The organism is Alphaproteobacteria bacterium (assembly GCA_023898745.1).
Taxonomy (GTDB): Bacteria; Pseudomonadota; Alphaproteobacteria.
The window spans coordinates 749612-864954 of record CP060237.1 but is presented as its reverse complement, the minus strand read 5'-3'; the positions used below and the strand labels follow the sequence as shown (position 1 = coordinate 864954).

Sequence of the window (115343 nt, the reverse complement as noted above, 5' to 3'; positions counted from 1 at the left end):
GTTTTCTCACATTGCTTGTATTGTACGATGCAAGTTATTTATATGGCGATATGTTTAGATTGTTTTTAAGTTTTGCAGGAGGTGTATCAGTCGGAGACTTTTTGCTTGGTATGTGGAGCTGTTCAAAATCATGTGAAGTAAAGAGCATGAAAAAGAAAAAGTAGTAGTAGGTTATGGGGTGGTCCGCCTACGCTAAAGCTTCGGCGATACTTCCGTTTCGCGCTACGACGCAGTCGTGTCGTAGCTAATTACCTTTGGAAAAATTATCGAAGACGGAAGACGGATGGCGGAGAGAGTGGGATTCGAACCCACGGTACGCAAAAGCGCACAACAGTTTTCGAGACTGCCCCAATCGACCACTCTGGCATCTCTCCAATATTGCATCTTGTCTCTGCGGTTGTCATCACGAGGTGCGAAGCGCCGTGGTGATCAAGGGTGGATGGCCACATCCGCCTGCGGCGAATTCGCCATGACGACCCTTGCCAGAACAACAAAGATGTTAATGGTCGGAATGGCGGGATTTGAACCCACGACCCCTATCCCCCCAGAATAGTGCGCTACCAGGCTGCGCTACATTCCGACTCAAGTGTAGTGTAGGGGTTTTTTAATCTTTATTCAATAAAGTGAATTGATAGTTTTTAGAATAAGTCTTTAATGAAGTTAAAGCGTGGTATGTTCTGTCCGTTAATTATGAGGTTTTCTTGAAACATTTTAAGAGGTCGAATCCATAACCCATAGTCGTAATTGTCGTCAGCATATAAAGCTTGATATATCACATGTTCTTCAAGTGTTTCACTGTGTTTGCACACACCTATAACTTGATATAGTTTTCCAGTGTAATGTTGGTACAGACCTTTTTTGATTTGAAAATCTGTCATATTTATTCTTTGCTCAATAAAAATACATGTGTTAAGGTACTAATATCTTCAAGAGGTTTGCAAATAATTGTTTGTCTATCTTTTATAGATTCGACAATCGCTACCGGATGGTGTTTAGGAAAAGTACCCTCAATTCCCAATGTATAAATAATATCACCTGGCTTATACGATACATTTGGAGAGGTATATTCAATAAACGTTAATACCATCGTTCCGTTTCCTTCGCCTTTAAGGATAGCTCTTGCAATATCTGGCGTAGCCACAGGGATTTTTGAATGTGAGTGCGTAATAAGCCTAACTTTTTGTGTATATTTTGTAGTTTTAGTGATTTTACCAATCACACTATGTTTGCCAAAAATGACTGTATTTTCTGGTAAGTTTATTTTTGTAATTACCAGGTAGTCATCATGCATTTGCGTAATAATTTTACCAGTTTCGGCGGGTAGGGTGAGAAGTTTTTTGTGAAGTTGGGTGTTTTCTTTTTGCAGCTCTTCTATAGTGATATTTTTTTCTAGAATAATTTGTTTTGTGAGATATAAAACATCTTCCTTAAAGAGATAAATGCAGATGATGGATAAGAAAAAAGTCCAGAATAGCTTATTCATGAGTTACACCTCCGTCATCACGAGGAGCTGAGCTTCGTGTTGATCCATTATGGATGGCCACGTGCCGCCTACGTTTACTACGCTATGGTGCGCTCGCCATGACGATGCTGTAGACTCATTCAACATTGTGAAAAATATTATGCGTATCGTCTAAATCCTCTAATGCAAACAGCATTTTCTGGAAGGTTTCTTTTTTTTCTCCTTCTAGAGAGAGTCTATTTTGTGGCAAGAATACAATCTCCATTTCTAGTGGATCGCCAAATTTTTCTAAACATGCGTCGCGCACTTCAGGAAAGGCATCTAGAGTTGAGATAATAATCACTTGCCCATCTTCTTCAATGATATCCTTAATATCGTATTCCATGAGCACTTCCATAATCTCGTCAGCACTTTTGTTTTGGTAAACAATAGATCCAACATGATCAAACAAATAAGATACACTGCCTGTTTCTCCAAGTTGGCCGCCATTTTTAGAAAATGCTGCTCTTATTTCTGAAGCAGTTCTGTTTTTATTGTCTGTTAACGCTTCAACAATAACAGCTGATCCATTGATACCGTAACCTTCATAGCGAATCTCTGTTAAATCATCTTTTTTATCTGAAGCGGATGCTTTTGCAATGGCTGTTTGGATGCGATCTTTTGGCATATTATTTGTGCGAGCCATAGCAAGCGCTGCTCTTAAAGCGGGATTTTTTTCAGGATCGGGATTTGAGCGGGCTACGACTGTTATTTCACGACTTAACTTTGCAAATAATTTAGCACGTTTTTGATCTTGCGCGCCTTTGCGAAACATAATATTTTTGAATTTTGAATGACCTGCCATGAAGAGGGTTTATATTCCTGTCTAGTTCATTATATCGAATGAGGTGTTGAGCGGCAATTCTAGAGAAATACGGAGAGTAATCGTCATGGCAAGCGAAGCATATGGCCATCCATAATGGATCGCCACGTCTTGCTGCGCAAGGTTCGTGATGACGAGGATGTAATTAATAATCTAATTCAATTTCGCCCATCTGATCTATCACAAACGGCTGGGTAGAATTAGCAATTTCTTCAGCCTCAAGGAATTTAATGCTAAAAACGTAAGGTGTTTTTTGGTTAATAACCGTCATAAATTCAGTGCTTTTTTCGAAGACTTTGGAGAGATTGAATTCTTTTCTTTTGAAGGGTGGGGTGTTTTCTATTTCTGTGGACTTAAGTTTCCAGCGTTGTTTGGAGTCTTTTTCATAACCCCATAGAAAATAATCATCAATGTTTTCTTTGTAAAAATCGAATGATTCCGCCATGAATTCAACAAATTTCGGGATAAGTGCTAATTTTGGAACGGCGATCGTTCGGAAAATTTTTATCTGTTCAAAATAGAACACTTGCAGTTTATATATTTCCAATTTCTTTGTTGTAGTAGTTCTTATAGTTAGATTATAACTGCATTTCAGTTAAATTTCAATTTAAACTTTTGATTTTTTTAGTTTAAATTTTTTCAAAGTTGTCTATTTTTTTCTCAAGAGGGATTTGGTATAAAGTAGATGTGTCTGGCAATTCAGTCAGAGCATCTAAATTATTTACCCCTGGCTAAGAAGATATTTGATGTACTTCGGTCATTCAGGATGGTGTTAAGACAAGGAAAATCCATGGAATTAAAAACATTAAAAGCAAAATCCCCAAAAGAGCTTGTAGAATTAGGTGAGTCTTATGATATTGAAAATGTTGGCGCAATGCGCACGCATGAGATTCTTTTTTCTATTTTGAAAAAGGCTGCAGAGAAAAATGAAGAGATTTACTGTGAAGGTGTTTTAGAAATTCTTCCTGATGGATTTGGTTTTTTAAGATCAATGAAAGACAGTTATTACTCAGGTCCAGATGATATTTATGTTTCACCTGCATTGATTCGCAAAAATAGCCTTAAAACAGGTGATACAGTTGAGGGCGAGGTGCGCTCTCCAAAAGAAAGTGAAAAATATTTTGGGTTGAAACGCGTGATAAAAGTGAATTCTAGTGATCCAGAAAAAATGCGTCATCGCGTGCATTTCGATAATTTAACGCCTTTGTATCCAAATCAACGATTTAAGCTAGAAATTGAAGGTGATAAAAATCCAACACCAAGAATTATCGATTTAATTACACCAATTGGTAAAGGGCAAAGGGCATTGATTGTTGCGCCTCCACGTACGGGTAAAACGATGATGCTTCAATCTATTGCGCATAGCATTACAAAAAATCACCCTGAAGTGTATTTGATGGTGCTTTTGATTGATGAGCGCCCTGAAGAAGTAACGGACATGGAGCGTTCGATCAAAGGAGAGGTTGTGAGTTCTACCTTTGATGAGCCAGCAGCGCGACACGTGCAAGTTGCAGAAATGACGATTGAAAAAGCAAAACGTTTGGTAGAGCTTGGTCATGACGTTGTGATTTTACTTGACTCAATTACGCGTTTAGCGCGTGCTTATAACACTGTGATTCCTTCATCTGGCAAGGTATTAACGGGTGGTGTTGATGCAAATGCTTTGCAAAGACCAAAGCGTATTTTTGGTGCGGCGCGTAATATTGAAGGCGGTGGATCTTTGACAATTATTGGTACGGCTATGATTGATACAGGATCAAAGATGGATGAAGTGATTTTTGAGGAATTCAAAGGAACAGGTAACGCAGAAGTATGGCTGGATCGTAAACTTGCAGATAAGCGTGTTTTCCCGGCAATTAAAATTGCAGAATCTGGTACAAGAAAAGAAGATCTGCTAGTGAAAGATCCGCAAGAATTATCCAAGATGTGGATTTTGAGACGTATTTTGAACCCGATGGGGAATCAAGAGGCTATGGAGTTTTTGCTTGAGAAGATGAAGCATACGAAGAATAATGCAGATTTCTTCCAGACGATGGCGAAGTAATAAAGTTTCTTTATTTTAAGATGATACTGCAGCTTCTGAAGGTATGCTTTTTTGTTCTTCTGACTGTTCTTCTGACTTAGTCTCTGATTTCTTTCTTATAATAATATCTAACGTTCCTCCAGAATATTCATTAGCAACTTCTATATCTGCGTCTGCTAAAAATTTTTGAACGGTGTTCTGTGAAACTGAAAACATACGAACTTCTGAAACGCCCCATTGAATAAGAAGTGCTAATATTTTTTCATTCGTAATATCACTTAATGAGGTATTTCTTTCATTTTTTAAAACCAACAATTTTAAACTTGGAAGATTGTTTAACAAGCTGTCAATTTGCGCAGGAAAATCTGAGTCAATTGAAAGGCGCAATGTTTTTAATTGAGGACTTGGACCTAATGACTTAAAGAATAAGTTTAAATCTTTACTTTTCGGATCTGTCGGCATCCAATCTTCCATAGATAAATCGGAAAGATGAGTCAATTGAGGTAAAATTTTGCCAAGCGTTAAAAGGCCCTTTGAATTAATGCCTACAATCTCTAAGGTTTCTAAATTTCTCATATCTGTTAACACCTCAAGGCCAGAGTCTTTAGAAAACAGACCTGTATTTCCTACCAATTGACATCTTAAATGCTTCAAAGTAGGGAATAAAGCTTGTGCAGCTTTTTTTGAGAAAAAGAACTCTCCATTTGTGCTGCATTGATTTGCAGGAAGTTTTAAAGTTTTTAGTCTGGGCATTGGTATTTTATCGAAGAGTGCGTGCCATGCTTTTAAAAACCCTGGAGCGATACTTACAACAAGACGCTCCAGTTGCGCAAGATTCATAGATCGAAAAACTAGAAGCGCAATATCGGACGTGGAAAATTTTGATTCTCCATGTGAAGTTGGTTGCCTTACTACATTTGAGATGCATAAGACCTGAGGCGATAGAGATTTTAAAATATCCACAATATCATCGCTAAAATGCCTCATATCACAAGGACAACTGTTAAAGTCCAAAAATATAGCATTTGGATTTTCTGGACGACAGAAAATTCCAGGTGCATTAGCATGTAAAACTACATTGTCTGGCTTTGCCGAAACCCCAACCGCAGTTGTTGTATAAGCCATTGTCTGAAATTGAGGAAAGAAAAGGCCACGTGTATCAAAATCTTCTGCTTGAGAGTGGTATTGTGTGGCGTGTATAAAATGAAAAAACATTATTAAATAGGTAAGTAGAGCCTTCTTTATGGAATTATAAGCGCAAAAACTATCAATTGCAAATTTTTTTCTGGCATACTATAGAAAAGCTTTAAATTATAATAATATGAATATTCAAGTTTTAAGCAAGCGTATTGTGATTGTATGTTTAGCGGTTATGTTGTTGATATATGATCCAAAGCAAGCGTCGCTATTTACATCAACAACTTTAGCTCAGAATTCATTTTTTTATACAGTAATCAATAACATTTCCAGTCTATTGTATCAATTGTTGGGATATGGTGTTTGGGTAGTGTTAGGGTTGCTGTTTGTGAACTTATCTTTGAAAAGGTCTCTCGGGGTCGCGGCGTTAGTGCAATGGAATTTTATAACATTTTCAGAAACACTTTCCTGGAAAGGTATTTTGCCATACGCGGGATATCAACTATTTTTGATTGAATATATTCCAGCTTATATTTTAATGCCTGTAAGTTTGTGTATTGCTGGATTTTTGATGTTACCGCTTATGAATGTAGAAATGCGTATGCCAGTTAAACGTCGTGCAGCTAAGAAGGAAGAGATTGAGGAAGATTATTATACTGTGCCTGAGGTTCCACAAGCGCGTTTTCAACCTGAAGAGACGGAAGCGAATGCTGTTCCACTTCCATCGCGCAAAGAAACTTTATTTGGATTTGATTTACCTCCACTGAATTTATTAGAAAAAAAATATGCAGGATCATCCTACATGTCTGACCGTATGACAGCGCAAATTTCTCAGGATTTATTGCGTGTGTTGGAAGAATTTGGCGTGCGTGGTGAAATGGGTAAGGTTTTTTCAGGACCTGTGGTGACTTTATATGAATTTATTCCTGCGCCTGGTATTAAAACATCACGTGTTGTGAGTTTGTCGGATGATATTGCGCGCTCTATGAGTGCGGTATCTGTGAGAATTTCTGTTGTTCCAGGACAAAATGTGATTGGTATTGAGTTACCAAACAAAAAGCGTAACGCAGTGTATTTGAGGCATTTGTTGGAATCTGACGAGTTTAATGATTCAAGAGGCGCTCTAAATCTAGCTTTAGGTCAGGACATTATGGGTTCATCTGTGGTTGTGGACTTAGCAAAAATGCCTCACTTATTGATTGCGGGAACCACAGGTTCTGGTAAATCTGTTGGTATCAACACGATGATCCTTTCACTGTTGTTTAAATTAACACCAAAGGAATGTAGATTTGTAATGATTGACCCTAAGATGTTGGAACTGTCTGTATATGATGGAATTCCACATTTGTTAGCGCCTGTTGTGACAGATCCAAAAAAAGCTGTGAGTGTTTTAAAATGGGCAGTTAAAGAGATGCAAGACCGTTATATGGCGATGTCAAAGTTGGGCGTGCGTAATATTGATGGATATAATGCGCGTATTAAACAGGCGAAAGAATCTGGAGAGGTTTTGCAACAACGTCTTCACATTGGTTTTGATCAGGAGTCTGGTAAGCCGATTTATGAAAATAAAGTGATTGAGTATAAGACGCTACCATATATTGTGATTGTTGTAGATGAAATGGCTGATTTAATGATGGTGGCTGGTAAAGAGATTGAGGTTTGTGTGCAACGTTTGGCGCAAATGGCGCGTGCGGCTGGATTGCATTTGGTGATGGCAACACAAAGACCATCTGTGGATGTGATCACTGGTACAATTAAGGCAAACTTTCCAACACGTGTGAGTTTTCATGTAACGTCTAAAATCGATAGTCGCACAATTCTAGGAGAGCAGGGTGCGGAGCAGTTGTTAGGGCAAGGTGACATGCTTTATATGGCTAATGGTGGAAAGATTGTGCGTATTCATGGTGCATTTGCAAGTGATGAAGAGGTTCGATCTGTTGTGAAACATTTGAAGAAACAACATCATGAAGCGGATGATATGATGATTGATTTTGAGCAAGAGCTAGGGTTTACTTCAGACGATGATAGTGTGGGTGATGAGAATGACCCAATGTATCGCAAGGCTGTAGATTTGATTATGCAAGAAGGCAAGGTGTCTACAAGCTTTTTACAACGTAAATTACAAATTGGTTACAACCGAGCGGCGCGTATTGTGGATGAGATGGAAGAAAAAGGTGTTGTGAGTAGCGCAGATCATACGGGTAAACGGCAGATTATGGCTTAATTTGGATCCGTCATGGCGAGCGAAGCGTGGCTATTCATAGAGTGGATCACCACGTCGCTCCGCTCCTCGTGATGACGATCTAGCAAAAATGTCATGGCGAGAGCACTTACGATGATAGCACAACATCCGTCGTTGCGAGCATTCATTAGAATGCGTGGCAAGCCATGAATGGATCACCACGTCGCTCCGCTCCTTATGGTGGCATTTGTTCATTAGTTTACTGTTTGTTAAAAACTTTTGTTTTATAATCTATCAAAGGAAAATCCAAACAAAGAAAAATGTACAATGATGATTTTTGTATAGAATGCAATTCTATATCCATGTTTGAACCCAGGATTGATATTATAGAGCGGCCCAAAGAATATGAGGTTGTGGCAGAAATTCCTGGATGCAATAAGGCAGATGTAAAGGTTGAGGTGGATGAAGATGTTTTAATTATCTCTGGCAAAAAAGAAATGATGAAAGAAGAGGGTAAAGAAGGAAGTGATTATTATTATCGCGAGTGCTCTTATGGCGAATTTAGTCGCGGTCTCAGTCTTCCTGAGAATGCTGCCTTGGATAAAGTGCAAAGTGCGCAATATGATGCTGGAAGATTGCGTATTGTTGTACCGAAAAAGAAGCCATCGGCCGCACCTAAGAAAAGAAAAATTGATTTGAAGTAGTAACCCGCGTCCTCACGAGGTGTGTAGCGCTGTGGTGATCCATATGGATAGCCACCTCCGCCTGCGGCGGATTCGCGCTATGACGACCTCAGAGAATTCCTAAACTTTTGAGCGTTAACATCTTCTCTTGCCAGTCTTTTCTAACCTTCACAAACAAAAACAAATTCACCTTTTTATTCATCTGTGCGCTTAGGTCTTTACGAGCTTCCATACCAATTTTTTTGATCATCATGCCTTTAGCCCCTAATACTATACCTTTTAAAGAATCTCTGGAAACAACAATGGTTTGATGAATATCTGCTTTTGCATCCGTTTCTTCAAATTTCTCTGTTTCAACATATAGTTCATATGGCAATTCTTGCTGTAGTAACAACATGGCTTTTTCACGTGTGATTTCAGCAGACCAGATTTTTTGATTGATATTGGTAATTTGTTCTGGATCATACATAAAAGGATGTTCAGGAAGGTGTTCAAAAATATATTGCTTGAGTATATCTAATCCAACACCTGTTTTAGCTGAAATTTTCATACCAGGAAGTGTTTCATAGTCTTTTTGATCCATGAGATCGATTTTATTTAAAACAAGGCAGAAAGGGGTATTTTTTGCTGCTTTTTTGATTTTTTCAACGAATGCCTCATCATATTTTCGTGCATCCATGACGAGCATCACGAGATCAACGCCTTGAAAACTTTTATAAGCGTTATCTACGATTGCTTTTTCTAAGGGTTTTTTAGGGTCAAAAATACCAGGCGTATCAATGAAAATTGCTTGATAATTACCTTCAGTTAAAACCCCTTGTATTTGACGCCTAGTGGTTTGAACTTTATGTGTGACAATAGAGATTTTTTGCCCAACTAAAGCGTTCATGAGTGTTGATTTTCCGCTGTTGGGGTAGCCAACGATTGTAATGAATCCTGATTTAGACATGGAATGACTTTCCGCAGCCGCATCGACCTCTTTCGTTAGGGTTGTTGAATACAAATCCGGATTGAAGTTTTTTGGTTTCGTAATCGATCTCCGTTCCTACAATAAACAGCATAGCTTTTGGGTCGATATATATAGCATGTTGATCATCTAAAGCGATCTCCTCATCGAGTGGATCTTTAGATTTTGCATATGTCATAGTGTAAGCCTTTCCTGAGCAACCTTTGGTCTCAATATTAATTTTGATGGCATGCTGCTCTTCAGATTGCATGAGGTGCAAAAACTGGTTTTTTGCGCGATCCGTGAGGGTGATAAACATGCTGCTTATATAATCTCTCTTTGTCTAAGTATAGTTAATACATCTTAGAAAACAAAGCCATACAATTCTCTGTCGTATGTTTTGCAATAACTTCAAAGTCTATATTCCGAATTTCTGCCAATTTTTGACCAACATAATAAACATAATAGGGTTCATTGCGTTTCACTTTTCTAAAAGGTTCTGGCGTTAAATATGGCGCATCTGTTTCGATTAAGATACGATCTAACGGAAGTTTTTTCGCTGTTTCTCTCAAATCAGCAGCATTTTTAAAAGTTAAAATTCCTGAAAGAGAAATGTAAAAGCCAAGATCTAATGCTTTTTTGGCCATATCATAACTACCAGTAAAGCAATGCAAAACACCTTTGTTGGCTTTTTTAAGCAGTGCAATTGTTTCATCTTCAGCGCCTCTTGTGTGTACAACTAAAGGCAGGTCATGTTTATTGGCGATATCAATATGTATCGCAAAACTTTCTTGCTGAACGCTGCGATCTATATTGTCATAATAAAAATCCAATCCTGTTTCACCCATCCCAACCAATTTCTTATGGTTGCATAATTGATCTAAATCTTCATGTAGACTTTTTGATAAATAAGCGTCGCTTGGATGGTTGCCAATGGTATAAAATAAATCTTCTTCTTGCTCAGCGATGTTTTGCAAATTCTTGGCTTCCTTGATATGTGTATTGATTAAAATAAAGCGCTTTATACCTATGTTTCGAGCTTTTTTTAACACCTCTGAGCGATCATCATCATATTCCTTTCGGTTAATATGACAGTGGCTATCTATAATCATATGATCTCCTTTTTCAGTGTGCACATATCTTCCCATGCAAGTTTTTTCATCATAGGAGATCTGAGTAAATAAGATGGATGAAATGATGGCAGAACTTTATAAGTTTTTCCTTCGATTTCTAAATCTATAAACGTGCCGCGTACTTTTGAAATAACGATATCTTTTGAAATTAAAGCTTTCGTAATAATGCCGCCTAGCAGCACAATGACTTTTGGATCTTTGCAACGAATATGTTTTTTCATGATAGGCAAAAAGAAATCCATTTCTTCAAATGTTGGGTTTCGATTGAGAGGAGGGCGCCATGGAACAAGGTTCGTGATATATAGCTTCTCTCGAGTAAGTCCAATAGACTCAAAAATTTTCATAAGAAGCTGCCCACTTCTTCCAACAAATGGTTGGCCTTGCTCATCCTCATCTGCGCCAGGGGCTTCGCCGATTATCATGATATCTGATGTGCCATTGTTAGAAAATACTGTATTTTTCGCTGTTGCTTTTAAAGGATGTTCAAGCTTTTGAGATACATATTCACGCAAACGATCTAATGTATCAAGATTTTGATAATATATTCTTGGTTTTGCAAGATAGTTATACTTGGAGGTCATGCAAAAACCCCTGCAAGTCTTCAGGTAAATCAGCCTCAAAAGAAACTTCTTCATGTGTTGTAGGATGTATAAAACTTAATTTTTGTGCATGTAAAAATTGCCTTCTAAGGTTTTTAACAGGATAGCCATAAACAGCATCACCTATAATAGGGTGTTTGATATGTTGCATATGCACACGAATTTGGTGTGTGCGTCCTGTTTCTAAATGACATCTAACAAGGCAAAAACGTGCGTTGAGCAAACTTTTTTTATTGCCAATAATTTTTTCGACTTCATAATGTGTCACAGCTGGTTTTGCATGTTCTGAATACATATCCACTTTCATGCGGTCATAATGCTTTGGATCTTTACGTATAGGCGCGTCAATTGTATCTTTTGTTTTGAGTGGAACGCCTCTGATGAGTGTGAGATATTCTTTTTTCACCGTTCGCTCTTCAAATTGCTTGGTGAGCGCATGATGCGCTGGATCATTTTTTGCAATGACCATAAGACCGCTTGTGCCTTTATCTAGACGATGCACAATTCCAGGGCGGTTATCATTATTAGATAGTGTTTTAAAGTGATAAACTAATGCGTTTACAAGTGTGCCTGTATAATTGCCAATGGCAGGATGAACGACTAGATCATAGGGTTTGTTAATAATAACAATATCATTATCTTCATAGACAATATCAAGCGGAATATTCTCTGGTTTGATATTTTGATCTGCAAGTGTTTGATAAGGTAATTTATCAGATACTTCAATTTGATCTTCTTCCGATACGGGGGATTTTGGTAAGGTTATAACATTTCCATTAACTGTAACATGACCATCCTTAATGGCTTTTTGCCAGAAGTTTCGACTGTAGTCGGTGTTTTGCTTGGCTAAATATTGATCAAGTCGCAATTTTTATAGGATCTTTTTGTATCCCCTTATTATTAAGGAATTTTTTTTAGATAACAAGAATGCTACCATGACCTAATAAGAATTTTATAGTTTAGTTTATTATGAAAGGTCCATTCAAAATTTACACAGACGGCGCGTGTTCAGGTAATCCAGGTCAAGGCGGGTGGGGTGCGTTTATTATTGACGCAATGAACAAAGAATTTCAGCTTTCTGGATATGAAGAGCGCACAACAAATAATCGTATGGAGCTTATGGGGGTGATAGAAGCTTTGAGCTCCATGCCAGCAGAAGGCGAGAAAATTGCGATTTATACAGATAGTCAATATGTAAAAAATGGTATTACAGTTTGGATTCATGGTTGGATAAAAAATGGATGGAAAACAGCAGGGCGACAACCTGTGAAAAATCAAGATTTATGGGCAAAATTACATGATTTAACTAATGTGCACGAGGTGGATTGGAATTGGGTACGAGGACATGCTGGAGACTTTGGAAATGAGCGCGCTGATGCTCTAGCGCGTAGTGCAATTGTAAGATTAAGAATTTAACGTTTCAAAAATGGCAGCTGTTCAAATTGCACATTAATGCCGACACCTATACGCAAACCACTTTGGTGAATATTTTTAGGTCCTTTTTCCGTTTTAATTCCATTGCCCCACCAAAATCCAATATGTGTGATTTCGCAACATAGACTTACACGGTCATTCAAATAATAAGATCCGCCTACAGATACTGTAAGCGTTGGCAAGAAATGACCTTTTTCCTGGCTGTGAAAATCTTCATGCTGGATTTTAAAGTTTGGTGCGCAGTATAGACCTATACCTGCAAAGAGGCTATATGTTTCATAAAAATCTAACTCACCTTTTGCCATAGCGCCAAAAAATATGCCTGGTTTGATGACATCTTTTTCATTTTCTCGCAGTTTCGCGAAATCCTTTCCTCCGTACAGCTCAATTTTGACATCTAAGTTGTTCATGAGGTTCATTTGATAGTTCAAAAATAGCTTAAAGTAGCCGCCGTTTGCATTTGAGCCAGCGATTTCATCATCTCCAGTGTTGATGTATTTATATTTTCCAGCTGATTTTTCTACATAAAGGTTATGAGAGGAACCTCCCCCTATAACTCCGATGTTATATTCTGCAAAGATGAGAAACAGCATATGTGAACGTATTTACCTTTTCAGCTCAGGGTATCATGAAAATATGATGAGAGTCTAGGATTTGCGCTGACGTCATCGCGAGGAGCGAAGCTACGTGGTGATCCATAAAATATGGATGGCCACAATTTTCTTACGAAAATTTCGCCATGACGGGGGATGGCGCGATAGTTGCTGCATTTTTCAATGCGTTATCAATCATTTTTTGAACTAAATCATCCATAGTCCAACCTCTTTGCTTTACTTTGATTGTTGCAAACGAAGTGGGGGTTAAGCCTGGTTGTGTGTTCATCTCAAGTAAATAAAAATCTTTCCCATCAAATATAATGTCGCTGCGTGCTAGGCCTGAGCACTCTAAAAGATCATACGCTTTTCGCGTTATATCTTTGATAGCTTTTTCTTGCTCTGGTGTAATAGGCGCTGGAACGAGTCTTTGTTCTAATTCTTCTGTATATTTTGCTTCGTAAGTAGAAAATTTATCTCGCATTTGCACAAGCTCACATGTGCCTAAAATATCATCATCTAAGATTGATACAGTCATTTCTCTTCCATGAATGCAACGTTCCAACAAAGCATTTTTTCCAAAATCCCAGTTTTTTAGAGCATTATTTAAATCATCATCTGTTTCAATTAAGGTCACCCCAATAGTTGAGCCTTGGGCAATAGGTTTCATAAAAAATGGTTTAGGGAAATTTGTTCCTTGAATTTTTAATATATTAATAGGCACTAATATCCATTCTGGCGTTTTGATGCCGAATCTTTCAAAAAGATATTTAGATTTTACTTTATCAAATGCTAAAGCAGAAGAGAGAACGTTGCTGTGAGTATAAGGAATGTTGCAAGATTCAAAAATGCCTTGAATTGTTCCATCTTCACCAAATGTGCCGTGTAAGGCATTAAAAATACAATCAGGTTTCTGAGAATGCAGCATTAATATCATTTGCAAAATATTATCCTTGGTTAAATCGAATGAAATCAACTCATGCCCTAGATTTTTAACACTTTGCTCGATAGCTTTACCGCTTGAAAGAGAAACCTCCCGTTCGCTTGAAAATCCACCTTTAATTACACATATTTTCATATTTATATTTTTTCTCCGTTTCAGGCTTCATTCTGTCATATTTTTGCAGGAATGTCATCACGAATCCGCCGTAGCTTTAGCGAAGGCGAGATGTGGTGAGCCGCATGGATGGCCACGCCACCTTCGCTTACGCTACGGTGTGCTCGCCATGACGAGCTGCAAGATTTAAACAGAATTTAATCGTTTCACAATTTTTTCTCTTCCAAGTAAAGTGATTAGCTCTTGCATTTCAGGGCCATGCTCTTTGCCTGTTAATATTAAACGCAAGGGCATGACTGCCTCTTTGCCTTTTCTGCCAGTTTTTTCTTTGATGGCTTGAAACCACTCTTTCCAGTTTAAAGATGTTGGTAACAGAGCGAATGCCTCTTTAGCATAGTCTTTATCTAATACTTCAAATTTGAAGTCAGAACTTAAAATAGCTTCCCATTGTTGAATATCTTCTGCGGTCCCAATGTTAAACTTTACAATGTCCCATTGTTCAGGCGTTAAAGTAGTGTTTTTTGACACCCAGTCATATGGTGCGCCGTGATATAATTTAGCATTTAAGATTTTTAATTCATCCGTGCTGAATTTTGGTGATGCGCCACCATAATTTTTAATATGAAATTCATCTAAACATTCCTCCAAAGTGTACTGCGGTTTTATAGAATGTGGTGTACCAGCATGGAATAAATAGCTGATAATTGTCATTGGATGAATATTTTGTTCTCTTAATGCTCGAATGCTAATGTCTTGATTACGTTTAGACAAAGGACCGCCTTTTTGATCAAGCAAGAAGGAGGTATGCCCAAATTCCATTTGAAATGGTTTGTCTGCAAGTTCGCACACAGCTTTTAGAATGCAAATTTGTACAGCTGTGTTAGAGATATGGTCCTTACCTCTAAAAATATGAGTAATGTCATAGTCGATATCATCTACAACTGATGTGAACGTATATAAATATGAACCATCTTCCCGTATTAGAATTGGATCGCTCATAGTTTGTTTGGGAAAATGCACTTCACCTTGAATATGATCATTCCACTTCACCTCTTCATGTGGCAGTTCAAATCTATAGTGTGGTTTGCGTCCTTCATGTATACAGCGCTCTATATCAGCTTTGGATGCTTTGACATAGACAGGCGGTTTTCCGCTAGCAAGTTGGATTTTGCGTTTCGTTTCTAATTCTTCTTCTGTTTCATAACATGGATATAAGATGCCCTTATCAATCAACTGATTTTGGACGGCATTATATCGATCAAGCCGATCTGACTGGCGAAATGTTTTGTCGGTTTTAATATCAAGCCACGTTAAATCTTCAAGAATACCATCAACATATTCTTGTTTGGAGCGCTTAAAATCAGTATCATCGATTCTTAAAAAGAATTCCGCGTTATGTTTTTTAGCAAATAGATAATTGATAAGCGCAATGCGTATGTTGCCTACATGTAAATACCCTGTAGGCGAGGGGGCAAATCTAACACGTTTCATGTTCTGGATTCTCTTGGCATTGAAGATAACGTTCTGCTTCAAGGGCGGCCATACAACCTTGCCCGGCAGCTGTTACGGCCTGTCTGTAAACCTTGTCTTGCACATCACCAGCGGCGAAAACACCCGGGATAGATGTTTTTGTTGAGTTTGGTTCAGCAATTAGATATCCACCTTCATCCATTTCAAGCTGTCCCTTGAATAGGGAGGTTGCTGGACTGTGGCCGATTGCAACGAATACGCCGTCTATGCTCATATCTGTTAAATCACCAGTTTGTGTATCTCGTAATTGAATATGCTTAACTTTTCTTGAAGGTGTTGTGTCTCCATCAATTTCCACAAGTTCTTTATTCCATAGCACCTTTACTTTTGGATTGCTTAGCAAACGTTCCTGATTTGTTTTATCAGCCTTTAATGTGTCGCGTCTGTGGATAAGATAAACCTCACTGGCAAATTTTGTAAGAAACGTTGCCTCTTCAACAGCCGTATTGCCACCACCTACGACGCAAACTTTTTTATCTTTAAAGAAAAATCCATCGCAAGTTGCACAACCAGATACACCATATCCCTGGAAGGTTTTTTCACCATCAAGACCTAGCCACTTTGCTTGCGCGCCTGTTGCGATGATGAGTGTTTCAAATTGATATGAGCCGCTTCTCTCGCTTTCACATGTTTTATTTTTCAGATCCACTTTGATAATTTGATCTTGTATCATTTTCACGCCTAATGCTTGGCAATGATCTGCCATTCTTTGCATAAGTTCAGGGCCTTGCACAGACGTGTCGCCAGGCCAATTCTCAACTTCTGTTGTGATTGTCAACTGACCGCCTGGCTGGTTGCCCAGAAATAATACCGGATCTAAAGCAGCTCGTTGCGCATAGACTGCTGCTGTATAGCCCGCTGGACCACTTCCTATAATTAAACATTTGGTTTTTTTCATGTAAAAGCGCCAAGAGAGGTCTATATAAGAGATGGTAGAACAGAAATAAAAGAGTTGTCAAAGCTTTTCAACACGTCATCTTGAGTGCAACGAGGGAGTTTTTGTGTTCATTTTAGGGAGATTCTTGATCTTATACGCTTAGGGTGAAATATAGTAGGTGGTTGTAAGAAAAACGGAATTTCGCTAATATGAATGTGTGTCTCCTTCGTCTAGCGGTTAGGACATCACCCTCTCAAGGTGGAAACACGGGTTCGATTCCCGTAGGAGATGCCAGAATTCTGAATAATTTCAAATCCTTTTCGAAATTGCGCATCCTTTTTTAGCAGGGTTTTTGGTTTTTTATCAAATATATATTGCGCGCTACTTGTGATATGGTGATCTGGCTCAATTCCGTTGTTTTGGATGGTATTTCCACAGGGTGTCAAAAATTCAAAAACTGTATATTTAAAGCCGCCAAATATCTGAGAAGGAAAAACGGCGGATAATTCTTGCACAGTTCCTTTTGAGAAGGTTTTTTCTCCAACAAGCAAAGCTCTTTTATTATCCTTCAAAGCTCCAGCAACGATTTCAGATGATGAGGCTGTGGATGGGTTAATTAAAACAACCAAGGGCTTTTGATGTAAATAATCCTTTTCTCTTGCATAATAAAATTCTGCATTGGTTTGACTGCGCTTTTCTAAGATTTTTTTCTGTTTCTCTAAAAATAACCCTGATATTAAAACACCTTGTTGGAATATGCCTCCAGGGTTGTATCGCAGATCCAAGATACAGCCTTTTATATTTTGATGTTGTAGAAGAATATTTTTGACTTCATAATAAGAGTTTTTGGTGAAATAATTTATACAAATATATAAAACGTCCTCATGGCAAAAATGTTGAATAGGCTCAATTTTTACCTTATCTCTTAAAATTTCGAATTGTAGACTTTGGTGATCCCTCTCAATCGTGAGTTTGACTGTTGAGCCAATCTCACCCCTTATTTGATCAGCGCAGCTTTTTTTCCAAGCATGAACTTGAACTCCGTTAATATGAGTGATGATATCGCCTTCTCTAAGGCCAGCATAAAAGGCAGGGGAGTTTTTCATTGTACCAACAATTTTTAACGTTTGGTTTCGTGTAAGAATTTTAACGCCAATGCCAGCAGTTTTACCTTTTCCCATATTGATAAGGTTGCGAAAATTTTGCGGCGAAAGATAGGTTGAATAGGAGTCGAGCGCTTTGGTTATGCCTGTTAATGTCTTTTGCAGGAATGATTCATGTGTTTTTGGATGATGTTTATGAAGCCAGCGAAAGCTTTTCACTAAGAAAGTGGTTTGCTCGTTCGGCGAGAGATCTTTTAACATTTCCGATAGTGCAGCGCCTATTAAATCTGCTTTTGTAACGGGCTTAAGCGATTTTTTTTCAATTTCTTCTATTTTATTGAGCAGTAACCTATATTGAACAGAATAGGGAATTACCTCAGATGCGTTAATAAATATCAAAAACATACGCAAATTAAACATCACTTACATTAATACAATATCATGTTGTAAATATTTTTTAAATATGAATATAATAATAATATAATATATATAAAATATAACATGTCTAATTTATTGTCTAATGCCGTAAGTATTCATCGAGAGATACAAGATGTGTTATCACAATTGAATAATGGTAAAGGGTTTAACTTGAGTTATTCAGAATGGAATTTATGTATTGATTTACCTAAATTAACCACAAAGTCAGAAGAAGAATTTTTTAAGACAATTGCAACATTGGAAGCGATTGAGGCTGATATAAATGCAAAGTATGATATATTAAGATCTTTTGTAAAAGAAGGTGAGATAACTTTAGAACCTGCATTAACTCTTAAACTGAATCTTCTAGATTAATCATCTGAACATTTTCAAGAACGTGCGATACTTTTGGCGTTGTAATAACAAATTGACATGAGGTCTGCGGCAGCATTTGAAATTCTTTTATAAGTTTTTGCTGGTTGTGTAAATCCAAGTAAGAAAAGATCTCATCAATTAAAAAGAGAACTTGTTTGTTTTGAATGAGATAATAGATCAGGGCTAAAAATATAGAAATTTGCCCTAGACACTGCTCTCCATTTGAGGCTGTGCTCAGTTTTTTTTCGCCATACCATCCGTCATACTCAACTTTATGAGGTCCAACACCGCAGCCGCCCATCTTTAAATCGCGCTCTCTAGAAGATTTGATATGTTCTAAGGTGAATTCAATAGGTTTTGCAGCGAAATGACATCGGTCTAAAGTTTGAATGTGTGTCAGGAAAGTGTTGAGTTTCTCTATGCCTTCTGCTCGCAGCTGCGTCCAAGTAATACCATGTTCATAGATTTTTTGCTCAATGATATTAAGCCACTTCTCATCTCCATTTTGATAAAGTAATTTTGTGCGTTCAAAAATATAATGCAGATACTTTCCTTGAATGACCTTATATTCGGGTTCAAAAATTGCAAGAACTGTGTCAAAGAATTTTCTGCGTTTTTCTGGCGTTGTGCTGAAAATTCTATCATTGTGCGTTCCTAGCCAAATTGTTTTCATAAATGCGTGAATTTTGGTATGTGGAATGGCTTTTTCTAAATGAAAGATTTTCTTTTTATGATCTTTGTAATGAATCGCAATGTCTTTATCTAAAAAGCCATATCGTGTAAACCACCCATTATTTGTATCTTTTTTTTCAATATCCGCGAGATCTCCACCGCGTAGTCCTTTGGGTTTTTCTAACATAGAAAACGCTTCTAACAGATTTGTTTTTCCAACGCCATTGTTGCCCACAATAACGGAAATAGGATTAGAAAATTCAAAAGTAGATTCAGTGTAATTTCGGAAATTTTTAAGATAGAGTTTTTTTATAATCATATAGTCTCACGATGGTGTCGGAAGGTTCTATAGGTGAGGCAATACAATTTCTCTTTGATTTAAATATTTACCTGCTTTACTACTGTATGTTGTCATTGGCTTTTGTTCGGAAGTAAAGAATAGGAATTGAGATACACCTTCATTTGCATAGACTTTTACAGGAAGAGGTGTTGTATTTGAGAGCTCTAATACCACATATCCACTTGAGCCTGGCTCTATAGGAGTAGTATTAACAATGATACCGCATCTTGCGTAAGTTGATTTTCCAATACAAATCGCAAATGCATTTTCAGGCATATTAAAGGATTCAACTGTGCGCCCTAGCATAAAACCATTAGGTGGAATAATGCAGTAATCTCCTGTTTTATCGTCAAAAGAATCTACGCTGAAAGATTTAGGATCTACGACAGCATTGTGAACATTCGTGAAAATTTTAAATTCAGGCGCAAGTCTTACGTCATATCCGTAAGAAGATAGGCCGTAGGATAATTTGCCATCCGTTTTTTGCTTGTCTACAAAAGGAGTGATCATATTATTTTCTTCACATTGTTGTTTGATCCAAGAATCAGTCATTAAGGTCATTACACATAGGGTGCCCGAGAGTCATAATAGATTTATATCAAATTGATCTATAGAATTGCAATAAAGTTATTGACAATTTATGGAATTTTTTTTAAAGACAATCAAAAGATATGCATGTTAAACTCAAATCAAAACGCATAAACAATTTATTATGAATAAAGGTTTGTTAAGTAGAATAAGGCAGTTTGCGTTTAAGTCAACTGAAGAGTTGGATTTTTCAAACATGGTTCAAGATCCATGGCCCCCTCGATTCAAGAGCAGTTTAGAGAAATTTTTACTCTTATATAGAAAAAGTGAGGGGGAGGAGGCTTTATACTTTTCTTCATTTGAATGGTTAAGGGAATTTAAAAACCTTGCGACGCGCAATGAGATTCGAAAAATTATTGAGGACTGGATAGAGACAAATCATTTTTTATTTTCAAATGCATCTAAGGAATGGCCTTTGGATGTTACCGGATATAGAGTATGGAACTGGATTTCAATGTTTGATTTTTATGGGGTGAGTGCGCGCGATGAATTTAAAAACAAATTGAAGCGCAGTTTATCTGAGCAATTCGCCTTTCTGAAGAAAAATTTACATACGATTTCTGATGCTGTGGTTAAATTTCGAGCATTAAAAGGAATGTTTGGATATTTATTTATCACAGGTCAAGAGTTTATGCCTTTTATTAAAGAGTTAGAGAAATTATTAGGGCTAATCTTTTTAGAGGATGGAGGGCATGTAAGTCGCAATGCCAGATTACATTTGTTATTTTTACGAGATTTGATAGATATTCGTACGATTTTTGCTTCTAGAAAAGGTATAGAAATTCATACTCTGAATAAGAAAATTAGACAGCTTGCATCAGTTGTAAGGCTGTTAAGGCATAGCAATGGAGTCGTTGCCTCTTTTGAAGGGAATTACGCAACCAAAAATGATTTTAATTTGAGGTCTGAAAATTTTAATAACGCTTCGCTTGTTGATGCATGTTTATCGCTTGCAAATGTTGGCAGTGATTTTCTTATGAGTGCGGAGATGACGGGATATATGCGCTTTGCCTATCCTTCGAATGTTTGTATTGTGTCCACAAGATTGTCTCAAGCAAACAAATCTGCATCTTTGGGGGTGTTTAACTTTGAGTGGAGTTTTAAGCAGGATATTATTTTTCAAGATGTGAAAAGTTTTATTACAACAAACAAAAATTACTTTTATAGCATAGCTCATGACCCAAAAGCACAAAGATCTTCAAGTAAAGAGTGTGATTTTTTAGCACTGGAAATTGAGGCTTCCGATATAATCTACAAGAGAGAGATGGATATTGCTAATGGTTGCATAAAGGCTCAAGATAAAATTCAAATCCAAGAGAGTGGGCGATTTGTTTTGCAGTTTATGCTTGGCGCTAATGTAGAGGTGGTGCAATGCGATAAAGTTGTAACTTTTCATGCAGGGGACAAGTTGCAACTTTTTCGTTTACAGGTTTTGAGCGCTTCTAAACTTTTTTACAATGAGGCGGATCATTCGATTATAGTATCTTGTTCTGTTGAGGCGCAAAAAGAGTTAAATATAAAATGGGGCGTAGCAGTTCTTTGAGAAGTGCGGCGCTCTCGGTTCTTTTCTTTTTAACAAAAACATATTATCATGAAGAAAAACAGCAACAAAAAGAGAGTTTCTATCTCTGTCTCAGAAACTCTCAAAGAGCGATCCGATGCTCCGAGTGGGCAGCTTTTTGTTGTTAAAATCAATCGGAATAAAGGAGAGTAAGCATGACAGCATTATCAAAAACTATTACAATTAAAGATTTATTCGAAGCGGGTGTTCACTATGGACATAGTTGCGGACGATGGAATCCAAAAATGAAGCCTTACATTTATGGCATTAGAAATGGTACACACATTATTGATATTCAAAAAACAGCCCCTTTGTTGGAAGCTGCTTTGAAGGAGTTAGAAAAAGTTGCAGAAGGCAATGGTCGTATTTTATTTGTCGCAACAAAAGCAAATGCCCGTGATGTCATTCAAGAGTCTGCAATAGAATGTGGTCAATACTATGTAAACCATAGATGGTTGGGTGGGACACTTACAAACTGGAAAACCATTGCGCAGTCCGTGAAGCGTTTGAAGGATATGGAAAAGCAACTTGAGGCACCTGAGGGACTCAAAAAGAAAGAGGTTCTCAAACTAAGAAGAGAGCATGAGAAATTAGAGCGCTCTATTGGCGGTATTCGAAATATGGGCGGTCTTCCGTCAGCTGTTTTTGTTATTGATGCACTAAAGGAAAATATTGCCATTCAAGAAGCGAGGCGTTTGAATATACCTGTTATTTGTGTATTAGATTCGAATGCCGATCCTGAGGGAATTGATTTTCCAATTCCTGGAAATGATGACGCGATTCGTTCCATTAAATTATATTGTCACGTTGCAAAACAAGCGATTTTAAGAGGGCTTCAAAAGTCTGTGAATTTTGATAAAGAGCAAATGTCACAAAATGCCGCGGATATGACCATGGAAAATGTATTTGATGAAGAGAAAAAGGGGTAATTCATGAAAGTTTCAGCAAGTGATATCAAAAAACTAAGAGACGAAACGCAAGCTGGAATGCTTGATTGTAAAAAGGCTTTGACAGAGTCAAATGGTGATTATAAAGCAGCTGTTGAGTATTTGCGTAAAAAAGGTCTATCTGCTGTTGCAAGCCGCAGTGGCCGTATAGCGGCCGAGGGTGCAATTGTTATTGATGTTGATGTGACAGGCACGAAAGGCGCTATGATTGAGGTAAATTCTGAAACAGACTTTGTTGCGCGTAATGAAAATTTTCAAGATGTGACAGGAAAAATCGCTGAAATTATGGCAAAAGAGCAAACTTCTTTTGAAGATACATTAAAGCTACGATATGATGATGCGCATACAGTTGAGGGCGCTATTACAGATCTAGCTGCACGTATTAAAGAAAACATCTTTATCAGACGCGGGCAAACCTTATCTATTGATCAAGGTGTTATCACATCTTATTTGCACAATAGCTTAGGTCCAAAACATGGTAAAATCGGTGTTTTGGTAGCATTGAAAAGCGCTTCAGACAAAAGAAATGCACTGCATGAAATTGGCAAAAAAATTGCTATGCATATTGCTGCTATAAAACCAAAATCCTTGGATATATCTGATTTGCCGCAAGATTTGATTGATGCAGAGCGTGATATTTATGCAGCGCAAGCAAAAGCATCAGGCAAACCAGAGCAATTTATTGAGAAAATGGTTGAAGGGCGTTTGCGTAAATTTTATGAAGAGGTTGTGTTGTTGGAGCAAAGTTTTGCGCTGGAGCCTAAGCTTAAAGTGAAAGAGTTTGTTGAGCAAGAAGCTAAAGCTTTGGGTGTGGAGATTGTGTTAGCTGATTTTGCATTTTACATGTTGGGCGAAGGTGTAGAAAAAGAAGAAAAAGATTTTGCGAAGGAAGTGCAAGAGCAAATGAATAGAAAATAATCGTCTTTTAGGAGGTGGATATGTTAGAGGACTTAAAGGAAAAATCCAAAAAAGATATGGACAAAGTGGTTGAGAGTTTGTCCAATACTTATAAAGGTGTGAGAACGGGTCGTGCATCTACCAACTTGCTGGATAATATTAAAGCTGAGGTTTATGGTGCGTTGACACCTCTTCAACAGTTGGGGCAAATTACTACTCCCGAGCCGAGAATCATTTCAATTCAAGTGTATGACAAAAGCGCTGTTAAACCCATAGAAAAGGCGATTCGCGAATCTTCGTTGGGTTTAAATCCTATGATTGATGGGAATTTTCTTCGCATTACAATGCCAGATTTAACAAAAGAAAGACGCGAAGAGCTTGTTAAACATATTGCAAAGTTAACAGAAGAATCTCGTGTCGCTGTGCGCAATATGAGAAGAGATGCTCTAGATAGTTCTAAGAAGTTAACAGTTTCAGATGATGAAAAAGAGCGTTTCAAAAAAGATATTCAAAAAATAACTGATGGGTATATCGAAAAAATCGACACACTTTTTGAGAAGAAAAAATCCGAGATTATGCAGGTTTAATCCTGTTATTAAAAAATTTTATTTTTATCAAAATAATCTACATTTTCAACTTGTTTCTTAATTGCTGCCATGCTAAAACTATATTGTAAAGTAAAGAAAAGAAGACGCGTGAAAACGTCTTTATAGTTTTTTCTACGCAATGACGGGGCGTAGCCCTGTCATTGCCTGAATACCTTTCATCCACCCACTGTCCTTAAGATTTAAGCACAGTGTCTGGATGCATCTGTAGGTTTCATAGAAAAGGTCGATGAATAGCGTAAAGACATCAGCGATATTGTAGTGCTGATGTCAACTTTAATTCTTTTTGAGTAAGCCAATCTCTTTCCTTAGAGGTTGTGCAGAATAAAACTAGGATGTTTTAAACAATCAAAGTTTAATTTGAGAGTTTGATCCTGGCTCAGAACGAACGCTGGCGGCATGCTTAACACATGCAAGTCGAATGTTACTTTCGGGTGACATGGCAGACGGGTGAGTAATATATAGGAACGTACCTTCTTGTTTGGAATAACGTTTGGAAACGAACGATAATACCAAATACGCCCTACGGGGGAAAGATTTATCGCAAGAAGAGCGGCCTGTACCGGATTAGGTAGTTGGTAGGGTAATGGCCTACCAAGCCAATGATCTGTAGCTGATCTGAGAGGATGATCAGCCACACTGGGACTGAGACACGGCCCAGACTCCTACGGGAGGCAGCAGTGGGGAATATTGGACAATGGGGGAAACCCTGATCCAGCGATGCCGCGTGAGTGATGAAGGCCTTCGGGTTGTAAAGCTCTTTTAGCAGGGAAGATTATGACGGTACCTGCGGAATAAGCACCGGCTAACTTCGTGCCAGCAGCCGCGGTAATACGAAGGGTGCTAGCGTTGTTCGGAATAACTGGGCGTAAAGGGCGTGTAGGTGGTTTGAAAAGTGAGGTGTGAAATCCCCGGGCTTAACCTGGGAATTGCATTTCATACTGGCAAACTAAGTGTGCGAGAGGGGAAAATGGAATGGCGAGTGGAGCAGTGAAATGCGTTGATATTCGTTGGAACATCAGAGGCGAAGGCGATTTTCTGGCTCGTTACAGACACTGAGGCGCGAAAGCGTGGGGAGCAAACAGGATTAGATACCCTGGTAGTCCACGCCGTAAACGATGAATGCTCGATGTTGGTGGCTTCGGTCATCAGTATCAAAGCTAACGCGATAAGCATTCCGCCTGGGGAGTACGATCGCAAGATTAAAACTCAAAGGAATTGACGGGGATCCGCACAAGCGGTGGAGTATGTGGTTTAATTCGAGGCTACGCGAAAAACCTTACCAACCTTTGCATGGGAACTGTGCCTTCTTGAAAGAGAGGGGTCATTTAGTTGGGTTCCGCACAGGTGCTGCATGGCTGTCGTCAGTTCGTGTCGTGAGATGTTGGGTTAAGTCCCGCAACGAACGAAACCCTTGTTGTTAGTTGCCAGCACGTTATGGTGGGCACTTTAGCAATACTGCCGGTGACAAACCGGAGGAAGGTGGGGACGATGTCAAGTCATCATGGCCCTTATAGGTTGGGCTACACACGTACTACAATGGTGGTAACAAAAGGAAGCAATACTGCAAAGTGGAGCAAATCCCAAAAAACCACCTCAGTTCGGATTGTCCTCTGCAACTCGAGGGCATGAAGTTGGAATCGCTAGTAATCGCAGATCAGCACGCTGCGGTGAATACGTTCCCGGATCTTGTACACACTGCCCGTCACGCCATGGAAGCTGGTTCTGCCTTAAGCAGGTGCTCTAACCTGGATTTATTCAGGAGGAAGCCTATCACGGTGGGGCTGGTGACTGGGGTGAAGTCGTAACAAGGTAGCCGTAGGAGAACCTGCGGCTGGATCACCTCCTTTCTAAAGAGTTCTCTGAGGTGAATTTATCGTTATACTTCAGATATTTTTCTATTTTCAATCCTCACGTACCAAAAGTACGCTGCGGTTGAAAATAAAAAATTTCTTTGTCTAACAATAAATTCCCTCTCAGATAACCTCGCGTTCTAAACGTGAGGTTGTTTGCTGGAATTTAAAGAAATTACAGCGTTTTATTTATTAAAGTAAGCGCGCGCTATTCTTCGACCTTTTCTATACGTGGAGCAAGGTTTTTCCTCCATCCAACGAAACTCAAAGTTTGAATAAACTCTGAGCTGAAAGAGGAAAAGACAATTTGCTAGGGGTTTTGAGATGGATACAAGGAGGATTTGAGATTTTATAAGGAGTGTACTGAATGTACATGACGCGATAAAATCGAAAACCGACGAAGTAAACACTCAAAAACACAGCAAAGTAAGGGGCTTGTAGCTCAGTTGGTTAGAGCACACGCTTGATAAGCGTGGGGTCGGAGGTTCAAGTCCTCCCAGGCCCACCAAAGCCATGGGGGCATAGCTCAGTTGGTAGAGCACCTGCTTTGCAAGCAGGGGGTCATCGGTTCAAGTCCGATTGTCTCCACCAGATGAAAAGGTAGTATTTAAAGTTAAAAACAGACAGCTTAAAGTGAAACGTAAGCTATTAATATCGTTATCTTGAGGCGCAGCTGAAAGATCTTTGTGAGTTTATCTTAGGAAGATTCTTCAAGCACTTCGCTCCTCAGGATGACGCTTAATATAAATGATTAAGTTATGAGAGTGGTAATACATCTCTTCATTTATTGAAGAGATGTATAAGATACCATGTCTTATAACAAAAATAAACGCAGTTGTGTGACGAACACCATTGTCACACAGCAAACTGAGTAATAAATTATAAGACAAAAGGTAAATGCCTTCCACCTTGAGAGAGGAGAGATTAAACTTCGATTTAACTCCCGGCCTCAAGGTCTAGGTCATTTAGGAGGAAAAATGTTTTAGATACGAGGAGAAAATTTATTTTGCGATTGAATGTAGTAAATCTACATGATTGAGTAAAATCAATTTTTGACGAAGTAGATGAGATATTTTTACCCTAAAGAATCGGGTAAGATAGGAAGGGCGTTTAACGGATGCCTTGGCACCAAGCGGCGATGAAGGACGTGATACGCGACGAAATGCTACGGGGAGGAGCGAAAGACCTATGATCCGTAGATCTCCGAATGGGGAAACCCATATTTTTAGTTTGGATTGAATGAATTTGAGCGTTAGCTTTTGCTACCATCTCAAATTCATTCAATCCAAGTCTAAAAATATACTCTTCGTTTACGAAGAGAGCGAACCTGGAGAACTGAAACATCTAAGTACCCAGAGGAAAGGAAATCAAAAGAGACTCCGAAAGTAGTGGCGAGCGAAATCGGACCAGGCCGCACCATAGAGTGCGCTTATAAAGTTAAGAACTGGAATGTGTTGGGAAGCACAGCGATACAGGGTGACAGCCCCGTACAGGTAGAAAGATTTTATAAGAGTGAGTAGAGCGGGACACGAGAAATCCTGTTTGAACATGGGGGGACCAATCCTCCAAGCCTAAGTACGTCTTGGTGACCGATAGTGAACAAGTACCGTGAGGGAAAGGTGAAAAGAACCCCGAGAAGGGGAGTGAAATAGACCTGAAATTGGACGCCTACAAGCACTCAGAGCTACAGCTTGCTGTAGTGATGGGGTACCTTTTGTATAATGAGTCAGCGAGTTTATATTGCAAGCAAGCCTAAGCCGTTAGGTGTAAGCGAAGCGAAAGCGAGTTTTAATAGAGCGCCATAGTTTGCAGTATAAGACCCGAAACCGGGCGATCTAGCCATGAGCAGGTTGAAGATTTGGTAAGACGAATTGGAGGACCGAACCCACTGATGTTGCAAAATCAGGGGATGACTTGTGGTTAGGAGTGAAAGGCTAATCAAGCTCGGAAATAGCTGGTTCTCCGCGAAAACTATTGAGGTAGTGCGCCTTGATATAAGCACCAGGGGTAGAGCACTGAATGGGCTAGGGGGAGTCACATCTTACCAAACCCAATTAAACTCCGAATACTGGTGTGGCAGGCAAGGTAGTCACACTGCGGGAGCTAACTTCCGTAGTGGAGAGGGAAACAACCCAGACCAACAGCTAAGGTCCCTAAGTGATCACTAAGTGGAAAAGGAAGTGAAGACGCCAAGACAGCGAGGAAGTTGGCTTAGAAGCAGCCATCTTTTAAAGAAAGCGTAACAGCTCACTCGTCTAGATAAGTGTTTTTGCGCCGAAAATGTAACGGGGCTCAAGTGATCCACCGAAGCTTTGGGTTTTTTTAGATCTTAATGTAATGTTATATACATCATGTATCAAAAATGCCACAATACAAAAAAACATCAACACAGTATGAAGAACAATGAAAATCTTAGATACACTCTATGACATGACCAAACGCATTATTCAAGAACAGAATAATGATAGGGTTATGAATGAACTAAGAACAACATTACTAGAAGCCTTAAAGCAGTTCAATCGCTTTAATGCAAAACTAGGACGCAAAGAAGCTCTTGAAGCAGCCATCATATCTATTGATGATGCTAAGATTCTTCTTAAACTCTGTGTGGAGTTAAAATGCATCACGTACGATTCTTACAAAACCTATGAAGAAAACCTTCAAGGTTTGGTTAAGATGATGGTGGCAGAAAAGAACATTATGTTTGGATCTAAAAAAGCGGTAGCGGAGCGTTCTCTAGGCCGATGAAGGTCACTCGTTAGAGGGGCTGGAGGTATGAGAAGTGAAAATGCTGACATAAGTAACACAAATCGTGTGAGAAACACGATCGCCGAAAATCCAAGGGTTCCTACGCGATAATAATTAGCGTGGGGTGAGTCGGCCCCTAAGGCGTATGCGAAAGCAAAAGTCGATGGAAATCAGGTTAATATTCCTGAACCCAGTATTCGTGACGAATACCGTAACTTGTTCCTGCTTAATGGATTGTTGGGGGCAAGGAAGGTGTTCCAGGAAATAGCGAATACAATAAATGGACCGTACCCTAAACCGACACTGGTGGATACGTAGAGTATACGAAGGCGATGAGAAAATGGTGTTGAAGGAACTCGGCAAAATGCCCTTGTAACTTCGGAAGAAAAGGGACCTATCCCTGCGCAAGCAGAGGTAGGTGGCACAGAATAGGGAGTGGCGACTGTTTAGCAAAAACACAGGACTCTGCAAACACGAAAGTGGACGTATAGGGTCTGACGCCTGCCCGGTGCTGGAAGGTTAAAAGGAGGTGTGAAAGCTCCGAATTGAAGCCCCAGTAAACGGCGGCCGTAACTATAACGGTCCTAAGGTAGCGAAATTCCTTGTCGGGTAAGTTCCGACCTGCATGAATGGCGTAACGACTTCTCCGCTGTCTCCAACACCAACTCAGTGAAATTGAATTCTCCGTGAAGATGCGGAGTACCTGCGGTTAGACGGAAAGACCCCGTGCACCTTAACTACAGCTTTACAGTGGTATTGTTTGTGTTATGTGTAGGATAGGTGGGAGGCTTTGAAGCGTGAGCGCCAGCTTGCGTGGAGCCATCCTTGAAATACCACCCTTAACATAAGCGATATCTAACCATGACCTATTGTCTGGGACCCTGTATGGTGGGTAGTTTGACTGGGGCGGTCGCCTCCGAAAGAGTAACGGAGGCGTGCGAAGGTAGGCTCAGATTGGTCAGAAATCAATCGGTGAGTGTAATGGCAAAAGCCTGCCTGACTGCGAGACCCACAAGTCGAGCAGAGACGAAAGTCGGTCATAGTGATCCGGTGGCACTGTATGGAAGGGCCATCGCTCAACGGATAAAAGGTACGCCGGGGATAACAGGCTTATCTCCCCCAAGAGTCCACATCGACGGGGAGGTTTGGCACCTCGATGTCGGCTCATCACATCCTGGGGCTGTAGAAGGTCCCAAGGGTTTGGCTGTTCGCCAATTAAAGTGGTACGTGAGCTGGGTTCAGAACGTCGTGAGACAGTTTGGTCCCTATCTGCCGTAGGAATTAGGATGATTGAAAGGAGTTGTTCTCAGTACGAGAGGACCGGAATGAACATACCTCTGGTGTACCAGTTGTCGTGCCAACGGCAGCGCTGGGTAGCTACAGTATGGACGGGATAACCGCTGAAAGCATCTAAGCGGGAAGCCTCCCTTAATACGAATCATCCCTATGAGGGTCGTGGAAGACTACCACGTTGATAGGCGGGAAATGGAAGCATGGTAACATGTGTAGTTCACCCGTACTAATAACCCCATTGGCTTATCTGAAAACTCAACTTACACAGTAGAGTCAACCACTCTCATAATTTAATCATTTGTTATTAAACACAAAAAGCACAAAACATGATTGGTCATCATAGCGGAGATGCAACACCTGAATCCATCTCGAACTCAGACGTGAAAAGCTCCTGCGCCGAGGGTACTTAGCCTTAAGGCTTGGAAGATTAGGTCATGACCAATCTTGTTTTTTGCTTGGAATATATATTATTCCTCCTCTTGTTTTTTTAAAAGACTATCTGATTCTTAGTTTTCTTTTATCTTAAAACATAATCGTTATAATCAATAAGAAGACTGAAGAGGGTGTTATGGCGTAGCCGATGTGGTTGAATATAAGGAGGGGATATGGAAGGAAATGTTTTGGGATTACCTCTTGAGTATCATGAGTTAACCGAATATTTTGATGTGCATAATACATCTAGTAAAATCACCAAAATGAATTCCTTTATTGAAAGTTTGCTCAAGAAATATGGTGTTCAGACTGTTTTGGATATGACATGCGGCACTGGATCTCAGGTATTTTTTCTTACCAATCTTGGATATAAGGTTGCAGGTTCGGATTTTAGTCCAAAACTTTTAAATATTGCAAGACAAAAAGCGCAAACAATGGATTGTGATATTTTGTTTATTGATGGTGATATGCGCACACTTAAAGTTGGTGAATTTGATGCTGTTATTACGATTTTTAATGCTATTGGTCATCTTACAAAATCTGATTTTGAGGTAGCGATACGAAATATATGGGATAATTTGAAGGTTGGCGGAGTTTATGTGTTTGATATTTTCAATTTAAGCGCTATGACGGATGAAGTGGTCCATAATTTAAAAATGGATTATGAGTTTACCGTTGATGGTATTCAAATACATCATAAACAATATTCAGAGCTTGATAGAAAGAATGGTTTATTGAAGTCGTATGATCATTATGAGATTTATGAAACCTCAGGAAATGTGCGATGTTTAGACCATTCTTTTACTTTGCAGATTTATACAGTAGAAGAGTTGAGGGGTATGCTTAAAAGAAATGGTTTTGAGGTGGTGCATATATATGAAAATTTAAGTATTGTTATGGTTGCGCGCAAACATTAAAGCATTTTTTCTTCGAATAAAAAATATTACTATAAGCAGAAAAGCTGATCCAAGAGTGATTGTGAGAACAACACCTAAAGTATTAGAGCGTGAAGAGGTGAAAGTTGGTTTTGGTGATGGTATGGAGGGGCATAAATGATTGACTGAGAAAGGATATAATCCACGGAATGCACAAGAATATACATCAGATTCAAGGATGCATAAAGATTGATCCTCATTGCAGCGAATAATTTTATAATTTGCTAGTAGAGGTGTATTGATCATTGATTACGGGCACTGAAATCCATTGTTTGTGCAAATTTCTGTATTGAATGTTAATGAAATAAGTTTAACAAAATCTCCATCAAGCCAATCATTTCCATTTACAGTGAAGCGAATTAGAATGCACCCATTATTGCATTCGATTGTTTTTCCTGGTAAAAACTCTGGCGCAAGCGGAATGTTTTTATCCATACCGTTACTATCGAATAATCCAGCTGTTGCGGTTAAAATAATCACATTGCGCTTTGTATTAGTATTTGTCACCTTAAATTGAACAGCTAAAGTTTCACCAGCGCAGCCTGCGTCTCCATCAGCTTCAATGACAAGATTATTAAAAGGAAAATCGCTCAGTACAGCTGATTTATTTGAGATAAGAGTACAAACCATTATTTTAATTATATTTTTTTATACATACATTATATTATTTATTTACACATATTTCAAGATTGAATTATTTATATTTTATGGTAAAATAGATCAAAAGATTTTATATTTTATCTAAATGACATATCAGTCATGTGACGACTGTGAGTTCCAAATTTCAAAAAGCGAATATTTAGAAGAGTTTCAAAAAGCATTTATTGTTATTCAATCTGAATCAGATCATGCATGTTTGGGTGAGAAAAATAGGGTGTTCTTTAAGGTGGTTAACCAATCTAAAAAACGTCGTTTTAAAATTACGCAGGCGGAATTGAGCATTGATAACACATCTTCTTATATTGAGTTAAGTTTTGCGGAATCTCCTATTGGAAAAATTATTGATGTTAATTGTGGTGAATTAAATATTATTGTTAATGTGTCAGGACCGTGGAAAGAAAGTGATAAAGTGAGTCTTTCTGTGAAAGGGCAAACATTAGTTTGATGCATTATAGTTTTTCAAGAATTTCTTCTCTACGTAAGCACTCTGTGCTTCCTATCAGTTCAAGGAATATAGTATCTTGATCCATCCATGTTTCAAGTGTAACTTCAACAAGATCCGTACTTTCCGGTTCCAATGTTATTCTTCTTGGTTCTACATTTGAAACGGGGGTAGGTGTTAATGAGCCCTCTGACACCAAAAACGCATTAATTTTCGTTAAAATAAGCCTTTGAAATTGAAAAGGGTTGGTGATTTTAAAAAACAAACAACATTCAGTTGCATCACAAGCTTTATTCAGGTCAAGCAATGGTTCTACAAGCGCAAAATCACCTGCTTCATTGATTTGCACAATAGTTGCAGCTTGATTTTCATAAGTAAACTGACAAGGCATTATCTTAAGGAAATGCAATTTCTTGGTTCATTATATCATGTAATGTATTTTATTTATTGCAATGGATTTAATATTTTTTAATAAGTTTTGCGGTAAATTAGGTAGAGGTTTTTTTTAAATAAATGCTGTGAAATTTTTACGCTTAATAAGCTGGCTGTTATTTTTTTTATTGAATATTAATTTTGCTTATCTTCAAGCAGAAGAGGCTGATGCAGATTCGATTATGTCTAGATTTAGTTGTTATAGGCATGAATTTACGAAACATGAATTAATGAATTGGGTTGTTGATAGAGCCGAAGATGGAGAAAAGATTACAGTAAGTGGTTTAATTGTTGGAAAAATTGGTTTAGAAGCTCCTGATTTGATGATTGATGGCGCTCGAGTTTTGATAGAAAATTTGGGGGAAAAATTATACAAAACCGAAGAGCAGTCATCAGTTTATCGAGCATTAAATTTTTTTAGATTCAAAAAAATACTTTTGCTTGATGGTAGAGAGATTAGATATCGTCTTGATGGGGAAGAAAATAGTTTTCATCTATGGAAAAAAGACCAAAATCCTTACTTTGATTATATGTCATGTAACGGCACACCCAAGGGGAAAATAAATTTATGGAAGGGGGTGGCGCAGGATATAAGGGAAAAACGCTGTCAATTATTACTTATAGGTGGCGATATGGTTTACTCTGACGAGAAAGATGGAAAGGCACCGTCTATTTTTGAATTGCCAATCATTAAGGAATGGGTTGAATGGATTAAGAGCAAGAGAAGTGCCGATGAAATTCAGAAGTATGAAGAAGGGATGAAAGCCAGGGAAAAAGAAATAAAAGATATGCTACGAGATTTTTTTGCAAGACTTTATCTTAGTTGTTATCTGGATATAAAAGATGTGGCACGCTCATGTCTTGCAATTATGCAATTAGATGATCATGAGCTTTATGACGGCGCGAGGAAAACAAACTTATGGTTGGCTGAGTTGATTCGCGCAATTGGCATTGAGGCATATTTATTGTTCCAACATCATGTCACACAAGATGAGTTAACTCGAGCAAATGGATTTTTAGATGATACTTCTGGAAAAATCTACAGATTATCTCAAAAAAAGGCCTTGGTTGCTTTTGATATGAGGATGAAGCGAGAGGATGGTCTAATGATATCAAATGGAGCTTTTACGCAAGCGTATGATTGTTTGCTTTCAAATGTTAAAGAGCTAGAAACAGTAGATATTATGATAGTGATACCAATTGTATTTCCAAGTTTTCCACTATGGCTTGCTGGGTGTTTGACTGACGAGCAAAACCCTATCGATGGAACGACTGAGTTGCAAGATGATATGAAGGATGGTTGGAAGTATGATTCTGATTCATTAAAAAGACTTTTTGATATGGTGAAGTTACTTACAATAGTGAATCCATCCGTGAAATTTCGTTTTTATGCAGGAGATGTTCATGTAGGCTGTATGTCAAAAATTGTTTTGCCTCCTAGTCTAACGTTTGATAGAGAGATAGGCATTGAGGAGGTTGCAAGCTCTGGGATTGGAAGTGAAGCGCCTTTCAGTCCTTGGGAAAATTACGCATTCACAGTATGGCAAGAACTTAAAAATTGCATACATCCATTTGCATGTTGTGACTGTTCAGAGTGTACATGTTTTTGTTGTGATCATGGCCCTTCCTGTTGTTCTTCTCATATGAATTTTTTAAGAGCTGAAAACGCGAAAGGTGTTTTTATAACGCAGCAGAATTACTTTTCTTCTGCTAGAAATGGGTTTGTGACTTCAAATGAGGTTTACAAGGTAAATTTTGATGATCGCTCATGTCTTCAGTGTGTACGTGATGTTTTTGGATGTTGTGGGTTGATTTGTGATTCATGCGGTTCTGGTAACGCTGTAGAGGATAAAGAGCCTATCAGTAATCCTCTTCCTTACGCAATGGCATAGTGAGTAAAGATTAACAGTTTTTTGTTTTATGGTGCTACCATGAAGCATAGAGTGATTATTTTTATATGCGGCATGCAAAACAAAGTTAAGACAGATACAGGATTAGAATATATTGAAACTCAAGAAGGAAAAGGTGAATGTCCGCAACCTGGGCAAAAAATTAGTGTTCATTACACAGGCACACTTGCAAATGGAACAAAATTTGATAGTTCTTATGATAGAGGGCAACCCCTTCAATTTATTGTAGGTGTTGGGCAGGTCATTCAAGGTTGGGATGAAGGATTATTAAGCATGAAGCCTGGTGGAAAAAGAACCTTGATTATTCCTCCAGAGCTAGGGTATGGCGCAAGAGATTTGGGTGCTATTCCTCCGAACTCCACATTGTATTTTGATGTAGAGCTTGTTGAGATTCATTGATATTGAAGCGCATGTTAGAATAGCGCTTTAATATCTCTAATATGCGTAACTTTTGTCACTCCTTCAGGAGTCTTTTCTCCGGATACATTGCAGTAAATCGTTTCAAACCCAAGTTTCTTAGCTTCTTTAATTCGTTCATCAAGTTTTAAGACAGGGCGGATAGACCCTGAAAGAGAGACTTCACCAATAAACACACTTTTGTTTGTAATAGGTTTATCATAAATAGCGGACATGAGCGCTGCAATAACCGCAAGATCTAGAGCCGGCTCTTTAAAAGTAAGCCCCCCAGCCAAGTTGAGATAAATATCCTTATCGCTTAAAGGAATTTTACAACGTGACTGAATAACAGCCACAAGAGTGGATAGTTTATTGTGGTCCCAGCCAACATTGACGCGCCTTGGAGATGGCAGAAAAGAAGATGTGACAAGCGCTTGAATCTCACACAAAAGAACACGCGTGCCTTCTATGCCAGCTGCAATAGCTGTTCCGCTAACATCTGAATCTTCATTCAGGAATAACGATGAAGGATTTTTAACTTCCTTGAGACCTTGCTGTGTCATTTTAAAGATCCCAATCTCGTTGGTTGGACCGAATCTATTTTTGCTGGTTCGCAAAATGCGGTAATCATATTGTGTATCACCATCGAAATATAGAACAGCATCTACCATATGTTCTAATACGCGAGGTCCTGCAAGTGAGCCATCTTTAGTCACATGACCAATTAATAGAACGGCATAATTATGTTGTTTTGCAGAGTCAATTAGTGTTTGTGTCACGGCGCGAATTTGCGAGATAGATCCGGTAGGAGAATCAATATCTGGATGCATCATGGTTTGAACAGAATCTATTATCGCAACCCCTAAATTTGGTAAATTTTCAAAGGCGTGGACCAATTCTATTACATTTGTGCTAGTTGTCATAAAAAAGTTTTCTTCTTTGGTGTCTAGACGTTTCGCTCTGATTTTGACTTGCGATAACCCTTCTTCGCCCGTTGCATAAGCGCAAATTGCATTATTTGCGACTTGAGACGCAACTTGCAACATGAGAGTAGATTTTCCAATACCGGGTGTTCCGCCTATAAGAATAACGGACCCCTTTACAATACCAGATCCGCAAACACGATCAAATTCATCAATACCTGTTTTGAGGCGCTGCATATCAATTTCTTCGACGTTATCTAAGGTTGAAAAAATATCTTTATTGACTTTATGGTTGCGCGAGCGCTGTTGAAGATCTTCTACAACGCAGTTCCATTCTTTGCAGGATTCGCAGCGACCAGACCATTTGGATGTTATGACGCCGCAGGCATTACAGGTATATTTTGACATGATTGATTATTCTTATATTTTTCTCAGTTTACCAGATTTGCATCAATTTTTCGCGTTACTCCATCTTTTAATTCAATGATTTGATCACCGTATTTTTTGATAAACTCAGTGTTGTGGCTAATCATTAAGCAGCATAAATTTCTTTCACGCACCAATTTTTGTGTGAGCTCCATCGCAAAAGTGCTGGTTTGCGCATCAAGCGCTGCCGTATGTTCATCTAAAAGCAGAATGGGGCTATGCACAAGAGTTGTCATAATTAAATTCAAAATTTGCCTTTGCCCGCCTGATAAAAGCTGCATTTTTTGGTCTAAATTCATAGATTTTCCAAGGTAATTCTTGATAATTTTTGTAAACTCTTCTTTTTGATGTGTGTCGTACGCATAATTCCACCAGTGTTTTTTAAACTGATTGAAGGCAAGGGTAAAGTTTTCCCAAATGGAAAAATCTGCAATTGTACCTGATTTTGGATCTTGGAAAACGCGGCCGATGTATTGAGATCGTACTTGCTCAGAAAAGGTGTTTAGATCAACGTCATCCTGAGGCGAAGCCGAAGGATCTTTCTGCGTTTGTCTTAGGGAGATCCTTCGTTCGCTATGCTCACTCAGGATGATGTTACCTTTATCTAAGGTGAGTTGACCCGCAATAGCATTAAATAATGTGGATTTCCCTGCGCCATTAGGTCCAACGAGCATACATATTGTTCCAGGCTCCACGTCAAACGATACATCCTTAAGAATTGTTTTTCCATCAATGGATAGTTTGACATTTTTAAGCGTTAACATAGCTTCTCCTTAGTTTAGAAACTGCAATGAGTGTAATAACAATACCTGCCGTAATGAGATTTAAATCTGATGGTTTGAAAATGAAGTCAGCTTTTAATGCATAGTGAATAATAAGACGGTAGATTAGCGCGCCGCCAATGCATGCGAGGCATTTAATAGATAGGCGCGAAGGTTTAAACAATTGCTCTCCAATAATAACAGCAGCAAGCCCCGTAATAAGAGTTCCAATACCTAAATTTATATCAGCAAATCCTTGATAAAATGCCATCAATCCACCAGCTAATCCAACTAGACCATTGGCAAGTATTAAACCTATAGTTTTCATTTTTTCTACAGAAATGCCAAGAGAATTTGCGCAAGCTGTGTTTTGACCGGATGCACGAAACCTTAAACCGAAGATCGTATTGAGCAGATAAATAAGCGCTCCAGTTGAGATAGTTAAACATAAAATGATTGTATGCACTGGGAGGTCGTAATTTAACACAACATTTGGCGCACCCATGATTCGTAAATTAATAGAATATAAAGCAAGTTGCACTAAAATACTAGCTAGCACATCAGCCATTTTGAGTTTATTGTGAAGAATTGCTGTTAATAGGCCTGCAATGCCTCCAAAGATAAAAGATGCAGCGAGCCCTATGTTTGGAGTGTTCATAAAATATGCTGCGATAAATGCGCCAAATGTAAAGCTACTATCAACGGTTAAATCAGAAAACTTGAGTAAGCGGAAGGTTATAAACACACCCAATGCAACAAGTCCATAGATGAGTCCAAGTTCTAAAATAACCATTTTATCTTACCGCTTTTTCTGGAAGCGCTATACCAAGAAGTTGTGCTTGCTGGTAATTTGCAACTTGCGTGCCAGATTCTGGATAATAAATCTCTGGCATTTTGCCGGTTTTAAAGTAACTTACAATAAGCTCGGCTGTTTTAAGGCCTAGTTCATACTGGTTTGGTCCATAAGAGGCGATGGCACCTTGATCTAAAATATCTGTATCGCTAACAAATACAGGGATTTTATATTGATTTGCAATTTTTACTATCGTTTTGAAGCCGGATAAAGCAAGGTTGTCATTTGTTATAAGAATAGCGTCAACGTCCATACATAATTGCTTTGCAGCTTGCGCGAGTTCTTGGGATTGATAAATACCAACCGCTTTAAATTCAATCCCCATTTTTGGTGCAATTTTTGCAAGTTTTTCATTAAGCGCAATGGAGTTCATTTCTCCTAATCTGTATAAGGTTCCAAGTTTTTTTAATTTTGGATAAACTTGTTTGTAAAATTTCAGCTGTGGTTCTAGCGGGATATAGTTGGATGCGCCGCTAATATTAGTATTTTTCATTAATCCAGCCGCTACGGGATCTGTGATGGAAGAAAAAAATACAGGGGTATTAGTTTTTAAAAAAGCTTGTGCTGATGGCGTTCCAAGAGCAATAATTGCGTCAGGTTTATCAGCCATAAATTGTTTCGCAATTTGAATGGCAAGCAGAATTTCCCCGTTTGCACTTTTTATTTTTTGAATATTATACCCTTCTTTTTTTAAACCATCGATAATTCCATCTCGCGTTCTATTGAGAGCAGGATGCTCTACAATTTGTGTAAGATAAATTGTTCTAGTGTTATTTTTGGGTGTGTCGCAGCCGATAAAGAAACTCATAAATATCGAGCTAAATATTAAGAAATATCTTGACATAATTTCCTCCTCCTTTTTTTTGTTGTCCGTGCTATATGCTCAGGATGACAAGGTTTCTTGTAATAGTTTAAGGTATCCTTGGTTCTTTTCTTCTCGTAAAAATCTTGCAACCCGACCTACAGTTGTAAGACTTGCGCCTGTTTGCTCGTGAATTTCACGGTAAGATAGATTTTTGAAATGAAGTAATTGTGCAATTTTCCAACGCTCCTTAAGAGCTTTCAATTCCTGAGGTGTGCAAATATCCTTTAAAAATGCTTCAGCCACTTTCTCATCTGATATAAGTGTTAATGCTTTTTCGAGCGAAGTCATAGAGATAATTTTATTATATTATACTATTATACTAACATAGTAGCACAGTAATATCAACTAGCTTTTTAAACAAAAGTATTGTAACATGTGAGAAATATCGATATGTAATTAAGATAATGTTTCCAAGAATAGGACGAAGACTTTTTGGATTTCTTTCCAGAGATATGGCAATTGATCTTGGAACGGCAAATACACTGGTTTATGTAAAAGGAAAAGGAATTGTGTTAAATGAACCATCCGTGGTAGCAATTTCAGAAAAACATGGAAAAAATCATGTGTTGGCCGTTGGTGAAGAAGCAAAGTTAATGGTAGGAAGAACACCAGGACATATTACAGCTATTCGACCTTTGAAAGATGGTGTTATTGCTGATTTTAATGTGGCTCAAGAAATGATTCGTCATTTTATTGCGAAGGTGCATAATCGTAAAAGTTTTGCAGCGCCACAAATTGTTATTTGCGTTCCATCAGGTGCAACGCCTGTTGAGAGGCGCGCGATTCAAGAAGCGGCTGAGAGCGCTGGTGGGCGCAATGTGTATCTTATTGAGGAGCCTATGGCGGCAGCGATTGGTGCGGATTTACCCGTGACAGATCCTGTTGGATCTATGGTTGTAGATATTGGCGGAGGAACAACTGAGGTTGCTGTAATTTCTCTTGGTGGTATTGTGAACGCACTATCCGTAAGGGTAGGAGGAGATAAGATGGATGAAGCAATTGCGCATTATATCCGTCGAACGCACAATCTTTTAATTGGTGAAGCAACAGCTGAAAAAATTAAAAAATCTATTGGCTCAGCAGTTGAAACGAAGGAAAGTCCATCAATCAAGATGACAATTAAAGGACGTAGCTTATTAACTGGCGTTCCATCTGAAGTAACCATTACGCAATCACAAATTGTTGAGTCGTTGTCAGAAGTGGTTCGCGCTATTAGCGAAGGTGTAAAAGAATCTTTAGAAACAACGGCACCAGAGCTAACTTCAGATATTTTTGAACGCGGAATCACAATGACAGGCGGAGGCGCATTGCTACAAAATCTTGATGTTGTATTAAAACAGGCGACAGGGGTTCCGGTTTATATTCATGATAATGCTTTGCAAAGTGTTGTTTTAGGAACTGGAAAAGTGCTTGAAGAGATTAAATCCTTGAAACAGAAGCATATTTTAATGGATGAATCAGCTTGAAGGTTGTTCAAGTTTTTTTTATAAAATTCATTTTATTTCTTATTTTACTCTCGAGCGTTATCTCGTTGCAGTATTTTAACGGTCAGCGTTTAAAATTTTTATCCAAAAATAATTATATCCATTTAAGACTTGTGTCTAATGAGAGAGGTGTTATTACAGATGAAAATGATGTTATTTTAGCTGAGAATAAGCCTACGTATAAGGCTTTTATTACGGCATATGATAAGAAAGAGTTTAATGAAATATTGGAGCGTTTGAATAAAATTATCCCTATAAAAGATTTTCCTGTTTATAGGAGACGCTCTTACATCTTGGTTTATCCATCGCTATCTTGGAAGCAAGTTGCTTTGCTAGAATCTAATAATTTGCTTGGAGTGAAGATAGAAGCAAGTTATAAGCGTGTATATAAATTTCCGGAGATTTTTTCTTCTGTTTTAGGGTATGTGTCAATTGCAAATGAAAAAGATGAGTTGAATAACATTTCTGACCTTTATCTGGGTAGAGGATTGGGAGTTGAGGCATATTATGATGAAGATTTAATGGGAGTGCCTTATCAAATGGAGGAAGAGGTTGATGCTAAAGGTAGATTTATACGAAATCTTGATAAACACTTAGGACAGAAAGGCAAGAATATTAAAACTACGCTTGATATAAAACTTCAAACACATCTTTTGAAATGTCTAAGAGAAAAGGATGTGAAAAGTGCAGGTGTTGTAGTAATGGATATTCATACGGGCGCAATTAAAGCACTTATATCCTACCCAACTTTCAATCCTAATGTATTCGCACATTCTATTTCTTCTAAAGATTGGAACGCTTTGCAAAAAAATCCTTTTAATCCACTATATAATAAAGTAGTTCAAGGCTTATATAGTCCTGGTTCTATTTTTAAGCTAACCATTCTTTTAACAGCGCTTGAAAAAGGTATTCGTTTAGATGATGTTGTGTGTCGCGGACATACTAATATAAAAGGACAAAAGTACCATTGCTGGACATGGAGAAGCGGAGGTCACGGACCCATTTCTATGGAGCGAGCCTTTGCGGAATCATGTGATATTTATTTTTATGAGCTTGCTCAGAAAATTTCACTGTATGAATTTAATAAAACAGCAGAAAAGTTGGGTTTTGGTAATATAACACATCTAGATATGTTGTATGAAAAAAAAGGACGTTTACTATCTTTCTTTGAGTGTTTCAGAGAGGATCCGTGCAACTACGTTATTGGTCAAGGCAAGTTACTGTCTACACCGTTGCAATTAGCAACCACAACGGCTGCGCTTGTAAATGGTGGGTATAGAATAACTCCGCATATCAATCAAGAGGCTATTTTTCAAAAAGAACATTTAAATTTCGATGAAAAGCATCTAAAAAAATTATGCCATCTGATGAGTGATGTTACCACAAAAGGAACGGCACGCGATTGTGCGTTTTATACAAAAGATGGGTTAGGAATGGCGGGTAAAACCTCAACAGTTCAGGTGTGTAAAATTCATAGTCATGAAAGAAAGCGCGGAGATATAGATAGAGATTATCATCTCAAAGATCATAAGATTTTTGTTGGGTATGGCCCAGTGAAGGATCCAAAATATGTTGTTGTTGTGATTGCTGAACATGCAGGTAAAAGCAGGGTTGCTGTAGAGTTATCTAAAGATGCTCTAGAATTTCTGCTTGTTGGCCCTTCTTCGTAATTTCATTAAACCTGAGAATAAATATTATGGAAAATTTTTAACCCATATAAATTAAAGATCGTTTTTTGAGTTTTAGCGTTGTCTTTTTATGAAGTTGTTTCTTTTGTAGATTCAGGGCAAATCATTTGGAAGATCAACTCCCCTGTTTTGCTAATTTCTAAAAATTTTACCTTAGCAAGATGACCTTTGGATAACTTGTGTTTTTTAATGATTTTATTTTCTAACAAGCCCTCAAACCCTTCATATTCTATTTTTTGAGTGTCTATATCTTTTATTGAAACGATGTACTCATGATTTTCTTGGAAAAAATTAAGCGATTGGTATATTTCCCTTTTTGCTCTAAAGATATTATTGAAGTTTTCAGCTGAGATAAGAAAGCGATCCCCCGCAAAATCTATACGTGTATTTGTAATTTTTTCTATGCTACGTGTGCCACTTTCACTTTTATTAGTTAACAATACCTTCGCTCTTTTACGATCAATCTTGAGATCGCTAACTCTTTTAACATCATCGGGTAAATGCTTTGCTGGATGGTGTCTTTTTTTATTCATTTTTGTAATAATTTTAAGCGTAGCCTTATGTCCAACTTGTATCGCATTATTTAAAGTTGTGAGAGAAAGGCCTTCTTGCAAGGTTGTATCAACTTGCAAAGCTGTGATTCCCTTTTCTGTTGCGCAAAGTTTGAAGTCCATATGCCCTATATAGTCTTCATCGCCTGAAATATCAACCAAAATTCCCGAATGCTCTTGATGTTTAACAAGACCTAATGCAACACCTGCAACATGACGCTTCAGCTCAACACCCGCTTCCATAAAACATAACGACCCTGCACAGACACTTGCCATAGAAGATGAGCCATTTGATGATAGAACCTCAGAAACAAAACGATATGTATAAAGAGGATCTGGCAATAGTGGTGAAATTGCTCTATGAACAATTTGACCATGCCCAATTTCTCTGCGAGATGGTGCACTCATTTTATCGATTTCACCTACAGAAAATTTAGGAAAGTTATAGTGAGATAAAAATTGATGGAACTGAAGGCCTGAAAGCGTATCAACCATTTGTTTATCATCAAATCTTCCCAAAGTTAATACACCCAAAACTTGCGTTTCACCTCGAGTAAATAAGGTGGATGCATGGGTACTTGGTAGCAGATTTGTTTCTATTTCAATCGGACGAATGTCTTCAAACTTTCTTTTATCTATTCTACGTTTAGTGGCGATCATATAATCAAATGCGACTTCTTGAATCGTATCTTCAAACGTTCTTTTAAGAACGGATGTTTTGAGATTAGAATGCTTTTGAATAAACTTCTCTTCCAGCTTATGAATTGCACATCTTCTATCTTTCTTTACAGGGATTTGAAGCGCAGCTTGGAGTGTATTTTTATTTTTTAATAGATTGTTTTTCGCTTTAAAATCTGGTTTCACAATAAGGGGTTTTTTATGTGACGGTTTTGGTTTAAAAGTTTTTATGAGTTTTATAATAGGTTGATAAGCTTTTATCCCAGCTCTTACCATTCTCATTATTTCAGTATTTGATGCTTCGGATGCGCCACCCTCCATCATAAGGATTTTTTTCTCATTTCCCGCAATAAGAAAATCAGTTTTTATGCTACTTAATTGTTCTGATGTTGGGTTAATAATAATTTGATTATTTAGTAAACCAACATGACATGCAGCCACCGGTCCTTTAAAGGGAACAGGTGATCTTTGTAGCGCGATAGAAGCGGCTAAAAAACTCGGTACAACTGTGCCAATCTCTGGATCATAACTCAAAACGTGAATGATAACCTGAACTTCATTTTGTAAACCTTTTGCAATTAAAGGTCTCAAGCCTCTATCTATAACCCGAGAGATTAGTGTCTCATGATCTTGAGGCTTGCCTTCCCGTTTAAGATAACCACCAGGAATACGTCGCGCTGCATATGTTTTTTCAATATAATGCACAGAAAGTGGTGCAAAATTGATATAATCTTTAGGAGGATTTTCTTCTAAAACAACTGTTGCAAGAACAACTGTTTTGCCGTATTCAAGATATACAGAAGAATCTGATTGAAAGGCAAGATCGTCTAAACGAATATTAAGTTTGTGTGATTGCCATTCCATATGAGTTTATTTTCTAATATCTAATGCGTCAATAAGAGATTTATAGCGATCAGCATCAACGCGCTTTAAATAAGACAATAAACGTTTTCTTTGGTTGACTTGTCTCATAAGACCAACGCGTGTATGTGTATCATTCTTATTCTTTTTAAGATGCTCTGTAATGTTTTTAATTGTATTCGTTAAAAGTGCTACTTGGACTTCGGGAGACCCTGTGTCACCCTCTTTTCTAGCGAATTTTTTAATCGTCTCTTGTCTTTGCTCTTTTGTAATCGACATCAATAATGTTCCTTTCTTTAAATTTCCTCGCCATACTGAGCGGAGTAAAGAACCTTACGAGAAGATCTTTTGCCCGCAGCTCAGCATGACGACAACATGTTCTTGTGTTTGCCAGGATGTCGTCCAGACTAAACTCTAATCTATTATAGGACGTCTATGTTTGTGTTGTAAAATATTTTATCATAAAAATAAAGCGTCTATATATAACGGTGTTTTTATTTTTTATTACCCCTTCTCCTATGACGCCTTATGATGATCCCAACAAACAATATGCTTATTTTTGGGATTATGGGAAAGAATTGTATTTACAGGCTATTCTAGATCAAACGATTTGGCTCAATACAAAGCAAGTGAATGGATGCATAAAACTTGGATCTTATATTGAGATCGTCAAAATTTATCCTGATAAAATAGATATAAAGATTAAGGGTAAATTAATTCAATTAAAAGTTGGAGAGAAAGTGAAGACAGGCTTTTAAGCTTGCCTTTCAAATAAAATATATTTAAAATATATCAAGTATTTAGAATAATTTTACTTATGAAACTTTCAGCAAATGATATACGTGTAGGACATATCCTTAATTTTCATGATAAACTTTGGGTTGTATTAAAGACTCAGCATACAAAGCCTGGGAAAGGTGGGGCATATATGCAAGTTGAAATGAAGGGTCTACTTGAGGGCGGAAAAACAAATCATCGCTTTCGCTCCTCTGAAACTGTAGAGAAAGTATCTTTAGAAGAAAAAGAACATCAATATCTTTATTATGATGGTGAGAATTACATTTTTATGGATCCTGTAAGTTTTGAGCAGGTGCAATTTGGTAAAGATTTTATTGGGGATTCTGTTGTTTACCTAAAGGACAATATGATGATTTCTGTTTTATTTTATGAAGAAAAGCCAATATCTATAAAACTACCTGATACAGTTGTGATGGAAGTACGGGAGGCAGATGCCGTAGTAAAGGGACAAACCGCTTCATCATCTTACAAGCCCGCTGTGTTAGAAAACAATCAAAGAGTTTTGGTACCACCACATATTGAAGCAGGTATGCGAATTGTTGTGAACACAGCTGATGGAACTTACGTAGAGAGGGAAAAGGACTAAAATTCAATGTACACATACATATCCCCTGCCCTTAATATTATGATTAATGCCGTGAGAAAAGCTGGTAAATTACTTTTAAGGGATTTTAATGAAATCTCTCAGATGCGAATTAATCAGCAATCTATCTATAAATTTGTTGAAGCGGCTGAGCACAGATCAGAAAAATCGCTGATCAAAGATTTAAAAAAATTCAATGAAGAATATAATTGCTTATCTGAAGGTAAGGGTTTTGAATCTGGAGAAAAAGAAAATTATACGTGGATTATTGATCCCTTAGACGGAACGACAAATTTCTTGCAAGGGTTACCATTTTTTTGTATTACGGTTGCTTTACGCAAGAAAAATGAAATTACACACGGTGTAATTTATGACCCTATTTTGGATCATATTTATTATGCAGAAAAAGGTAAGGGCGCTTATCTTAATAATATACGCGTCAGAACTCCGCTAAATAACACAACTTCTAATGGTTTGGTGTCTTTTGATTGGCAAACGCATATGGATAAACATATGAGCGCAACAGAAAACTACAACCATTTTAGATATTTTGGTTCAACAGCATTGACCTTGGCGTATGTTGGTTGTGGAAAATTGGATGTATTTGTTCGAAATAATCCGGAAATCTGGGATATTGCTGCTGGCGTTGTGTTTATCAAGGAAGCTGGTGGAAGGATTGACGATTTGGACAAAACAGCAAGTGTTTTAGAGGCAAAAAATATCTTGGCTGGAAATGCGACGCAATTTGACAAAATTTACAAAGAGCTGCATGGGAAATAAAAAAACAGAATCTCAAAAGCGCTGGCTTCAACGGCAAAGCAAAGATATTTATGTAAAAAAAGCAAAAAAAGAGGGTTATAGATCTAGAGCCGCTTATAAACTTATAGAAATTCAAGAGAAATACAAACTGATAAAATCAGGAAATTTTATTTTGGATTTAGGTGCTGCTCCAGGAAGTTGGTCTCAAGCTGCAAAGAAATATATTGGAAGTGCAGGAGAAATTCTGGGGATCGATTTACTCCCCATAGCGCCACTTGATAAAAAAGTTACCTTTATTCAACAAGATTTCAAAGAAATTGAAAAATATCTGGTAAAAAAAGCTGATGGCGTTATGAGCGACTTATCCCCTTCGACTTGTGGTATTCCAAAAGTTGATCATTTAAAACTTATTGGCATGCTTGAAGAGGTGATTGTGCTTTTGCCCAAATTGTTAAAAGAAAATGGATTTTGCATTTTTAAAGTATTTAAGGGTGGTATGCAAAGTGATTTATTGGCTATTTTAAAAAAACAATTTAAAAAAGTGCATCACTTTAAACCAAAATCCAGTCGTCAAGAATCTTCAGAAGAATACGTAATTGCAATTGAATACAAGGGTTAATTCAACATTTGGCGCACTTTAGGCAAAGCACCTAAATGTTTCTTGATAAAGTATCCTGTTAAATTAAGGCCTAAATTAAAATCAGATGCATCTAAATCTATATATGTTTTTTTGGACATAAATTGAGGTAAAAATATTAAACTTGCATGATATGGCAATCCAACATCTTTTGATACAGAGCAACCAGTTTTAGGTGAAACATAAATTAAATCTTGAGTGGTATCGGTAACAGCACATTTTGTTAGCGATAATCCGAACCCTAAATGTTGGAGTAGCATTTCTTCAAACCAAATATAAAACCCTTTTGATTGCTCTAACTTACCCGAAAGAAGTTCAAAAACTATTGTATAAAAATCAGGGTAAGGGTGATTTTCTGGTAAAAATCTAGATAATAAATGGCATACACTTGCAACAAATGGAGACAATTCAAAAGAAAATATCAAAATAATCTTTTTATTAATTTTTACAAACCCTGCGCCATGCTCATTTTTAGAGGAATAATCAAAAAAAATATGTTGCCCAATATCAACTTTCTTATGTGTAATTCCTTGAATATAACCATAATTTTTTGTGAATATTTTAATAGAAAAACGGTTTTCTAAAATTTTTTTTACATCAAGAACAATACCTTCATCAGTAAAACGCATAGCCCTAAGTTCTTGACATGATTTAAGATATCTTACCTGCCTTTTATTGTTTAAAACAAGTGTGCTACCCTATGGCTAAGGTATTAGATTAAATAAACGATTGCTTAAAAAAATCTCACTTATTGCTTTAACTCTTGTGTTAACAAGCTGCGGGCTTCCGGAAATTATCATTGTGGGAACAGGCGCCACAGTTATTGGGTTAATGTTTAGAGAAAAAGGTATCTCAGGAACATTAACCGATGCGGATTTAACAGCAAAGGTTAGATCAAATCTTGCAAAATTTGATTTTGAGAATAAAGATGCAAATTTGTCATCAAAAGTGAGTGTAAGTGTTAATAATGCGGAGGTTCTGTTAATAGGTGTTGTGGACAACCTAAATCAAAAAATGCTTGCCGAACAAGCTGTATGGGAAGTATTTGGTGTAAAGCAAGTGATTAATCAACTGAAAACACAAGACAAATTTGAGCAAAATGCGGATGAGTCTGATCTTATGATTAAATCTAGAGTTGCGTTTAACTTATTAACTAACAAAAAAGTGAATGTGCGATCTTTTAATTATGCAATTAAGGTGTTTAATGGCGAGGTTTATCTTATGGGTATTGCAAAAGATGAATTTGAGCGAGATGCAGCTTTAAAGATTGTTTCAAATACAAAAGGTGTGAAAAAAGTTATATCTTTAGTTCGATTAAGACATGAGATCCTTTCCTAAAATTTCTTTAGATAATATCCCCGCAAACAGCCGTGTTGCAGTTGCAATGTCTGGAGGTGTTGACTCCTCAGTTGCAGCAAGTCTTTTGTCTTTATCTGGATATGAGGTTATTGGTATTACGTTGCAATTGTACGATCAAGGAGAGGTTGCAAAAACGCGCAAGGCTTGCTGTGCGGGGCAAGATATTTATGACGCAAAAATGGTGGCAGAAAAAATTGGTTTTGCGCATTATGTTCTAGATTATGAATCTGTTTTTAAGGAGCAGGTTATTGATAATTTTGTCGATAGTTATTTAAGAGGCGAAACACCTATTCCTTGCGTGCAATGCAACCAAAAAGTAAAGTTCTTAGATCTGTTCAAAGCAGCAAAAGATTTGGGGTGCGCTGGACTTGCAACAGGCCATTATATCCGACGCATTGTAAAACCAACACATGTGGAGCTTCATAAAGCGATAGATATCACAAAAGACCAAAGTTATTTTTTGTTTTCTACAACACCTGAGCAATTAGATTTTATCCACTTCCCTCTTGGAGGTTATGATAAAAATTACACAAGACAGTTAGCTGAGCAACTAGAATTGAATATTGCACAGAAACCTGATTCTCAAGATATATGCTTTGTTCCTGGAGGTGATTATCGTGAAGTTGTAAGAAAGTTAAGCCCCCACTCTGCAAATCCTGGTGATATTGTTCATATAAATGGACAAAAATTAGGGCAGCACAATGGCATTGTGAATTTCACAATTGGTCAACGAAAAGGGCTTGGCGTGTCTTATCATGAGCCGCTTTATGTTGTAAAACTCCATCCAGAAAATAACACTGTTGTTGTGGGGTCAAAAGAACATTTGAAAACGAAATTTATTTATGTGAATGATGTGAATTGGCTATTAGAGAAAAAAAATTTTATTGCACCGTATAAAGGAGAGGTAAAAATTCGTTCAACGCAAACTTCCATACCTGCAACTATTCAAATGATTGATGATAAGCAGGCATTGGTAGAAATCTTAACAGATGAATATGGTGTATCCAAAGGGCAAGCATGTGTATTTTATGATGGAACACATGTTTTAGGCGGTGGCTGGATTGTGGATGCAAGCTAAGAAATTTTTTCTATGAGCATATAAAATGACCAGAGATGTAAAGCCTGACATTATAAGATCTACGTTAAAAAAGTAACCAACAATAGGAAAAGATAGAAACGTTATCATACTAGCAACGCCAGAAATTCTGGCAATAGAAAATGTTGATAGCCACAGCGCAAGTAAACTAAAGCCAAGCCAAATATTTAATGCGAATGCAGCGCCTAAAGCTGTTGCAACACCTTTACCTCCTGTAAAAAATGGAAATTGAATATGTCCCAATGTGACAAAAGAAAATACCCATGGATGGGGGAAAAAATAGACACATAAAAACCCTTTTGCCATATCGCTAATAAGTGTTGCAATGCCCAGAGCTTTACCCCCTACTCTATAAGCGTTTGTTGCACCAATGTTTCCTGAGCCTTTTGTTTTTAAGCTGCCAATACCTAAAAAATACGCATATATTTGGCCAAACGGAATCATGCCAATGAGATAAGAGATGATAAGGTGTTTCATTATGTTCTTTCTTGACATGCAAACACGTCATCACGAGGAGCATAGCGACGTGGTGATCCAAATATGGTGTGGATGGCTGCGTTTCGCTTTCGCTAAACTTCAGCAAAACTCGCCATGACGAGCGTCAACCGCTTATTTTCTTCAGAATAAAAGAATTGCAGTAAAAAAACTAGAGCGTCAGCTCCATCTTCATTGTAATAGGTTCAAGGTTTAGCTTTGGGTGCAATTCAATATGCAACTTCAGTGTTCCATTTAACACGGATTCAATTTTAACTGTTGTCTGTTCCAATCTGTTTTCAAATTTCATGATATGGTATGCGATTGTATATTCTACTTTTTCTTTATTTTCAGAAGAAACCGCTAATGCACTCGGGATGCCAAAGCTTGAATTAATGCCCCTTAAATCTTCTGATAAATTTCGACTCATCAAAATGCGAGCTACCTCATTTTTTAAAGATTTGTCCTCCTGAGAAGAAAACACATCAAATAAAGCAGGTCTTATATTGTAACCTAGTCGCGACATTATCTTACCAAATTATATTTCTTCTTAAGCATTTTTATAGTTCCATCTTCCTCTAACTCTTTAAGAATTTTATTGATTGGAGTTCGTAGATTAGAACCTTTAGGCAGCATAATAGCAAAGTTCAAATCTTCATCTTGAAAATTTATGGTTTTAATTTTTAGATAGGTGTTATTATCAAACAGGCTCTTTACAGCAAATCTGTCCATTAAAATCACCACACCTTTATCAAAGTTCTTATTAAACTCTTCTAGAATTTTATTTATATCTTTTACTTCAACAATCAAAGCTTTTGGGTATTTTTCTAGAAGTTGCCTCAAAATCGTCGGATAAGATGATGATTTTTGAATCAGAACTTTTTTTGGATTTAAGTCATCTAGTGTTGTTTTTTCATTATCAACACTTAAAACAATAGATTGAGGGCTATGAAAATATGGTAACGTGAAATCAAAGCGCTCTTTTCTATCAGGTGTTTGTGTAATAGATGATATGGCGATATCTGCTCTCCGCCCTTCAATAGCGCAAAAAATTTCATCAAATGCGAGCTCTTCAATAACATAAGCTTTGTTCAAGCGTTTCATCACCTCTTTAATAAGATCAATTTCAAATCCTGTGAATCTTTCTCCTTCTGGCTCATCAGGTGCTTTTACCCTATAAGAAAAAGGCTTATAATCCGCAGAAATAACAATTTGAATTGGGTCTATTTTTTTTGTTCTGTTTGAGCAGTATGTTAAACAACAAATAATAAAAAAAACGCTAAAATACTTTAAAAAGCGCATCTATTTCACTTTCCTTTTGCCTATTTTTAGATTACTGAATTAGAAATTAAAAAGTGGTAAATCCTATAACGTAATACAAAAACTTTCTACATTTTTTTCACGAGAAGTTAGTATAGAATTCACAGACAAATATAACTCTTTTTTTAAAGTTGTTCTTTTTGCTTTAAAGGGTTTGATATTAAATTTTAATTTTAGTTGCGTCATGAGGGGAAGGTATGCACGATAAATAGTCTTCAATTGAGATAATTTATGCTTGAATATCTCTATAAAACATTCGAATGTCATTGGCTCTAACTCTAATCTGCAGAGTGTACTGTGTTCATAATACATTTTACCTAAAAGTGTATTTTTTCCAAGAGAATTATATCGCTGTCCAAGTTTTCCACAGGTTGTTGCTTCTAAATAAACAAACTCTCCTTTCCACAAACAATCAATAACTCTTTGCTTTAAAAAATCTTGAACAATTTCAACAATCCCTAAAGTTGTCTTTGTTTTTTGAAAAAAGTATTGATTAAGAGATAGGTTTGGCAAATCTACAGGTGCAAAGTTTTTTAACATATGGCGGATGAGTTCAGGGGAGTTTTGTTTGTGAATATAATAGGCTAAAACAAGTAATTTATGATGAAAGATATCCAAAAAATCTTTTATTGAATGGTTTTTATTTCTTGTTTCATCCAGGAATAATTCATTATATATATTGGGAATCGGGCCATATGCGCCAAGAAGATTTAAGACATTTGATTTTACAATAATGCGATCATCTTCAATACTCACTTTGTTTATATCAGTCATCTGATTTGCAAAAGTAAGATTTTGCTCAAAGGATAGCTTTTTTCTATCGTTTAAATTTATTTCCTGTTCTAATAAAAGTTTATCAATAAGTGCAAATAGCTCAGTATTTATAAAGTTTTCTGTTGTCCAATGACTGCGTTCCATGAACGAACCTCCTGTTTTGTATCAAAATCCACAAGCTTCAAAGACACAAAATTATTCAAAGAAACTTGGGCAGAAAAGAATTTATGCAATACCTTGCTCAAAATAATTACCGTACTTTTTATCTGCGCTTCGATAGTGATTTCAACACCTCTTAAATATCCATAAATACCATCTTTAGTAAAACGATTTGCTGTATTTTTAAATGTAATGCTTTTAAGTAAATTTACTAAATCTCCATGAGCGCCATTGAGTCTTAATATTTTTTTTAACAAAGATAGTGATGTTGCATTATCTGAAAAATATAGATGATTAATAGATAATTGAGAAATAAGTTTCCAAAAATCTCTATCCGCCTTATAAGGAAAATAATGTGGCCTTTGTAATAATTTTATTTTAGGAATTGGAATTGTGCTTGTAAAAATATCATTCTCGGTAATCTCATTCACGCGATTTCTGTTAGTGGCCCAAACCTTTCCATAAACCACCTTTCGTTCTTTTAATGAATCTTGGGAATTGGAGTGCAGTCTGATAAAAGTATCCGCTCCCAATATATTTTCAATTAAAGATTCTGTTTTAAATGACGAATAGTAGAACTCATCAGTATCATTTTTATTAAAAAATGGTTTAATTTCCTTTTCATCACATTTGAGTTGAAGAATTGTATGGATCTCATAATCATCTGGCTTATATGCACTAATTGTTAAAGGATAAGCGCTTTTTTTATGATCAATGACAATAGGGTCTGTAGAAATCTCAAACAGATTTACAACAGGCGCCGCTGAGAAGTTAAAATCTGAATTTTTAGGCTCTGTGCTGCCTTTTTCATAAGGAAGCCACAATGTAAATTCATTATTGGGCGGTTTTGGCAATTCATCTAAATTTAAGGATGCAAACAAAAACTTTTCAGGGTAGAAAAAGAAGTCTTGCAAGAGTGTATAGCTATAATTATCATACGTAGAGGCCGTAACAGTCTCATCTTTGTTATAGCCAAAAAATTGAAAGTTTGCATTTTTTAGGGGGGATTGATCTTCCTCACCAAATGAATAATAAACCTCGCCTCCTTTGAGTGATTCAAAAATAGCTGCTGCTCTATTTTTATCACCTTGTACATGAAGTGTAAGTTTTGAAAATTTAATTAATTTGGAATAACTAAAGGTTAATGTTAAAAAATCTCCTTGCACAGAGGTTCTTTTCAATCTCATAGGATAAATTTGTGTATCCATAAGTGTTTTAAATTTTGACTTATTTGGCGCAACAATCTCAGTATTTTTTTTTATAGATACAGTGTATGCACTGTTGGGCGTGAATTCTGCAATAGAAAATGCTGGCTTAACTTTTGAGTAATGCGGATGCAAAACATCTACAATTGATTCACCTATTTTGGATAAGTTTTCATCATGGCGTTTCTGCAGTTTTGCTGTTAAAAATGCAAACGCCTCGATCAAACGTTCCACATGAGGGTCTTTCGATTTATATTTTGATATATTTAATGTGCTACTCACATGGGGATATTTTTTTGAAAAAAGATCACCCTGCTCTCTTAGGTAGCTCATTTCTTCATTGAAATAGGTCTCTAGATCTTTTTTTGCCATGACGCTTCAACGCCTGCTGTGATACTTTTCTTATTGTTTTCTTGTAAAAAGTAAAGAACTCATTAAAAATAAGAAAAAAGTACAACTCTCTCATGGATCCAATTATTTCCGCATGGATATTATTTGCACAACAACTTTCTCCTTTTTTATTAAGTATTTTTGAGTTTATTGGATTCTCATGCGCTCTATTGTTTTTGTTTCGATATTTTCAAACTATAGGGGTTGCGGCGTTTATAGTATTAGCGATTTTGATTGGAAATATTCAAATCCTCACGCATGTAAATTTTAAGTTTATGATAATTCCTTTAGGAACAATTGCATTTTCCATGCTATTTGTAGCAATAAATTTACTTAATCTGCATTACGGTAAGGGTGTTGCAAAGAAAGCTGTGTTTTTAACTTTCTATACGCAAGTGTTTTTTGCATGCTTAATATTGATCACAATGGGGTACTTGCCCACAGCATATACAGAGTCTTATCACATTTCTATGGTCACCCTATTCTCCCCATCCTTACGTTTATTTGCGGCGAGCCTTATTTCTTATACAATTTCTCAGCTTTTTGATATCCATCTTTTCAACATGTTAAGCAAAAGCTCTTTATGGGCGAGGTTTAATATTTCAATATGGTTATCTGCGCTGTTAGATAATACAATCTTCTCTTTTTTAGCATTTTATGTGTTTGTAGACCTGCCTTACTCTATAGAAGATATTGTTATGAAATTTATCTTGGGAACGTACTGGATTCGCATAATAATCGGCATATTAGAGACGCCAATTATCTATTTGTCAAAAACTATAAAAGCGCCTCAAGCTCATCAATCATATCGCTAATTACTTTCAAACCATTCTCCCAGAATGATTTTTGACGAGGATCCAAGTCGAATGGTTTAAGTAAATCACTGTAAGATTTTGATCCGCCAGCTGATAAAAACTCTATATATTTTTCTTCAAAATCTTTTTTATCAGACGCTTGTTTGTATTTCATATATAAACTATTCACCAAACAATCCCCAAATGCATATGCATATACATAAAACGGTGAATGAATAAAATGAGAAATATAAGCCCAGAAACCATCAACAACAGGATCTAAATTCACACCTTCTCCAAGCGCTTCTTCTTGTGTGCGTCTAAAAATTCCGTTCAGTTCTTTTAAAGTTAATTCGCCATTTTCTTTAATTTCTTGGTGAGCCGCTTTTTCAAATTCATAAAATGCAATTTGGCGAACAACTGTATTAAGCATATCCTCAATTTTACTTGCCAGCATGCGTTTTGGATTATGCTTTTTAAGTTCTTCAAATGTGAGCATTTCCCCAAAAACAGAAGCCGTCTCTGCGATTGTTAAAGGCGTGTCAGCTAACAACAACCCTTGTTTTCTAGAAAGCATTTGATGTACACCATGCCCTAATTCATGCGCAAGTGTAGCAACATCACGCATTTTGCCTTGATAGTTCAACAAGATATAAGGATGTGCCGATGGAACAGTTGGATGAGAAAAGGCACCAGATGTTTTGCCTTTTCCTGGATATACTTCAATCCAAGGCTTATCATAAAATTCTTGCACAAGATCAGCCAATCTTGGTGAAAATGCTTCATATGCCTTTTTTACAATTTCTTTACCTTCTTCGTAAGAAATATCCTTTGCTTGATCGCCTATAAATAAAGGAACGTTCCTATCCCAATATTCTATCTTATCCTTACCCAGTATTTTTGCTTTTAACTTATAGTATCTATGACTTATATTTTTATAGTTTTCTTTAACTGTATCTGTAAGTAAATCTACCACTACTTTTTCAATTTGATTATCTAGATGTTTTGCATCATCAGGGTGCTTAAAATCTCTAAATGCATTTTCAATTTTATGGTTTTGCGCGAGCGCATTGATGATCCGAACAAATATTTTTTCCTGACTCTTTAATCCCTCACCAAGGGCAAACGCTGCTTTTGTACGTGTTTCCTCATCTAAGTCAGACATTTTTGAGAGCAATTCTTCAAGATTAAGCTTTTCGCCATCAAAATCAAATACGATATCCGCTAGAATTTCATCATATAGACGCACCCAAGCAGATCGGCTAGGCAAACTCTTTTGGCTTGCGTATTGCTCTGTGGCATCGTCTAAAATATGTGCTTTATGCAACCTTAATGTTTCTAGGAAATAATCATATTTTGTTTTATATGGAAGTTTAGGAAGCTTAACAAGTCCATTTTCAAAAAAAACAAGCTCGGTCTTTATTTGTGCATACATCTCCATAATCGCTTGATAAAGCTTCCCAACTTCATCATCATCTAAATTTACAGAGTGTTTAAGTGAAGAGTAGCTAAGTAATTTATATACAACCTCAAGCAACGCCTCATATTGCGTTAAAGCTTTATTCAGAGTATGTTCTTCAGGTGCGGCTTTAAATAAATCTTGATACTGTTTCGCAAAATCCTTTGCATCTTTTAAACAGTCTTTAATTATCGAAAGTGCTGTTTTGTCATCTGCGCATAAATCGGTTAAATCCCAGGTTTCCATAACCAAATGTGTTTACTCTCCTACGTCTATGCTATCACGATTTTAGAGGAGACTCTCTAGTTCATCAATCATGTCGCTGATTAATTTCAAACCATTCTCCCAGAATGATTTTTGCGTCGGATCCAGATCAAAAGGCTCAAGCAAATCTTTATAAGATTTTGATCCACCTGCTGATAAAAATTCAATGTATTTTTCTACAAACAGCTTTTTATCTTTAGTTTTCTTATATTGCATATACAAACTATTCACAAGACAATCTCCGAATGCATACGCATAAACATAAAAAGGCTCATGCACGAAGTGAGATACATAAATCCAAAGCCTGTCGACAGCTGGATCAAGATTGACATGTGGTCCTAAAGCTTCTTCTTGTGTGCGTCTAAAAATAGCATTTAATTCTTTCAAGGTTAGCTCTCCGCCTTTTTTAAGCTCTGAGTGAACGGCTATTTCAAATTCATGAAAAGCAATCTGACGCACAACGGTATTGAGCATATCCTCAATTTTACTTGCAAGCATTTTTTTGGGATTCAGTTTTTTTGTTTTTTCAAATGCTAACATTTCACCGAATACAGATGCTGTTTCTGCAATCGTAAGTGGTGTTCCAAACATTAAAACACCCTGATCTTTTGCAAGTATTGTATGAATACCATGACCTAGCTCATGTGCTAATGTTCTCAAGTCATTTGTCTTGCCCTGATAGTTTAGCAACAAATAAGGATGAACCGAGGGAACAGTAAGAGAACAAAAAGCCCCTCCTATCTTCCCTTTCCTCGGATAAACATCAATCCATTCATTATCATAAAATCGTTGAACAATTTCAGCTAGCTTTGGTGAAAACTCAGCGTAAGCTTCTTTTACAAGAACTTTTGCCGCTTCATATGGAATCCTTTCTTCCTTATCATCAAATAAAGGGGCGTTTCTATCCCAGTATTCAAGTCTATCTTTTTTTAATATTCTTGCTTTAAGTTTATAGTAGCGATGACTTAGTTTTTTGTAATTTTCTTTAACGGTTGCAACCAATAGATCAACAACTTCTTTTTCAATTTGATTGCTTAAATGTCTTGAGCTGTCAGGCGTAGAAAATTTTCTAAAGCTATTTTCAATTCTAGAGTCTTGTCCTACGGTATTAAAAATACGAACAAAGACTTTTTCTTGACCCTTCAAACCTTCGCTTAGCGAGAGTATTGCCTTTTTTCTTATCGTCTCATCTGGATCAAGCGTTTTTGTCAAAACTTCTTCAAGTCTTAACTCTTGTCCATCAAACTTAAAAACAATACTTGCTAACGTCTCATCATACAAGCGCACCCAAGCCGCATCACTTGTTAAACTCTTTTGAGTTGCATATTCCTCTGTCTTGGTATCCAAGATATGAGACTTCCATAATCTTAAGTTTTTCAACCAATAATCGTACTTAGTTTTATAAGACAAATTAGGTAATTTTATGATCTCGTTTTGAAAAAATACAAGCTCAGAGTTGATCTGAGTATATAAACTCACAACGCTTTGATACATTTTGCCTGTAGCATCATCCTCCAAGTTCACAGAATGCTTAAGAGAAGCATAACTAAAAACTTTGGAGACCTTTTCATAAAATTCTTCATACTCTTCTAATGCTTTTTTTAGATCAGCTTCTTTCGGAGTGGTTTTAAACAGGTTTTGATGCTTTATTTTAAACGCTTGCGCCTGTTTTAGCAGCTGATTCATTGATTGAATAGCTGTCTTATCATCAGCGCATAAGTCTTTTAAATCCCATTTATCTTTAGTTGAGATTTCGATTTGCGGAGTGGTTGGGGTTATTTTTTCTGAAGCGCATCCTATACAAAACAAAGGAATAGCGCATAAAATATGTTTTATTTTTAACAATGATACAAATACCTTTAAATCTTTCTTATTTTAAAGGGTTTTGTTTTCATACCTCAACGTTTCAGCGCTTCATTTCTCATCTTTATGTAAATCTCTTGATCCATAGAAGATGATGCGCGATCTATGCAAAGAATTCCATGAATATGATCAATTTCATGTTGAATGATTCTTGCAAGAAACCCTTCTGCGGTTCCTTCAATACATTTTCCGTCCATATCAAACGCTTTATAGCGAATCTTGCTGTAACGTTCTACTATACCTACAGTGTCTTTGATGGAAAAGCACCCTTCATAGGTTTCATCTTTTCCTGCTTCTTCAATACCTTTATATGATGGATTGATCCATATTGTTTTAGGCATCATCTGCGTTAAGGTTGGTCTGAACTTTTTTAATTCTAGGTTATTGCAACTAAAAATAATGATTTTCTTAGGAATATTTATTTGAACAGCCGCTAAGCCGGCCATATTTTTTTCTGTATCAAACCTGTATTCTAGCGTTTTTATATCTTCAAGGTCCGAATCAGTAAGCGAAAAAGTAAGAGTCTTAGCGCTCTGCCTTAAAATCTTTACTTCTTCTTTTTGTTGATTTGCTTTTGGATCAAATACAACATACGCTGGGGTGTCATTTTTTGTCATAACACATCCAGCAAAAAGCGCACATAAACATAGTGCCCTTATAAATCTAATGGATCATCCTCAATAAACTCACCACCGGATGTTTCCTTAATATCATCTGTATCTTCAATATCGAAAGGCATTTTTTCCAATGTCTCATCTATATCAAACTCCACATCTGTAGAACGCCTGCTTCTTGCAGTTACATGCAGCTCATATAATGCCCCGCAGTTTGGACATTCGCTTGGATGCTGATCTAAATCATAAAACCCAACCCCACAAGATCTGCATGTTCTCTTGATTCCATATTTTAACTGATCCTTTAAGGATACTTGAACAACCATCAAATTATATCTTTCACTCCATTATAGCTATTATATAGGGTTTATGATTTACAATTCAAATTCTTCTTTAGGTAAAGTGATACCTTGTTTAATTTTAAGTGCAAAAATATCTTTTATTTTTTTGTATGATTCAAATTTTTCTGACCATAACCTGGTTTCGCCAATAGCCTGCCTTTCATATAGTCCTTCAAAATAACATGTTTTACATCCTTTTGCATGACATTTTTTACAAACAGTTCGTATTAAACGTTGAGCGATAACCCCACACAATCCAACATTTAAAAATTCTTCCGTAACTCCAAGGTCTTTTAAACGATATATAGAATTTTCAATACTTGAAGTATGCAATGTTGCAATAACTAAATGCCCAGTCATTGCAGCTCTAAAACACATTTTTGCTGTTATTTCATCTCGTATTTCTCCAATAAAAATAACATCCGGATCTTGTCTTAGCATAGACTTAATACCTTGCGCATAACTCATAATATCATCATGAATAATTTCAGTTTGCGTTATTCCCTCCATTTTATACTCCACGGGCTCTTCAAGAGTCATTATACTTTTTTTGCCATTATTTATTTCATGAAATAAGCTATATAAAGTTGTAGTTTTACCTGATCCTGTTGGACCACAAATTAAAATTAACCCATGATTTTTTCGTATCATTTCACGCATCATATCTACTTGAAAATCTTCAAATCCAAGTTGATTAATGTTTTGGGCGGTCTTGTTTTTCTTTAATATGCGAATTACAGCATTTTCACCATAAATTGTTGGATGCGTGCTAATTCTTAATTCAATATTTTCAGATAAATTTAGTCGTCCACTTTGCGGGCGTCTCGTTTCAGAAATATCGAGCTGACTTTTGACTTTAAGACGAATAAGCGCTTTACCCCACTCTGAAAATGACAAAATATCAACTTTTCTTAGAATGCCGTGTAGACGGAAACATACATGCACTGTTTTATCTTCACAGCGAAAATGAATATCAGACGCATCCCTCAAGGTCGCTTTTGTTAAAATATTGTGCAGCAAATCAGGTGTATCAATGTCTTGATTCAAAAAATGTCTAATATTCGCAACTGAGCTTAAATAAATTTTTTTTATCTTGATTTTTTCCTGGATAAAATTTTTCAGCGCAAGATCCAAAGGGTCTGCCATTATAACATCATTACCCTTTAGCACTACAAAATTGTGTTTTAAATACAGCTCTTTGCTAAAAGCTGTAGATAAATTTTCTTTCTCAAGTTGACGATATGGATATTGAATAATATCTGACAAGATTTCATATAACAGACTCTCTTTAACAAGATTTAAAGAAGTGATTTTTGCAATAGGATCACTTTTTACATCAATTCTCTGGAGTAAATTAGCCTGTTCAGGCGCAAGTAAAGGGTATAATTTTTCGATAAGAAGCTCTTTGCGTCTAGCGTTTAACATGTGTTTTTCTTTTATGATGACTCAATAAAATCTAAATATTTTATTAAAACGCATCTTTCACAGTGCTTGCAAAATCTTCAATTGCTCCACTAGCTGAAGTGAATGGAGCATCTTCAATAAATTTTTTGTCTCCTATAGCATTTTTCACCTGACCAAGAATTGTATCTAAAATGCCGCCAACGTTTTGTGAACTAACTAAAGAAGCGTAGGGTATTTTTTCCATACCTTTATTTACAGCGTTTACAGTTGGCTTTTTGATAATTTCTATAAATTTATCAATTAACTCGTCACTATTTCCTTTTAATGCAACCTCTTTTAATTCGCTTGATTTTCCAAACGTTCTCCAAAAAAACAACAGACCCTTAGAGATTCTAGAAAAGTTTAGAGTAAAAACCTTTTGCACAACATTTTTTTGCACAACAGATTCGACCTTTCCTCCCATATTCTTAAAGAATCCTGTTGCGGCTGTTTTCATCATTTGATTATCCAACATACCAGCAATAGTCTCGTTTGTAATAAGATTGGATTTTTTTACTGTATCAATCACTCTATCATACGCATCGTCAATGAATTTACTTCCAAACAAACTTGTTGCAGTTCCAGAAGTTCCACCCCCTGCTCCATTAATAGTTGACTCCATACCACCAGATTCTTGAGACATAAAAAACTTAAGCAGCGGTGTTGTTGGCAGCATATCTGTCTTGTAGTATGTCTCTAGCACAGTTTCAAATAGCTCATTTGCAAAAGCGGTCACATCTTCTACAGATGCAGGATTTTCATCAAACTGCAAAGATAGAAGGTATGCATAATTCACTTCATTCCATACATAATACAAAAGGTTTTTTAGATTTTTTGCATACTTATCATAGTTGACAGCATAATCTGTACGCTCCTTTTGAATGCGATCATAAAACTCGTATGGAACCTCATGAAGATTATTAATTATTTCGAATGGATGAGTGAGTTTTTCTTTATAAAAAGAATCTTTATTTAACAATTCTGTTCCTTTTAGATCATTCATAAGCTTCTGCATAAACTCAAAAAAGAATTTAAACTGCCTACCATCCGATCCATGGTTAATAAAAAAATTGCGCATAATGTAGGAAAATTTATCATGCGATAAGCAAAAATATACGTCAGAGTAGAATATATAGTATAGCTTAAAGAATTGACGTAAAGCGCCTTTTGTAGGGACTTTTACATCTTCCAACTCTCTTGCGAGCTGAAATGAACCTAACACAGACATCAAAGCGCTTTCTGTTACTAATATCTCGTCAATATCAAAATCTTCTTTTTTAAACTCAATATAACTTTCTTGTTTGTCACCAAATACGAGAGAATTTAATATTTTTGAGAAAAATATTAAGGCAGCTTCTGTTGAGCGATCGCGTCTTAAATGTTCCTCAATAAATATCTCGATATTCTTAATATCTACAAGTTGCGTTAATTTCGCTTCCTCTAAATCCTCAACTACAGTACACTTATTTTGTAATGCAATAATCAGAATAAATAACTTTACAGCTTTTTGCATATCAGGACAGTACCGGCTATTTGGATTTAAGCAATCCAGAATAACGTTACTATTTTTTACGCAAAACAAAACTTGATCAAAATTTTTCTCGAAACATTCTTGCATTCCAATTACAAAAGAAAAATCATAGATAGAATTTAAGATCTCTGTGAAATATTGCTTTTCTTGCGTATTAAATAAAAGCTTACCTTTTCTCGTTTCGTAGTCTTTAAAAAGCTTATCAATGACGGTACTCATGTTTTCCCCATATCAAAAAATTCACATATGAAGCGATGATGCAATGAGGCATGATATGAACATATCATAGTTTATTGTGAGGGATTTAAATTCCTAAGAGCAATGAAAGAGAAAAAAAAGAAAAAAATTTAATAAACGACTATTGAAATTTTGTATTTTTATTTTTGAAGTTCCGCAGCGGTCTTTTCCTTAATATCAGATTGAGTCGCAACATAATCGTAAAGAACTTGCGTCAGTTGAGGTAAAGAATTTTCAAAAAAGTGATCCGCGCCTGGGATTTTTTTGTAATCGACAGATATGTCTTTTTGCACGCGCATTTTTTGCATTAATGCATCCACAAAAGCAATTGGGGCATATTGATCTTCCACACCATGAACAATCAATCCTGGGACCGGACAAGGGCTTAAAAATGAAAAATCAAAAATATGCGTCGGGGGAGATACTGCAACAAAGTGTTTAATTTCAGGGCGTCTCATCAGTAATTGCAAACCTACCCACGCTCCAAAACCAACACCGCCAATCCAGAACTGCTTCACTGTTGGATAGTGATTTTGTAACCAATCTAACGCAACAGCCGCATCATTCAACTCCATTTCTCCAGAGGTTAAAGAATTATTTGTTTTTGAAAGTGGATCTGGGCTATTTTGTATGGCTGTTGATTTTCCAACACCGCGGTAGTTGATTCTTAATACAGTAAAACCCAATAAAGCAAATACTTTATACATTGTGACAACAACTTTATTGTCCATGTCTCCACCATGCTGTGCATGAGGGGGGAGAATTAAAGCAACTGGCGCGCTTTCATCTGGTTGAGTTTTTATTTTACCTTGAATGCGTCCCGTTGACCCATTGAATAAAATTTCTGGCATGGAAGGAAATTTTTTTATATGACCTAGTAAATTTTAGTATATTTTAATGAATTTTATCAAATGTTTTTGCTAATTGTTCGCCAAGACGTTCCTGCGGGAGAGTCTTCTAACACTACTCCTTCTGCCAAAAGCCAATCACGAATGCGATCACTTTCTTGAAAGTCTTTCTTTTGACGCGCGGCGTTACGCTTTTCAATCCAAGCTAATATATCTTTCTCACTCATTGCTGCATTTTGAAACCATTCTTTCATAGAAAACTGTCCGATACCTAACAACCTTAAACTCGCTTTAATAGCCGCAGCTTTTTCATCAGTTGGCGCGCTATTTAATTCACTGACCGCCTCATATAAAACACTTAAAGCAAGAGGGGTGTTTAAATCATCTTGCAAAGCCTTTAAAAAATTCTCTATTGGGTTGGTTGGTATGATATCTTCAAATCTTCTAAGTGCTGTATAAATTTTATTCAAATTGTTATAAGCCTTTTCCAGTAAATCATCTGAAAAATCCATAGGCTGTCTATAATGTGTCATAAAAAAGGCAAAACGAATAACTTCACCTTTATATTCTTTTAACAGCTCTCTTACAGAGATTATATTACCTAGAGACTTCGACATTTTCTCTCCAGACATGGTCAAATGACCATTATGCATCCATACATTCGCCATATAAGAAGTGTTGTGGAAGCAACATGATTGTGCACGCTCATTTTCATGATGTGGAAATATAAGATCAATCCCACCACCATGAATATCAAATGTTTTACCAAAAAACTCAGAACTCATAGCTGAACATTCAATGTGCCAGCCGGGACGCCCTCTACCCCATGGACTTTCCCATCCAGGAATATCGTTTGATGAGGGCTTCCATAGAACAAAATCTGAAGGGTTTTCTTTATAGGATGCAACCTCCACACGCGCCCCAGCTTCTAATTCATCCTGCGACATGCCAGAAAGAGCTCCATATCCTTCATATTTACTTACACAGAACAAAACATGTCCGTCCGCATGATATGCATACCCTTTTCTAACCAGCCCCTCGATCATGGAAATCATTTGCGCGATATACTGTGTTGCTTTTGGCTCATGATCTGGCTTCATCGCACCTAATGCACCCATATCCTCATGAAACGCATCAATATATGGTTTGGTATACTCTTCTAAGGTTTTTCCCTCTAAACGATCAATAATTTTATCATCTACATCTGTAAAGTTTCTTACATATGTCACTCTTGGATATAAAAAACTCAAAAGACGATATAGTAAATCAAAAACCACAACAGGTCTTGCATTACCTATATGGGCAAAGCTATAAACCGTAGGCCCACAAACATACATCGTAATGTTATTTGGATCTATAGGGCTAAAAGAATCTTTTGTCTTCGTTTTTGAATCATAAAGAGAAAGCATATTTATAGTAAAAAGCCTTATATTTTCATTGTAGCATATTTAACCACTCTTCTTCTGTCATTAATTGTATGCCTAACTCTTCAGCCTTTGTGTATTTAGATCCAGGTTTATCTCCATATACCAAGATATCGGTATGTTTAGATATAGACGATCCCACCTGCGCGCCCAACTTTTTTGCTGTCTCTTTAGCCTCTGCCCGCGACATTGTTGTAAGAGTTCCTGTAAATACAATCGTTTTACCAGAGAACTCTCCACCAACACGCTCTTCATAAGGCAATACCTCCATATGGGGTAGAATTTCATGCATAGGAATTTGTGATTTAAAATGCGCTAAAGATTCTTTGACACTTTCCCCAATTCCATTAATAGATGTAATCGCATACTGTGTATCGTCAATGAATTTTTCAACTGTTTTATAATGTCTTGCAAGCAGCTGAGATGTAACTTCTCCAATTTCTGGGATACCTAATGCATATATAAAAGTTTCTAACTTAACTGTTTTATGATCTTTGATAGATTGAATTAGGTTTGCAAAAGATTTCTCCCCCCAACCCTCTTCTTCAGCAAGCTTAGTGTCTTTTAATAAAAATAGATCCCCCATATGTTTAATAAATCCCTTTTCATATAAGAAATCGATATTGTTTTTACCTAAACCTTCAATATCTAAGGCTTTTACAAAGTGCTTAATCTTTTCTTTAATTTGCGCCTTACAGTCCCAACTGTTAGGACAAATAACTGCAACGTTTTCACTCTCAACGTTATGTCCGCATGCAGGGCATATTTCAGGAAATCTAAAAGCGTGAGAATTTTTAGGGCGTTTATCTAAAATAACCTCCAATACCTGAGGGATTACATCACCTGCACGTTGCACAACAACCGTATCTCCAATGCGAAAATCTTTGCGCTCAATCTCTTCAATATTATGTAACGTGGCACGCTTCACAACGACGCCGCCGATATTGATAGGCGACAACTCTGCCACAGGCGTTAAAACGCCTGTGCGACCAACTTGAATGGTAATATCCTCTATTTTTGTTACACCTTTTTGCGCTGGAAACTTGAGAGCTAACGCGTGTCTGGGCGTACGCCCAACCACACCTAAACGCTTGCACATTTCTAGATCATTGAGCTTTATCACAACACCATCTATATCATAGGGAATAGCAGCACGAATGGATTCTATTTTTTTATAATACGCCCAGACTTCATCCGCACCTTTGCATAAATCAATGTATGGATTTATCAAAAATCCAAGCTCTTTCAAAAAATCAAAAATATGATATTGTGAATCAATTCCTTCATAAATAATCGCATAAGGGAAAAACCTCAGTGGTCGCATTGCTGTAATTCTTGAATCTAGCTGCCTTAGCGAGCCCCCAGCTGAATTGCGCGGATTGGCAAACTTTTCTTCTCGTTCTTCATTTAAAGCCTCAAAATCTGCTCGTGTCATATAAACTTCACCGCGCACTTCAATTGAAATATCTTTTTTAAGTTTCAAAGGGATATCACGAATTGTCTTCAAATTAATTGTAATATCTTCACCGATCAGTCCATTGCCACGCGTTAATCCTTGTTTAAACATGCCATTTTCATAATGTAATGCAGCTGATATCCCATCAATTTTTGGTTCGCAGGTAAACTCTTCTTTAACATCCTTAACAAAGTTGCGCATGCGCTTGATAAAATCTTCCAAATCTTCTTTTGTAAACGCGTCCTCCAAAGATAGCATTCTATTTTTATGCGTCACTTTTTCAAATGCAGATATTGGTTCAATGCCAACACGAAAGCTGGGGCTATCAGGCAAACGATATTGAGGATACCGCTCTTCTAACGCAAATAACTCTTTCTTAAGCGCATCATACTCAGCATCACTCACAGTCGGAGCATCCTTGTTGTAATATAGATCATCATAATGATAAATAAGTTCAGTTAACTCTTTAATGCGTGATTGGATATCATTAGGTTGTATCATGAAATTATCTCTTGCTTGCTCACCTCATTATACGCCTTGCATTTGTCTGATAAAATAGTGCTAGAATACATCAAGAACAGCATTCTTAAACAAAATGTCTAAAGAAGATATTATCACAGCCGAAGGTAAAGTTCTTGAGGTTTTACCAGGCGCAAAATTCAAAATTCAACTTGATGATACAGAACATACGATTTTAGCATACCTCACAGGTAAGATGCTCAAAAAAAGAATTCGTGTATTGTTAGGAGATTCGGTTACGGTTGAGTTGTCGCCGTATGATATGACGAAGGGTCGAATTATTTATCGGAAGAAATAATAGCTATTGGACCGCCATGGCGCCTCGCGCGTTAGTGGTGCTGCTTATTTCTTGCGTTGAACTTCAATTTGTTGAATTGTCTTTTGACTTTCTTTCATCTTTCCAGTTGAAATAAATACCATAAAGATGCAATTCAAGAAGAACAGTGTCGCTAATACTGCAGTAATATGCGTCATAATATTTGCAGATCCCTTAGCTGTAAATAACCCAGAACCTTGACTACTACCCATAAGCGCTCCGCCAGACTCGCCTTTTTGCATTAAAATGATAGATATCAATCCAATAGTGATTAATAAATGTAAAATGATTAAAAAAATCATGATTTTGGTTTCCTTTTCTGTGGCGCGATCATCACCGCCATTTGTCTTGGGTTTACTTTTGGCATAGCTTCAAACGCACCATTTTCTCCTACAACTTCCTTAACTTTCTCAATAAGTTTTTGTCCTAAGTCAGGGCTTACAACCTCACGCCCTTTGAATCTTATAACAATTTTTACCTTATCGCCAGCTTCCAAAAATTTCATAACCGCCTTTAATTTGGTGGCTAAATCCCCTGACCCTATATTTGGTCTTAATTGCACTTCTTTTAAAGCTTGCTGATGTTGTTTTTTCTTAGCTTCAGACTCTTTTTTTTGCATCTGAAACTTAAACTTACCATAGTCCATCAATTTACATACAGGAACGCGAGCGTCGGGAGACATTTCAACAAGATCCAATTTTTTATCTCTTGCAATTTCGAGAGCCTCCTGAACAGACATAACTCCGACCATTTCTCCACCATCATCAATCAAGCGGATTTGAGGCGCGCGAATAGCCTCATTAACACGATGTTTTAAAATATTAAAACCTTTATAGAACGTATATAGCTATGGTATCATATGAAAAAAATTAAAGTCTACAGGCAACGTGACACTTTTTTATGGCAAACAACTCGATATTCTACAACCTGAGGACGGATATCGCATTTCTATTGATGCGATCTTGCTTGCAGCATCCATTAACACAGGATGTGAAATTTTAGATGTAGGTTCAGGCGTGGGTACCGCAAGCTTATGTTTAAAGAAACGCCAATCCAATTTGGAGATTACTGGTGTGGAGCTTCAGCATATCAATGTTGAGCTTGCGCGCAAAAACTCGCAAAACAACGGCCTATCCATTCAATTTATACAAGGAGATATTCGAAAGGATCAGCTTAATAAAGTTTTTGATCATGTGATAAGCAACCCACCCTTCTATGAAGAAAGGAAAATAAATAAACCGACAAACCAACATAAATTCTTATCTAACGTCTTATCTGAAATAACTTTAGAGCAATGGCTATACTTCTGCATTAAACACTCAAATAATTACATCACCATAATTCATTTACCAGAGTATCTAGATCGTATTTTAGATGTTTTTTCACAAAACCTAGGCGGAATTCAGATTTATCCTATTTTTGTGAATAAACAAGCAAAGCGTATTATTATTCAAGGCAGCAAAAGAAAAAAAACACCCCTTATGTTGCATCAAGGATTAATTTTGCAAGATCAGTTAGGGTACACTAAGGAAGCGCAAGAGATTTTAACTGGCATGAGAGGAATTCAACTATGATGTTATTTTTTTCTCTTGTTGCAAATGCTATTACAAAAGATTTAGAAAATTACCTTTCTAACATTCAAAAACAAGAATTTAAAATCAGATATACAAATTCTAAAGGTAAGCATATGAACGGATCCCTTTCATGGAATAAAACCAGCTATCCGTTTAAATTTATTATTAATCTAGGGGCTCAAAAAACTACTATTATAAATGATCATCAAAAAATCATCATGCACGTTGAGCAAAAAAACTCGACAGACCGTATTAAAGCTAAAGATATAACAAGCAACCCATTGGCGTCTATCTTTAAAGCAAAGGTTCAGTTTGTAGAGCATACAGATTCTCTTGTACAAACAAAATCTAAAAAACTTGGAGAGAATCGATATCAAGTGATTTTATATAAGTTTACAGATGAAGCGTGTGAAAAAGAGCATTTAATTCTTGAGTATGAAAAACACAATCAAAAGGTTTTGCTAAAAAAATGGATTACCGTCGCAGAAAATCGTCGCATAACTATAGATTTTTTGTAAACGAATTATTAAGTTTTTCTCTTGCAACATAAAAATAAAAATACCTGTGCTGGACAGCCGAAAACTCAAGGCATTTAGTCTTATTGAATTATCTATTTCGCTCCTTATTATTGGCATTATCTTGGGCTCAGTATTTAAAGGTATGCAACTCGTGGAAAACGCCAAACTTCAAGCTGTTGCAAAGCAATTTCAAGAAATTCGCTTGGATGTAGAACAATATATTGCACGGTATGGTGAATTTCCTAGCACTCCAGATGATACGACAGGAGCTTTAAATAAAATGCACAGCAAGGGTATTTTAAAATCTAATCAACCTATAAAATCAAAATTTGGTGGAGAATTTAAATTCAAAGACGTTGGCGGAAAATATTGCATTCAGCTTGTATCAACAACAGGACAAGCATTGTTAAACTCAAAACAAACAGAGTATCTTAAATCCTTGATAGAGGATAATATTATGGATGGCGATATAATTTCTTGCGCTATCTCAAATTACTGAGGAAAAATAAAACGCTATAGCTAGAACCGGTACAAATGGTATGTGTCTTTTTCTCATAATAAGATGCATAAAAATCCCTATAAGACCAGCCAATATGAAAAACTGACTTATATAAATGGATGGATAAGCACACATAAGAGAAAATAATACAATATCCCCTGCTTGCCAATACTTTCTAAATGTATACCCCGCAAGGAAAGCTCCTGCTGTCCAGCATGATAAAGCGCATGTAGAAAAAAGCAAAAGATCGAACATATCGATCTGATGTGTTTTCCAGTCATCAAGACTCATTTTAAGAAGAAGCAGGTAAGGCAAAATGCTTTTTTTATTTATTGTGGATGGTAATTTTTTAAAAAGCCGTTAAGCATGCTAACGTAAATAAAATGACTGTGCGCCATCCTTCATACTTTACTCAGGATGGTAAGTTTTAGAAATCATGCTGCAAAAACTTCTTTCTCATGCTGTTGATCTAAAAGAGATTACAAACAATATTAAGACATTTAATAAAATTATCTTTATTGGAACGGGCGGCTCCTCTCTTGTTGGACAAGCATTAAAATGCATTGCACAACCTGAGCAACGCAGTAAAATCCTCTTTTTTGACAATATAGACCCAAGAACATTTAGGGAAAAAATTCTCCCGCTCACAAAAGAAAAAACCTTCTTTATATTAATTTCCAAATCAGGAAGGACCTCTGAGGTATTAGCGCAAACAGATTCACTATCTTCATACTTATCTGCGCGTAACACATTGGTCATCACAGAAGCGACAAACAATCCTTTGCGCAATCTAGCAGAAATCCACGGTTGGAAAATTTTAGAACACCCTGCGGAAATCGGTGGGCGGTTTTCAGCATTCACAGTTGTGGGGCTACTCCCTTGTTTACTATTAGGCTTGTCAGATCAAAGATTCATTGAGGGTGCGCAAAACGCCTTAAACAACCAAGACACCATTCAAAAGAAAATTGAAGCCATTTATGATAACCATCCGATAGATCGACAAATTATCCTTTCATACTCAGATTATACAGGTGGCTTATTAGGTTGGATGTCTCAACTTATAGCCGAAAGCTTAGGAAAAACTCCTGACAAAAGCATTATCCCAATAACAGCTCGCGGAACGGTTGATCAACACTCGCAATTACAGCTATGGATGGACGGCCCTAAAAATCAATTTTTTCAGATCTATTTTTTTCACGATGCATTAGACCAATCTCAAATATACGTTAACAACAAAGCATTTTCATATGATCAGTTATTTAAGATTCATAGCCAAGCTACCAGAAAGGCTCTTGAAGATAATGGTTACTATGTTGAATATAAAGAATATGCTGCGTTAGATGAGGAAACGCTAGGAGAAATTATGATGGAAAAATTCATAGAAGTATTTGCGTTTGCAAAATTAATGCAAATCAACCCTGAGGGGCAACCAGGAGTTGAAAGAGCTAAGAAAGCAATAGGATTGTACATATGAAATTCATAAGATCTTTGTTATTCTATATCACTTTCTTGATTTTCACTGTATGTTATATTCCTGCTTTTGTTTTGGCTGGTTTTTTTATAAAAACGGATGCATTTTCGCGCTATATTATGAGATCATGGATGCACGGCTTCATAAGAATTGCGAAAAAAATTTTACATATCGACTATACGCTTAAAAATTTCGATCTCATCAAACACAGAACTTCTCCGATTATCATCGCACCTAAACACCAATCTATGTGGGAAACATTTTTAATTTGCTCGGAGTTAGGGGAAAATATGCGCATCGTACTAAAAAAACAAATTTTGAACTATCCGCTCATTTCTAGACTCATTAAAAATACACACGGAATCGCTATTGATCATAAAAACACCCTGCAATCTTTAAGAACTCTACTTGAGGAGGGAGGTAAAGCGATTAATAATGGAGAAAATCTATGCATTTTCCCTGAAGGCGAAAGAGTAAAGGCTGGAGAAAATGGAACTTATCATAGTGGTTTATTTTTCATATATAAAAAACTCAACATCCCAGTTGCAACAATCGCATTAAATGCAGGGGTATTTTGGCCAACGAAACAGTTTGCAAAAATACCTGGAACAATTACAGTAGAAGTTACAGGAATTATTGACCCAGGGCTAACAAAAAAAGAATTTGATGAACATTTGCATCAATTGATCGAGCAACCTTCACAAAAAATGCTTAACCTCTAAGTAGGTCTACAGATGGTTTTGCTTCTAGCATGCTTTTATCAATACTTTTATGTGGAAACATGTTAGGCACGTCCCCATACTTTTGCATCAAAAGTGAGAAAAATAAGACAGCAGCAGGAGGAATAGAAAACTCAATCACATCCCAATATTCTATAGGGAAATTATAGTTGAAAAAATTACCAACCATAATAATGGTCATATTTAAAAGATAAAAAAGCAACTCCCCAAATACAATAACCATTACAAGTGCAGGTATAAAGCTTTGCATAACACCGTTATTGCAAGAACCTGCCATGAAGATTTGTATTTACACTTCTTACCTTTATCATATCACATTCTGGCATTAAATCCATATAGCCATATTCAGTTCCATCAACTCTTCAAAAGACATAAAATCAGCTGGAACATCTCCTGCGTAGCAAGAATCCATATCTGAATCACTATCTAAACATTGTAAGGCAAAAATAAAAAACATCATTCGCGACTTTTCTTAACAACTACCTTCATATAAGTCTGGCATTTTTTAAAAAAAAGTAAATTTTATATATAATTTGTATTGTTTTTAATACTAAAATATGAGTAATATTTTCCATAGGTTTTTATTTTGTACAGTTCATGAAAATAGTAAAAAATTTGCTACTCCTAGCGGCATTAATTCTAGGCTTTATGTTTATTAAGAACAAGTTCTTTTCAAAAGATATGGATGGGGCGCAAACTGAGCAGGTTGCTGATGCAACCCCAGCTATGAGCGAACCACAACGCGCTCAATCTATTGAGAAGAAATCCAACAACTAAAAGTGGCTGATCTAAAGGCTATTTTTATCCAGTCTGTCACGGAGTTCCTTCCGGTCAGTTCTAGTGCGCATTTAACTTTATTTACAAGCGGTCATTTGGCACCAGATTTATTACATTTTGGCACCTTAATTACAGTCGTAATTTACTTTCGTAATTTTTTATTGCAAAACTTTTTTAAAGTTTGCATTGGATCTCTTCCAGCTGTCGCCATTGGTTTTGCAATTAAAAAAATATTATGCATAGATTTATACGACCCTCAGTTTATCAAATGGGGCTTATTGTTTGGCACAATATTTATGCTCTTTGCTGAATTTACACCTAGCGCGTCTAAAACAAATATCAGTATTAAAAATGCTTTTTTGATAGGGTTGATGCAATGTTTTGCATTTATCCCAGGATTTTCAAGATTAGGTGCCACTTTGTCTGCCGCTCGTATCTTGGGTTATAACAGACAATCATCTGCCATATTTTCGTTTTTATTGTCGATTCCAGCATCTTTAGGGGCTTTGGTGTTATCGCACCCTTCAACAGACACTGTCATAGCTTTATCGCCCTATATTTTACTTGAATCTGCGATTGGCTATATTGCCCTCGCTTTCTTTATGAAATGCCATGGACAATTCTTAATTTTAGCACTTGCATTTTATCGTATGCTGTTATTCTACATGATGCTTTAACGATTTATTCATACATTTTAAGACGAAAATAATAAAACCCCTACCAGAGAAAAGCATGCCAACGGTCTATGGAGACAATAACCAATTTACTGTGTTTAAAAAGAATAATGACAAAATCATGGAAGGTCAAATTTTTGGCAAAAAACTAGAGGGTACCATTAAGTTATTCAAAAAAAATAATATTGTTTCAATGATTGATTATAAAGATGGAAAAAAGGAAGGTCCTTTTACGTTATTCAATCCAAAAACAGGTATCGCATTTAAAACTGGTTATTATAAGAATGATCAGATAGAGGGTGAGGTGCTAATTTATGACGAAAGAAGCGCCCTTACAGCAAAAGAAATGTATAAAAATGGTCACTTAGAGGGATTGAAAGAAAGTTATTATCCAAGTGGACAAATCTTAAAACAGCAAATTTATAGCGATAATAAAGAAGTTGTAGCGAAAACTTTCTATAAATCCGGAAAGCTTCTAGAGGAAAAATATTTCAACGAAAATGGCCAAGTAAGAGAAATGAAAAAATACCTTGAGGATGGACAAGTCATAGAGTTGTTTGAGACAAAAAAGTGTTAGTGGCTTTCAATTTTTTCTGTTGGCCTTAAGAACACCAAGGTCAAAAGCAATGATATAAAACTAAACACAGCCCCAACCATAAATGGCGCAGACAAGCTAAAACTCTCTACACAAAATTCATAAATATGACCTGCAATCAACACAGCTAAAAAACTCACAAAATAGTAAATACTTAGCGCTGTTCCTCTTAAATGAATTGAAGAATAGTCTGTAATCAGTGCGGTAAAAATTGTCATGGTAATAGCAATTTGAGCCCCCCAAAATGCCACACCTAAATATAACCAACAAAGGCTATTTGCATGCGCGAGTATAAGGTTCGCAATAATAGCGCAGCAAATTCCTAACATAAGAATTCTTTCTCGCCCTACTCTATCAGATAAAACACCTATAGGATAAGCAGTTAAGGAAGTTACAACGTTATAACAAATATTCACCGTTGCGGCATAATTTTCAGGTAAATGTAATTTTTCAAGCGCCGTTAACACAAGAGGCGCCTCCCCGTATCGACAAAGCATAAATACAAACACCACTAGTATAAGTTTCCAGTAATGTTTTTCCAGAATTTTTACTTCTTGCCTCATGATAGATAGCTTCCCCCTGAAGCTAACTTTTTTTTCATCTGCAATAGGATCTGGAACAAAGAAAGTTAAAAATATTATAGCTATTAGACATGGGATTCCGGCCAGCATAAAAATAAATTTGTAATTACTATTTGTCCAAATCATCATATAAATAGACAAAAGAGCGCCTAAAGACGATCCTATATAGGTTAATGTTTGCCTCAATCCAAATGATTGCCCTCTTGATTCTTTGCTCGCCAAATCCCCAATCAACGCATCTCTTGGCGTGGATTGAATTCCATTTCCTATACGATCAATCGCTCTTGCAAGAAAAACAAAAAAGACAGTGGACGAAAACGCCATAATTGGCTTTGAAATAACAATTAACCCAAAGCCAAAAAGCATGAGTAATTTTCGCCTTCTCAGCACATCAGAAAATATACCAGATGTAAACTTTACAATATAGCTTAATGACTCAACCAAACTTTGAATTTTTCCTGTTGATCCAACAGAAAAACCAAGATAGCAACGCATAAACCCGGTAGATAAGCCAAACACAAGAGAGGTTGCGATATTAATCAAGAATCCAGCGATTCCAATGGCCCATATAGATTTAGGAACCAGTTTAAGACCTGTGAATTTTCTCAAAAGAAAAACTCCCACTTTTTTTCAGTATAAAGAGAAAAAGCCAGGGAAGCAAAGATAAGTTTAAATAACTTTCTCATGTCGTAAATAAGAATAAAGTGTCGCGGTTGAAATATTTAACTCTTGCGCAATATCACGCATAGATTTAGAGCCCTCTTGATACATTGATGCAGCAATTTCAGCTTTTTCTTTTGCTTGTGGTGTTAAACCTTTTGGACGCCCAGAACTTCTAAACAATTCCTTTGCTGATGAAGAAAGACTTCCGGAAGATGTAGCTGAGGCTATAGATGAGATGTTATTGCTTTTTGGCGTAGAAATGCTTGTTAATTGCCCTAAAACAATTGAGGATACTGCATTTCTACCGCCCATATTTGCTGTCCTGCTATTGGAAACAACTGAATTTTGTTCACATAGATTTAATGTATTAAATATTTTTAATAACACACGTCCTTCATGTGTTGATGTATCAACGCCATCATGAACACTAAAAAGATGAATGCCCTTTTCTAATAATTCATGAATCAAAGTGATCACATCTCGAACATTCAACCCAAATCTATCAAGTTGATAAATGCAAATTCTGTCATCAGGCCTTATATAATCAAACATATGTTCTAACTCATCAATTTGAGACCCAATATCTTCAAAAATACGCTCGCAATCGCCTAAAACTTTAGCTTGCGTTTCATAGAACGCATCACCTTTTTTTTCAGAACGAATATATCCTATCTTCATCAATTCAGTAACGTAATTTTTCCATAGCCCCATGTTAGGACATTTTTATGAAAAAAATAAAGTACTTTGTTAATAATTTGTTAATAATTTAATTTAAAATAAAACTTTTTTGTAACACTACTTTATTATCCGAGATTTCAATAATAGCTTCCCTATGAAAAAAAGCATTCACCAATTTTTCGCTTGGTGTTTTTATAACCAAAAATGGAGAAGCTCGAAAATCTTGCACCCTTTCAATGCGCCCTTCTAATATACCCTCCTCGTTGTAAACTGGTAAACCTACTAAATCATCGAAATAAAACTCATCCTCTGCTAATTCTTTTCTCGTGCTATAAATTTTCATTCCAACGTAAGATTTAGCTTTTACCAGTGAATTCACGCCTTCAATCTCTATCAACAAATGATCCTTTACATGTGCTTTGTATATAAGCTTTAGCACTTTCTGATTCTCATCAAAAAAATCTGTGTATGAAAAAAAATCCTCCTCGGTATAAGGTTTTAATTTTAAAAGACCTTTTACACCATGAAGTTTAATGATCTGCCCAACTAAGATATGTTTCATTTTTTTCTCTTAATATAAATAAACATAGGAATCCCGAGCAAAATAAGCGTACATGAAACAAGTGTTTGAGCAAAGGGCGTTAATACGGCAATCAAAAAACAAATTACAAATCCTAATCCACCTAATACTCTGTGCTTTAAAAGCTTGATAAGCGCAAGCGAAGAAACTCCATATACAAATAATACCAATATCATAGAGTAATCCAACACAAGAGAAATTTGCTCGGATACATTTTTGTCATCAATAAGTATCAATAAAGGAACAATTAATAAGGAACTTACAATAACACTTACGTAAGGAGAGCCATTTCTATTCTGTTTTTTGAATATACTAGGGAATAAACCATCTTTCGCCAAACCATAAGCAATCTGCCCACTAGTCAAAACCCAAGCATTCAATGTGCTAATGCATACAAACGCTCCAATAATAGCCATAACGAATGAAAAATTACCAAATAAAACAGATGTCGCATCTGCATAAGGGGCTTTGGAATGCATAAGTGCTGTTGTATCAACAAGACCTAACAAACCTAAACTATTCAGCAAATACACCAAAGCTACAAATGTTGTGCCCGCAATAATTGCTTTTGGTATAGTTTTTTGAGGTTGATCTACAAATTCCGCGGGAGCGGTTGCACTTTCTAGTCCCAAAAAACAAAACAAAGTTGTCATAATAATATTTTGTATAGAAGGCATATCGATCACCTCCAATGTTTTGATATTTTTAACATCGAAATGATACAAAGCAATTAATGGAATGGCCACAAGTGGAATAATCTTAAATAACGTCAAAATAAACTCTGCCTTACCTGCAGCTGCAACACTCTTCATATTAAGAAGCGTGATAAAAGCTAAGAGAGAAATCTGCCATATGAGTGGGTTTTGAATAGGAAGTACAGATGATAAATATGCAATCGCTGTAATGGTTACAATAGGTGTGCTCGCCCAAGAGGCTATCCAGTAGGCCCACCCCACAAAAAAACCTGCTGTTTCACCAAATCCTTCCAACGCATAAACATGAGGGCCGCCTGTTTTTGGAAACTGCATGCATAATTTTGCGAAAATTATTGCCAAAACAACAGCAATTGATCCAGAAATTGCCCAACCTAAAGCTCCCCATAACCCATAAGGCGCTAACACAAAAGGTGTAGCAAAAATCCCTGAACCAATTTGACTTCCTACAACAAGTGAAAAAATAGATAAAAAGCCCAGTTTTTTCTGAGACATAATCCTGTTTATTTATTGTCAGATATCAACATTAAAGAATAATTTAGATAAACACACAAGAATTTCAAACGATTTTCTTCAAAAAATCTTTTATTGCGGACACGCCTTGAACATCAATTGAATGACCTAATCCTTCGCATGTTTCTAACTGCACCTTAGCATTTAAATCTACCAAAGCTTTTTTCGCCTCCAAGGCAAAATGATAATCCACCACTCCATCATTTGTCCCGTGAATAAGGAGAGCTGTTTTACCTTTTCCATTTTGTTCAGATGTCCGATAAAATAATCCAGACACTCCAATTGCATATTTCAATTTTTCATGACGCATCACAGTATCCAGTGCAATCATCGCACCCTGAGAAAAACCAAATAAAATCACATCTTCATAGGTTAGATGATATTCTTTCACAAGATTATCTATTATCGCATCTATATGAGATCTTACACTAATTACACCATTCCTAAGCGAGTTATGATCTGGATTGCTTATATCTCCAATATCAAACCATTTATAACCCCCGCCTTCTCTTCTGTATGGAGCATCTGGCGCTACACAAACTATATCATTACAAATAATTTTTTCTGCTACACCCATCATATTTGCAGCTGAAGAACCATACCCATGAAGCATAAGTAAAATTTTTTTACATTTTTTTGATGGCAGTGAAAAACTTAACATTTTTTTAATACTTTCTTGAGAACAATAATAGTAGATTATAACACGTAAACAAGGTTCACAATGTGGTTTCCATTTTTAACAGCTTTCTATGAGAAAAAAATTGATACAAACGCTATTCCTCAAAATATTTGGGAAAATAGTCTAAATTTATCCAAAGGACGTGTCACTAAAGATTTTGTCAAATGGTTTATTGAAACACACCTCAAACTAGCAAAAAATACGCAAATCTTAAGAGATGAAAATGTCCAAGGACAATTTTTAGTTAAAGATCAAAATAATAACCTGATCTATATTGTGCGCGATTTTAATATTGCAGAAAAATCACAACCAGACGACTATTTAGAAACAGAACGCGTTATTGTGAACCAAGAGGCGGAAAGAGAGGGGCTAAACCTTGCGCTCATCAAAAAAACCTTTAAACGCATGTTTTCAAAAGATGGGTTAACTATAAAAGGCCCCGAAAGATGGAAGACTATTATTGAGCTTGAAAATGCTATTTATGTTTACCCCTTTGCAAGAAACATCCCTTTGTTTGGTCAATTTAAGAAAGAAAGAATTTATCTTACGGTTACAGATGTTAAGCAACAAGGAGTGCAGTTAAAGGATGTATTGCAAACACCTGAGGCTTTGGAAGCCTTAGAGCATGTTGGTCGATCTTTAGCTATGTGGCATCTGAAATCAAAATTTGCAGCTTATGTGACACCATTTGATGTCGGATTTCATACAACGACGCAAGGTGATTTTATACCTGAAAATGTTCTGTACAACGCAAACAGAAAAGCAATTACATTCTTAAATAACAATCAAATGGCGGATACGCTCAGAGCTGGAGGTAAAAGCAACTGGTGCGATATTAAAACATTTATAAAAACACTCAACGCAACACAAAGACACGCGTTCTTTAAAGGCTATGCTGCAATATTTAAAAGAAAAGGTTATGCACCTGAAAAAATGGAAGAATTTACAAGGACAGCTACATTCAAAAACCTTGACATGAAATAACACACTTCGTCGCCCTCCGCACTCATTGAAAGAAAAATTCTCCTACGATGCGTGCGTATTAACGCGCCTCTTTAAAAATACCACTCAAAATCTTTCATAACCTTTTTGTAGACTTCTTTTTTAAATGGAATAACAGATTTAGCCACTTGTTTGGAAGCTTTCCATTTCCATTCAGAAAATTCTTGATGTTGTGGCTTTATTTTAAGATCAATGGCTTCGTCTTGCCCTTTAAATCTCAAAAGGAACCATTTTTGTTGCTGTGCGCAATAGCTTTTTGTGTGATACTCTTCTGGAATATCGTACTTATACCAATGCTTAGATTCCGCTATAATTTCAACTTCATCAGAACTCACGCCGATTTCTTCATGAAGCTCTCTCAACATCGCGTCAAACGGATTTTCTCCAGGATTTACCCCACCCTGTGGCATCTGCCAATACTCATCCGTCTGTTTTGAATCTTTAAAATGCCTTTTCCCTACAAACACATTTTTTTGATTATTTACAAGCACTATCCCAACACATAAGCGAGGGTCTTTCTTCATATATTATGTAAAAAAGAGGTTTTACTAAGGCATTCTATACAGCTTCTGAAAAAGATATCAACTTATTTTTTGCTTTTTTTGCGGCACAGCACGAAAGCTTGTTGTAATCACTGAAATTAACTTATAATGCATATACGCATTGGAAAAAGAACCGCGTGTCGTGGCAAAACCTTTAAATCTAAACAATTTCTCGCATTTTCATTTTATTGGAATTGGAGGAATTGGAATGAGTGGTATTGCAAAAATACTTGCCGAAAAAGGTTTTCAGGTTTCAGGAAGTGATTTCAAGTCAGTAACTCTCAAAAATATAACCACTTATGTAGGGCATGATAAAAATAATATCAAACATGCAGATATTATTGTCATTTCTACAGCTATCCATCCTGAAAATCCTGAATTATTAGAAGCACAACAACGCAATATCCCGATCTTCAAGCGTGCCGACATCCTGAAAGAAATTATAAAAAAATATAAGAATATTGTGTCTATTTCTGGCGCCCATGGAAAAACCACAACAACAGCTCTTATTTGGAGTGTGTTAAAACAAACAAACTTGGATCCCACCATTATTAATGGCGGTGTTGTCAATGCAGTCAATTCAAACATTTATGTAGGTCAAACTAATGACTGGTGTGTTGTAGAAGCTGATGAATCAGATGGAAGTTTTTTAGACCTTATAGGCACCTACTCTGTTGTCACTAACATTGATCGTGAACATCTAAATCATTATTCATCTCTTGAACATCTGAAAAATTCGTTTATTGAATTTATCAACAAATCATCAGAATTATCAATCATTTGCATCGATGATCCTCTTGTGCAAAGTTTACGCCCCTTAATAAAAAAAGATGTCATAACGTATGGCATACTCAACGATGCTATGGTTCAAGCGTATAATATTAGGAAAATGTCTAATAAAACTATTTTTGATGTTAAAATCAAAGCCCCTCTCGAATCAAAAATACTGAAAGATATAGAATTAGCTGCCTTAGGCACTCATAACGTACTCAATGCACTTTCTGCTATTGCATTAGCTCAGCATATAAAAATAGATGATCACGCAATTTATGAAGGATTAAAACATTTTCAAGGTGTCCAAAGACGTTTTACAATTCGACACACAACCAATAATGAAATCACATTTGTGGATGATTATGCGCATAACCCTAAGAAAATTAGCGCCGTATATGAAACAGCAAAACAAAGTGGTGCAAAACGTGTTATTGCCGTTTTTGAAGCACATCGTTACACACGGCTAAAGGAATTAATGGATGAATTTGTTGAAGCCTTAAACGCATTCAACTACATCTTTATCATTCCGATATATGCTGCAAATGAGCAGCCTATAGATGGAGTTTCTGTTGAAGTGTTATCAAAAAAACTCACTGCGCCTCATGCATATGTTGCAACACAAGAGGAGCTTAATACACATCTCCCAAATGTTATTGAACAAGGAGATATTGTTGTATTTATGGGGGCAGGCAATATTTTATCCTGGTCTAAAAATTATTTATCACACCATCATCCTGAATGAGCAGAACGAACCAAAAGATCTGTCTGATATAAACCTAAGAAGATCCTTGGATGACATCATTGAAACGCATTTTTTAAATGTGCATACTGCATATATTTTGTTGCAAACAATATGATATCAAACCGCACAAGGTAAGTTTTATAGTGCGGATTTTCTTTCAAAAAATAAGCTAGTGTCCGTTTGATGCGATTGCGCTGTTTCATACGCACACATTTAATCGTTCTATAGTTAGGTCTACATTTCACTTCCACCACAACCAAAAAATTATCATCTCGTGCAATAATATCAATTTCACCAGCATGACACTTAAAATTATGATGCAAAATTTTATATTTCTTGCTTTTTAATATCCGAATCGCTTGCAACTCAGCAACCTGACCTTTCCTCCGTTTTTCATATTCAAAACTCAATTATTTTTATCTATCAATTTCTACATCTCAGCGTATCGAACAAAATATTAAGATCTGGTTAAACATTTGCTTTCACAGCAAAAACACCCTAATCTTTAAATAAAAAAAGACTCCAAACAATTATGTTCTTTCAAAAAATCAAAGAGAAATTATTTGGCAAAAAGCATGATGAACAAACCATAGAGGAATTAGAGGACACGCTTCTTCAAGCCGATGTTGGTTTTGCACTTTCAGAAGAGTTTATACAAAAAATAAAATCTTCTTCCAAAGAGCCAGTGGAAACACTTAAAGCGGAAATGTTGAAACTTTTGCAAGCAAAAGAAAAGTCATTTGGATTAAAAAAAGGATTGAATATCATTCTTGTGTGCGGCGTTAATGGAAGTGGCAAAACAACATTTATTGCCAAGTTATGCCATTTCTTAAGAGACAAAAAAGTTGGGGTTGTGGCAGGCGATACATTTCGCGCAGCCGCTGTTGAGCAACTTGAAGTATGGGCGAATCGCTTAAACGTACCATTATTTAAAGGCGCACTCGGGGAAGATCCTTCAAGTGTTGTATATAAAGCTATTGCGCAAACAAAAGAAAAAAATGATCTAGATGTTTTGATCATTGATACAGCAGGACGATTACATACAAAAGATAATCTTATGATGGAATTAGAAAAAATAAAACGTATTATTCAAAAGTTCGATGATACGGCACCACATGAAACTTTACTTGTATTAGACGCCACTATTGGCTCGAACACTTATAATCAAACGGAAAATTTTGGCAAGGTGATTCCTCTGACAGGTTTGGTGATGAATAAACTAGACGGCACAGCCAAAGGTGGAACATTGCTTAAAATTGCCAAAGATTTCCCTTATCCATTTTATTTCATCGGTGTTGGTGAAAAAAAAGAAGATTTAAAATCTTTTGATGCGGAGTATTTTATTGATCACTTGCTATGACATTAAAAGATCAAATTCATAAGGCGCCAAATGACCCTGGTGTTTATAAATTTCTCGATCAAAATCAAAATATTCTCTATATTGGAAAAGCTAAGAATCTTAAAAACAGACTAAAATCCTATTTAAACACAAATGAACTTAGTCATCGGATTTCCCGCATGATGAAGCAGGCTATATCTGTTGAAATCACTATCACACAAAGCGAATTAGAGGCATTAATTTTAGAAAGCAACCTTGTTTCTCACTTGCAACCCCCCTTCAATATTTTACTTAAAGACGATAAATCTTACGCCTTCTTAAAAATAGACACCCGACACCCCTTCCCTAGCCTCACAAAATATCGCGGGATTCCAAAAGGTCACAAGCAGGAAAAATTCTTTGGCCCCTATCCTCAAATTGATGAAGCCTTAGAAACAGTGCAAAAAGTTTTTAAGCTTAGAAATTGCTCGGACTATGAATTTTCCATTAGAAAGCGCCCTTGCATTCAATATGACATCAAACGGTGTACCGCGCCTTGTGTTGGCTATGTAAGCGCGGAAGAATATAGCCACCAAGTTAAACGCGCTATGGATTTTTTAGAGGGTAAAATTGCAAAAATTCTCAAAGAACTTACTGAGCAAATGTATGCACATAGTGATGCGCTAGAATTTGAAAAGGCAGCCCATGTTAAGCATATATTATCGGTTATAAAAAAACTGCATATTAAACAACAGGCGCATATCGTAGACATTGAATCATGCGATATTTTATATATAAAACCTGATGGCACTTTAATTCAAGGTATCGTCCGCTTTCATAAATACTTAGGATCTCAAATTTTTTATATGGAATATAGCGGCCCTGAAGCCGTAGAAGATTTCATTACACAGTTTTATAAAACGAATATTCCTGGAAAAGAAATTATCACAAATGTTCCTATATCAGCCTTATGGAAAGAGTATATTTTTGAGCGCCATAAGTTAAACTGTGCCATCACTCATGCACAACGCGGCCCCAAGAAACGTTTGCTCGATTATATCGCAAAAATACATATTCAGCAGCATGATGTGCAACTAGAAAAAGTATCAGAGTTTTTTGTTAAAGACATTAAACGCATCGAAGCCTATGATAATAGTCATTTATTTGGCAAACATCCCTATGGTGTTATGATCGTATTTTCTAAAGATACAGGATTTGAAAAAAGCGCTTATCGTAAATTTAAAGTTGAAGAATCTAATGATTATGACATGATGGAAAACATGATCCAACGCCGCTTAAAACACGAGGAATGGCCCTTACCTGATATGATGCTAATTGATGGTGGTGTTGCGCTTGTACGTATGGTGAAACGATACGTACCAGAATCCGTTTTGGTATTAGGATTGGCTAAAGGCGAAAAACGCAAACAAGATCGATTATTTGATGAAACAGGTCATGAAATAAAACTCACTGAACCTGTAAAATATCTTTTGCAAAATGTGAGAGATGAAGCGCATCGTTTTGCTATCACAACCCATAAACATAGCCGTGAAAAAACAGCCTGGAAATCTATGATTGATCAAATCCCAGGTATTGGCTTAAAGCGCAAAAAAGTATTAATTCAGCATTTTGGGTCTGCTGAGAATGTATCTAAAGCGACTGTCGAAGAGTTAAATCACGTTAAGGGAATAACAAAAATTTTAGCCGAAACAATCTATCGATATTTTCGATAATTGTCATCCTGAAAATAACGCACCGCCACCCTGAGACCTATAGGTCGAAGGATCTTATCGTGCATATATCTGACGATATATTAATCCAATGAACGATAAGGCAATAACGCCAAAAATCTTGCGCGTTTAATCGCACGACCTAAATGCCTTTGATGTTTTGTAGATACAGATGTAATACGTGATGGCAAGATTTTACCAGAATCTGAAATAAATTTTTGCAATAATTTCAAATCTTTATAATCAACTTTAAATGCATTAGGTCCCGAAAACGGACATGCTTTTTTATTTTTCACATACTGTTTTTTTGCGCGCCTCTTAGGCGGTTGAATCATTTGTGCTTTATTTGTTTCTACTTCGCTCATTTTTATGCACTCCCTTCTTTGCCGTACACTTTACCAGAACGAATTTGCGTTTTATACGCAACGTCCAGATTTTGTCTTTGTTGTAACAATGCAGATGGATTTGGATCCAATGTTTCAACGTTCACAAACAAGTGACGTAACAATCTTGTATCATACTTCAATTTCTTTTCAAATTCTTTGAGAAAATCTGTACTCATTCTTGTGTTTAAAAGCACGTAGTATCCTTTTTTCATTTTCTTGATAGGATATGCAAATGTTCTGATGCCGCAGAATTCAGTTTTTGCAACATCCCCACCGGCTTCTTTGATTTTTTGAGAAAATTCAGACACATGAGAGCGAACCTGCTGCTCTGTTGAGTCTTGTGTGAAAATAAACACGCACTCATAATTTCTGAGCACTGTTTTTGTATTTGCTGTCATTTTTACCTCTTTCCTTATGGTTTAAATAGCTCTTATCCTTATAAAATAAGAGCAAGGACTAATCTAATGTGCCATATTTACGAAAAAACGTCAATGAGTCTTAATTTTAGAAGTCTCGTGTCTTTTACACAACCTTTTTTTACAAACAGAAAACATAGCTGCTCTTTTCTTTCTGGGACCGTTTTTAGAATAAATACTCCATATTGCTTGATCTAAAAACCACTGTATATGCAATTCTGAAACCCTGCATGAGGATAAATTTTTATACAATTCTCTAATTGCGTCAGCAAAAGAAGATTGGTTGCTTTTAAATTTATTCCAATCTAATTTCTCAAATTGATAAGGTTCCATTTCCGTAATATCCTGCTGATACCCTTTAAGAGAAAATGTTGTATACGCTAGAAGTGTAAATTGCCGTTCGGGCAAAGCTGTAAAATTTCCGTTACTGTTATAAATTTGATTGAACCATTCTACCTCACACTTAAAATCTGATAATTCAATATTTGCATAAATAATAAAAAACATAGCTCAAATGAATAAAGTTCTTATCCAAAGTATAGCAAAACCCTTAAGCCGCTTGAAGGCAATCCTTCACTTTCGTTGCCAAATCTTTAATCGTAAATGGTTTTGGCAAAAATGTCGTCATATGACCATCTGCAAGAAAGCTATAATCTAATGATTCATCACTGTACCCTGAAATAAACACAACCTTAACATTGGGATTTTCTTCGCGCATGCGCTTCACAAATGTAGGTCCATCAATATCTGGCATCACAACATCTGTTACCACCAAATCAAATGTTTCATTTTTGGTTGCATTCAAAGCATCTCGCCCTGAAGAAGCTTCACTCACAACATACCCCTTATCGCGCAATGCACGAGCGGTAAAAGTTCGCACCGCATCTTCATCTTCAACCAACAAAATACGTTCGTTACCCGTTAAATCAATAATATTTTTCTTTTGCTGTGGCATCACTACAGTTTCAGAGGTGGAAGGCAAGTAAAGTGTGAATGTAGTTCCATGATCCACTTCACTCTTCACACTAATAAACCCACCAGTTTGTTTCATAATTCCATAAACTGTTGAAAGCCCTAACCCAGTCCCTGAACCAATTTGTTTGGTTGTAAAAAATGGCTCAAAAATATGTGGCAAATTCTCTGATGGAATGCCACATCCTGTATCTTGCATAGAAATAGTCACATAATCCCCTTTTGGCATCGTATCATGACCCATGCAGAGCTCTTTTGTAGCCTGATAATTCTCAATCGAGATGTTGAGCTTTCCAGAATATCCCATAGCATCTCGCGCATTTACAGCCAAGTTAATAATCACCTGCTCTAGTTGACCCAAGTCTGTTTTTACAGGATGAACATGTTTTCCATATTTTACTTGCAAATCAATCTTTGCGCCTAATAAACGTTTCAATAATGCAGACAATTCTGATAACACATCACCTACATTTAACACTGTAGGCTGCAATGTTTGTTGACGTGAAAATGCCAAAAGCTGACGCACCAAATTCGCAGCACGATTTGCGTTTTGTTTAATCTGAATCAAATCACTATAAGACGGATCGTTAGGCAAATACTTTTGCAGCAATAAATCTGAAAATCCAATAATGGCTGTTAAAATATTATTGAAATCGTGCGCAATTCCACCTGCTAACTGCCCTACAGCCTGCATTTTTTGAGATTGAATAAACTGTTGTTCCAGCTGCTTTTGCTCTGAAATGTTAATAAATTGCAAAAGAAACAATCCATTTTCCAAGCGACTTGTATAAGTAGTTGTGATAAAATCTGGATTGGAAAAATAAGTTTCAAATGGCTCAACCGCATTGTCTGTATCTAAAACTCGTTGATACTTGCTTTTAATTTCAGATTTTTTACCTTTATCAATAAGCTGAAAAAAGTTTTCATCTATAGAGATATCAAATTGTTTTAAACTTTGCCTTAATGCTAAATTGTATTTTTGAATCCTACCATCTGAATCCATGATCAAAGATGGAATGCGAGAAATTTCAAATGCCGCACCTTCAGCATTATTAACTGTATCCATTTTAGGAAAGAACGTACACAAAGACATTTCATCATCCAATGGCACGATATATACCATAGTTGTATCATTCAAAATCTGCAAACCGTTTTGAGGGTTTTTGATAAACTCTGACACATTCTTATCACGCAAAGATTGAGAAAATAACTTTTGCGCGGATGCATTGTAATATAAAATCTTATTACTTTGATCAATAAAAATAAATCCTAAGGGAGAAACATCCAAAAAGTCTTGAGAGGATTTTGACAGCTCCTCAATCGAAAGTGTGTCTTCAATTTTCTTGAAATGAAATACATGATAGTCATAGTATTTTTTAAACACACAATGATATGCCTCTTGATTACTCTTCTTTTGAATAATTGCTTCAAACGGCTGCTTAGATTCCAAACGCGACATCACATCTTTTTTCTCACCATACACATGAAAACATTTCTCAAATTTGTTCAAGAAATCATCAAAATTCACAAACGAACAATTGCTCGCATCTACAACATTACCTTTATCGTTAAAAATCCAAAAATGATCTTCTAGGATAGATCTTACTGCGTGGGTTTTTAACTTAGGATACAAAATGAAATATCCACCGGCCATCAGTACAACAAATAGAGTGATGAGAAAAAGAATCAGCACATCAAGAAATTTATGTATATATAATTATTGTGGAGGAGAAAAAGCGCAAAAGTAAATATCTAATAGATCTATTTAATTTTCAAAACTTCGTGTAATTTTAAACTCCCTAATTCATATGGACCATATGAAACTCGAATCAACCTCGACACCTGCAATCCGATAAATTCCAATGCACGTCGAATCTCACGATTTTTACCTTCATGAATTATAATTTTAAGCCACTTATCTCCGGCTCTTTCAACTTGAAAAGGCTGATAACGCACCCCTTCAATAACAAATGGTCGCCTTAAAATATCCAGTTTTTTCTCTGTCACATCGCCAAAGAATCGCACCTTATAAACCCGAGGCAGGTCAGACATTTCTAATTCTCGCGCCCACGGCCCATAATTTGTCAGCAACAATAAACCCTCTGTGTTTAAATCTAACCGCCCCACAGAAATAACACGCTCCCCCACATCAATATCTTCAAAAACTGTTGGTCGTCCTTGTGGATCTTTATGAGTTGTGATAAGTCCTTTAGGTTTATGATAAAGCCATAATTTTGGCTCCACATCTATTGAAATTTTTTTGCCATTCACATGGATCACATCACTACCATCAACGAAGGTAGTAACCGTATTTACTCTCTCATTATTGACAGACACAACCCCTTCTAAAATAAGTCGCTCCGCCTCTCGTCTTGATGCCACACCTGCGCGAGCCAGGACTTTTGCTAATCGTTCTTTCTGAGTATTCGTCATGGCGAACTACTTCTTCTTCGCACTAACCTTCGCCTGCTTCTGCTGCAAAAGACCAATCGCTTCATCTAAATTGATACCGAACAGAGATAACCCTTTTGGTATAGATGCAAAAACACTTCCATGCTTCACATAAGGACCAAATCGACCAATTCCTACCTGCACATCTTTATCTTCATACTCGCCAATTTTCAAAGGTAATTTGTTTAACATAAGAGCCTGCTTCAATGTAAGATCCTGTGGCTCTATATTTTTAGGCATTGCTGTACGCTTTGCTCCCACTTGAACATAATACCCATATGGACCTTTTTTCAGATAAACCTCGCTTTGTGTTTCCGGATCCACACCTAGAGAGTTATCCTCAGGCTTTTCTTGCAAATCACCCGCATCCTCGCCCTCCAACGGAGCTGCATATTTGCAATCTGGATATAAACTACAACCTAAAAACGCCCCATACTTACTCAACTTTAAATTCAATGTGCCTTTTTTACATAAGGGGCATGGTTTTTTCTCATCTTGAATTTTTTCTTCTAGGTAATCAATAACTTCAGTAACCGTAAGCGACATTGTTCCTTTGACTTGCTCACTAAAAGGTTTCCAAAAATCTTCTAAAACATCAATATAAGCATTTTTTCCAGAGGAAATTTCATCAAGCTTTTCTTCTAAAAGGGCTGTAAAATCATATTCTACATATTTATGAAAAAATTTTTCTAAAAAGTAAGTAACAATTTTTCCTCTATTTTCAGGAATAAATTGCTTATTATCGAGGCGCACGTATTGTCGTGTTTTTAGTGTTTCAATTAAAGAAACATATGTTGAGGGACGACCAATACCAAGCTCTACAAGTTTTTTCACCAAAGAAGCTTCATTATAACGTGGAGGCGGTTGTGTAAAATGCTGGTTAATCTCAACGCCTTTTTTATCTAATGCCTGCCCTTCTTTTAAAAGGGGTAGTTTCTTTTCTTCCTCTCTTTCATCTTCCTCATCGTCTCTATGTAAAATTAAAAACCCTTTAAATGTACATGTCGTGCCCGTTGCACCCAACTCATGCTTTTGATCTGTTGATTCGATCTTAGCTGTAACGCGGTCAAATAACGCTTCACTTAGTTGCGATGCAACCGCTCTCTCCCAGATTAACTTATACAATTTATATTGATCAGGCGTTAAATCTTTTTGCACTTTTTCCGGAGTTAAATTCACATCGATAGGTCTGATAGCCTCGTGCGCTTCTTGTGCATTTCGCACTTTCTTTTTGTATACACGCGGTGATTTTGGTAAATATTGCGCATCATACTTTTGAGCAATATATCCGCGTATTGCATTTAGCGCTTCATTAGATAAAGAAAGACTATCCGTTCTCATATATGTAATCAAACCTTGCGTTTCTGTGCCAATTTTTAAACCTTCATATAATGTCTGCGCTACAGTCATTGTCTTCTTAGAGCTGAATCCAATTTGTCTTGAAGCTGCTTGTTGTAATGTAGCGGTCATAAATGGTGGAGGCGGTTGACGTTTGACAGATTTTTTCTCAAGTGTATTCACAAGAAAATCACATGCTTCTAAAGTTTTTTTAATCCCTTCAGCTTGTGCTTTATCTTTAATAAAGAGTTTTTCAACTTTCTTTTTATCATATACAGTAAGTTTTGCATCAAACTTTTGAAACAAAACATATGCAGACCAATATTCCTGCGGGATAAAAACTTTAATCTCATCTTCCCGCTCAGTAATCAAACGCAATGCAACAGATTGCACACGACCTGCCGACTTAGCTCCTGGTAACTTTCTCCATAAAACAGGCGATAAGGTAAAACCAAATAAATAATCCAAAGAACGTCTTGCAAGATATGCATTGACCAAATCTTGGTTGATATCGCGCGGATGCTCTAATGCTTCCTTCACAGCTTTTTCTGTAATTTCGAAAAAAGTAATACGTTTAATATCGCATTTAATTTTTTTACTCTTAAGAATCTCCTTAATATGCCAAGAGATAGCTTCTCCCTCACGATCAGGGTCTGTAGCTAAATACAACGTATCTGCTTTTTTGCATGCATCCACAATAGCCTTAACTTGCTTTGCACCTCGAGAAGTTAATGTCCACATCATCTTAAAATTATGATCTGGATCAACAGAGCCACTCTTACTCTCTAGATCGCGTACGTGACCATAACTTGTCATAACGTCATAATCTTTACCTAAATATTTTTTGATCGTTTTAACCTTGGTAGGTGACTCAACAATAAGCAGATTTTGACTCAATTTTAAAACTTTTTTTATCTACATAATGTATGTATACACAGTCTTAAAAAATAAATGCAACTGTTTGGAAGGAATTTACCTAAAAACATAACTATATCAGTCACCTGAGTTTAGAGGTGCGGGCATAGAAAATGTAGTTACTATACTACAAAAAAATAAAAACATAACGATTGATTGTTTGTAAAAATCAGCCTAATTATTTTTACCCAATTGGTAGGCAAAAATATCTGTCTCTTCCGCAAACAATAGATCAACTTTTGCTTGTGTTGGTAAAAACTTAAAACAATCAAGCGCCAACTCATAACGCTCTTCCCTTTTTAAGCGTTTAACTAAAATCTCTTTCAAACGACACAAATGCAAAACATCTGAAGCTGCATATTCTTTTTGCTTTTCAGTTAAAGTATCTGCACCCCAGTAGGATGTCTGAGCGGTCTTATCCATCTCAATATTCAGCAACTCTTTTACCAAGTTTTTTAATCCATGACGATCTGTGTATGTTCTTGCTAAATAGGAAGCTATTTTTGTGCAAAAAATATTTTTTATCTGCAGGTCTTTTAAATAGTGCGTCATTGTTGTCACATCAAAACGCGCATAATGAAAGATTTTTAAAATTTTTGGATCGTTTAAAATTCTCACTAAATTTGGTGCTTTAAATTTATCATCAACAAACTGCACAGCAAACACTCTCTGATCTTGAGTCGCCATTTGCACTAAACATAAACGATCTCTGTGAGGCTTTAATCCCATAGCTTCTGTATCAATCGCAACCTCGCCCTTAATTTCTAAATCATCTGGCAAATCGCCCTTAAAAATCTTCATCATATCTTGTATTATTTAACATAGCTCATAGTAAGCAATGGAGAATTTTTTTTCAACCTGAAAACAAATCAATTAAAAAATTTTTAAAATCACCTATCTTCCCAAGGTAAGTTGTTCAAAATACTAAACATAATATGCTACCGTAAACTAACATTGATCTGTTTTTATGAAAATGTTCTTAACGCTTATAATGCTTGGATTTCTCACCTCCTGCGGCGGCAAGCATGAAATCTCCAAAGAAAGTCCGCTTGTTTTTCCAGATGATATGAACAAACTACCACCTGAAGAGAAAAAGAAAACAAACACCAAATGAGACGTATCATAAATTTTTTCATTCTCATTATGCTCATTTTTATTGGAGGACATTTTGTCATGAATGCAATCACACCAAAAAACAATCTCTCATCTTATGATTTAAACATTGATATTAAAGAGACCTTCTTAGACAAGACGAAAACATGGATGATGAAAGATAAAACATCAAAGCTTGTTCATATTAAGTTTGTATTCAAAAATACTGGTCATGCATTTGAACAAAAGCAAGGTTCGCTTAGCGTCCTTGATAATATGATTTTCGAGGGTGCTGGAGCTTTAGATGCGTATCATTTTCAAGAGTTTTTATCTAATAATCAAGTTCACCTAACCTTTTCTTTTGGGCCGGATGATAACGAAATTTCCATACAAACACCGCCTAAAAATTTAAATATTGCACTGAAGGCGTTAACACTTATTTTTGAAAATTTAAGGCTTGATCCTGATGAATTCAAACGCGCAAAAGAACAGTTGTTGCTTAACCTAGAACAAAGCAAACTTGAACCCACTTCGTTAGCATCTGATCATTTCAACAAATATGCCTTCAAAAAGCACCCTTACTTTGACTCTATTGAAAATAAAATTATCCACATTAAAGCTATCACCCCCGAAGATGTGAAAAACGCCTTAAAGCAACACTTCACTTCAGACCGCCTATCTTGTGTTGTCCTTGGAAATTTCGATGAAACTGCTGCAGAATCTTTCATTCAAAGTGTAAAAACTTTACTCCAATCTACATCCATTCTACCGACGTCTTTACCACCTTTGGAGTTTCAAAACACAGGTAAGAAAAAATACTTCTTTATGGATGTGCCACAAAGTGTTATTTTATTCAGAACAACCGCAATCCCTGTAGATCATCCAGATTTTCATGCGCTTCAATTATTCAATACAATTTTAGGGGCAAGCAGTTTTTCATCAAGACTGTGGTTCAACATTCGCGAAAGCAAGGGTTTAGCGTACAACATTGGAACAGCTCTTTTCGTGATGCGTTATGCGAGCATGCTCAAAGGCAGAATGGGTACAAGCACATATCAAGTTGAGGATGCGCTAAAAATTTTAGAAACCACAATCAAAGATACAGTCGAAAAAGGCGTTACACAAAAAGAACTAGATCATCAAAAGCAATTCGTCATGGGAAGTTTTTTAACCTCTTTCGATTCTTTAGGCGAAATGAGTAGAGTTTTATCCACTTATATAACGGACCTTTCTCTGGAAGGGCTTAAAAATCGCAACAAAAAAATCCAAGCCTTAACTTTAAAAGAGGTAAATGACGCAGGCAAAAAACATATCAAATGTGAAGATCTAACCTTCTGCATTTTAGGAAATCATAAAGTTGATTAGTCTATTTTTTTTAAACGCTGGAGGAGATAATATGACACTATTTGATGCAAAACATTATGAATTAAAAAATGGTTTGAAAATTGTTCTAATCAAAAAACTATCTAAAGCTACAACTATTAAAGTGCTATACAAAATTGGAACAGCAGATGATCCTGAAGGATTTACAGGATTATCGCATTTCCTAGAACATATGATGTTTAGAGGCACAAAAAAACATCCAGGCAATGCCTTCAATGAGAAAATGACTCAAATTGGTGGTTATATTAATGCATTTACGAGTTTTGATATGACATGCTATATCGCAAAAGTTCCATCAAATTATCTGGAGGAAATTCTAGAGATGGAAGCGGATCGCATGGAGAATCTCCAATTCAAACAAGAAGACTTTGATGCAGAATTAAAAGCCGTAGAAGAAGAATATGGTATGCGTGTTGGTAACCGACCAACAGGACCTGTGGAAGAAGTGATCTTTAGAAATATGTATCTTTATCATCCTTATGGCGTGTTACCTATAGGATACCCACATCATATCAAAGCATATACAAGAGAAAATACATTCGCATGGTATAAAAAATGGTATCATGTAAACAATGCAACCATCATTATTGCAGGCGATATTGATTTTGAGGACACACTTAAAGTAATCGAAAAATATTTTGGAAAACTAAAAGCAGTCACTCTTCCTGAAAGAAAGCGCGCAAAAGAACCAAATGCGCAAGGAATTACCCGTTATATTAAACAAGAAAATGAACGATTTGCCTCTTCCTCTGTTGAATTCATGTATGAAGCGCCTAAAAAAGATTATGCCTATAGTTTTGCCCAATATATGTTGGGTGGCGGAACGCTTTCTCTGTTTTACAATCATTTCGTCAGAAAATTGGATAAAGGTATTCAATATGTATATACAAGCTATCACTTCTCCTTAGATGATCCAGGGATTTTAACGATAGGTTTTGATATATCGCCAGACAAAGTTTTACAAGATGTCGTAATGGATGATTATGAAACATATAAAAAAGAATTATTATCAGGATATCTAGATAGTGAAGAGTTTAAAGCGCGCTTTGAAAACGCAAAAAAACGTCGAATTGGAAACTTAATTCACAAAACAGACGGCACCATGAACGCGGCTGAAAACTTCATTTCGCTTGGGTATGGTTTAACTTTTGATGAAATTAATAAACAAGGTGAGATTCTTGAAAAAATCACATTAGAAGATGTAAAAAAGGCCATGCAGGATATACTAACACAAAAGCCAAAAGTTGTGTTTATTGGCGTGCCAAAATCCGAAGATAAAGCAAAATATTCTGTGCGAATTGACTAATGCCACTCACGATAGCGTCTACACCGATTGGAAATCTCAAAGATATAACCTTAAGAACATTAGAAACTTTAAAAAACGCAGACCTAATTTTGTGTGAAGACACGCGCGTGACACAGAAATTGCTCAAGCACTATGATATCCAAAAACCACTTCTTATTTACAACGATTTCAACACACCACATAAGAGAATTATTGAAGCACTACAAGAAGAAAAAAATGTTGTTCTGGTGTCAGATGCCGGCACACCCTTAATGTCAGATCCAGGCTATAAGTTAATTCAAGAATGTCAAAGTAACAATATTGCTATAACAGCTGAACCTGGGGCATCAGCTATTATAAACGCGATTGTTTTATCTGGCATGCCGCCCTACCCATTTTATTTTGGCGGATTCTTTGATCCAAAAAAATCTGATTTATCCGTAAATGCAACTTTAGTTTTTTTTGAAGCGCCACATCGACTCATAAAAACACTGCAAAAACTTAAGGATATTCCTAGAGAAATTGCGGTTGTGCGAGAGATGACAAAACGATTTGAGGAAATAATGCGTGGCTCAGCACAAGAGCTACTAAGGATTTGCGAACGCTTTGAACCCAGAGGAGAAATTGTGCTTGTTTTTTCGCCTATTCTTGAAACTCAGGCAAACTCCATTAATATCGAAGACGAGATCAAAAAAATGCTTGAAAAACATTCGATTAACGAAACAGCAAAAATACTAAGCCAACTATATGGAATATCAAAGAAAGAAGTGTATAAGAAGGCTTTGGAAATTAGTCAATCGCTAAAGGTTTAATAATTCCTCTTGTTTCAGAAATTTTCACCTGACAATTCACATTTTTAATGCCAGCTTTTTTTAGCTCTTTTGCTACACGATCTAAATCCATTGCTGTACCGATTTTGCGCTCTTCAAACTTATTGTTTTTAAGCGGAACATATATCACATCAATAATATTTCCAGGCTCCACACCTTGCATAATTGATATGTTGGATGAAGTGTCTTCAATTGAGATAACGCGCGCTCCTGCTGGCTGCTCGTCTCTGTTTTTATATGTTTCAACTTCCATCCCTAATTCAGCAATTCGAACAGTCGTTGCATCAGGCGCTGTTGTTTCAAATTGCATTTGATTTTCTTCAATCAATACCTCAATCTTTTCAATATCTTTGAAGTTATTGTTACGATAAACACCAATATAAACCTTCGTGCCAGGTTTTGTTTGACTTACCAACTGCTCTAACCTTGTATCCTTGTCAAAAACCTTACCATTAAAAGATGCAATCACATCACCCTTTTTTAGGCCTGCTTTTGCAGCCGGGCTTTTTTCTACAAGGTCTTCAACTCTAAATACATGGGTTTGTGGAATTCCAAAATTCTTGCGTTCCATATCCTGCATTGGAAGGATCATAACTCCAAGCCACCCGTACATTACACGCCCATATTGCATCATAGAATCAATTTTTTCTTTTGCCATATTCGATGGAATAGAGAATCCAACACCAACATTTCCTCCTGATGGTGTATAAATAGCTGTATTAATACCAATCGCGTGACCAACCCATTGATTGTTCTCCTTAAACAACCCAAGAAGCACACCTCCTGAACTACCCATATTAATTTGCGCACTGTGTTGGATCAAACTTGGTAAGATATTGATATATTTTGAATTTTCACTCATAGAAGGAATATCACGCCCTTTTGTGTAGGAAATAATACCATCTGTAACTGTGCTACCTAATCCAAAAGGATTCCCAAGCGCTAAAACTTTTTGCCCTGTCCGAACTTTAGAAGAATCTCCCCAAGTTAAACTTGGTAACTGATTCAGAATTTTTTGATTTTTTATGTCTTTTGGCATCAAGATTGCAATATCACTTTTTGGATCTTTCGCAAAAATTTGCATATCCATTTTGTTGCCATTATGAAATGTCACACTCAATGCATTTGATGCGCCAGCTAAATCTTGTCGCACAACATGATAGTTAGTGATAATAGCATTGTAAGGTTTTCCATCTTTGTATACGCGCATAATAAACCCAGAACCTTGAGCCTCTACACGCCTTGGGGTTTGAGGCATATTATCAAAAAACTCTTTAAACAAATCACCAAAAGGCCCAGGGACTGTTATTTTTTCTCTTTGATCAGCTCTTGCAGTCTGTTTTTTAATTTGTGTGTTTTGAATGCTTACAACACTTGGTAAAGAAGCTTCCGCAATATCAGGCAATATCTCTAAAACGCATGCATGGGATGAAGTGATAGAGCTAATTTGAGGTTTCACGACAACCTCCTCTTCCTTTTCTTTAAGAGGTGTTTCAGCCACAGGTGCTGGAGCTTCATTTTGCTTAATATCTTGCTGTATTTTTCCAAAAGAAAAATTGGGTTTATGTCCTTGACTATCTTGAGTTAGAAAATAAATCACTCCTAGAAATGCAGCCGCCAAAGCAAATGACTTTAGTAAACGATTGAACATACAAAAATTTGAAACGGAACTTTATTACATTTTAGAGAGATTTTTATACCAATACTACCTTTTAAATGTTATAATGATGACAGAAGGTTTGATACAAAAATACCGTGTCTTCGACTGCCAATACATCAACAACAGAAAATTTACGGAATAATCTATCTCAACTTTTGCAAGATAGTAACGCTATTTTAAAAAAAGTTCATCAATCTTCATCTGAGCTCTTGGAAAACTGTGAAGAAGAGAATTCAGGATTTGCATTCGTACATCTAGCTCTATACCTTTTGTTTTTAATTCTAGGGTTTGCGTTAGGGTATGTATATGTATCTTATAGGCGAGAACCAAGCAATGAAGCTTATTACAATAAATACCCTTCTGCATTTCATGGAGATTCGGATGTTTTTTAGATATTTCATATGCTTTGTATTGATAGTAATTTTCGTCGCATGCTTTTCAGAAAACATAGATGAAGCTACCCTGTCGAGCGAAACTCTTATTGCGCATTACGTCAAAAATAATACTTGTGATAAAGCTTTTTACGCATAAAGATTGACACACTCACAAAAATTCACTACTTATAAGCTGAGGGGCGGGTGATTGCTGTAATTGTCCATTACAGAGGAAAGTCCGGACTCTTAGTAAGCAAAGTGCCGGATAACGTCCGGCGGTTTTTCTGGGAACGGAAAAGCTAGGGAAAGTGCCACAGAAATTATACCGCCTTTCGAGGTAAGGGTGAAATGGTGCGGTAAGAGCGCACCGCATGTTTGGCAACAAACATGGCAGGGCAAACCCCACTTGGAGCAAGACCAAATAGGCGCAACGATAGTTGAAACAGACTATAACAAGGCTTACTTTGTTTGCGCGGGTAGGTCGCTTGAGGTATGCAGCAATGTATATTCTAGATGAATGATCACCGCATGGTTACATGTACAAAATCCGGCTTATAGCCCCTCAACATTCGGCATCTTGAACTGTAGCCGAAAGATCTTTTTGAATTTGTATCGTAAGAAGATCCTTCGGCTTCACCTCAGGATGGCGTTTCTTTTGTTAATTAAATCATTCTATAATAAAACAAAAATCTCTCATTAAAATGTACAGAACACATACGTGCCAGGATCTCAACAAAACTCATGAAAATCAAATAGTAACACTCTCTGGGTTTATCCATAGAAAACGCGATCATGGGGGTCTTCTGTTCGTTGATTTGAGGGATCATTATGGTATTACACAGTGCTTATTTGAGCCAGACTCACAGTTTTTTCAAACTGTAGAAAAATTACGCCATGAGTCAATTATTCAAATCAAAGGTAAAGTTGTTAGACGTGCAGAGCAAAATATCAATAGGGATTTGCCAACGGGTGAAATTGAAATTGTTGTAAATGATCTTGAGGTTTTGCATGCGGGTATTGATTTACCGCTTCCAGTAAATAGTGATGAGCCTTATAATGAAGAAATTCGATTGACAAACCGTTTTTTAGATTTAAGACGCCCAAAAGTACATCGCAATATTGTTCTACGTTCACAAATCATTCAAGCATTAAGACAAGAGATGTTGGCGCAAAATTTCTTGGAACTACAAACACCAATTTTAACATCATCATCTCCTGAGGGTGCCCGAGATTATTTGGTGCCATCTAGGCATTATCCAGGAAAATTTTATGCCCTTCCTCAAGCGCCACAAATTTTTAAACAATTATACATGGCGTCTGGATTTGATCGGTATTTCCAAATTGCACCATGTTTTAGAGATGAAGATGCAAGAGCAGATAGATCACCGGGCGAATTTTATCAGTTAGATATTGAAATGGCTTTTGCCACACAAGAAGATGTGTTTGCAGTTGCAGAAAAGGCTTTGCACAGTGTTTTTACAAAATTCTCCTCAGGAAAGGAGATTTCTTCAACGCCTTTTACAAGAATTCCATACGATGACGCAATTAAAACTTATGGAAGTGATAAACCAGATTTAAGAAATCCTTTGAAATTACAAGATGTCACAAATATTTTTAAAGATTCTGGATTTTCCATTTTTGCAGATGCAATCAAAAATAAAGGGGCTAGCGTTGTCGCTATTCCTGTTGCGACAGATGAAGAGAAACCACGAAAATTCTTTGATCAAATGAATGATTTTGGACGCGAGTTAGGACTTGCAGGTCTAGGATATATGATTTTTGGAGATGAAGGCGCCAAAGGTCCTATTGCTAAGTTTTTGAATGAACAACAACTGGGTCAATTATCAAATGACAAGAAAGGATATACCTTTTTCATTTGTGAACAACCACAAAAAGCATTTAAATATGCAGGCATGGTGAGAAATAAATTGGGTCATGAGTTAGATTTAATTAACAATAATACCTTTGAATTCTGTTGGATCACGGATTATCCGATGTTTGAAACAAACGAAGATACAGGACAAATTGAGTTTTCTCATAATCCATTCTCTATGCCACAAGGAGAAATGGATGCATTATTGACTAAAGACCCCTTAGAAATTAAAGCTTATCAATACGATATCGTATGCAATGGTATTGAATTATGCAGCGGAGCAATCCGTAACCATAAACCAGAGATTATGTATAAAGCTTTTGAAATTGCAGGCTTGGACAAAAGTGTTGTGGATAATAAATTCCCCGCTTTAATCAACGCTTTCAAATATGGCGCCCCACCTCATGGCGGCTTAGCGCCTGGAATTGATCGTATGGTGATGTTGCTTACAAATGAACATACGATTCGCGAAGTTATAGCATTTCCTTTGAATCAAAATGCACAAGATTTAATGATGAATGCACCTTGTGAAGTGGAAATCAAGCGATTGAAAGAGTTACATTTAACGATTAAAAAACCTTAACAAGGAGTGTCGTCAGGTGAGGTTTTTATTAGAAAACAACGGCCATCCATGGATCACCACGTCACTTCGTTCCTCGTGATGACGAAAATACATCCGACTAAGAGCAGCCAGATGTTGCGCCGCAAGTAACGCACTTAAGGCATGTACCATTGCGCACCATTGTGAAATTCCCACATTCTGTACAGCTATCACCAACATAACCCAACATTTTTGCTTTTTTAACTTGTGTGGATGTTTCCATATCAATAACTCTACTATCTCCACCAACAACTGCTTGCATTTTTTGCTCTACAGCCTTAGGTTCACCTAGCGCATCTGCATTTAAATCTTGAATTTGCACATGTGCTAAATCATAGCGATTTAAATAAGACACACCCAATTCTCTGAAGATATAATCTAAAATGGATGTTGCCATTTTAATATGTGGGTTATTTTTTACAGGCCCACTTGGATCAAAGCGCGTGAAGACAAACGCTTCTACAAATTCCTCTAAAGGAACACCATATTGCAGCGCAATAGAAATCGCCATCGCAAAGTTATGCATCAAGGATCTAAATGCCGCACCTTCTTTGTGCATATCAATAAAGATTTCCCCTAATTTACCATCTTGATACTCACCTGTTCTGATATAAATATTATGCCCACCAACATTAGCTTTTTGAGTGTAACCAAGGCGCCTATTAGGAAGTTTCTTGCGCTTAATAGCAATCTGTTCTGTCAATTGTGCAACTTTTTCTGCTGTTGGTGCTTCTGGCAAATCATCTTCAATTTCTAATGCAGAAGTTAAAGCTTGAGATAGTTTGGAACCATCTCTATACAATGCATTAGACTTAAGACCAAGCTTCCAAGACAACATGTAAGAATCTTTACATTCTTTGATTGTGCTCGTTTTTGGCATGTTAATTGTCTTTGAAATTGCACCCGTAATAAATGGCTGCGCTGCTGCCATCATACGAATATGACTTTCAACAGATAAGAAACGCGTTCCAATACGTCCGCAGATATTCGCACAATCAAAAATTGGAAGATGCTCATCCTTTAGGTATGGTGCACCTTCTACTGTCATAGATCCGCAGCAATATAGATTTGCTTCTTCGATTTCCTTCTTAGAAAAGCCAAGCTTCGCTAAAATATCATCACCCTCTTCAATTTTTAACGCTTCACGCAAATCCTTATCTAAAGAACCTACATGGAATAAAAATTTAATATCGAACGTATCTTTTGCGGATTTTTGAATATTTTCAATCGCAGTATCAGAGCACCCCTTACTCTTAAGTTTTTTCACAAACTTTTCAGGCAACTGCCCATGACCGACCGCATATTTAATAATGTCTTCAATTTGTGCAGTGGAATAGTCCAATCTTTTTAATGCTTTTGGAACCATTTGGTTGATAATTTTAAAATATCCACCACCCGCAAGTTTTTTAAATTTCACCAAAGCAAAATCTGGTTCAATACCTGTTGTATCACAGTCCATCACCAAGCCGATTGTACCTGTCGGCGCAATCACAGTTGTTTGCGCATTGCGATATCCATGTTGCTCACCAAGCTCTAACGCTTCATCCCAAATTTTTTGAGATGCTCTTACTAGATCTGGATAAATATCTTGTACCAATCCTACAGGTGTTATGGACAATCCTTCATATCCGCGAACTTTATTATAAGCAACACGTCTGTGGTTACGAATAACACGCAACATATCATCTCTGTTTTTCTCATATTCTTTAAACGCACCCTGCTCCTTTGCCATAAGTGCTGATGTTCTATACGCCACACCTGTTAAAAGTGCTGAGAAAATTGCAGATAAGTTACGACCTTCTTCGCTATCATATGGCACACCCATCATCATCAAAAGGCCACCAAGGTTTGCGAATCCTAAACCAAGTGTTCTGAATTTATAAGACAGATCTGCGATTTCTTTAGATGGGAACTGCGCCATATAAACAGAAATTTCCAGTATCATTGTCCAGATATTTAACGCATGTGTATAGGAATCAACATTAAATCCTTTGTTTTCATCATAAAACTTAATCAAGTTTAGAGATGCTAAGTTACATGCTGTGTTATCCAAGAACATATATTCTGAACATGGATTTGACCCATTAATGCGACCAGATTGTGGGCATGTATGCCAATCATTTATTGTTGTATCAAATTGAATGCCAGGATCTGCGCATGCCCATGCTGCGTAGGAAATTTTATCCATCAACGCGCGTGCCTTGAGAGTTTTATTGATTTTTTTATCTGTTCTATTAATCAGATTCCAGTTTTTGTCATCTTCAACAGCTTTAAGAAATTTATCAGATACACGAACAGAGTTGTTGGAGTTTTGACCAGAAACTGTATAATAAGCTTCTGAGTTCCAATCTACATCAAACGTATCGAAATCTAAGTGATCGCGACCTAATTTTGCTTCTTGTATCGCGCGTTGGATTGCACCTTCTGGAACATATAATTTGCGCGCTTTTAGCACAGCTTCTTTAAGCGGTTTGTTGTGTGCAGGATCGTAACGCTCGCTTACAGGAAGATCTGAATATAAACATGTTTCGAAAATGTTCTCTAGATGCTCTTTGCATATCTTAGAACCACATACTAAACTTGCAACTTTCTTTTCTTCTTTAACTTTCCAATCGATAAATTCTTCAACATCTGGATGGTCGACATCTAGAATCACCATTTTTGCCGCTCTTCTTGTGGTGCCACCTGATTTAATTGCGCCAGCTGCACGATCACCAATTCTTAAGAAACTCATCAAACCAGATGATTTGCCTCCACCTGATAATGGCTCACCATTTCCTCTGAGGTTTGAGAAATTTGTTCCTGTTCCAGATCCATATTTAAACAAACGAGCTTCTCGAACCCAAAGATCCATAATTCCACCTTCATTTACAAGATCATCATCAATACTTTGAATAAAACATGCGTGTGGTTGAGGTCTCTCATATGCATTTTTTGATAACGCCAATTCATCCGTTTTCGGATCCACATAGTAATGCCCTTGAGCATCCCCTTCTATTCCATATGCCCAATGTAAACCTGTATTAAACCACTGTGGAGAGTTTGGTGCGGCCATTTGTGCACACAACATATAGCATGTTTCATCATAGAACGCTCTTGCATCTTCTTCTGTATCAAAATACCCACCTTTGTATCCCCAATAGGTCCATGCTCCCGCCAATCGATTGAAGACCTGCTTTGCACTCGTCTCACCCGCAAATTCCGTTCCTTCTTTTGGAGCGCTTCTTTGCAACCATTGCGGAACCTCATCCTCTTTTACCTTCACAGTCTCTTTCGGAACACCCGCTTTTCTGAGATATTTTTGCGCCAAAATATCACTCGCAATTTGCGAAAAATTTGCAGGAACTTCTAGATCTGTTTGGGAAAAAAGAGTTGTGCCATCAAGATTTTTTAACTCACTGGATGTATTTGTAAAATCAATATTTTGGTAGGGATCTTTACCTTTTTCGGTGTAAATTCTTTTGATTTGCATAGGGAGTCTTGAGAAAGTTCTTCATCTTATACTAAGTTAAAATACAATTTTTTTTCTCACAAGACTTGTATTTCAAAAAAACGATTTACAAAAGTTGTTTTTTAAATTAATTTTAAAAAGTCTTCAACCATTAAATTCTCTACCCTACTTTGTGGATCTATGCCGCAGGATTTTAGTAACTCTGGAGATAAACTTTGCCTTAAGACTTTACGCCTTCTAGAAAACAAAAGATTTGTTAATTCTGATAATTTATCTAAATCAGCTGTCACATTTTTCTTTGGTGTAAAAACCACAACAGCAGAATCAACCTTGGGTGGTGGTATAAAAATTGATGGCGGGAATACTTGCGCAATTTTACAGTCAAAACATGTTTGTGCAATGATCGACAATTTTCCAAAATCTTTGGTTGAGGGTTTTGCAACAATCCTTTGCGCAACTTCTTTTTGAAACATGAGCGTCATATCTTTGATGAGATGGCGAATATAGCAGAATTTGATTAAGATAGCGGTTGAAATGTTATAAGGAAGATTAGCAATGACTTTAATACGTGCACCATCATCCTGAGACAAAGTCAAAAGATCCTTCGCTACGTTCAGAATGACGGAGGGTAAATCAACTGATAAAACATCAGCTTCACGAATATCTACGTCTAGCCAAGATTTAACAGCTTCTACACATCTCGGATCTTTTTCGATAATCGTGAATGTTTTGGGTTTTTGTAATAAAATACGCTCTGATAAACTGCCAACACCTGAGCCAATTTCCAAAACATGCTCACCCTCTATAGGGCCTGCCAGTTTTACAATTTTGTCTAAAATATTCTTATCTAAAATAAAATTTTGACCAAGTTTTTTTGAAAATCCCTTGTTTTGAAGAAGATCAAATTTTCTCAGAAGATTACTTATTTTTTCCATCTTCAATCTTAAGTTTTTTTGCGACCTGCTTTACAAAACTATCGCCACATTTCTTTGTAACAACCTCTTCAAACAGTTTATGTTTTGCCTGCTCTTTGCTTATTCCTGGTTTCATTTTGTATCCATCTGTTACATAAATCACAAGTGTCACATCATCAAATACATCGCATACTACAGGCTTTTTTGCATGATACGACTCTTCAACCGTTGATTTAATTACAGGTTGTGTAATAGCCTCTAATGGCACATCTTCCAGAGGTTGAACGGGGTAATTGTTTGCAATTTTCAGAAATTCATCTTTATTTTTTGCGCCTAACATCCCATTAATTTGAATTTCATCAATAAACGCATTTCCACCTTTTTTGACTTGCGCAATATATCCTGTGATAAAAAGAGAAGGCTCGCCTTTCATTGAGGCATTGATTTTTTTCATAAACTCATCCACTGCTGCATCGCTAGGTGCAAACCCTTGAAAGTTCATGCCTACATATCGATACCATCTCAAGGTATCAATAAGAAATTCCTGAAACGTTGCAAATGAAACGTTATTTTCTTCAAGCGCTTTTCTGAAATCTTCCTCAGATACATTGAATTCAATTAATTGAATTTGAAAATAATTCCGAAACTCCTCTTCCGAAACGTTGAGAAATGACCAGGGTGCGTTATTTTTTATCACATATTCGAAAAACATTTTTTTATAAAAATATAGGTCAGGATTTCCTTTATCCGGTATTGGCATCTTAACCTGCTCAAGAGCCTTATACAACTTTTTAATCCGATTAATATCATGATTGCTGACAACCTGACCATTTATCACTAAAGCTTTTTCAATAACCTGCGCAAAAAGAAATGGAAACATATTTTTACTCCTTCACCGTATTATAGGATAAAAAATGGGAGAAAAAAGATTGCGGTCATCTAAATGGATCACCGCGTCGCTCCACTCCTCGTGATGACGAGATTGCGTAAATCTATGCATAGCGCTTTACTGTCTCCTTATTATATTCTAGTAAAATAAGTTTTCTGTATAAATTATTTTCATTATACAATTTCTCATGCGTATCAAATCCAACAATGCGACCACCATGCATCATCAAAACACGATCTGCCATTTCAATATGTGCCAACTTATGCGTCACCATAATAGTTGTTTTATTTTTTAATAAAAACCTAAGATTATTATTAATCAAATCTTCAGAGTAAGAATCAATGCCGCTTGTTGCTTCATCTAAAAGCAATACAGGAGAATCCTTCAAAAGCCCTCTGCATAATGCGATAGCCTGTTTTTGCCCTATAGAAAGACCTGCACCTTTTGAACCCACTGCTGTTCTGAGCCCCTTAGGAAGTTGCCAATGCTCCTCTGGCATAACCATAGACAACAAATCTTCCACGTCAGTATCTGAAGCTGCTGGATTTCCGTATAAAATATTTTCAAATACAGATGCAGAAAATAGCTCTGGCTCTTGATCAACCAACGTAATTTGATCACGCAGATCCATTTCATCTAGATCATTAATATTTAAACCATCTAGGTAGATGCTGCCTTTATTATTTGGCTGATAAAATCTCATAATAAGATTCAAAAGTGTTGTTTTTCCTGCCCCTGATGGTCCTACCAACGCAATGCACTCGCCTGGATAAATTGAAAAATTGATATCATGTAATACCATCTGATGTGCAGTAGAGGAATAAGCAAAAGAAACATTATGCACAGCAAGCAAACCTTGTGCAGGGTATTGAAGCAACCTTTTATATTCTTTTTTATCCTCTTTAACCTCTAAATCAAAGGAGTTATATAAAATCACCATTTGATTAAAATCTGGCGCTACTTTTCCTAATGCAAGAATTGTAATCACGCTTAAACTAAAAAGATACCCGCACACACAGAGTGTTTTGATATCCAAAAAACGTATCACATCCAAGCTAATGAATATAATACCACTTAAAATAAGCGCCACGCCTAAAAAGTAAAACAAAAATAGCAAAGTTATCGTATGAGAAGCTTTTAAACTTCTTTTCGATACCTTTTCTAAATATTGATCAATGATTAGCTCATCTATCTTTTGATGGTTTAAGGCTTGAACTGTCTTTAATTGCGATAATGTCTCAAATACATAATCTTTGAGCGTGTGAAGCCTAGCTTGTGTTTTTTTAAAAATATGCGCGGCGCTCTTTGCATTATAGAGACTGGATAACAATAAGCCAGGCAAAACCATCACCATCAAAAAGAAGGGTTCTCGGGTTAGATATGCTATTAAAGTCGTCGTAACAATTAATCCAGAGCTATAGGTTAAAAACATAGGAATAACACGCTCGAAACCTTCTTTAAAGCACTGAACAGAAGTGACAATTTCTGCTGAGGAGTGAGCGGCGCTTTTGTTGTTAAAAGTTAGTGCATTTTGCGCAAGCCTTTTATGAAAAAGAATCGTTCTTATTTTATTGGCCATACCTTCTGCAATCCGTGAAACAACACTGCTTTGGATATACATTGTTGTGCAGAAGAAAAATAACAACGTAAAAACATTTTTATAAGTTAATAAAGACGGATCGGCAGCAAAAAATACTGGAGAAATAACAATTGAAACATTCAGCAAAGTTGAAAAAACCAGCAATGTAAAAAAACCTTTGTTAAACATAACGTCCTTTTTAAATAGAATAGAAAAATGGTGGAGCTAAGGGGATTCGAACCCCTGACCTTTGCAATGCCATTGCAACGCTCTACCAACTGAGCTATAGCCCCTTTTATTACTCTGTTTATCTTACACGATTTTTATTTAATAGAGCAATGCTTTGTAAGTGTCATCACGAACCTTGCGCAGCAAGGTGTGGTGATCTATAAATACAAACACCTGGATCGCCACGTCGCTAAACTCTTCGTGATGACATGGTATTATTCAGAATGACGTTTACACCAGTTTTTCATCGAAAAAAAGCTTGAGATATTTTTATTATTGTGGTTACATTTAATCGTAATTCAGAAAGTTATTCGCAATGTTTTTCCTCTTTCTAAATACCAAAACAAACCCATATTTAGGTGGAGCTTTAGGATTAACAAAAATTACACGAAGTGCATCGCAAAAAAAAGAGGAGGATGACCCTCCAATGGCAAATGTTAAAATAGCCTCATCTTCGAAAAACTCTCTTATTGGTTCAGGATGCGCTGGAATATCTTATATAAATGAAGAATTTATTTTTGATATACAGGCGTTTGGAGGGGTTCATATCTTCAGCAAATGCAAAAACGAGGATTTTTTACATCGCGGCTTTGTGGGTGTTGAAGGATCTTGCTTATATCGTTTTGAGCCATGGTTGGCAGTTGGTTTATTGATAGGTTTAGAGGGGGATTTTTTTAAATCTTCAAGCTATGATTTTCATATAGGAAGCAACACAAAAAGAAAGGGAAATTTGAAAACGATAGAGCCTCAAAATGAACCGCATTTAAATTATATCGGAGGTGTTAAAATTAATTTAAAACACAACAAAAAAGTAGCACTATATTTTAAATATCAATACGTTTTTAGCAGAAAAAAAACTGCATTGCCAACACACTTTAAAGACCTCTCCTTCAGCGGACCAAGATTTATAAACTCCACATCAGCACCCTTTGATATAGAAACAAACTACACATGTCAGCGCGTACTTTTAGGTTTTGAATACATCATTGGAGATTAATATGTTATTTTTTATTTTAAATGCTTCTGATAGTATCCCAGCTGCGCAACTTAGATGGGGTAAATCTATTGTTGAAGGCTTAAGAAGGAATGATAGAACTATAATAGAAATGATAGAAAGACACTACCCATTTTTAACAGGAAATAAATCTATAATCACAGCAGAAGAATGGTGTCTTATTATTGAAGCTGCTGAGTTTAATCCATCTACACAATCAGAAGAATGGACAAAAGAGCAGAAAAACCAATTAGCTCCAACTACTTCTAAATTTTCAGAAGCACTTAACTCGCAAGTGAAAAGAATGCGCACAAAACGAAAAATCAAAACAGCAAACGATTACATAAAAGCCTATGAAAAATACACTCAACAAAAAACAAGTCAATCATTGGTAAAATTCATACGCAGTCATTGGAGATCAGATCACTTAAAAAAACACCCAAACGCTATCACACCATTTGATTTAGCGTTTATAAAAGACAACAAATCAGTTTTTTTAACAGAGCTAACAGAACTAAAAGAAGATATAAAACAACCTTCAACACTTGAAGCGCGCCATTTATATATATACAACTTAGAAACCAATCTCTTAGATTTAATAAATCTATATATGATGTTCCGCGAATTCATCACAGAAAAAAACATTATATTAACACCTGTGGAGCACGCTCTTCTGCAAGAAATGGAAGGCAATATCAAAACAAAATTAGAGCTATATGAAAAAACTAAAGAAACGGAAGAACAGAAGCCCAGTGAAATAGTTTATCTTCAGGAAGAGGTTCCTGAAAAACCTGAAACGCTTATTGTGTTTCTTCATGGCTTAGGAAGAGATGGGAGGTTTTGGAATTATTACATGAAGGATCTAGGCCTAAACAAAAACAAAAAGACCTTATGCGTTGCGCTAACAGCGCCAGAAATATTCTATTTTGGTGCTGAACATGGGCGCCAATGGGTCGATTTAGAATCGGTTACGCTAGACGATGAGCAGCATTTAGAAAAAATTCGAGAAAGAGTAAGAACGCAGGCAAGACCTTATATACTAAAAAAAGTAAAGGATTTGCATGACACGCACAACAAAAAAGGCACACTGAAAAAAATACTGTTTGTTGGTTTTTCTCAAGGTGGTATTGTAGGGCTTGATGCCATCACACACACTTCAGAACTTAAGGACCCAACAATTGAGAAAAAAATCCAAGGCGGGACTTTTATTGCTGGAGCTTACAGTAAAAGTGACACAGATAAAGGGGATGCAACAGGCAAGCATTTTCTCTTAATTCATGATGAAAATGACTCTTGGGTCCCATTCAAATATAGACAACTTGCCAAAGGCGCTTTAGAGGCGTTTGGAGCAACGCCATCCGATATTCAAGAAGAAGATGGTGCACCACATCATAAACTGTATACGCAAAATGAAAAAGGAGAAACGGCAATTGACTTGATTCGAGAATGGCTAAAAAACACATTCAGCATTAACCCATCTCCTTAATTTTAAAATCATATTGCAGTCCAATATAACAACGTGTTTTTTCAAACGACATATACGAAAAACCAAGCTCCTTAAGTCTATCGCCATATTTTGTAGGAATAATATTGGTTGAAACAAAGGTCTTGTGAAATCCGAGATTCATACTCCAGCGCTTATTCAAATGCGTTTTCATTTCCAAGCCCAAACGCAACCCGCCATCAGGAATATCAAAGCGATCTTCATGCTCTGGAGTAAGTGGCGAGCGCATCACAAAATTTCCATGTGCGCCCAGTTCAAGCCCTGCAAGAGCTATAATAGCTGTAGACGGAGCAAGATAATATCCAAACTTACCCACTAAGCCGCCAACGATAATATTGTTTGCATTTAAACTAATGACACCCTTGCCTAGCCTACGCTCCGCGCTTGTCCCAAGCTCAAACTCCAAATTATATGGCTCAATAGACGCAGATCCCTCTACACCTATAAAGAGATTATCTTTTTTCCAGCGATATCCCAAATAAAGCGTGCCATACAATACATCTCTAAAACCAACAACAATACAATCATTCCATAATTTTCTATAAGGAACTTTTGGATCAGGCTTGTTTTTGAAAAGCCCTTCAAACATCTTAAACCCATCTTCTGTAAATTCAAGATCCAGATAACGCGAGCCTTTTCCTACATTGACGCCTACATACCAGCTCCGTTCCATAGAGGCTGTTAAAAAAAATGAAATCACAAAGCGTGCTTATGTAATGTATCTCTTCATCATCATAAATTTATGGAAAAAAGTCAAGATTTCGTATTAGAAGATCCTTCGCTACGCTCAGGATGACAACATTGAATGGTAGGCCCAGAAGGATTCGAACCTTCGACCCCTTGATTAAAAGTCAAGTGCTCTACCGACTGAGCTATAGGCCCCCATACACGATATATTACCGGAGTATCGCACTATAAGTCAATATTAAAAGATTGCAGTGATCTGCCGTCATGGCGAGATCCTCGAAAGAAAATCGGGGCCGTCCATGTTTGTTGGATCACCACGCCTTGCTACGCAAGACTCGTGATGACAAAACTATATTTTTAAACATGATATGCAATGTTATTAAACTCAAAAATAATTTGAATCTTCACACTCGCCTCCCCTGTTTGCCCCTTCAGGTTGGTCACAGTATAACTAAATTCATCCTCACAAAACTTATTATCAATAAGATTTTGCGGATCATAGCTCATAATTGTGTCATGCAATGCAACACTTCCAGCAGCTTTACGCTTATCAATTTCATATGTAAATGAGGCGTTATCATTTAACACAAAATCTGCTAAATCTTTTTGAATCAACAACCCACCTTTACAACAAGGATCCACTTTAAGTGCAACACAAATATCTTTTACATCAGGAATACAAAGAATTTTTAACGCTACACTTAATGCAGTCGGAATATCTGCTCGATTAAGTTTAGTTAAACGAATATATCCTTCTATTTGCTCTGCATTAAATAATTGAATCACACCATTTGCTTGCATAATTTTTAAAGCTTCACCAATAATTATTCCTACAGCTTCCGGCCCATCTGTTGCAGGTATTTCAGCTATAATTGCCTCAAAATCTAAGGTAGAATCTAGACTTATAATCAAACCGATAAGCTGTCCAATCTCAGCAAAATCTGTAAGTTTTAGTAAAGCTTTGATTTCTTCAAATGTATGCCCTAATTTCAATAAAATTTGCACCTTTTGCTCAAGTGTAAATCCTGATTCTTCAAGAACTTTCACAATCTCCTCAATTGTTGCACTTCCGTCAAACACCACATATATGCCGTCAAACAATAGCAAATTCGCTGTATCAAGAATAATACCAGATGTTAAGAGTGTCATAACAAACACGCCATCCGCTAATCCAAGACCTGAAAGATTAACAGACCATGTGCCATCATTTCCTAAAATAGCTCCTATTGTTGGATTGATCGAAACGGTTAACGTTAAATCAAAAGGTGTGATTGCTCCTCCAATTTCTCCCCTCGATACAGACGTTGCAAATGCTCCGGATATTTTCATCAAAGAGATAATTTCCGCATTTGAAGCGCCAATATTTCTTAAAATATCTATAAGGGCATTTGATTGAATTTTAGGTGTAATCGCCACGAGAAGATTAAATAATTCTTGTAAAGATAATAACCCTTGAAATGCTGTTGCGATATTTTGTGCTGAAATGCCTAAATCAATGAGAATACTTACAATTGTTTGATTTGAAACATTTACACCCATTAAACTTTGCACAATAGTTTTCACACTAAAATTCAATCCTAATAATATTTCTGCAATATTTTTAGATGTCCCGCCAATCAGCGAGAGCAGGCTTGTAATTTCAGAAGCACTTTGCCCATATGTTTGTAAAATCATTGCAATGGAATTTAATTTATCTGGCCCATCTGCAATAAATTGATTTAAGGTTTTTACAATTACCTCAAAGACATTCAAATCATTCAAAAGTGTAGTTGTGTTATTGATATTCAAAATTGCATTGGCTATTTGATCATTAGTAGGCGCAGGCATGTTCATGGCATTAAAAATTTGAAGCAGCAAATTTGTTTTAACGATTAGAGAATCCGATGGATTAGAGCAGAGCTCAAACATTGTTAATGTGATTTCATCTATGGGAAATGTATTACCTTGCAATATATTTATAGTTTGAGGAACAGTTGCGCTTAAAAATGTCTTCATAACCTCTGCAATTGTTTCAGACGTTTCAAACCCTAATGCTTCGAAAGCATCTTTAAAAACATCAAGCATATTTTTAAGGTCTAAATCTTCCCATAAAAGTTGCAAAATAGCCTTTTTACGATCTTCTCCCGAGAATCCAGGCCATAAAATTGGATTGTCTAATAAAGTCACAAGAAGTGGAATGTCTCCTATTAATAAAGGCAGCAACTCCTTACCAATATCTGTTGTTGAAAGAATTTGCTCTAAAAGCTCTCTGTTCCTTAAAAAAGTTGGTATATCATCTAAAGTGAATCCAATCTCTCTTAATGCAAGTGCAAGCTGACCTAATCCTTGAATGTTTTTTAATAGCACTAACCGCACAAGAGCAACACCAATTGAAATTCTATTTTCTTCTGATAAGGGCAGTCCTCCAAATAATCCTACTAAGCCTTGCGCAACTGCAATTAAAGCGCGTGGCACATCACCATATACAAAATATATTGCTTCAGCTACTTTTAAAAGCCTATCTGCTTCTGAGAGATTTGCATACTCCGGCTCCTGCGGCACTCCTGCATAAAACGCTTCTGCGTACAAAACCGGATCAAATCTTAGAGGTGATTCAAGCTCATCTTGTGCAAAAAATTCTTTGGCAAACTCTATTTTGTTGCCTGGAATAAGATTCGAGAAAACGACTCTTAAAAAATCAACTAAAATGTGACAAGGAACTAGTTTATTTTGTATTTTGTAATTCATTTTTTTTGTTTCAAGAACATCTGAAACATTTGTACCCTGTTCAAGCGGGGTATTGGTTGGAATTAAATTACATGCCATTCTTACTCTCCTTAAGATACTTGAATTTCACTGATCGTTTTCTCGGAATTACCATAATGCGCTGTTAATCGAATCATGGGAAACCCCCCGCTATTAAGTGGTAAAATCCCTAAACACTCTCCCGGCAAAATAAGCGTATACTTAGTTCCATCAATACCACCTAATGCGTTTGCTAGAGGCGCGCAAATATTTTCATCTAAAAAGGTTACAGAATTAGGTGCGCAGTTAAAAGTAAGATCTAATTCTATTATGTTCACGTTTGTTATAGGATTGATTGTAAATCCAAATTCACACACGCTGAATCCACGCTCAAATGTAGAAATATTTCCTGCTTGATCTTGCGCTGTGAGACGGAGTGTGTAACCACCAAATGCTAACTGTTGATTCATAGGAATAAGCAGCTCCCACATACCTTGAACAGTGTCTAACATAACCAAATCATTAGAAGTATATGTAACGCTTGTGTTACCTATAATCTCCACAGTTAATATATGTGTTTGCGCACTATCAAATTTACCTTGAATTAAAGGTGTTTGATTAATAACAACAAAATTCGTCGAACCATCAACGCTTGTAACAGTTGGTGCAACTGGTGGGGTCAAGATAATGGTAAAGTTAAAAAACACATCCGTTTGAGACATATTTTTAGCTTTATCCACCGCTATAAGCTTTAACTTATAAACGCCCGCTATTAAACTATTTAACTCAATTACCCACTTCCCTGTTGCATTTGAGATAGTTTGCGCAATTTGCACATTACCATTCAATAATGTAACAGTGGTTTTTGGATCTGTGATACCTGTCAAGGTTATGGAATCTGAATTTGTAAATCCTTCATTAGAAACTTTATTGTTATTTCCATCAACTACCTGCGTAATCATTGGAACAATGGGTGGTTGAGTATCTACGGTCAACCTAAACGTATAAGATAAAACAATTCCATTAGAATCCACTGCAAAAATCTCAATGAGATTCACTCCTTCTTGAAGAAGTAAATCAACTGAAAATGTTCCGTCAATGTTTACGACCGCTTCTTTTCCATTCACAGTCACAATACTTAGCGGATCATCCACTACACCTTCTAAAGTAATTTCAGATTTATTGATTGTAGACCCAGGCACAACTGAAGTTACTTCAATGCCTTGCGCGGTCAAATCAATCAAAAGGAAATAAGGGAATGTTGTGGTTATGCCATTCTTTGTAATAAAGAAAGTAGCAACATGCTTGCCTTCGATGAGTGGATCCGTAATAAATACAAAACAATTGTCATTATCTGTATCAACAGTTTCTCTGTCACCATCATCAATTTGGATCTCTAGCGTTGCCCCAACCTCTATGCATCCTCTTAAAATTACACTTGCTTGATTAAAAGGAAATGGCACAGCCTCAAAATCAAAATCAGGTAAATTAGGATCAATTAGGATTGTTGCTTCACACTCAGCCGTGTTAAACACTCTATCTGTCGCCCGCACAGTTGCTGTATATGTGCCTGTGGAGAGCTGCATACCATTTTTTGCAAAATCAACTGAGTAAACACTGTTGGATAAATCTACCGTTCCTTCAGTTAATGCAAAAGTTTCTGAAAACCCCTCTCCTGTCACTTGAATACGGATATCACTCAAACTCTCCTCTTCACCTTCTTCCAAAAAGCCAAATATTATCGGTTGAGGACTGTTGATCTGCAGTGAAAAGCAATTGATCACAGGCGGCTCTAGATCTAAAAACGCTTGAAGATCTGTCACTTTTCCATAGTTACAATCTGAATCTACCATATCAACTGCAAAGTTTAATACACTATTACCTTTTGGATCTTCCGTCAAAACAATCATTGAATTATTTGCAATAAGATCTTTACAAAAAACAACTTTATTATCGCTATAACTCAAAAGAGATACACGTGTAGGTGGCTTATGATTTTTTAACATACCGTTTAACTCAATCAATCCGTTCACGCGCGTAACAAGCGTTGGTGGAAAAATAATATCAACTGTTTGCAATTCTTGCAGCGTCCATTGACATTCATCAAATAACAGATGTGCACATGAAAAATCTGTGAAATCCACTGCATCCCATGGACTTTCTCCTGTTTTGCCCTGCCAGCTCGCATTCTCAAACGCTCTATTCATAATATCGCGCGATAATTCCCCTTCATTTGTGCCAATGAATCTGATGGAATCAACTGATTGAAATGCTGTATTTTCAAGATCACCTTGAGATTTAAACGCCTCTTGATAACATTCACTTGTAATACTCATACCGCCATTTAAGGTTAAGCAAGTTAGATTTTGCCATGCATTATTATTGTTTTTTGCAAAAGATCTAAAGGAATTAAGGATCAATTTTACGTTTGGCATCAATAAGGTTTTTACATTACACCACGCTGTATTGCTCCCGTACAAAACACGTGATTCAAATGCCCGACTTCCTATAAAGTGCACATCGTTTAAATGTAAGGTATCTAGCTCTAACCATGGCT

General features: G+C 36.5%; 112 protein-coding genes, 7 tRNA genes, 3 rRNA genes and 1 other RNA gene (2 of these 123 running past the window's edge). 52 read left to right on the top strand and 71 right to left on the bottom strand.

Features of this window, described 5'->3' with window-relative positions:
* A protein-coding gene (locus H6850_04320; protein USO02294.1) for a hypothetical protein crosses the window boundary here: on the top strand, positions 1 to 164 show its 3' portion. Its footprint begins 133 nt before the window's first position; the window shows 164 of its 297 coding nt (coding positions 134-297); its start codon lies off the left edge, out of view; its stop codon occupies positions 162 to 164.
* A 120-nt stretch (positions 165 to 284) separates the two neighbouring features.
* Here the strand turns inward: H6850_04320 and H6850_04315 are convergent.
* The 6 genes from H6850_04315 to H6850_04290 form a co-directional block, all read right to left on the bottom strand.
* Positions 285 to 374, bottom strand: a tRNA-Ser gene (locus H6850_04315).
* 129 nt (positions 375 to 503) lie between these two features.
* Positions 504 to 580, bottom strand: a tRNA-Pro gene (locus tag H6850_04310).
* Positions 581 to 638: 58 nt separating this feature from the next.
* Entirely contained in the window at positions 639 to 878 is a 240-nt protein-coding gene (locus tag H6850_04305) for a DUF1653 domain-containing protein (GenBank protein USO02293.1), read from the bottom strand.
* A gap of 2 nt (positions 879 to 880) precedes the next feature.
* Positions 881 to 1483, bottom strand: coding sequence for a rod shape-determining protein MreC (locus tag H6850_04300; GenBank protein USO02292.1), 603 nt, complete (start codon positions 1481 to 1483; stop codon positions 881 to 883).
* Positions 1484 to 1598: 115 nt separating this feature from the next.
* Positions 1599 to 2306, bottom strand: coding sequence for a YebC/PmpR family DNA-binding transcriptional regulator (locus H6850_04295; protein USO02291.1), 708 nt, complete (start codon positions 2304 to 2306; stop codon positions 1599 to 1601).
* A 163-nt stretch (positions 2307 to 2469) separates the two neighbouring features.
* Entirely contained in the window at positions 2470 to 2871 is a 402-nt protein-coding gene (locus H6850_04290) for a hypothetical protein (GenBank protein ID USO02290.1), read from the bottom strand.
* 243 nt (positions 2872 to 3114) lie between these two features.
* Here H6850_04290 and rho point away from each other — a divergent pair, with 243 nt between their 5' ends.
* Positions 3115 to 4368, top strand: coding sequence for a transcription termination factor Rho (rho, locus tag H6850_04285; GenBank protein ID USO02289.1), 1254 nt, complete (start codon positions 3115 to 3117; stop codon positions 4366 to 4368).
* 15 nt (positions 4369 to 4383) lie between these two features.
* Here rho and H6850_04280 read toward each other — a convergent pair whose 3' ends face one another.
* Positions 4384 to 5562, bottom strand: a complete 1179-nt coding sequence (locus H6850_04280) for a hypothetical protein (GenBank protein ID USO02288.1) — start codon at positions 5560 to 5562, stop codon at positions 4384 to 4386.
* Positions 5563 to 5668: 106 nt separating this feature from the next.
* Between H6850_04280 and H6850_04275 the strand changes: the two genes are divergently transcribed.
* Both H6850_04275 and H6850_04270 read left to right on the top strand, forming a co-directional pair.
* Positions 5669 to 7708: a DNA translocase FtsK gene (locus H6850_04275; GenBank protein USO02287.1), complete on the top strand. Its 2040-nt coding sequence runs from the start codon at positions 5669 to 5671 to the stop codon at positions 7706 to 7708.
* A 278-nt stretch (positions 7709 to 7986) separates the two neighbouring features.
* Positions 7987 to 8370 carry an Hsp20/alpha crystallin family protein gene (locus tag H6850_04270; protein ID USO02286.1) on the top strand — a complete coding sequence of 128 codons (384 nt, stop codon included), beginning with the start codon at positions 7987 to 7989 and terminating at the stop codon, positions 8368 to 8370.
* Between the two features lie 88 nt (positions 8371 to 8458).
* On the opposite strand, the gene era is transcribed toward H6850_04270, so the two are convergent.
* Genes era through H6850_04245 form a run of 5 tightly spaced genes read right to left on the bottom strand, consistent with a single transcriptional unit; the run spans position 8459 to position 11895 of the window.
* A complete protein-coding gene (gene era / locus H6850_04265) occupies positions 8459 to 9298 on the bottom strand; it encodes a GTPase Era (GenBank protein USO02285.1) in 840 nt (279 codons plus the stop codon).
* Entirely contained in the window at positions 9291 to 9623 is a 333-nt protein-coding gene (locus H6850_04260; GenBank protein ID USO02830.1) for an iron-sulfur cluster assembly accessory protein, read from the bottom strand. Before H6850_04260 ends, era begins: the two co-directional genes overlap by 8 nt.
* Positions 9624 to 9648: 25 nt before the next feature.
* Positions 9649 to 10407, bottom strand: coding sequence for a TatD family hydrolase (locus H6850_04255; protein USO02284.1), 759 nt, complete (start codon positions 10405 to 10407; stop codon positions 9649 to 9651).
* Positions 10404 to 11009, bottom strand: a complete 606-nt coding sequence (locus H6850_04250; GenBank protein USO02283.1) for a uracil-DNA glycosylase — start codon at positions 11007 to 11009, stop codon at positions 10404 to 10406. Before H6850_04250 ends, H6850_04255 begins: the two co-directional genes overlap by 4 nt.
* A complete protein-coding gene (locus tag H6850_04245; protein USO02282.1) occupies positions 10993 to 11895 on the bottom strand; it encodes an RluA family pseudouridine synthase in 903 nt (300 codons plus the stop codon). The genes H6850_04250 and H6850_04245 overlap by 17 nt, the downstream gene beginning before the upstream one ends.
* 101 nt (positions 11896 to 11996) lie before the next feature.
* Here H6850_04245 and rnhA point away from each other — a divergent pair, with 101 nt between their 5' ends.
* Positions 11997 to 12443 carry a ribonuclease HI gene (gene rnhA / locus H6850_04240; GenBank protein USO02281.1) on the top strand — a complete coding sequence of 149 codons (447 nt, stop codon included), beginning with the start codon at positions 11997 to 11999 and terminating at the stop codon, positions 12441 to 12443.
* On the opposite strand, the gene H6850_04235 is transcribed toward rnhA, so the two are convergent.
* The 4 genes from H6850_04235 to trxB all read right to left on the bottom strand — a co-directional run bounded on the left by H6850_04235 (position 12440) and on the right by trxB (position 16539).
* Complete coding sequence (locus tag H6850_04235; protein ID USO02280.1) at positions 12440 to 13054, bottom strand: hypothetical protein; 615 nt, start codon at positions 13052 to 13054, stop codon at positions 12440 to 12442. The two genes, rnhA and H6850_04235, sit on opposite strands and share 4 nt — an antisense overlap.
* Before the next feature lie 130 nt (positions 13055 to 13184).
* Positions 13185 to 14132, bottom strand: coding sequence for a D-alanine--D-alanine ligase (locus H6850_04230; GenBank protein USO02279.1), 948 nt, complete (start codon positions 14130 to 14132; stop codon positions 13185 to 13187).
* 165 nt (positions 14133 to 14297) lie between these two features.
* Positions 14298 to 15602 carry a glutamate--tRNA ligase gene (locus H6850_04225; protein USO02278.1) on the bottom strand — a complete coding sequence of 435 codons (1305 nt, stop codon included), beginning with the start codon at positions 15600 to 15602 and terminating at the stop codon, positions 14298 to 14300.
* Positions 15589 to 16539, bottom strand: coding sequence for a thioredoxin-disulfide reductase (gene trxB / locus H6850_04220; protein ID USO02277.1), 951 nt, complete (start codon positions 16537 to 16539; stop codon positions 15589 to 15591). Before trxB ends, H6850_04225 begins: the two co-directional genes overlap by 14 nt.
* A 198-nt stretch (positions 16540 to 16737) precedes the next feature.
* Between trxB and H6850_04215 the strand changes: the two genes are divergently transcribed.
* Positions 16738 to 16812 (top strand) — tRNA-Glu (locus H6850_04215).
* Here H6850_04215 and H6850_04210 read toward each other — a convergent pair.
* Complete coding sequence (locus H6850_04210) at positions 16764 to 18041, bottom strand: PDZ domain-containing protein (protein USO02829.1); 1278 nt, start codon at positions 18039 to 18041, stop codon at positions 16764 to 16766. The two genes, H6850_04215 and H6850_04210, sit on opposite strands and share 49 nt — an antisense overlap.
* An 81-nt stretch (positions 18042 to 18122) precedes the next feature.
* On the opposite strand from H6850_04210, the gene H6850_04205 reads away from it, so the two are divergent.
* Complete coding sequence (locus H6850_04205; GenBank protein USO02276.1) at positions 18123 to 18413, top strand: hypothetical protein; 291 nt, start codon at positions 18123 to 18125, stop codon at positions 18411 to 18413.
* Here H6850_04205 and H6850_04200 read toward each other — a convergent pair.
* Entirely contained in the window at positions 18391 to 19404 is a 1014-nt protein-coding gene (locus tag H6850_04200) for a DNA replication/repair protein RecF (protein ID USO02275.1), read from the bottom strand. The two genes, H6850_04205 and H6850_04200, sit on opposite strands and share 23 nt — an antisense overlap.
* A gap of 27 nt (positions 19405 to 19431) precedes the next feature.
* On the bottom strand, positions 19432 to 19986 hold the full coding sequence (locus H6850_04195) for a dCTP deaminase (GenBank protein USO02274.1): 555 nt from the start codon (positions 19984 to 19986) through the stop codon (positions 19432 to 19434).
* Between the two features lie 151 nt (positions 19987 to 20137).
* On the opposite strand from H6850_04195, the gene H6850_04190 reads away from it, so the two are divergent.
* The 11 genes from H6850_04190 (at position 20138) to H6850_04140 (ending at position 31405) form a co-directional block, all read left to right on the top strand.
* Positions 20138 to 21556 (top strand): hypothetical protein, encoded by a 1419-nt coding sequence (locus H6850_04190; protein ID USO02273.1) that lies wholly within the window; start codon positions 20138 to 20140, stop codon positions 21554 to 21556.
* Positions 21557 to 21729: 173 nt separating this feature from the next.
* Positions 21730 to 22503, top strand: coding sequence for a 30S ribosomal protein S2 (rpsB, locus tag H6850_04185; protein USO02272.1), 774 nt, complete (start codon positions 21730 to 21732; stop codon positions 22501 to 22503).
* 3 nt (positions 22504 to 22506) lie between these two features.
* Complete coding sequence (locus H6850_04180; GenBank protein ID USO02271.1) at positions 22507 to 23439, top strand: elongation factor Ts; 933 nt, start codon at positions 22507 to 22509, stop codon at positions 23437 to 23439.
* A 20-nt stretch (positions 23440 to 23459) separates the two neighbouring features.
* A complete protein-coding gene (gene frr, locus H6850_04175) occupies positions 23460 to 24005 on the top strand; it encodes a ribosome recycling factor (GenBank protein ID USO02270.1) in 546 nt (181 codons plus the stop codon).
* Between the two features lie 370 nt (positions 24006 to 24375).
* A 16S ribosomal RNA gene (locus tag H6850_04170) occupies positions 24376 to 25878 on the top strand.
* A gap of 429 nt (positions 25879 to 26307) precedes the next feature.
* A tRNA-Ile gene (locus H6850_04165) sits at positions 26308 to 26384 on the top strand.
* 7 nt (positions 26385 to 26391) lie between these two features.
* Positions 26392 to 26467: transfer RNA gene (locus H6850_04160), tRNA-Ala, on the top strand.
* Between the two features lie 499 nt (positions 26468 to 26966).
* A 23S ribosomal RNA gene (locus tag H6850_04155) occupies positions 26967 to 30168 on the top strand.
* Positions 30169 to 30246: 78 nt separating this feature from the next.
* Positions 30247 to 30361 (top strand): 5S ribosomal RNA (rrf, locus tag H6850_04150).
* Together the 16S, 23S and 5S rRNA genes with 2 tRNA genes alongside form the textbook arrangement of a ribosomal RNA operon.
* Positions 30362 to 30522: 161 nt before the next feature.
* The gene (locus H6850_04145; GenBank protein ID USO02269.1) at positions 30523 to 31266 is read left to right on the top strand and encodes a class I SAM-dependent methyltransferase; all 744 of its coding nucleotides are present in this window, start codon (positions 30523 to 30525) and stop codon (positions 31264 to 31266) included.
* Positions 31250 to 31405, top strand: a complete 156-nt coding sequence (locus H6850_04140) for a hypothetical protein (protein USO02268.1) — start codon at positions 31250 to 31252, stop codon at positions 31403 to 31405. Before H6850_04145 ends, H6850_04140 begins: the two co-directional genes overlap by 17 nt.
* A 128-nt stretch (positions 31406 to 31533) precedes the next feature.
* On the opposite strand, the gene H6850_04135 is transcribed toward H6850_04140, so the two are convergent.
* Positions 31534 to 31914: a hypothetical protein gene (locus H6850_04135; protein USO02267.1), complete on the bottom strand. Its 381-nt coding sequence runs from the start codon at positions 31912 to 31914 to the stop codon at positions 31534 to 31536.
* 115 nt (positions 31915 to 32029) lie between these two features.
* Between H6850_04135 and H6850_04130 the strand changes: the two genes are divergently transcribed.
* Positions 32030 to 32389, top strand: a complete 360-nt coding sequence (locus H6850_04130) for a hypothetical protein (GenBank protein ID USO02266.1) — start codon at positions 32030 to 32032, stop codon at positions 32387 to 32389.
* A 4-nt stretch (positions 32390 to 32393) separates the two neighbouring features.
* Here H6850_04130 and H6850_04125 read toward each other — a convergent pair whose 3' ends face one another.
* Positions 32394 to 32777 carry a hypothetical protein gene (locus H6850_04125; GenBank protein ID USO02265.1) on the bottom strand — a complete coding sequence of 128 codons (384 nt, stop codon included), beginning with the start codon at positions 32775 to 32777 and terminating at the stop codon, positions 32394 to 32396.
* 169 nt (positions 32778 to 32946) lie between these two features.
* Between H6850_04125 and H6850_04120 the strand changes: the two genes are divergently transcribed.
* Both H6850_04120 and H6850_04115 read left to right on the top strand, forming a co-directional pair.
* Positions 32947 to 34710, top strand: a complete 1764-nt coding sequence (locus H6850_04120) for a hypothetical protein (GenBank protein ID USO02264.1) — start codon at positions 32947 to 32949, stop codon at positions 34708 to 34710.
* A 39-nt stretch (positions 34711 to 34749) separates the two neighbouring features.
* The gene (locus H6850_04115) at positions 34750 to 35127 is read left to right on the top strand and encodes an FKBP-type peptidyl-prolyl cis-trans isomerase (protein ID USO02263.1); all 378 of its coding nucleotides are present in this window, start codon (positions 34750 to 34752) and stop codon (positions 35125 to 35127) included.
* A gap of 14 nt (positions 35128 to 35141) precedes the next feature.
* On the opposite strand, the gene radA is transcribed toward H6850_04115, so the two are convergent.
* The 5 genes from radA to H6850_04090 are packed head-to-tail and all read right to left on the bottom strand — an operon-like array spanning position 35142 to position 39240.
* A complete protein-coding gene (gene radA / locus H6850_04110) occupies positions 35142 to 36455 on the bottom strand; it encodes a DNA repair protein RadA (GenBank protein ID USO02262.1) in 1314 nt (437 codons plus the stop codon).
* Positions 36456 to 36478: 23 nt separating this feature from the next.
* Complete coding sequence (locus tag H6850_04105) at positions 36479 to 37237, bottom strand: ATP-binding cassette domain-containing protein (GenBank protein USO02261.1); 759 nt, start codon at positions 37235 to 37237, stop codon at positions 36479 to 36481.
* Positions 37224 to 38027, bottom strand: a complete 804-nt coding sequence (locus tag H6850_04100; GenBank protein USO02260.1) for an ABC transporter permease — start codon at positions 38025 to 38027, stop codon at positions 37224 to 37226. The genes H6850_04105 and H6850_04100 overlap by 14 nt, the downstream gene beginning before the upstream one ends.
* Position 38028: 1 nt before the next feature.
* Complete coding sequence (locus H6850_04095; GenBank protein USO02259.1) at positions 38029 to 38931, bottom strand: ABC transporter substrate-binding protein; 903 nt, start codon at positions 38929 to 38931, stop codon at positions 38029 to 38031.
* Positions 38932 to 38970: 39 nt separating this feature from the next.
* Positions 38971 to 39240 carry a transcriptional regulator gene (locus tag H6850_04090; protein USO02258.1) on the bottom strand — a complete coding sequence of 90 codons (270 nt, stop codon included), beginning with the start codon at positions 39238 to 39240 and terminating at the stop codon, positions 38971 to 38973.
* A 116-nt stretch (positions 39241 to 39356) separates the two neighbouring features.
* On the opposite strand from H6850_04090, the gene H6850_04085 reads away from it, so the two are divergent.
* Both H6850_04085 and mrdA read left to right on the top strand, forming a co-directional pair.
* Positions 39357 to 40418 (top strand): rod shape-determining protein, encoded by a 1062-nt coding sequence (locus tag H6850_04085; GenBank protein ID USO02257.1) that lies wholly within the window; start codon positions 39357 to 39359, stop codon positions 40416 to 40418.
* Positions 40415 to 42106, top strand: coding sequence for a penicillin-binding protein 2 (mrdA, locus tag H6850_04080; protein ID USO02256.1), 1692 nt, complete (start codon positions 40415 to 40417; stop codon positions 42104 to 42106). The genes H6850_04085 and mrdA overlap by 4 nt, the downstream gene beginning before the upstream one ends.
* Positions 42107 to 42192: 86 nt before the next feature.
* Here the strand turns inward: mrdA and H6850_04075 are convergent, their stop codons facing one another.
* Complete coding sequence (locus H6850_04075; GenBank protein ID USO02255.1) at positions 42193 to 44217, bottom strand: polyribonucleotide nucleotidyltransferase; 2025 nt, start codon at positions 44215 to 44217, stop codon at positions 42193 to 42195.
* 6 nt (positions 44218 to 44223) lie between these two features.
* Positions 44224 to 44493 (bottom strand): 30S ribosomal protein S15, encoded by a 270-nt coding sequence (rpsO, locus tag H6850_04070; GenBank protein USO02254.1) that lies wholly within the window; start codon positions 44491 to 44493, stop codon positions 44224 to 44226.
* 209 nt (positions 44494 to 44702) lie between these two features.
* On the opposite strand from rpsO, the gene H6850_04065 reads away from it, so the two are divergent.
* From H6850_04065 to H6850_04050, 4 genes are read left to right on the top strand one after another with little or no spacing between them, the layout of a single operon-like run.
* The gene (locus tag H6850_04065; GenBank protein ID USO02253.1) at positions 44703 to 44972 is read left to right on the top strand and encodes a hypothetical protein; all 270 of its coding nucleotides are present in this window, start codon (positions 44703 to 44705) and stop codon (positions 44970 to 44972) included.
* A gap of 59 nt (positions 44973 to 45031) precedes the next feature.
* Positions 45032 to 45598, top strand: coding sequence for an elongation factor P (gene efp, locus H6850_04060; protein USO02252.1), 567 nt, complete (start codon positions 45032 to 45034; stop codon positions 45596 to 45598).
* A gap of 6 nt (positions 45599 to 45604) precedes the next feature.
* Positions 45605 to 46375 (top strand): inositol monophosphatase, encoded by a 771-nt coding sequence (locus tag H6850_04055; GenBank protein ID USO02251.1) that lies wholly within the window; start codon positions 45605 to 45607, stop codon positions 46373 to 46375.
* Positions 46329 to 46973 carry an RlmE family RNA methyltransferase gene (locus tag H6850_04050; protein ID USO02250.1) on the top strand — a complete coding sequence of 215 codons (645 nt, stop codon included), beginning with the start codon at positions 46329 to 46331 and terminating at the stop codon, positions 46971 to 46973. The genes H6850_04055 and H6850_04050 overlap by 47 nt, the downstream gene beginning before the upstream one ends.
* On the opposite strand, the gene recO is transcribed toward H6850_04050, so the two are convergent.
* Positions 46970 to 47620, bottom strand: a complete 651-nt coding sequence (gene recO / locus H6850_04045) for a DNA repair protein RecO (GenBank protein USO02249.1) — start codon at positions 47618 to 47620, stop codon at positions 46970 to 46972. The genes H6850_04050 and recO overlap by 4 nt on opposite strands.
* Before the next feature lie 100 nt (positions 47621 to 47720).
* On the opposite strand from recO, the gene H6850_04040 reads away from it, so the two are divergent.
* Complete coding sequence (locus H6850_04040) at positions 47721 to 48329, top strand: BON domain-containing protein (protein USO02248.1); 609 nt, start codon at positions 47721 to 47723, stop codon at positions 48327 to 48329.
* Positions 48313 to 49428: a tRNA 2-thiouridine(34) synthase MnmA gene (gene mnmA / locus H6850_04035; protein USO02247.1), complete on the top strand. Its 1116-nt coding sequence runs from the start codon at positions 48313 to 48315 to the stop codon at positions 49426 to 49428. Before H6850_04040 ends, mnmA begins: the two co-directional genes overlap by 17 nt.
* On the opposite strand, the gene H6850_04030 is transcribed toward mnmA, so the two are convergent.
* From H6850_04030 to tssF, 5 genes are all read right to left on the bottom strand, one after another.
* Positions 49396 to 49923, bottom strand: coding sequence for a glycerol-3-phosphate acyltransferase (locus H6850_04030; GenBank protein USO02246.1), 528 nt, complete (start codon positions 49921 to 49923; stop codon positions 49396 to 49398). The two genes, mnmA and H6850_04030, sit on opposite strands and share 33 nt — an antisense overlap.
* Before the next feature lie 169 nt (positions 49924 to 50092).
* Positions 50093 to 50446 carry a hypothetical protein gene (locus H6850_04025; protein ID USO02245.1) on the bottom strand — a complete coding sequence of 118 codons (354 nt, stop codon included), beginning with the start codon at positions 50444 to 50446 and terminating at the stop codon, positions 50093 to 50095.
* Positions 50446 to 51222: an amino acid ABC transporter substrate-binding protein gene (locus H6850_04020; GenBank protein ID USO02244.1), complete on the bottom strand. Its 777-nt coding sequence runs from the start codon at positions 51220 to 51222 to the stop codon at positions 50446 to 50448. Before H6850_04020 ends, H6850_04025 begins: the two co-directional genes overlap by 1 nt.
* Positions 51223 to 51285: 63 nt before the next feature.
* A complete protein-coding gene (locus H6850_04015) occupies positions 51286 to 52158 on the bottom strand; it encodes a type VI secretion system baseplate subunit TssG (GenBank protein ID USO02243.1) in 873 nt (290 codons plus the stop codon).
* Entirely contained in the window at positions 52122 to 53750 is a 1629-nt protein-coding gene (gene tssF, locus H6850_04010; GenBank protein ID USO02242.1) for a type VI secretion system baseplate subunit TssF, read from the bottom strand. Before tssF ends, H6850_04015 begins: the two co-directional genes overlap by 37 nt.
* A 92-nt stretch (positions 53751 to 53842) precedes the next feature.
* On the opposite strand from tssF, the gene H6850_04005 reads away from it, so the two are divergent.
* Positions 53843 to 54583, top strand: a complete 741-nt coding sequence (locus H6850_04005; GenBank protein ID USO02241.1) for a queuosine precursor transporter — start codon at positions 53843 to 53845, stop codon at positions 54581 to 54583.
* Here H6850_04005 and H6850_04000 read toward each other — a convergent pair.
* The 9 genes from H6850_04000 to ligA all read right to left on the bottom strand — a co-directional run bounded on the left by H6850_04000 (position 54546) and on the right by ligA (position 66543).
* Positions 54546 to 56267: a M3 family oligoendopeptidase gene (locus H6850_04000; GenBank protein USO02240.1), complete on the bottom strand. Its 1722-nt coding sequence runs from the start codon at positions 56265 to 56267 to the stop codon at positions 54546 to 54548. The genes H6850_04005 and H6850_04000 overlap by 38 nt on opposite strands.
* A gap of 42 nt (positions 56268 to 56309) precedes the next feature.
* Entirely contained in the window at positions 56310 to 58130 is a 1821-nt protein-coding gene (locus H6850_03995; GenBank protein ID USO02239.1) for a M3 family oligoendopeptidase, read from the bottom strand.
* A 53-nt stretch (positions 58131 to 58183) separates the two neighbouring features.
* Positions 58184 to 58765 carry a peptide deformylase gene (locus H6850_03990; protein USO02238.1) on the bottom strand — a complete coding sequence of 194 codons (582 nt, stop codon included), beginning with the start codon at positions 58763 to 58765 and terminating at the stop codon, positions 58184 to 58186.
* Between the two features lie 38 nt (positions 58766 to 58803).
* Complete coding sequence (locus H6850_03985; GenBank protein ID USO02237.1) at positions 58804 to 59088, bottom strand: FYDLN acid domain-containing protein; 285 nt, start codon at positions 59086 to 59088, stop codon at positions 58804 to 58806.
* A gap of 48 nt (positions 59089 to 59136) precedes the next feature.
* Positions 59137 to 60528, bottom strand: a complete 1392-nt coding sequence (gene tadA, locus H6850_03980; protein USO02236.1) for a Flp pilus assembly complex ATPase component TadA — start codon at positions 60526 to 60528, stop codon at positions 59137 to 59139.
* Positions 60529 to 60571: 43 nt separating this feature from the next.
* Positions 60572 to 62296: a hypothetical protein gene (locus tag H6850_03975; GenBank protein USO02235.1), complete on the bottom strand. Its 1725-nt coding sequence runs from the start codon at positions 62294 to 62296 to the stop codon at positions 60572 to 60574.
* A gap of 158 nt (positions 62297 to 62454) precedes the next feature.
* The gene (locus H6850_03970; protein USO02234.1) at positions 62455 to 63165 is read right to left on the bottom strand and encodes an alpha/beta hydrolase; all 711 of its coding nucleotides are present in this window, start codon (positions 63163 to 63165) and stop codon (positions 62455 to 62457) included.
* A 56-nt stretch (positions 63166 to 63221) separates the two neighbouring features.
* Positions 63222 to 64571, bottom strand: a complete 1350-nt coding sequence (locus H6850_03965; GenBank protein USO02233.1) for a cysteine--tRNA ligase — start codon at positions 64569 to 64571, stop codon at positions 63222 to 63224.
* A 25-nt stretch (positions 64572 to 64596) separates the two neighbouring features.
* Positions 64597 to 66543: an NAD-dependent DNA ligase LigA gene (gene ligA, locus H6850_03960; protein USO02232.1), complete on the bottom strand. Its 1947-nt coding sequence runs from the start codon at positions 66541 to 66543 to the stop codon at positions 64597 to 64599.
* Positions 66544 to 66637: 94 nt separating this feature from the next.
* Between ligA and infA the strand changes: the two genes are divergently transcribed.
* A complete protein-coding gene (infA, locus tag H6850_03955; GenBank protein ID USO02231.1) occupies positions 66638 to 66859 on the top strand; it encodes a translation initiation factor IF-1 in 222 nt (73 codons plus the stop codon).
* Between the two features lie 44 nt (positions 66860 to 66903).
* Here the strand turns inward: infA and secG are convergent, their stop codons facing one another.
* Complete coding sequence (secG, locus tag H6850_03950) at positions 66904 to 67179, bottom strand: preprotein translocase subunit SecG (GenBank protein ID USO02230.1); 276 nt, start codon at positions 67177 to 67179, stop codon at positions 66904 to 66906.
* The gene (locus tag H6850_03945; protein ID USO02828.1) at positions 67176 to 67697 is read right to left on the bottom strand and encodes a translation initiation factor IF-3; all 522 of its coding nucleotides are present in this window, start codon (positions 67695 to 67697) and stop codon (positions 67176 to 67178) included. Before H6850_03945 ends, secG begins: the two co-directional genes overlap by 4 nt.
* A gap of 67 nt (positions 67698 to 67764) precedes the next feature.
* On the opposite strand from H6850_03945, the gene H6850_03940 reads away from it, so the two are divergent.
* From H6850_03940 to H6850_03930, 3 genes are read left to right on the top strand one after another with little or no spacing between them, the layout of a single operon-like run.
* Positions 67765 to 68451: a methyltransferase gene (locus H6850_03940; GenBank protein USO02229.1), complete on the top strand. Its 687-nt coding sequence runs from the start codon at positions 67765 to 67767 to the stop codon at positions 68449 to 68451.
* Positions 68448 to 68969, top strand: coding sequence for a hypothetical protein (locus H6850_03935; protein ID USO02228.1), 522 nt, complete (start codon positions 68448 to 68450; stop codon positions 68967 to 68969). Before H6850_03940 ends, H6850_03935 begins: the two co-directional genes overlap by 4 nt.
* A 46-nt stretch (positions 68970 to 69015) precedes the next feature.
* Positions 69016 to 69468: a prepilin-type N-terminal cleavage/methylation domain-containing protein gene (locus H6850_03930; protein ID USO02227.1), complete on the top strand. Its 453-nt coding sequence runs from the start codon at positions 69016 to 69018 to the stop codon at positions 69466 to 69468.
* Here the strand turns inward: H6850_03930 and H6850_03925 are convergent.
* On the bottom strand, positions 69457 to 69783 hold the full coding sequence (locus H6850_03925; GenBank protein USO02226.1) for a hypothetical protein: 327 nt from the start codon (positions 69781 to 69783) through the stop codon (positions 69457 to 69459). The genes H6850_03930 and H6850_03925 overlap by 12 nt on opposite strands.
* A gap of 121 nt (positions 69784 to 69904) precedes the next feature.
* Here H6850_03925 and H6850_03920 point away from each other — a divergent pair, with 121 nt between their 5' ends.
* Both H6850_03920 and H6850_03915 read left to right on the top strand, forming a co-directional pair.
* A complete protein-coding gene (locus H6850_03920) occupies positions 69905 to 70942 on the top strand; it encodes an SIS domain-containing protein (protein ID USO02225.1) in 1038 nt (345 codons plus the stop codon).
* Complete coding sequence (locus H6850_03915; GenBank protein ID USO02224.1) at positions 70939 to 71661, top strand: 1-acyl-sn-glycerol-3-phosphate acyltransferase; 723 nt, start codon at positions 70939 to 70941, stop codon at positions 71659 to 71661. Before H6850_03920 ends, H6850_03915 begins: the two co-directional genes overlap by 4 nt.
* Here H6850_03915 and H6850_03910 read toward each other — a convergent pair.
* Positions 71651 to 71956: a hypothetical protein gene (locus H6850_03910; GenBank protein USO02223.1), complete on the bottom strand. Its 306-nt coding sequence runs from the start codon at positions 71954 to 71956 to the stop codon at positions 71651 to 71653. The two genes, H6850_03915 and H6850_03910, sit on opposite strands and share 11 nt — an antisense overlap.
* A gap of 320 nt (positions 71957 to 72276) precedes the next feature.
* On the opposite strand from H6850_03910, the gene H6850_03905 reads away from it, so the two are divergent.
* The 3 genes from H6850_03905 to H6850_03895 are packed head-to-tail and all read left to right on the top strand — an operon-like array spanning position 72277 to position 73707.
* Positions 72277 to 72456 (top strand): hypothetical protein, encoded by a 180-nt coding sequence (locus H6850_03905; protein ID USO02222.1) that lies wholly within the window; start codon positions 72277 to 72279, stop codon positions 72454 to 72456.
* A 2-nt stretch (positions 72457 to 72458) separates the two neighbouring features.
* A complete protein-coding gene (locus H6850_03900) occupies positions 72459 to 73133 on the top strand; it encodes an undecaprenyl-diphosphate phosphatase (protein ID USO02221.1) in 675 nt (224 codons plus the stop codon).
* A gap of 55 nt (positions 73134 to 73188) precedes the next feature.
* Entirely contained in the window at positions 73189 to 73707 is a 519-nt protein-coding gene (locus H6850_03895; protein ID USO02220.1) for a hypothetical protein, read from the top strand.
* On the opposite strand, the gene H6850_03890 is transcribed toward H6850_03895, so the two are convergent.
* The 5 genes from H6850_03890 to H6850_03870 all read right to left on the bottom strand — a co-directional run bounded on the left by H6850_03890 (position 73704) and on the right by H6850_03870 (position 78114).
* On the bottom strand, positions 73704 to 74915 hold the full coding sequence (locus H6850_03890; protein USO02219.1) for an MFS transporter: 1212 nt from the start codon (positions 74913 to 74915) through the stop codon (positions 73704 to 73706). The genes H6850_03895 and H6850_03890 overlap by 4 nt on opposite strands.
* A 60-nt stretch (positions 74916 to 74975) precedes the next feature.
* Positions 74976 to 75680 (bottom strand): recombinase family protein, encoded by a 705-nt coding sequence (locus H6850_03885; protein USO02218.1) that lies wholly within the window; start codon positions 75678 to 75680, stop codon positions 74976 to 74978.
* 55 nt (positions 75681 to 75735) lie between these two features.
* Positions 75736 to 76209 (bottom strand): 16S rRNA processing protein RimM, encoded by a 474-nt coding sequence (gene rimM, locus H6850_03880; GenBank protein ID USO02217.1) that lies wholly within the window; start codon positions 76207 to 76209, stop codon positions 75736 to 75738.
* Positions 76206 to 77435, bottom strand: a complete 1230-nt coding sequence (locus tag H6850_03875; GenBank protein USO02216.1) for an amino acid permease — start codon at positions 77433 to 77435, stop codon at positions 76206 to 76208. The genes rimM and H6850_03875 overlap by 4 nt, the downstream gene beginning before the upstream one ends.
* Before the next feature lie 64 nt (positions 77436 to 77499).
* The gene (locus tag H6850_03870; protein ID USO02215.1) at positions 77500 to 78114 is read right to left on the bottom strand and encodes a dienelactone hydrolase family protein; all 615 of its coding nucleotides are present in this window, start codon (positions 78112 to 78114) and stop codon (positions 77500 to 77502) included.
* Between the two features lie 60 nt (positions 78115 to 78174).
* Here H6850_03870 and H6850_03865 point away from each other — a divergent pair, with 60 nt between their 5' ends.
* Positions 78175 to 79116: a hypothetical protein gene (locus H6850_03865; protein USO02214.1), complete on the top strand. Its 942-nt coding sequence runs from the start codon at positions 78175 to 78177 to the stop codon at positions 79114 to 79116.
* Between the two features lie 71 nt (positions 79117 to 79187).
* Here H6850_03865 and H6850_03860 read toward each other — a convergent pair whose 3' ends face one another.
* Positions 79188 to 79658, bottom strand: a complete 471-nt coding sequence (locus tag H6850_03860; GenBank protein ID USO02213.1) for an RNA pyrophosphohydrolase — start codon at positions 79656 to 79658, stop codon at positions 79188 to 79190.
* Positions 79659 to 79818: 160 nt separating this feature from the next.
* Between H6850_03860 and H6850_03855 the strand changes: the two genes are divergently transcribed.
* Entirely contained in the window at positions 79819 to 81192 is a 1374-nt protein-coding gene (locus H6850_03855; GenBank protein USO02212.1) for a UDP-N-acetylmuramate--L-alanine ligase, read from the top strand.
* A gap of 56 nt (positions 81193 to 81248) precedes the next feature.
* On the opposite strand, the gene H6850_03850 is transcribed toward H6850_03855, so the two are convergent.
* Complete coding sequence (locus tag H6850_03850; protein ID USO02211.1) at positions 81249 to 81602, bottom strand: YraN family protein; 354 nt, start codon at positions 81600 to 81602, stop codon at positions 81249 to 81251.
* 122 nt (positions 81603 to 81724) lie between these two features.
* Here H6850_03850 and ftsY point away from each other — a divergent pair, with 122 nt between their 5' ends.
* Together ftsY and uvrC are read left to right on the top strand one after the other, a co-directional pair.
* The gene (gene ftsY / locus H6850_03845) at positions 81725 to 82552 is read left to right on the top strand and encodes a signal recognition particle-docking protein FtsY (GenBank protein USO02210.1); all 828 of its coding nucleotides are present in this window, start codon (positions 81725 to 81727) and stop codon (positions 82550 to 82552) included.
* Complete coding sequence (uvrC, locus tag H6850_03840) at positions 82549 to 84243, top strand: excinuclease ABC subunit UvrC (GenBank protein ID USO02209.1); 1695 nt, start codon at positions 82549 to 82551, stop codon at positions 84241 to 84243. The genes ftsY and uvrC overlap by 4 nt, the downstream gene beginning before the upstream one ends.
* A gap of 80 nt (positions 84244 to 84323) precedes the next feature.
* On the opposite strand, the gene H6850_03835 is transcribed toward uvrC, so the two are convergent.
* The 7 genes from H6850_03835 to H6850_03805 all read right to left on the bottom strand — a co-directional run bounded on the left by H6850_03835 (position 84324) and on the right by H6850_03805 (position 91519).
* Entirely contained in the window at positions 84324 to 84605 is a 282-nt protein-coding gene (locus tag H6850_03835; protein ID USO02208.1) for a 30S ribosomal protein S18, read from the bottom strand.
* 2 nt (positions 84606 to 84607) lie between these two features.
* Positions 84608 to 85024, bottom strand: coding sequence for a 30S ribosomal protein S6 (gene rpsF, locus H6850_03830; protein USO02207.1), 417 nt, complete (start codon positions 85022 to 85024; stop codon positions 84608 to 84610).
* A 90-nt stretch (positions 85025 to 85114) separates the two neighbouring features.
* Positions 85115 to 85549: a hypothetical protein gene (locus tag H6850_03825; GenBank protein ID USO02206.1), complete on the bottom strand. Its 435-nt coding sequence runs from the start codon at positions 85547 to 85549 to the stop codon at positions 85115 to 85117.
* A 43-nt stretch (positions 85550 to 85592) separates the two neighbouring features.
* A complete protein-coding gene (locus H6850_03820) occupies positions 85593 to 87668 on the bottom strand; it encodes a response regulator (protein ID USO02827.1) in 2076 nt (691 codons plus the stop codon).
* A gap of 107 nt (positions 87669 to 87775) precedes the next feature.
* Positions 87776 to 88447: an rRNA pseudouridine synthase gene (locus H6850_03815; protein USO02205.1), complete on the bottom strand. Its 672-nt coding sequence runs from the start codon at positions 88445 to 88447 to the stop codon at positions 87776 to 87778.
* Between the two features lie 6 nt (positions 88448 to 88453).
* Positions 88454 to 90688, bottom strand: coding sequence for a type I DNA topoisomerase (topA, locus tag H6850_03810; protein ID USO02826.1), 2235 nt, complete (start codon positions 90686 to 90688; stop codon positions 88454 to 88456).
* Positions 90689 to 90892: 204 nt separating this feature from the next.
* A complete protein-coding gene (locus H6850_03805) occupies positions 90893 to 91519 on the bottom strand; it encodes a ribonuclease H-like domain-containing protein (protein USO02825.1) in 627 nt (208 codons plus the stop codon).
* A gap of 172 nt (positions 91520 to 91691) precedes the next feature.
* Between H6850_03805 and H6850_03800 the strand changes: the two genes are divergently transcribed.
* From H6850_03800 to rsmI, 4 genes are read left to right on the top strand one after another with little or no spacing between them, the layout of a single operon-like run.
* A complete protein-coding gene (locus H6850_03800) occupies positions 91692 to 91832 on the top strand; it encodes a hypothetical protein (GenBank protein USO02204.1) in 141 nt (46 codons plus the stop codon).
* A 29-nt stretch (positions 91833 to 91861) separates the two neighbouring features.
* Positions 91862 to 93175: an insulinase family protein gene (locus H6850_03795; GenBank protein USO02203.1), complete on the top strand. Its 1314-nt coding sequence runs from the start codon at positions 91862 to 91864 to the stop codon at positions 93173 to 93175.
* A 31-nt stretch (positions 93176 to 93206) separates the two neighbouring features.
* Complete coding sequence (locus H6850_03790; GenBank protein USO02202.1) at positions 93207 to 94499, top strand: insulinase family protein; 1293 nt, start codon at positions 93207 to 93209, stop codon at positions 94497 to 94499.
* Positions 94499 to 95290: a 16S rRNA (cytidine(1402)-2'-O)-methyltransferase gene (gene rsmI / locus H6850_03785; protein ID USO02201.1), complete on the top strand. Its 792-nt coding sequence runs from the start codon at positions 94499 to 94501 to the stop codon at positions 95288 to 95290. The genes H6850_03790 and rsmI overlap by 1 nt, the downstream gene beginning before the upstream one ends.
* On the opposite strand, the gene H6850_03780 is transcribed toward rsmI, so the two are convergent.
* Positions 95268 to 96959 carry a trypsin-like peptidase domain-containing protein gene (locus H6850_03780; GenBank protein USO02200.1) on the bottom strand — a complete coding sequence of 564 codons (1692 nt, stop codon included), beginning with the start codon at positions 96957 to 96959 and terminating at the stop codon, positions 95268 to 95270. The two genes, rsmI and H6850_03780, sit on opposite strands and share 23 nt — an antisense overlap.
* Before the next feature lie 104 nt (positions 96960 to 97063).
* Between H6850_03780 and H6850_03775 the strand changes: the two genes are divergently transcribed.
* The 3 genes from H6850_03775 to aspS all read left to right on the top strand — a co-directional run bounded on the left by H6850_03775 (position 97064) and on the right by aspS (position 99798).
* Positions 97064 to 97360 (top strand): hypothetical protein, encoded by a 297-nt coding sequence (locus H6850_03775; GenBank protein USO02199.1) that lies wholly within the window; start codon positions 97064 to 97066, stop codon positions 97358 to 97360.
* A 174-nt stretch (positions 97361 to 97534) separates the two neighbouring features.
* Positions 97535 to 97913: RNase P RNA component class A (gene rnpB / locus H6850_03770), an RNA gene on the top strand.
* 124 nt (positions 97914 to 98037) lie between these two features.
* The gene (gene aspS / locus H6850_03765) at positions 98038 to 99798 is read left to right on the top strand and encodes an aspartate--tRNA ligase (protein USO02824.1); all 1761 of its coding nucleotides are present in this window, start codon (positions 98038 to 98040) and stop codon (positions 99796 to 99798) included.
* 97 nt (positions 99799 to 99895) lie between these two features.
* Here aspS and H6850_03760 read toward each other — a convergent pair whose 3' ends face one another.
* The 5 genes from H6850_03760 to H6850_03740 all read right to left on the bottom strand — a co-directional run bounded on the left by H6850_03760 (position 99896) and on the right by H6850_03740 (position 106942).
* Positions 99896 to 103288 (bottom strand): vitamin B12-dependent ribonucleotide reductase, encoded by a 3393-nt coding sequence (locus tag H6850_03760; GenBank protein USO02198.1) that lies wholly within the window; start codon positions 103286 to 103288, stop codon positions 99896 to 99898.
* A 101-nt stretch (positions 103289 to 103389) separates the two neighbouring features.
* Entirely contained in the window at positions 103390 to 104202 is an 813-nt protein-coding gene (gene rsmA, locus H6850_03755) for a ribosomal RNA small subunit methyltransferase A (protein ID USO02197.1), read from the bottom strand.
* Entirely contained in the window at positions 104186 to 105061 is an 876-nt protein-coding gene (locus H6850_03750; GenBank protein USO02196.1) for a hypothetical protein, read from the bottom strand. The genes rsmA and H6850_03750 overlap by 17 nt, the downstream gene beginning before the upstream one ends.
* A 112-nt stretch (positions 105062 to 105173) precedes the next feature.
* On the bottom strand, positions 105174 to 106838 hold the full coding sequence (locus tag H6850_03745; protein USO02195.1) for an ABC transporter ATP-binding protein: 1665 nt from the start codon (positions 106836 to 106838) through the stop codon (positions 105174 to 105176).
* Positions 106839 to 106866: 28 nt separating this feature from the next.
* Positions 106867 to 106942: transfer RNA gene (locus H6850_03740), tRNA-Ala, on the bottom strand.
* Between the two features lie 251 nt (positions 106943 to 107193).
* On the opposite strand from H6850_03740, the gene H6850_03735 reads away from it, so the two are divergent.
* On the top strand, positions 107194 to 107874 hold the full coding sequence (locus H6850_03735) for a hypothetical protein (GenBank protein USO02194.1): 681 nt from the start codon (positions 107194 to 107196) through the stop codon (positions 107872 to 107874).
* 1 nt (position 107875) lies between these two features.
* A complete protein-coding gene (locus H6850_03730) occupies positions 107876 to 109357 on the top strand; it encodes a hypothetical protein (GenBank protein ID USO02193.1) in 1482 nt (493 codons plus the stop codon).
* Here the strand turns inward: H6850_03730 and H6850_03725 are convergent.
* The 4 genes from H6850_03725 to H6850_03710 form a co-directional block, all read right to left on the bottom strand.
* Positions 109341 to 110075 (bottom strand): hypothetical protein, encoded by a 735-nt coding sequence (locus H6850_03725; protein ID USO02192.1) that lies wholly within the window; start codon positions 110073 to 110075, stop codon positions 109341 to 109343. The genes H6850_03730 and H6850_03725 overlap by 17 nt on opposite strands.
* Positions 110076 to 110181: 106 nt before the next feature.
* Positions 110182 to 110257: transfer RNA gene (locus H6850_03720), tRNA-Lys, on the bottom strand.
* A gap of 162 nt (positions 110258 to 110419) precedes the next feature.
* Positions 110420 to 112867 (bottom strand): hypothetical protein, encoded by a 2448-nt coding sequence (locus H6850_03715; protein ID USO02191.1) that lies wholly within the window; start codon positions 112865 to 112867, stop codon positions 110420 to 110422.
* 11 nt (positions 112868 to 112878) lie between these two features.
* Positions 112879 to 115343, bottom strand: partial view of a hypothetical protein gene (locus H6850_03710; GenBank protein ID USO02190.1) — the 3' portion only. It continues 958 nt past the right edge of the window; 2465 of the gene's 3423 nt are visible here — the last part of the coding sequence; its start codon lies off the right edge, out of view; its stop codon occupies positions 112879 to 112881.

Bases quoted from the DNA above. Each gene is read 5' to 3' on its own strand.
- H6850_04305 (USO02293.1), bottom strand. From the start codon at position 878: ATGACAGATTTTCAAATCAAAAAAGGTCTGTACCAACATTACACTGGA.
- H6850_04300 (USO02292.1), bottom strand. From the start codon at position 1,483: ATGAATAAGCTATTCTGGACTTTTTTCTTATCCATCATCTGCATTTAT.
- H6850_04295 (USO02291.1), bottom strand. From the start codon at position 2,306: ATGGCAGGTCATTCAAAATTCAAAAATATTATGTTTCGCAAAGGCGCG.
- rho (USO02289.1), top strand. From the start codon at position 3,115: ATGGAATTAAAAACATTAAAAGCAAAATCCCCAAAAGAGCTTGTAGAA.
- H6850_04280 (USO02288.1), bottom strand. From the start codon at position 5,562: ATGTTTTTTCATTTTATACACGCCACACAATACCACTCTCAAGCAGAA.
- H6850_04275 (USO02287.1), top strand. From the start codon at position 5,669: ATGAATATTCAAGTTTTAAGCAAGCGTATTGTGATTGTATGTTTAGCG.
- H6850_04270 (USO02286.1), top strand. From the start codon at position 7,987: ATGTACAATGATGATTTTTGTATAGAATGCAATTCTATATCCATGTTT.
- era (USO02285.1), bottom strand. From the start codon at position 9,298: ATGTCTAAATCAGGATTCATTACAATCGTTGGCTACCCCAACAGCGGA.
- H6850_04255 (USO02284.1), bottom strand. From the start codon at position 10,407: ATGATTATAGATAGCCACTGTCATATTAACCGAAAGGAATATGATGAT.
- H6850_04250 (USO02283.1), bottom strand. From the start codon at position 11,009: ATGACCTCCAAGTATAACTATCTTGCAAAACCAAGAATATATTATCAA.
- rnhA (USO02281.1), top strand. From the start codon at position 11,997: ATGAAAGGTCCATTCAAAATTTACACAGACGGCGCGTGTTCAGGTAAT.
- H6850_04235 (USO02280.1), bottom strand. From the start codon at position 13,054: ATGCTGTTTCTCATCTTTGCAGAATATAACATCGGAGTTATAGGGGGA.
- H6850_04230 (USO02279.1), bottom strand. From the start codon at position 14,132: ATGAAAATATGTGTAATTAAAGGTGGATTTTCAAGCGAACGGGAGGTT.
- H6850_04225 (USO02278.1), bottom strand. From the start codon at position 15,602: ATGAAACGTGTTAGATTTGCCCCCTCGCCTACAGGGTATTTACATGTA.
- trxB (USO02277.1), bottom strand. From the start codon at position 16,539: ATGAAAAAAACCAAATGTTTAATTATAGGAAGTGGTCCAGCGGGCTAT.
- H6850_04210 (USO02829.1), bottom strand. From the start codon at position 18,041: ATGTTTAATTTGCGTATGTTTTTGATATTTATTAACGCATCTGAGGTA.
- H6850_04205 (USO02276.1), top strand. From the start codon at position 18,123: ATGTCTAATTTATTGTCTAATGCCGTAAGTATTCATCGAGAGATACAA.
- H6850_04200 (USO02275.1), bottom strand. From the start codon at position 19,404: ATGATTATAAAAAAACTCTATCTTAAAAATTTCCGAAATTACACTGAA.
- H6850_04195 (USO02274.1), bottom strand. From the start codon at position 19,986: ATGACCTTAATGACTGATTCTTGGATCAAACAACAATGTGAAGAAAAT.
- H6850_04190 (USO02273.1), top strand. From the start codon at position 20,138: ATGAATAAAGGTTTGTTAAGTAGAATAAGGCAGTTTGCGTTTAAGTCA.
- rpsB (USO02272.1), top strand. From the start codon at position 21,730: ATGACAGCATTATCAAAAACTATTACAATTAAAGATTTATTCGAAGCG.
- H6850_04180 (USO02271.1), top strand. From the start codon at position 22,507: ATGAAAGTTTCAGCAAGTGATATCAAAAAACTAAGAGACGAAACGCAA.
- frr (USO02270.1), top strand. From the start codon at position 23,460: ATGTTAGAGGACTTAAAGGAAAAATCCAAAAAAGATATGGACAAAGTG.
- H6850_04145 (USO02269.1), top strand. From the start codon at position 30,523: ATGGAAGGAAATGTTTTGGGATTACCTCTTGAGTATCATGAGTTAACC.
- H6850_04135 (USO02267.1), bottom strand. From the start codon at position 31,914: ATGGTTTGTACTCTTATCTCAAATAAATCAGCTGTACTGAGCGATTTT.
- H6850_04130 (USO02266.1), top strand. From the start codon at position 32,030: ATGACATATCAGTCATGTGACGACTGTGAGTTCCAAATTTCAAAAAGC.
- H6850_04125 (USO02265.1), bottom strand. From the start codon at position 32,777: ATGCCTTGTCAGTTTACTTATGAAAATCAAGCTGCAACTATTGTGCAA.
- H6850_04115 (USO02263.1), top strand. From the start codon at position 34,750: ATGAAGCATAGAGTGATTATTTTTATATGCGGCATGCAAAACAAAGTT.
- radA (USO02262.1), bottom strand. From the start codon at position 36,455: ATGTCAAAATATACCTGTAATGCCTGCGGCGTCATAACATCCAAATGG.
- H6850_04105 (USO02261.1), bottom strand. From the start codon at position 37,237: ATGTTAACGCTTAAAAATGTCAAACTATCCATTGATGGAAAAACAATT.
- H6850_04100 (USO02260.1), bottom strand. From the start codon at position 38,027: ATGGTTATTTTAGAACTTGGACTCATCTATGGACTTGTTGCATTGGGT.
- H6850_04095 (USO02259.1), bottom strand. From the start codon at position 38,931: ATGTCAAGATATTTCTTAATATTTAGCTCGATATTTATGAGTTTCTTT.
- H6850_04090 (USO02258.1), bottom strand. From the start codon at position 39,240: ATGACTTCGCTCGAAAAAGCATTAACACTTATATCAGATGAGAAAGTG.
- H6850_04085 (USO02257.1), top strand. From the start codon at position 39,357: ATGTTTCCAAGAATAGGACGAAGACTTTTTGGATTTCTTTCCAGAGAT.
- H6850_04075 (USO02255.1), bottom strand. From the start codon at position 44,217: ATGGAATGGCAATCACACAAACTTAATATTCGTTTAGACGATCTTGCC.
- rpsO (USO02254.1), bottom strand. From the start codon at position 44,493: ATGTCGATTACAAAAGAGCAAAGACAAGAGACGATTAAAAAATTCGCT.
- efp (USO02252.1), top strand. From the start codon at position 45,032: ATGAAACTTTCAGCAAATGATATACGTGTAGGACATATCCTTAATTTT.
- H6850_04055 (USO02251.1), top strand. From the start codon at position 45,605: ATGTACACATACATATCCCCTGCCCTTAATATTATGATTAATGCCGTG.
- H6850_04050 (USO02250.1), top strand. From the start codon at position 46,329: ATGCGACGCAATTTGACAAAATTTACAAAGAGCTGCATGGGAAATAAA.
- recO (USO02249.1), bottom strand. From the start codon at position 47,620: ATGCGTTTTACTGATGAAGGTATTGTTCTTGATGTAAAAAAAATTTTA.
- mnmA (USO02247.1), top strand. From the start codon at position 48,313: ATGAGATCCTTTCCTAAAATTTCTTTAGATAATATCCCCGCAAACAGC.
- H6850_04030 (USO02246.1), bottom strand. From the start codon at position 49,923: ATGAAACACCTTATCATCTCTTATCTCATTGGCATGATTCCGTTTGGC.
- H6850_04025 (USO02245.1), bottom strand. From the start codon at position 50,446: ATGTCGCGACTAGGTTACAATATAAGACCTGCTTTATTTGATGTGTTT.
- H6850_04020 (USO02244.1), bottom strand. From the start codon at position 51,222: ATGCGCTTTTTAAAGTATTTTAGCGTTTTTTTTATTATTTGTTGTTTA.
- H6850_04015 (USO02243.1), bottom strand. From the start codon at position 52,158: ATGGAACGCAGTCATTGGACAACAGAAAACTTTATAAATACTGAGCTA.
- tssF (USO02242.1), bottom strand. From the start codon at position 53,750: ATGGCAAAAAAAGATCTAGAGACCTATTTCAATGAAGAAATGAGCTAC.
- H6850_04005 (USO02241.1), top strand. From the start codon at position 53,843: ATGGATCCAATTATTTCCGCATGGATATTATTTGCACAACAACTTTCT.
- H6850_04000 (USO02240.1), bottom strand. From the start codon at position 56,267: ATGGAAACCTGGGATTTAACCGATTTATGCGCAGATGACAAAACAGCA.
- H6850_03990 (USO02238.1), bottom strand. From the start codon at position 58,765: ATGACAAAAAATGACACCCCAGCGTATGTTGTATTTGATCCAAAAGCA.
- H6850_03985 (USO02237.1), bottom strand. From the start codon at position 59,088: ATGGTTGTTCAAGTATCCTTAAAGGATCAGTTAAAATATGGAATCAAG.
- tadA (USO02236.1), bottom strand. From the start codon at position 60,528: ATGTTAAACGCTAGACGCAAAGAGCTTCTTATCGAAAAATTATACCCT.
- H6850_03975 (USO02235.1), bottom strand. From the start codon at position 62,296: ATGAGTACCGTCATTGATAAGCTTTTTAAAGACTACGAAACGAGAAAA.
- H6850_03970 (USO02234.1), bottom strand. From the start codon at position 63,165: ATGCCAGAAATTTTATTCAATGGGTCAACGGGACGCATTCAAGGTAAA.
- H6850_03965 (USO02233.1), bottom strand. From the start codon at position 64,571: ATGCTTTCTCTTTATGATTCAAAAACGAAGACAAAAGATTCTTTTAGC.
- ligA (USO02232.1), bottom strand. From the start codon at position 66,543: ATGATACAACCTAATGATATCCAATCACGCATTAAAGAGTTAACTGAA.
- infA (USO02231.1), top strand. From the start codon at position 66,638: ATGTCTAAAGAAGATATTATCACAGCCGAAGGTAAAGTTCTTGAGGTT.
- secG (USO02230.1), bottom strand. From the start codon at position 67,179: ATGATTTTTTTAATCATTTTACATTTATTAATCACTATTGGATTGATA.
- H6850_03935 (USO02228.1), top strand. From the start codon at position 68,448: ATGATGTTATTTTTTTCTCTTGTTGCAAATGCTATTACAAAAGATTTA.
- H6850_03920 (USO02225.1), top strand. From the start codon at position 69,905: ATGCTGCAAAAACTTCTTTCTCATGCTGTTGATCTAAAAGAGATTACA.
- H6850_03915 (USO02224.1), top strand. From the start codon at position 70,939: ATGAAATTCATAAGATCTTTGTTATTCTATATCACTTTCTTGATTTTC.
- H6850_03910 (USO02223.1), bottom strand. From the start codon at position 71,956: ATGGCAGGTTCTTGCAATAACGGTGTTATGCAAAGCTTTATACCTGCA.
- H6850_03905 (USO02222.1), top strand. From the start codon at position 72,277: ATGAAAATAGTAAAAAATTTGCTACTCCTAGCGGCATTAATTCTAGGC.
- H6850_03895 (USO02220.1), top strand. From the start codon at position 73,189: ATGCCAACGGTCTATGGAGACAATAACCAATTTACTGTGTTTAAAAAG.
- H6850_03885 (USO02218.1), bottom strand. From the start codon at position 75,680: ATGGGGCTATGGAAAAATTACGTTACTGAATTGATGAAGATAGGATAT.
- rimM (USO02217.1), bottom strand. From the start codon at position 76,209: ATGAAACATATCTTAGTTGGGCAGATCATTAAACTTCATGGTGTAAAA.
- H6850_03875 (USO02216.1), bottom strand. From the start codon at position 77,435: ATGTCTCAGAAAAAACTGGGCTTTTTATCTATTTTTTCACTTGTTGTA.
- H6850_03870 (USO02215.1), bottom strand. From the start codon at position 78,114: ATGTTAAGTTTTTCACTGCCATCAAAAAAATGTAAAAAAATTTTACTT.
- H6850_03865 (USO02214.1), top strand. From the start codon at position 78,175: ATGTGGTTTCCATTTTTAACAGCTTTCTATGAGAAAAAAATTGATACA.
- H6850_03860 (USO02213.1), bottom strand. From the start codon at position 79,658: ATGAAGAAAGACCCTCGCTTATGTGTTGGGATAGTGCTTGTAAATAAT.
- ftsY (USO02210.1), top strand. From the start codon at position 81,725: ATGTTCTTTCAAAAAATCAAAGAGAAATTATTTGGCAAAAAGCATGAT.
- uvrC (USO02209.1), top strand. From the start codon at position 82,549: ATGACATTAAAAGATCAAATTCATAAGGCGCCAAATGACCCTGGTGTT.
- H6850_03835 (USO02208.1), bottom strand. From the start codon at position 84,605: ATGAGCGAAGTAGAAACAAATAAAGCACAAATGATTCAACCGCCTAAG.
- rpsF (USO02207.1), bottom strand. From the start codon at position 85,024: ATGACAGCAAATACAAAAACAGTGCTCAGAAATTATGAGTGCGTGTTT.
- H6850_03825 (USO02206.1), bottom strand. From the start codon at position 85,549: ATGTTTTTTATTATTTATGCAAATATTGAATTATCAGATTTTAAGTGT.
- H6850_03820 (USO02827.1), bottom strand. From the start codon at position 87,668: ATGGCCGGTGGATATTTCATTTTGTATCCTAAGTTAAAAACCCACGCA.
- H6850_03815 (USO02205.1), bottom strand. From the start codon at position 88,447: ATGACGAATACTCAGAAAGAACGATTAGCAAAAGTCCTGGCTCGCGCA.
- H6850_03805 (USO02825.1), bottom strand. From the start codon at position 91,519: ATGAAGATTTTTAAGGGCGATTTGCCAGATGATTTAGAAATTAAGGGC.
- H6850_03800 (USO02204.1), top strand. From the start codon at position 91,692: ATGTTCTTAACGCTTATAATGCTTGGATTTCTCACCTCCTGCGGCGGC.
- H6850_03795 (USO02203.1), top strand. From the start codon at position 91,862: ATGCTCATTTTTATTGGAGGACATTTTGTCATGAATGCAATCACACCA.
- H6850_03790 (USO02202.1), top strand. From the start codon at position 93,207: ATGACACTATTTGATGCAAAACATTATGAATTAAAAAATGGTTTGAAA.
- rsmI (USO02201.1), top strand. From the start codon at position 94,499: ATGCCACTCACGATAGCGTCTACACCGATTGGAAATCTCAAAGATATA.
- H6850_03780 (USO02200.1), bottom strand. From the start codon at position 96,959: ATGTTCAATCGTTTACTAAAGTCATTTGCTTTGGCGGCTGCATTTCTA.
- H6850_03760 (USO02198.1), bottom strand. From the start codon at position 103,288: ATGCAAATCAAAAGAATTTACACCGAAAAAGGTAAAGATCCCTACCAA.
- rsmA (USO02197.1), bottom strand. From the start codon at position 104,202: ATGGAAAAAATAAGTAATCTTCTGAGAAAATTTGATCTTCTTCAAAAC.
- H6850_03750 (USO02196.1), bottom strand. From the start codon at position 105,061: ATGTTTCCATTTCTTTTTGCGCAGGTTATTGAAAAAGCTTTAGTGATA.
- H6850_03745 (USO02195.1), bottom strand. From the start codon at position 106,838: ATGTTTAACAAAGGTTTTTTTACATTGCTGGTTTTTTCAACTTTGCTG.
- H6850_03735 (USO02194.1), top strand. From the start codon at position 107,194: ATGTTTTTCCTCTTTCTAAATACCAAAACAAACCCATATTTAGGTGGA.
- H6850_03730 (USO02193.1), top strand. From the start codon at position 107,876: ATGTTATTTTTTATTTTAAATGCTTCTGATAGTATCCCAGCTGCGCAA.
- H6850_03715 (USO02191.1), bottom strand. From the start codon at position 112,867: ATGGCATGTAATTTAATTCCAACCAATACCCCGCTTGAACAGGGTACA.